General features: G+C 71.5%; 106 protein-coding genes, 2 tRNA genes, 1 pseudogene and 1 riboswitch (2 of these 110 cut by a window edge). Of the genes and pseudogenes, 49 read left to right on the top strand and 60 right to left on the bottom strand.

The window, feature by feature from the left end; all coding sequences use genetic code 11:
- Positions 1–382: the 3' end of a lysozyme gene (locus AB0D93_RS14900; protein ID WP_362118803.1), read on the top strand. The gene continues 452 nt to the left of window position 1, outside the view; only the last 382 of its 834 coding nucleotides appear in the window; its start codon lies beyond the left edge, outside the window; its stop codon occupies positions 380–382.
- A gap of 19 nt (positions 383–401) precedes the next feature.
- Here the strand turns inward: AB0D93_RS14900 and AB0D93_RS14895 are convergent, their stop codons facing one another.
- Positions 402–605: a helix-turn-helix transcriptional regulator gene (locus tag AB0D93_RS14895; protein WP_362118800.1), complete on the bottom strand. Its 204-nt coding sequence runs from the start codon at positions 603–605 to the stop codon at positions 402–404.
- A gap of 197 nt (positions 606–802) precedes the next feature.
- Here AB0D93_RS14895 and AB0D93_RS14890 point away from each other — a divergent pair, with 197 nt between their 5' ends.
- The gene (locus AB0D93_RS14890; protein WP_362118797.1) at positions 803–3,160 is read left to right on the top strand and encodes a SpoIIE family protein phosphatase; all 2,358 of its coding nucleotides are present in this window, start codon (positions 803–805) and stop codon (positions 3,158–3,160) included.
- Positions 3,161–3,255: 95 nt separating this feature from the next.
- Here AB0D93_RS14890 and AB0D93_RS14885 read toward each other — a convergent pair whose 3' ends face one another.
- The 5 genes from AB0D93_RS14885 to AB0D93_RS14865 form a co-directional block, all read right to left on the bottom strand.
- The gene (locus AB0D93_RS14885) at positions 3,256–3,945 is read right to left on the bottom strand and encodes a hypothetical protein (protein WP_362118794.1); all 690 of its coding nucleotides are present in this window, start codon (positions 3,943–3,945) and stop codon (positions 3,256–3,258) included.
- A gap of 251 nt (positions 3,946–4,196) precedes the next feature.
- The gene (locus AB0D93_RS14880; RefSeq protein ID WP_362118791.1) at positions 4,197–4,850 is read right to left on the bottom strand and encodes a hypothetical protein; all 654 of its coding nucleotides are present in this window, start codon (positions 4,848–4,850) and stop codon (positions 4,197–4,199) included.
- Between the two features lie 215 nt (positions 4,851–5,065).
- A complete protein-coding gene (locus tag AB0D93_RS14875) occupies positions 5,066–6,154 on the bottom strand; it encodes a serine/threonine-protein kinase (protein ID WP_362118788.1) in 1,089 nt (362 codons plus the stop codon).
- 93 nt (positions 6,155–6,247) lie between these two features.
- Positions 6,248–8,674 carry an endopeptidase La gene (gene lon / locus AB0D93_RS14870; protein WP_362118784.1) on the bottom strand — a complete coding sequence of 809 codons (2,427 nt, stop codon included), beginning with the start codon at positions 8,672–8,674 and terminating at the stop codon, positions 6,248–6,250.
- 161 nt (positions 8,675–8,835) lie between these two features.
- Positions 8,836–9,639 carry a rhomboid-like protein gene (locus tag AB0D93_RS14865; RefSeq protein WP_362118781.1) on the bottom strand — a complete coding sequence of 268 codons (804 nt, stop codon included), beginning with the start codon at positions 9,637–9,639 and terminating at the stop codon, positions 8,836–8,838.
- A gap of 217 nt (positions 9,640–9,856) precedes the next feature.
- Between AB0D93_RS14865 and AB0D93_RS14860 the strand changes: the two genes are divergently transcribed.
- The 4 genes from AB0D93_RS14860 to AB0D93_RS14845 all read left to right on the top strand — a co-directional run bounded on the left by AB0D93_RS14860 (position 9,857) and on the right by AB0D93_RS14845 (position 16,613).
- On the top strand, positions 9,857–10,534 hold the full coding sequence (locus AB0D93_RS14860) for a spermidine synthase (RefSeq protein WP_362118778.1): 678 nt from the start codon (positions 9,857–9,859) through the stop codon (positions 10,532–10,534).
- 113 nt (positions 10,535–10,647) lie between these two features.
- On the top strand, positions 10,648–11,388 hold the full coding sequence (locus tag AB0D93_RS14855) for a response regulator transcription factor (RefSeq protein WP_362118775.1): 741 nt from the start codon (positions 10,648–10,650) through the stop codon (positions 11,386–11,388).
- Positions 11,385–12,500 (top strand): ATP-binding protein, encoded by a 1,116-nt coding sequence (locus tag AB0D93_RS14850; protein WP_362118772.1) that lies wholly within the window; start codon positions 11,385–11,387, stop codon positions 12,498–12,500. The genes AB0D93_RS14855 and AB0D93_RS14850 overlap by 4 nt, the downstream gene beginning before the upstream one ends.
- A 303-nt stretch (positions 12,501–12,803) precedes the next feature.
- The gene (locus tag AB0D93_RS14845) at positions 12,804–16,613 is read left to right on the top strand and encodes a multifunctional oxoglutarate decarboxylase/oxoglutarate dehydrogenase thiamine pyrophosphate-binding subunit/dihydrolipoyllysine-residue succinyltransferase subunit (RefSeq protein ID WP_362118769.1); all 3,810 of its coding nucleotides are present in this window, start codon (positions 12,804–12,806) and stop codon (positions 16,611–16,613) included.
- 227 nt (positions 16,614–16,840) lie between these two features.
- Here AB0D93_RS14845 and AB0D93_RS14840 read toward each other — a convergent pair whose 3' ends face one another.
- Positions 16,841–17,020, bottom strand: a complete 180-nt coding sequence (locus AB0D93_RS14840) for a DUF6104 family protein (RefSeq protein WP_003992906.1) — start codon at positions 17,018–17,020, stop codon at positions 16,841–16,843.
- Between the two features lie 234 nt (positions 17,021–17,254).
- Here AB0D93_RS14840 and AB0D93_RS14835 point away from each other — a divergent pair, with 234 nt between their 5' ends.
- Together AB0D93_RS14835 and AB0D93_RS14830 are read left to right on the top strand one after the other, a co-directional pair.
- A complete protein-coding gene (locus AB0D93_RS14835) occupies positions 17,255–18,232 on the top strand; it encodes a DUF4097 family beta strand repeat-containing protein (protein ID WP_362118764.1) in 978 nt (325 codons plus the stop codon).
- 1 nt (position 18,233) lies between these two features.
- Positions 18,234–19,280 (top strand): helix-turn-helix transcriptional regulator, encoded by a 1,047-nt coding sequence (locus tag AB0D93_RS14830; protein ID WP_362118761.1) that lies wholly within the window; start codon positions 18,234–18,236, stop codon positions 19,278–19,280.
- A gap of 34 nt (positions 19,281–19,314) precedes the next feature.
- Here the strand turns inward: AB0D93_RS14830 and AB0D93_RS14825 are convergent, their stop codons facing one another.
- The 4 genes from AB0D93_RS14825 to AB0D93_RS14810 all read right to left on the bottom strand — a co-directional run bounded on the left by AB0D93_RS14825 (position 19,315) and on the right by AB0D93_RS14810 (position 22,593).
- Positions 19,315–19,881 (bottom strand): Clp protease N-terminal domain-containing protein, encoded by a 567-nt coding sequence (locus AB0D93_RS14825; RefSeq protein ID WP_362118758.1) that lies wholly within the window; start codon positions 19,879–19,881, stop codon positions 19,315–19,317.
- Complete coding sequence (locus AB0D93_RS14820; RefSeq protein ID WP_018571396.1) at positions 19,881–20,090, bottom strand: HTH domain-containing protein; 210 nt, start codon at positions 20,088–20,090, stop codon at positions 19,881–19,883. Before AB0D93_RS14820 ends, AB0D93_RS14825 begins: the two co-directional genes overlap by 1 nt.
- 113 nt (positions 20,091–20,203) lie before the next feature.
- Positions 20,204–21,169, bottom strand: a complete 966-nt coding sequence (locus AB0D93_RS14815) for a zinc-binding dehydrogenase (protein ID WP_362118755.1) — start codon at positions 21,167–21,169, stop codon at positions 20,204–20,206.
- A 200-nt stretch (positions 21,170–21,369) separates the two neighbouring features.
- The gene (locus tag AB0D93_RS14810) at positions 21,370–22,593 is read right to left on the bottom strand and encodes an NADP-dependent malic enzyme (protein WP_362118752.1); all 1,224 of its coding nucleotides are present in this window, start codon (positions 22,591–22,593) and stop codon (positions 21,370–21,372) included.
- Between the two features lie 554 nt (positions 22,594–23,147).
- Here AB0D93_RS14810 and AB0D93_RS14805 point away from each other — a divergent pair.
- Genes AB0D93_RS14805 through AB0D93_RS14795 form a run of 3 tightly spaced genes read left to right on the top strand, consistent with a single transcriptional unit; the run spans position 23,148 to position 25,905 of the window.
- Positions 23,148–24,107: an ABC transporter substrate-binding protein gene (locus tag AB0D93_RS14805; protein WP_362118749.1), complete on the top strand. Its 960-nt coding sequence runs from the start codon at positions 23,148–23,150 to the stop codon at positions 24,105–24,107.
- A 41-nt stretch (positions 24,108–24,148) separates the two neighbouring features.
- Entirely contained in the window at positions 24,149–25,102 is a 954-nt protein-coding gene (locus AB0D93_RS14800; protein WP_362118746.1) for an amino acid ABC transporter permease, read from the top strand.
- Between the two features lie 50 nt (positions 25,103–25,152).
- A complete protein-coding gene (locus tag AB0D93_RS14795) occupies positions 25,153–25,905 on the top strand; it encodes an amino acid ABC transporter ATP-binding protein (RefSeq protein WP_362119148.1) in 753 nt (250 codons plus the stop codon).
- A 102-nt stretch (positions 25,906–26,007) separates the two neighbouring features.
- Here the strand turns inward: AB0D93_RS14795 and AB0D93_RS14790 are convergent, their stop codons facing one another.
- A complete protein-coding gene (locus AB0D93_RS14790) occupies positions 26,008–26,766 on the bottom strand; it encodes a class I SAM-dependent methyltransferase (RefSeq protein ID WP_362118743.1) in 759 nt (252 codons plus the stop codon).
- Positions 26,767–26,866: 100 nt separating this feature from the next.
- On the opposite strand from AB0D93_RS14790, the gene AB0D93_RS14785 reads away from it, so the two are divergent.
- Complete coding sequence (locus tag AB0D93_RS14785) at positions 26,867–27,517, top strand: CGNR zinc finger domain-containing protein (protein WP_362118740.1); 651 nt, start codon at positions 26,867–26,869, stop codon at positions 27,515–27,517.
- On the opposite strand, the gene sodX is transcribed toward AB0D93_RS14785, so the two are convergent.
- Positions 27,400–27,834 carry a nickel-type superoxide dismutase maturation protease gene (gene sodX / locus AB0D93_RS14780; RefSeq protein WP_362118737.1) on the bottom strand — a complete coding sequence of 145 codons (435 nt, stop codon included), beginning with the start codon at positions 27,832–27,834 and terminating at the stop codon, positions 27,400–27,402. The two genes, AB0D93_RS14785 and sodX, sit on opposite strands and share 118 nt — an antisense overlap.
- A gap of 144 nt (positions 27,835–27,978) precedes the next feature.
- Between sodX and sodN the strand changes: the two genes are divergently transcribed.
- Positions 27,979–28,374, top strand: coding sequence for a superoxide dismutase, Ni (gene sodN, locus AB0D93_RS14775; protein WP_004983535.1), 396 nt, complete (start codon positions 27,979–27,981; stop codon positions 28,372–28,374).
- 408 nt (positions 28,375–28,782) lie between these two features.
- Positions 28,783–29,292 (top strand): N-acetyltransferase, encoded by a 510-nt coding sequence (locus tag AB0D93_RS14770; protein ID WP_362118734.1) that lies wholly within the window; start codon positions 28,783–28,785, stop codon positions 29,290–29,292.
- Positions 29,293–29,447: 155 nt separating this feature from the next.
- Here the strand turns inward: AB0D93_RS14770 and AB0D93_RS14765 are convergent, their stop codons facing one another.
- Positions 29,448–30,032: an XRE family transcriptional regulator gene (locus AB0D93_RS14765; protein ID WP_362118730.1), complete on the bottom strand. Its 585-nt coding sequence runs from the start codon at positions 30,030–30,032 to the stop codon at positions 29,448–29,450.
- Between the two features lie 116 nt (positions 30,033–30,148).
- Between AB0D93_RS14765 and AB0D93_RS14760 the strand changes: the two genes are divergently transcribed.
- The 5 genes from AB0D93_RS14760 to AB0D93_RS14740 all read left to right on the top strand — a co-directional run bounded on the left by AB0D93_RS14760 (position 30,149) and on the right by AB0D93_RS14740 (position 33,412).
- A complete protein-coding gene (locus AB0D93_RS14760; RefSeq protein WP_362118727.1) occupies positions 30,149–30,985 on the top strand; it encodes an EamA family transporter in 837 nt (278 codons plus the stop codon).
- A 35-nt stretch (positions 30,986–31,020) separates the two neighbouring features.
- Positions 31,021–31,668 (top strand): FMN-binding negative transcriptional regulator, encoded by a 648-nt coding sequence (locus tag AB0D93_RS14755; RefSeq protein ID WP_362118723.1) that lies wholly within the window; start codon positions 31,021–31,023, stop codon positions 31,666–31,668.
- 37 nt (positions 31,669–31,705) lie between these two features.
- On the top strand, positions 31,706–32,413 hold the full coding sequence (locus AB0D93_RS14750; protein WP_362118720.1) for a phenylalanine--tRNA ligase beta subunit-related protein: 708 nt from the start codon (positions 31,706–31,708) through the stop codon (positions 32,411–32,413).
- Between the two features lie 63 nt (positions 32,414–32,476).
- A complete protein-coding gene (locus AB0D93_RS14745; RefSeq protein ID WP_362118717.1) occupies positions 32,477–32,875 on the top strand; it encodes a helix-turn-helix transcriptional regulator in 399 nt (132 codons plus the stop codon).
- 120 nt (positions 32,876–32,995) lie between these two features.
- A complete protein-coding gene (locus AB0D93_RS14740) occupies positions 32,996–33,412 on the top strand; it encodes a VOC family protein (RefSeq protein WP_362118714.1) in 417 nt (138 codons plus the stop codon).
- A gap of 294 nt (positions 33,413–33,706) precedes the next feature.
- Here the strand turns inward: AB0D93_RS14740 and AB0D93_RS14735 are convergent, their stop codons facing one another.
- The 6 genes from AB0D93_RS14735 to AB0D93_RS14710 form a co-directional block, all read right to left on the bottom strand.
- On the bottom strand, positions 33,707–34,039 hold the full coding sequence (locus AB0D93_RS14735) for a DUF952 domain-containing protein (protein WP_362118711.1): 333 nt from the start codon (positions 34,037–34,039) through the stop codon (positions 33,707–33,709).
- A 40-nt stretch (positions 34,040–34,079) separates the two neighbouring features.
- Entirely contained in the window at positions 34,080–34,499 is a 420-nt protein-coding gene (locus AB0D93_RS14730; RefSeq protein WP_362118708.1) for a YciI family protein, read from the bottom strand.
- 22 nt (positions 34,500–34,521) lie between these two features.
- On the bottom strand, positions 34,522–34,737 hold the full coding sequence (locus AB0D93_RS14725) for a hypothetical protein (protein WP_362118705.1): 216 nt from the start codon (positions 34,735–34,737) through the stop codon (positions 34,522–34,524).
- Between the two features lie 26 nt (positions 34,738–34,763).
- Positions 34,764–35,351 (bottom strand): dihydrofolate reductase family protein, encoded by a 588-nt coding sequence (locus tag AB0D93_RS14720; protein ID WP_362118702.1) that lies wholly within the window; start codon positions 35,349–35,351, stop codon positions 34,764–34,766.
- Between the two features lie 245 nt (positions 35,352–35,596).
- Entirely contained in the window at positions 35,597–36,778 is a 1,182-nt protein-coding gene (locus AB0D93_RS14715) for a family 2 encapsulin nanocompartment cargo protein polyprenyl transferase (RefSeq protein ID WP_362118699.1), read from the bottom strand.
- 112 nt (positions 36,779–36,890) lie between these two features.
- Positions 36,891–38,297 carry a family 2B encapsulin nanocompartment shell protein gene (locus AB0D93_RS14710; RefSeq protein ID WP_362118696.1) on the bottom strand — a complete coding sequence of 469 codons (1,407 nt, stop codon included), beginning with the start codon at positions 38,295–38,297 and terminating at the stop codon, positions 36,891–36,893.
- Positions 38,298–38,612: 315 nt separating this feature from the next.
- On the opposite strand from AB0D93_RS14710, the gene AB0D93_RS14705 reads away from it, so the two are divergent.
- Together AB0D93_RS14705 and AB0D93_RS14700 are read left to right on the top strand one after the other, a co-directional pair.
- On the top strand, positions 38,613–39,206 hold the full coding sequence (locus AB0D93_RS14705) for an N-acetylmuramoyl-L-alanine amidase (RefSeq protein ID WP_362118693.1): 594 nt from the start codon (positions 38,613–38,615) through the stop codon (positions 39,204–39,206).
- A gap of 82 nt (positions 39,207–39,288) precedes the next feature.
- Positions 39,289–40,182 carry a pyridoxal-phosphate dependent enzyme gene (locus AB0D93_RS14700; protein ID WP_362118690.1) on the top strand — a complete coding sequence of 298 codons (894 nt, stop codon included), beginning with the start codon at positions 39,289–39,291 and terminating at the stop codon, positions 40,180–40,182.
- Between the two features lie 2 nt (positions 40,183–40,184).
- On the opposite strand, the gene AB0D93_RS14695 is transcribed toward AB0D93_RS14700, so the two are convergent.
- Positions 40,185–41,780 (bottom strand): Na+/H+ antiporter, encoded by a 1,596-nt coding sequence (locus tag AB0D93_RS14695; RefSeq protein ID WP_362118687.1) that lies wholly within the window; start codon positions 41,778–41,780, stop codon positions 40,185–40,187.
- 61 nt (positions 41,781–41,841) lie between these two features.
- Here AB0D93_RS14695 and AB0D93_RS14690 point away from each other — a divergent pair, with 61 nt between their 5' ends.
- The 3 genes from AB0D93_RS14690 to AB0D93_RS14680 all read left to right on the top strand — a co-directional run bounded on the left by AB0D93_RS14690 (position 41,842) and on the right by AB0D93_RS14680 (position 43,972).
- On the top strand, positions 41,842–42,102 hold the full coding sequence (locus AB0D93_RS14690) for a UBP-type zinc finger domain-containing protein (protein ID WP_362118684.1): 261 nt from the start codon (positions 41,842–41,844) through the stop codon (positions 42,100–42,102).
- Between the two features lie 323 nt (positions 42,103–42,425).
- A complete protein-coding gene (locus AB0D93_RS14685; protein ID WP_009190566.1) occupies positions 42,426–42,842 on the top strand; it encodes an anti-sigma regulatory factor in 417 nt (138 codons plus the stop codon).
- Positions 42,839–43,972, top strand: coding sequence for an RNA polymerase sigma factor SigF (locus AB0D93_RS14680; protein ID WP_362118680.1), 1,134 nt, complete (start codon positions 42,839–42,841; stop codon positions 43,970–43,972). Before AB0D93_RS14685 ends, AB0D93_RS14680 begins: the two co-directional genes overlap by 4 nt.
- 14 nt (positions 43,973–43,986) lie before the next feature.
- On the opposite strand, the gene AB0D93_RS14675 is transcribed toward AB0D93_RS14680, so the two are convergent.
- Complete coding sequence (locus AB0D93_RS14675; RefSeq protein ID WP_362118677.1) at positions 43,987–44,433, bottom strand: hypothetical protein; 447 nt, start codon at positions 44,431–44,433, stop codon at positions 43,987–43,989.
- Positions 44,434–44,591: 158 nt separating this feature from the next.
- On the opposite strand from AB0D93_RS14675, the gene AB0D93_RS14670 reads away from it, so the two are divergent.
- Both AB0D93_RS14670 and AB0D93_RS14665 read left to right on the top strand, forming a co-directional pair.
- The gene (locus tag AB0D93_RS14670; protein WP_362118674.1) at positions 44,592–45,560 is read left to right on the top strand and encodes a diacylglycerol kinase family protein; all 969 of its coding nucleotides are present in this window, start codon (positions 44,592–44,594) and stop codon (positions 45,558–45,560) included.
- A gap of 332 nt (positions 45,561–45,892) precedes the next feature.
- Complete coding sequence (locus AB0D93_RS14665; protein WP_003992873.1) at positions 45,893–46,150, top strand: WhiB family transcriptional regulator; 258 nt, start codon at positions 45,893–45,895, stop codon at positions 46,148–46,150.
- 262 nt (positions 46,151–46,412) lie between these two features.
- Here AB0D93_RS14665 and AB0D93_RS14660 read toward each other — a convergent pair whose 3' ends face one another.
- Together AB0D93_RS14660 and AB0D93_RS14655 are read right to left on the bottom strand one after the other, a co-directional pair.
- Entirely contained in the window at positions 46,413–47,879 is a 1,467-nt protein-coding gene (locus AB0D93_RS14660) for a PAS domain-containing sensor histidine kinase (protein WP_362119145.1), read from the bottom strand.
- 342 nt (positions 47,880–48,221) lie between these two features.
- Positions 48,222–48,851 (bottom strand): TetR/AcrR family transcriptional regulator, encoded by a 630-nt coding sequence (locus AB0D93_RS14655; RefSeq protein ID WP_362118671.1) that lies wholly within the window; start codon positions 48,849–48,851, stop codon positions 48,222–48,224.
- Between the two features lie 121 nt (positions 48,852–48,972).
- Between AB0D93_RS14655 and nagB the strand changes: the two genes are divergently transcribed.
- The 7 genes from nagB (at position 48,973) to AB0D93_RS14620 (ending at position 57,061) form a co-directional block, all read left to right on the top strand.
- On the top strand, positions 48,973–49,758 hold the full coding sequence (gene nagB, locus AB0D93_RS14650) for a glucosamine-6-phosphate deaminase (protein ID WP_362118668.1): 786 nt from the start codon (positions 48,973–48,975) through the stop codon (positions 49,756–49,758).
- A 202-nt stretch (positions 49,759–49,960) separates the two neighbouring features.
- Positions 49,961–50,725 carry a GntR family transcriptional regulator gene (locus tag AB0D93_RS14645; RefSeq protein WP_362118665.1) on the top strand — a complete coding sequence of 255 codons (765 nt, stop codon included), beginning with the start codon at positions 49,961–49,963 and terminating at the stop codon, positions 50,723–50,725.
- Between the two features lie 134 nt (positions 50,726–50,859).
- Positions 50,860–51,123 (top strand): DUF3311 domain-containing protein, encoded by a 264-nt coding sequence (locus AB0D93_RS14640; RefSeq protein ID WP_362118662.1) that lies wholly within the window; start codon positions 50,860–50,862, stop codon positions 51,121–51,123.
- Positions 51,120–52,748, top strand: coding sequence for a monocarboxylate uptake permease MctP (mctP, locus tag AB0D93_RS14635; protein WP_362118659.1), 1,629 nt, complete (start codon positions 51,120–51,122; stop codon positions 52,746–52,748). The genes AB0D93_RS14640 and mctP overlap by 4 nt, the downstream gene beginning before the upstream one ends.
- 74 nt (positions 52,749–52,822) lie before the next feature.
- Positions 52,823–53,329, top strand: a complete 507-nt coding sequence (locus AB0D93_RS14630) for a GNAT family N-acetyltransferase (protein ID WP_362118656.1) — start codon at positions 52,823–52,825, stop codon at positions 53,327–53,329.
- Positions 53,330–53,364: 35 nt separating this feature from the next.
- Positions 53,365–53,507: riboswitch (cobalamin riboswitch) on the top strand.
- 126 nt (positions 53,508–53,633) lie between these two features.
- A complete protein-coding gene (locus AB0D93_RS14625; protein WP_362118653.1) occupies positions 53,634–55,997 on the top strand; it encodes a ribonucleoside-diphosphate reductase subunit alpha in 2,364 nt (787 codons plus the stop codon).
- Positions 55,998–56,053: 56 nt separating this feature from the next.
- Positions 56,054–57,061: a ribonucleotide-diphosphate reductase subunit beta gene (locus AB0D93_RS14620; protein ID WP_362118650.1), complete on the top strand. Its 1,008-nt coding sequence runs from the start codon at positions 56,054–56,056 to the stop codon at positions 57,059–57,061.
- 7 nt (positions 57,062–57,068) lie between these two features.
- On the opposite strand, the gene AB0D93_RS14615 is transcribed toward AB0D93_RS14620, so the two are convergent.
- Entirely contained in the window at positions 57,069–57,854 is a 786-nt protein-coding gene (locus tag AB0D93_RS14615; RefSeq protein ID WP_362118647.1) for a hypothetical protein, read from the bottom strand.
- 315 nt (positions 57,855–58,169) lie between these two features.
- On the opposite strand from AB0D93_RS14615, the gene AB0D93_RS14610 reads away from it, so the two are divergent.
- Positions 58,170–59,132: a helix-turn-helix domain-containing protein gene (locus tag AB0D93_RS14610; protein WP_362118644.1), complete on the top strand. Its 963-nt coding sequence runs from the start codon at positions 58,170–58,172 to the stop codon at positions 59,130–59,132.
- A gap of 22 nt (positions 59,133–59,154) precedes the next feature.
- On the opposite strand, the gene AB0D93_RS14605 is transcribed toward AB0D93_RS14610, so the two are convergent.
- The 10 genes from AB0D93_RS14605 to AB0D93_RS14560 all read right to left on the bottom strand — a co-directional run bounded on the left by AB0D93_RS14605 (position 59,155) and on the right by AB0D93_RS14560 (position 69,090).
- Complete coding sequence (locus AB0D93_RS14605) at positions 59,155–60,525, bottom strand: cytochrome P450 (RefSeq protein ID WP_362118641.1); 1,371 nt, start codon at positions 60,523–60,525, stop codon at positions 59,155–59,157.
- Positions 60,522–61,607 (bottom strand): epi-isozizaene synthase, encoded by a 1,086-nt coding sequence (gene cyc1, locus AB0D93_RS14600; RefSeq protein ID WP_362118638.1) that lies wholly within the window; start codon positions 61,605–61,607, stop codon positions 60,522–60,524. The genes AB0D93_RS14605 and cyc1 overlap by 4 nt, the downstream gene beginning before the upstream one ends.
- A gap of 291 nt (positions 61,608–61,898) precedes the next feature.
- On the bottom strand, positions 61,899–62,549 hold the full coding sequence (gene def / locus AB0D93_RS14595; RefSeq protein WP_362118635.1) for a peptide deformylase: 651 nt from the start codon (positions 62,547–62,549) through the stop codon (positions 61,899–61,901).
- 73 nt (positions 62,550–62,622) lie between these two features.
- Positions 62,623–63,603 carry a hypothetical protein gene (locus tag AB0D93_RS14590; RefSeq protein ID WP_362118632.1) on the bottom strand — a complete coding sequence of 327 codons (981 nt, stop codon included), beginning with the start codon at positions 63,601–63,603 and terminating at the stop codon, positions 62,623–62,625.
- Positions 63,604–63,702: 99 nt separating this feature from the next.
- Entirely contained in the window at positions 63,703–64,992 is a 1,290-nt protein-coding gene (locus AB0D93_RS14585; protein ID WP_362118629.1) for an HD domain-containing protein, read from the bottom strand.
- Positions 64,989–66,287: an HD-GYP domain-containing protein gene (locus AB0D93_RS14580; protein WP_362118626.1), complete on the bottom strand. Its 1,299-nt coding sequence runs from the start codon at positions 66,285–66,287 to the stop codon at positions 64,989–64,991. Before AB0D93_RS14580 ends, AB0D93_RS14585 begins: the two co-directional genes overlap by 4 nt.
- 108 nt (positions 66,288–66,395) lie before the next feature.
- Complete coding sequence (rsrA, locus tag AB0D93_RS14575) at positions 66,396–66,698, bottom strand: mycothiol system anti-sigma-R factor (RefSeq protein WP_351799508.1); 303 nt, start codon at positions 66,696–66,698, stop codon at positions 66,396–66,398.
- Entirely contained in the window at positions 66,695–67,390 is a 696-nt protein-coding gene (gene sigR, locus AB0D93_RS14570; protein ID WP_362118622.1) for an RNA polymerase sigma factor SigR, read from the bottom strand. Before sigR ends, rsrA begins: the two co-directional genes overlap by 4 nt.
- A 256-nt stretch (positions 67,391–67,646) precedes the next feature.
- On the bottom strand, positions 67,647–68,273 hold the full coding sequence (locus AB0D93_RS14565) for an alpha/beta family hydrolase (RefSeq protein ID WP_362118619.1): 627 nt from the start codon (positions 68,271–68,273) through the stop codon (positions 67,647–67,649).
- Position 68,274: 1 nt separating this feature from the next.
- A complete protein-coding gene (locus tag AB0D93_RS14560) occupies positions 68,275–69,090 on the bottom strand; it encodes an SOS response-associated peptidase (RefSeq protein ID WP_362118616.1) in 816 nt (271 codons plus the stop codon).
- A 105-nt stretch (positions 69,091–69,195) separates the two neighbouring features.
- Between AB0D93_RS14560 and AB0D93_RS14555 the strand changes: the two genes are divergently transcribed.
- The 4 genes from AB0D93_RS14555 (at position 69,196) to AB0D93_RS14540 (ending at position 72,734) form a co-directional block, all read left to right on the top strand.
- Positions 69,196–69,918: a M50 family metallopeptidase gene (locus AB0D93_RS14555; RefSeq protein WP_362118613.1), complete on the top strand. Its 723-nt coding sequence runs from the start codon at positions 69,196–69,198 to the stop codon at positions 69,916–69,918.
- A 67-nt stretch (positions 69,919–69,985) separates the two neighbouring features.
- The gene (gene aroA / locus AB0D93_RS14550) at positions 69,986–71,302 is read left to right on the top strand and encodes a 3-phosphoshikimate 1-carboxyvinyltransferase (protein WP_362118610.1); all 1,317 of its coding nucleotides are present in this window, start codon (positions 69,986–69,988) and stop codon (positions 71,300–71,302) included.
- A 9-nt stretch (positions 71,303–71,311) separates the two neighbouring features.
- A complete protein-coding gene (rsgA, locus tag AB0D93_RS14545) occupies positions 71,312–72,322 on the top strand; it encodes a ribosome small subunit-dependent GTPase A (RefSeq protein WP_362118607.1) in 1,011 nt (336 codons plus the stop codon).
- Positions 72,323–72,410: 88 nt separating this feature from the next.
- Complete coding sequence (locus tag AB0D93_RS14540) at positions 72,411–72,734, top strand: multidrug efflux SMR transporter (protein WP_362118604.1); 324 nt, start codon at positions 72,411–72,413, stop codon at positions 72,732–72,734.
- Between the two features lie 180 nt (positions 72,735–72,914).
- On the opposite strand, the gene AB0D93_RS14535 is transcribed toward AB0D93_RS14540, so the two are convergent.
- Positions 72,915–73,511 carry a helix-turn-helix domain-containing protein gene (locus AB0D93_RS14535; RefSeq protein ID WP_362118601.1) on the bottom strand — a complete coding sequence of 199 codons (597 nt, stop codon included), beginning with the start codon at positions 73,509–73,511 and terminating at the stop codon, positions 72,915–72,917.
- A 270-nt stretch (positions 73,512–73,781) separates the two neighbouring features.
- Here AB0D93_RS14535 and hisN point away from each other — a divergent pair, with 270 nt between their 5' ends.
- Positions 73,782–74,582, top strand: coding sequence for a histidinol-phosphatase (gene hisN, locus AB0D93_RS14530; protein WP_362118598.1), 801 nt, complete (start codon positions 73,782–73,784; stop codon positions 74,580–74,582).
- 149 nt (positions 74,583–74,731) lie between these two features.
- On the top strand, positions 74,732–75,127 hold the full coding sequence (locus AB0D93_RS14525) for a CBS domain-containing protein (RefSeq protein ID WP_362118595.1): 396 nt from the start codon (positions 74,732–74,734) through the stop codon (positions 75,125–75,127).
- Positions 75,128–75,253: 126 nt separating this feature from the next.
- On the opposite strand, the gene AB0D93_RS14520 is transcribed toward AB0D93_RS14525, so the two are convergent.
- Positions 75,254–76,705: a catalase gene (locus AB0D93_RS14520; protein ID WP_362118592.1), complete on the bottom strand. Its 1,452-nt coding sequence runs from the start codon at positions 76,703–76,705 to the stop codon at positions 75,254–75,256.
- A 144-nt stretch (positions 76,706–76,849) separates the two neighbouring features.
- On the opposite strand from AB0D93_RS14520, the gene AB0D93_RS14515 reads away from it, so the two are divergent.
- A complete protein-coding gene (locus AB0D93_RS14515; RefSeq protein WP_362118589.1) occupies positions 76,850–77,266 on the top strand; it encodes a Fur family transcriptional regulator in 417 nt (138 codons plus the stop codon).
- A gap of 120 nt (positions 77,267–77,386) precedes the next feature.
- Here AB0D93_RS14515 and AB0D93_RS14510 read toward each other — a convergent pair.
- The 4 genes from AB0D93_RS14510 to AB0D93_RS14495 form a co-directional block, all read right to left on the bottom strand.
- A tRNA-Met gene (locus AB0D93_RS14510) sits at positions 77,387–77,460 on the bottom strand.
- A gap of 107 nt (positions 77,461–77,567) precedes the next feature.
- Positions 77,568–79,379: a tetratricopeptide repeat protein gene (locus AB0D93_RS14505; RefSeq protein ID WP_362118586.1), complete on the bottom strand. Its 1,812-nt coding sequence runs from the start codon at positions 79,377–79,379 to the stop codon at positions 77,568–77,570.
- Positions 79,380–79,583: 204 nt separating this feature from the next.
- Positions 79,584–79,657 (bottom strand) — tRNA-Met (locus AB0D93_RS14500).
- A gap of 41 nt (positions 79,658–79,698) precedes the next feature.
- Entirely contained in the window at positions 79,699–82,599 is a 2,901-nt protein-coding gene (locus tag AB0D93_RS14495; protein ID WP_362119142.1) for a UPF0182 family protein, read from the bottom strand.
- 164 nt (positions 82,600–82,763) lie between these two features.
- Between AB0D93_RS14495 and AB0D93_RS14490 the strand changes: the two genes are divergently transcribed.
- Complete coding sequence (locus AB0D93_RS14490; RefSeq protein WP_362118583.1) at positions 82,764–83,306, top strand: PPA1309 family protein; 543 nt, start codon at positions 82,764–82,766, stop codon at positions 83,304–83,306.
- 74 nt (positions 83,307–83,380) lie between these two features.
- Here AB0D93_RS14490 and AB0D93_RS14485 read toward each other — a convergent pair whose 3' ends face one another.
- The 4 genes from AB0D93_RS14485 to AB0D93_RS14470 all read right to left on the bottom strand — a co-directional run bounded on the left by AB0D93_RS14485 (position 83,381) and on the right by AB0D93_RS14470 (position 86,517).
- Positions 83,381–84,478, bottom strand: coding sequence for a PDZ domain-containing protein (locus AB0D93_RS14485; RefSeq protein ID WP_362118580.1), 1,098 nt, complete (start codon positions 84,476–84,478; stop codon positions 83,381–83,383).
- Between the two features lie 50 nt (positions 84,479–84,528).
- The gene (locus tag AB0D93_RS14480; RefSeq protein WP_362118577.1) at positions 84,529–84,702 is read right to left on the bottom strand and encodes a hypothetical protein; all 174 of its coding nucleotides are present in this window, start codon (positions 84,700–84,702) and stop codon (positions 84,529–84,531) included.
- Positions 84,703–84,837: 135 nt separating this feature from the next.
- Positions 84,838–85,296, bottom strand: a complete 459-nt coding sequence (locus AB0D93_RS14475; RefSeq protein WP_362118574.1) for a molybdenum cofactor biosynthesis protein MoaE — start codon at positions 85,294–85,296, stop codon at positions 84,838–84,840.
- A 108-nt stretch (positions 85,297–85,404) separates the two neighbouring features.
- Positions 85,405–86,517: an SDR family oxidoreductase gene (locus AB0D93_RS14470; RefSeq protein ID WP_362118571.1), complete on the bottom strand. Its 1,113-nt coding sequence runs from the start codon at positions 86,515–86,517 to the stop codon at positions 85,405–85,407.
- A 191-nt stretch (positions 86,518–86,708) separates the two neighbouring features.
- On the opposite strand from AB0D93_RS14470, the gene AB0D93_RS14465 reads away from it, so the two are divergent.
- On the top strand, positions 86,709–88,127 hold the full coding sequence (locus AB0D93_RS14465) for a zinc-dependent metalloprotease (protein ID WP_362118568.1): 1,419 nt from the start codon (positions 86,709–86,711) through the stop codon (positions 88,125–88,127).
- Complete coding sequence (locus AB0D93_RS14460; RefSeq protein ID WP_362118565.1) at positions 88,124–88,639, top strand: NUDIX hydrolase; 516 nt, start codon at positions 88,124–88,126, stop codon at positions 88,637–88,639. Before AB0D93_RS14465 ends, AB0D93_RS14460 begins: the two co-directional genes overlap by 4 nt.
- Before the next feature lie 39 nt (positions 88,640–88,678).
- On the opposite strand, the gene AB0D93_RS14455 is transcribed toward AB0D93_RS14460, so the two are convergent.
- The 4 genes from AB0D93_RS14455 to AB0D93_RS14440 form a co-directional block, all read right to left on the bottom strand.
- Complete coding sequence (locus AB0D93_RS14455) at positions 88,679–89,434, bottom strand: AIM24 family protein (protein ID WP_362118562.1); 756 nt, start codon at positions 89,432–89,434, stop codon at positions 88,679–88,681.
- Between the two features lie 17 nt (positions 89,435–89,451).
- The gene (locus AB0D93_RS14450; RefSeq protein WP_362118559.1) at positions 89,452–90,132 is read right to left on the bottom strand and encodes an AIM24 family protein; all 681 of its coding nucleotides are present in this window, start codon (positions 90,130–90,132) and stop codon (positions 89,452–89,454) included.
- An 11-nt stretch (positions 90,133–90,143) separates the two neighbouring features.
- Positions 90,144–91,871 (bottom strand): TerD family protein, encoded by a 1,728-nt coding sequence (locus AB0D93_RS14445; RefSeq protein WP_362118556.1) that lies wholly within the window; start codon positions 91,869–91,871, stop codon positions 90,144–90,146.
- A gap of 129 nt (positions 91,872–92,000) precedes the next feature.
- On the bottom strand, positions 92,001–92,597 hold the full coding sequence (locus AB0D93_RS14440) for a M48 family metallopeptidase (protein WP_362118553.1): 597 nt from the start codon (positions 92,595–92,597) through the stop codon (positions 92,001–92,003).
- A gap of 354 nt (positions 92,598–92,951) precedes the next feature.
- Here AB0D93_RS14440 and AB0D93_RS14435 point away from each other — a divergent pair, with 354 nt between their 5' ends.
- A complete protein-coding gene (locus AB0D93_RS14435) occupies positions 92,952–94,169 on the top strand; it encodes a TOMM precursor leader peptide-binding protein (RefSeq protein ID WP_362118550.1) in 1,218 nt (405 codons plus the stop codon).
- Complete coding sequence (locus tag AB0D93_RS14430; RefSeq protein WP_362118546.1) at positions 94,162–95,535, top strand: AarF/ABC1/UbiB kinase family protein; 1,374 nt, start codon at positions 94,162–94,164, stop codon at positions 95,533–95,535. Before AB0D93_RS14435 ends, AB0D93_RS14430 begins: the two co-directional genes overlap by 8 nt.
- A 49-nt stretch (positions 95,536–95,584) precedes the next feature.
- Here AB0D93_RS14430 and AB0D93_RS14425 read toward each other — a convergent pair whose 3' ends face one another.
- The 5 genes from AB0D93_RS14425 to AB0D93_RS14405 all read right to left on the bottom strand — a co-directional run bounded on the left by AB0D93_RS14425 (position 95,585) and on the right by AB0D93_RS14405 (position 99,531).
- Complete coding sequence (locus AB0D93_RS14425; RefSeq protein WP_362118543.1) at positions 95,585–95,797, bottom strand: hypothetical protein; 213 nt, start codon at positions 95,795–95,797, stop codon at positions 95,585–95,587.
- 139 nt (positions 95,798–95,936) lie between these two features.
- Complete coding sequence (locus AB0D93_RS14420; RefSeq protein WP_362118540.1) at positions 95,937–96,260, bottom strand: hypothetical protein; 324 nt, start codon at positions 96,258–96,260, stop codon at positions 95,937–95,939.
- Complete coding sequence (locus AB0D93_RS14415; protein ID WP_351799421.1) at positions 96,257–96,625, bottom strand: WhiB family transcriptional regulator; 369 nt, start codon at positions 96,623–96,625, stop codon at positions 96,257–96,259. The genes AB0D93_RS14420 and AB0D93_RS14415 overlap by 4 nt, the downstream gene beginning before the upstream one ends.
- Positions 96,626–96,793: 168 nt before the next feature.
- Complete coding sequence (locus AB0D93_RS14410) at positions 96,794–97,114, bottom strand: hypothetical protein (RefSeq protein ID WP_362118536.1); 321 nt, start codon at positions 97,112–97,114, stop codon at positions 96,794–96,796.
- 164 nt (positions 97,115–97,278) lie between these two features.
- Positions 97,279–99,531 carry an ATP-dependent DNA helicase UvrD2 gene (locus tag AB0D93_RS14405; RefSeq protein WP_362118533.1) on the bottom strand — a complete coding sequence of 751 codons (2,253 nt, stop codon included), beginning with the start codon at positions 99,529–99,531 and terminating at the stop codon, positions 97,279–97,281.
- Positions 99,532–99,656: 125 nt separating this feature from the next.
- On the opposite strand from AB0D93_RS14405, the gene AB0D93_RS14400 reads away from it, so the two are divergent.
- Positions 99,657–99,914 (top strand): mycoredoxin, encoded by a 258-nt coding sequence (locus AB0D93_RS14400; RefSeq protein ID WP_362118530.1) that lies wholly within the window; start codon positions 99,657–99,659, stop codon positions 99,912–99,914.
- A 296-nt stretch (positions 99,915–100,210) separates the two neighbouring features.
- Positions 100,211–100,375 (top strand): hypothetical protein, encoded by a 165-nt coding sequence (locus AB0D93_RS14395; RefSeq protein WP_362118527.1) that lies wholly within the window; start codon positions 100,211–100,213, stop codon positions 100,373–100,375.
- A gap of 143 nt (positions 100,376–100,518) precedes the next feature.
- Here AB0D93_RS14395 and AB0D93_RS14390 read toward each other — a convergent pair whose 3' ends face one another.
- The 6 genes and pseudogenes from AB0D93_RS14390 to AB0D93_RS14365 form a co-directional block, all read right to left on the bottom strand.
- Entirely contained in the window at positions 100,519–101,142 is a 624-nt protein-coding gene (locus tag AB0D93_RS14390; protein ID WP_362118524.1) for a class I SAM-dependent methyltransferase, read from the bottom strand.
- 9 nt (positions 101,143–101,151) lie between these two features.
- A complete protein-coding gene (gene nudC, locus AB0D93_RS14385; protein WP_362118521.1) occupies positions 101,152–102,096 on the bottom strand; it encodes an NAD(+) diphosphatase in 945 nt (314 codons plus the stop codon).
- A 155-nt stretch (positions 102,097–102,251) separates the two neighbouring features.
- Positions 102,252–103,655 (bottom strand): dipeptidase, encoded by a 1,404-nt coding sequence (locus AB0D93_RS14380; RefSeq protein WP_362118518.1) that lies wholly within the window; start codon positions 103,653–103,655, stop codon positions 102,252–102,254.
- A 10-nt stretch (positions 103,656–103,665) separates the two neighbouring features.
- Positions 103,666–107,275: pseudogene (locus tag AB0D93_RS14375) on the bottom strand (ATP-dependent DNA helicase).
- Between the two features lie 116 nt (positions 107,276–107,391).
- Positions 107,392–110,940: a UvrD-helicase domain-containing protein gene (locus AB0D93_RS14370; protein WP_362118515.1), complete on the bottom strand. Its 3,549-nt coding sequence runs from the start codon at positions 110,938–110,940 to the stop codon at positions 107,392–107,394.
- A gap of 257 nt (positions 110,941–111,197) precedes the next feature.
- Positions 111,198–111,584, bottom strand: coding sequence for an MGMT family protein (locus tag AB0D93_RS14365; protein WP_362118512.1), 387 nt, complete (start codon positions 111,582–111,584; stop codon positions 111,198–111,200).
- Between the two features lie 186 nt (positions 111,585–111,770).
- On the opposite strand from AB0D93_RS14365, the gene AB0D93_RS14360 reads away from it, so the two are divergent.
- On the top strand, positions 111,771–112,258 hold the 5' portion of the coding sequence (locus AB0D93_RS14360; RefSeq protein WP_362118509.1) for a lysylphosphatidylglycerol synthase transmembrane domain-containing protein. 2,335 nt of this gene lie beyond the right edge of the window; the window shows 488 of its 2,823 coding nt (coding positions 1–488); it begins with the start codon at positions 111,771–111,773; the stop codon falls past the right edge of the window.

Raw genomic sequence — 112,258 nt, 5'->3', positions numbered from 1 at the left:
CGGCTGGTCCAGGGACGGCAAGACCCTGCCGGGCGCGCTCGACATCGAGTGGAACCCGTACGGCGCCGAGTGCTACGGCAAGAGCGCGAGCCAGATGGTCAGCTGGATCGCCGACTTCATCAACACCTACAAGTCGCTCACCAGCCGCTACCCCGTGATCTACACGGCGACCAGCTGGTGGAGCGACTGCACCGGCAACTACGGCGGCTTCGCGGCGAACAACCCGCTGTGGATCGCCCGCTACGCCTCCGACCCGGGGACGCTGCCGGCCGGCTGGTCGTACTACACGATGTGGCAGTACACCTCCTCCGGCCCGACCGTCGGCGACCACGACAGGTTCAACGGGGCGCTGGACCGGGTGCAGGCCCTCGCCAACGGCTGACCGGCAACGCCCGGGGAGTTCACAGCCCCAGGGAGACCGCGATCCGCGTCAGCTCGGCCATGCTCGCGTGGCCGAGCTTGGCGCGGATGCGGCGCATGTAGGTGTCCACCGTGTGCCGGGACACGCCCATGGCGCGAGCCGTCTGGAGATAGGTACGGCCCGCCGCGACGTGCCGGAGCGTCTGGAGTTCGCGGTCGGTCAGCGGCGGGTGCGTGGCGGTCATCGGTCCTCCCTGGTCACACCCCCCGACGTGGTCCCGTAGCGCCGGAACAATGGCGTTTGTCCCCTTCACGCGGAAAAGCCGCCGCCCGGTTGCACCCGGCCCGGGGTCTCCTTCCGGCAGCCCTGCGTTGGTGCTCCGCGCCGCCCCGGATCATGCTGGTCAGTAGAGCCTGCCGAGCAAGGGCGAGATGAGCGGCGATGGAGCGACAGTCGACGTACACGGCCACGGCCACCATCGATGAGCAGGGCATCGTCACCAGCTGGAGCGAGGGCGCACAACGGCTGCTCGGGTACGACTCCCCCACCGTCGTCGGACGCCCCGCCGCCGTGCTGCTCGCCGCCGACGGCTCGGCCGCCCGGCGGATCGCCACCGGCAACGCCCGCTGGAACGGCACCGTCCCGCTGTGGCACCGCGACGGCCGGCTCCTGGAGCTGGGCGTGCTCGCGCACCGCCGGACCTCGGACACCGGCGTCACCGACTGGCTCGTGGTGAGCGCCGTGACGGCCCGCACGCAGCCGCCCCGGGGCGAACCGCTGGAGGAGTGGACGTTCCTGCAGTCCCCGTTCCCGCTGGCGATCTTCGACGGCGACCTGCGGCTCGTACGCGCCAACCGCCGGATGGAACACGCCCTCGCCCTGCCCGAGGCCGCGATGCGCGGGCTGCGGCTGCCGCACATCGCGCCCGGCGCCGCGAGCGAGGAAGCCGCCCGGTCGATGCGGCTCGCACTGGATTCCGGGCGGCCGCAGGTCTGCCCGGCCCGGCTCGGCCCGGACCTCGGCCGCGGTGCCGTGTTCACCCCGCTGAAGGACGCAGGCGGCCGGGTGCGCGCCGTCTGCCTGTCCACCCAGTCGCCCACCCAGGAGACCGCCGCCCGGCAGCGCCCGTCGCGCGAGAGCTCGCGCGTCGGCATGGCCGCGGACCAGGCCCGCGCCGCACAGGAGCTCGGCGAGGTCACGGTCCCGCGGCTCGCCGACGCCGTGACGGTCGACCTGCTCGACTCCCCTCTGGGCCCCGGCGAGGAGCCCGCCCCGCTGCCCGGCCCGGTGGTGCTGCGCCGCGCCGCGCTGCGCGTCGTCCCGAACGGCGAGGGACCCGCCTACGGCACCGGCGTGGGCGGGGCGGTCGTCTGCCCGTCGGACTCCCCTCCGGCCCAGTGCCTGGCGGCGGGCCGTCCGCTGCTGTACGACACGACGGACGCGATCGTCGCCGAGTGGGTGGCGGTGGACCCGGGCGCGGCGTGGCTGCGGGCGTCCGGCGCACACTCGCTGCTGGCGGTGCCGCTGCTCACCCAGGGCAGCACGCTCGGAGTGGCGCTGTTCGGCCGGCGGCCGGGCCGGGAGCGGTTCGGTCCGGAGGATCTGCGGCTGGCCCAGGAGTTCACGGCCAAGGCGGCCGCCGGCATCCAGCAGGCCCGCGCCTACTCGCGCAGCCGCACCACGACCATGGCCCTCCAGCAGAGCCTGCTTCCGCACACCCTGCCCGACCAGGCGGCCCTGGAGATCGCCACCCGCTATCTGCCCGCGGCCACCCGGGCCGGCGTGGGCGGCGACTGGTTCGACGTGATCCCGCTGTCCGGGGCGCGGGTGGCGCTCGTCGTCGGCGATGTGGTGGGCCACGGCATCCGCGCCTCGGCGACCATGGGCCGGCTGCGCACCGCCGTGCGCACCCTGGCCGACGTCGATCTGCCCGCCGACGAACTCCTCACCCACCTCGACGACCTGGTCCTGCGGCTGGCCGCCGACGAGGGCAGCGCGGACCCGTCCGCCGAGACCGCCGGTGGCATCGGCACCACCTGTCTGTACGCCGTCTACGACCCGGTCTCGCGCCGGTGCACCCTGGCCCGGGCGGGCCATCCGCCGCCCGCCGTGGTCACACCGGACGGCGCCGTGCGTTTCCTGGACGTGCCCGCGGGTCCGCCGCTCGGGCTCGGCGGGCTGCCCTTCGAGGCCATCGAGACCGAACTGCCCGAGGGCAGCCTGCTCGCCCTGTACACCGACGGGCTGTTCGAGGCCCGCGAGCACGACATCGACGAGGCGCTGGACAAGATGTTCGCCGCGCTCGGCCGGCCCGCGTCGTCGCTCGACGCGGTCTGCGACCACGTGCTCACCGCCCTGCTGACCCACCGCCCCGACGACGACATCGCCCTGCTCGTCGCCCGCACCCGGGTCCTGCACGAGGACCGGGTCGTCGCCTGGGAGCTGGCGGACGACCCCGAGGACGTCTCCCGCGCCCGCCGCCTCGCCTGCGACCAGCTGTCCGCGTGGGGCCTGGCCGAGGCCTCCTTCCCCACCGAGCTGATGGTCAGCGAACTGGTCACCAACGCCATCCGCTACGGCCGCCCGCCCATCCAGCTCCGGCTGATCCACCAGGACTCGACCCTGATCTGCGAGGTGTACGACTGCAGCACCACCACCCCGCACATGCGGCGCGCCCGCATCTTCGACGAGGGCGGACGGGGCCTGCTGCTGGTCGCCCAGCTCGCCCACCGCTGGGGCACCCGGCACGACCGGATCGGCAAGACGGTGTGGGCGGAGCAGTCGCTCACCGCCCCCTGACACCGGGCACGCATACGGCGCCGCCCCGCCGCGGGGAGCGACGGGGCGGATGACGCGGCGCGAGGCCGGGATGGTTCGTTGTGCGGGACGGTTCCTCAGTTCACCACCGGTCCGGGGTCTGCCGGCGCGGGGTTGGAGGAGGGGTCCGGGTTGGACGACGGGTCAGGGTTGGAGGAGGGGTCGGGGTTGGAGGAGGGGTCGGGGTTGGAGGAGGGGTCGGGGTTGGACGACGGGTCCGGGTAGGTGGACGGGTCCGGGTGGGACGAGGGGTCGGGGCTGGACGAGGGGTCCGGAGTGGGCGAGGGGTCCGGGTGGGACTTGGGCTCGGTCGTGGGCGGGGGCGTCTCCTTTCCGCCGGACGACGGCGGGGGTCCGTCGGGGCAGTTCGGCCCGTTCTTGCCGTTGGTACCGGTGCCGTTCTTGCTGCGGCCGCCGCAGCTGCCCCGGCCGGTGCCCCCCGTGCCGGTGCCGCCGGGGGCCTGGCAGATCTGGGCATCGCCGCCGGTCCCGTTGCCGCCGGTGGCGTTGCCGGCGCGGCAGTCCTTGTCGTGTCCGTCGCCGTCGCCGTGGCGGCCGTGACCGTCGTGATCCCCATGTCCGCGATGACCGCGGTGATCCTTGCCGTGCTTGGAGTGGTCGTCGTGGTGGTGCCCGTGGTCACCGGAGACGACCGTTCCCAGGACGGGAGCGGCGAAGGCAGTACTCGCCGACATCATGACGCCGCCGCTCAGGAGGGCGGACGCGGTGACCACGACCAGTCGACGGGTCCAGGTGTTTTCCTTCATGGTGGTCCAGGTCCTTCTTTTCTGGTGCTGCCGAGCCCGTCGAAATGAATCGGACGGCGTGGCGGTGGATCGGGGGGCGATGAATCGGATACGGCGGGACGGAAGGGTTTTCGGAACTTCTCGGCAAATCCGGTCTGCTGTGTGGTTCGCGCGCCGGGGGCTTCGGCCGGCCGGCCGGGCGGTCATGACCTTCGCGGTCCTTTCCGCCCAGCCGGCCGGGCCCTCACCCACGGCCCGCTGTGGCGCCCGGGTCAGTCGGCCACGGCGTCGCCGCCGGTGGCGTCTCCGCCGTTCTGGCTCGTCGCGTCACCACCGGTGGCGTCACCGCCGCTGTGCGTCTCGGCGTCACCGCCCTTCGCGTTCCCGCCGTTGTCGGTCTGCGCGTTACCGCCGGTGGCGTCACCACCGTTGTCGGTCCTGGCGTTACCACCAGTGGCGTCACCGCCGTTCTGCGTCTCGGCGCCACCGCCCTGCGCGTTCCCGCCGTTGTCGGTCCGCGCGTTACCGCCGGTGGCGTCCCCACCGTTGTCGGTCCTGGCGTTACCACCAGTGGCGTCGCCGCCATTCTGCGTCTCGGCGTTACCGCCGGTGGCATTGCCGCCGTTCTGGGTCTCGGCGTTACCGCCGGTGGCGTTGCCGCCGCCCTTGGTCTTCGCGTTGCCGCCCTTGGCGTTGCCGCCGTTCTCGGTCTTGGCGTTACCACCGTGGGCGTTGCCCGGCTTGTGCGGGTTGCAGTGGCCGTGGTGGTGAGCAGCCATGGAAGCGACCGAGGTGGCGGGGGCCGCCATCGCGGAGGCCGCCGGAACGAGTACTCCACCGGCGATTGCGGCGGACGCGACAGCGGTGGCGAGAAAGAAACGACGACGCTTGGTACCGGACTCGGTGGTCTTGATGTTGGTGTTCATGATTCTGCTCCTGATTTTTGAATCGGAATATGTGTGACGTGCTCCGAATATCCGGGGCACTGGGCAGAGGAATTCTTTTCCGCTGTACCCTGCGGTTCCCTTTCCTTTCCGGTGGGGGCCGCACAACCAGTAAGCATGATCGGCACAGCAGGGGGCACGTTCCGAGGATTCGGGACTTGACCGTGCGAAATAAGCCCGTTATAAGGCCGGGCGACTCAGCTGCGCGCCCCATCGGCCGGGCCCTTGAGGACGGGTCCGGCCCAGGTGGGGGGCTCGGGCGCGGCGTGGTGGGCCGTGCGGGTCCGCGGGCCGGGATCCGCGGCCGGCTCCGCACAGGGATCCGCGGCCGGCTCCGCGCAGGGATGTGCGGCCTGCTCCGCGCAGGGATCCGCGGTGACGCGGGCGTCCACCAGCGTCGGCGTACGCCGGGGCGGGCCCGCCTCACCGATGACACCGCGCAGGGCCGCCACGAACTCCAGACAGGAGCCGTAGCGGTCGCCCGGGGCCTTCGCCAGGGCGCGCCTCAGGACGTCGTCGGCGGTCACCGGGACGTCGGGCCGCTCCTTGCTGAGCGGGGGCGGCGGGTCGTACTGGTGGGCCCACAGCAGTTCGAGGTGGTCCTCCCGCTGGAAGGGCGGGGCGCCCGCGAGCATCTCGTGGACCACGCAGGCCAGGCTGTACAGGTCGGCCCTGCCGTCCACCGGGCGCCCGCCGATCCGCTCGGGCGCCACGTAGTCGAGGGTGCCGACGAACTCGCCCGCGGTGGTGAACCCGGTGAGCGACAGCGACTTCTTCGCCAGCCCGAAGTCGGTGAGGTAGACGTGCTCCGGGTGATCGCTGTCGACGCCCTTGGCGACGAGCACGTTGCCGGGTTTGACGTCCCGGTGCACCAGGTCGCGCGCGTGGGCCGCGTCGAGGGCGGACGCCAGCTGGGCCGCGATGCGCAGCACGGTGGGCACCGGCAGCCGGCCCTCGTCGTCGATCAGGGCGCGCAGGTCCTGGCCGCAGACGTAACACATCGCGATATAGAGGATCCCGTCGGTCTCGCCGGCCTCGAAGACGGGGACGATGTTGGGGTGGTCGATGGCGGCGGCCACCCGGGACTCCTGGACGAAACGGCGGCGGAAGGCGTCGTTGCGCGTGTACTCCGGGGCGAGCAGCTTGAGGGCGACCGTCCGGCCGAGGCGCAGGTCCCTGGCGCAGTAGACGACCGCCATGCCGCCGCGGCCGAGTTCGCGCTCCACCCTGTAACCCGCGATCTCGGCCCCGATCAGGCCGGAGGGGCTCTTGGGGGGCCAACTCACGTCTGAATTCTATCGGCCCGTCCCGTTATGGGTGCATGCGAGGCCCGGGCCTCCCTCAGGGGACCCGGGCCTTCGCTCACCCGGCAGCGTCCGTCACGCCGCTACCGGAACCTCCGGCTCCGCCTCGCTCGTCGCGGGTGCGAGAGCCAGCTCCAGGACCTGGCGGACGTCGGTCACGGCGTGGACGTCGAGCTTGTCCAGCACCTCGGCCGGGACGTCGTCCAGGTCGGCTTCGTTGCGCTTGGGGATGATCACGGTGGTCACCCCGGCGCGCTGGGCGGCGAGCAGCTTCTGCTTCACGCCGCCGATGGGCAGCACCCGGCCGGTCAACGAGACCTCGCCGGTCATCGCCACGTCCGTGCGGACCAGCCGCCCGGAGAGCAGCGAGGCGAGCGCCGTGGTCATCGTGATGCCGGCGCTCGGGCCGTCCTTGGGGACCGCGCCCGCCGGGAAGTGGATGTGCACACCCCGGTCCTTGAGGTCGCCGACCGGGAGCTCCAGTTCGGCGCCGTGGCTGCGCAGGAAGCTCAGCGCGATCTGCGCCGACTCCTTCATCACGTCACCGAGCTGACCGGTCAGGGTCAGTCCGGCCGCGCCCGTCTCCGGGTCGGCCAGTGAGGCCTCCACGAAGAGCACGTCACCCCCTGCGCCGGTGACCGCGAGACCGGTCGCCACACCGGGCACGGACGTACGGCGCTCGGCCGGGTCCTGGGCGGACTCGGGTACGTGGTGCGGGCGCCCGAGCAGGGCGCGCAGGTCCTCGTCGCGGACGGTGAACGGCAGCTCCCGCTCGCCGAGTTCGTGCTGGGCCGCGACCTTGCGGAGCAGCCGCGCGATCGACCGCTCCAGGGTGCGCACGCCCGCCTCGCGGGTGTACTCGCCGGCCAGCTTGCGCAGGGCGCTCTCGTCCAGCGTGACCTCGTCCTCGGCGAGTCCCGCCCGCTCCAGCTGGCGCGGGAGCAGGTGGTCGCGGGCGATGACGACCTTCTCGTCCTCGGTGTAGCCGTCCAGGCGGACGATCTCCATACGGTCGGCGAGCGCCTCCGGGATGGCCTCCAGGACGTTGGCGGTGGCCAGGAAGACCACGTCGGACAGGTCGAGTTCGACCTCCAGGTAGTGGTCCCGGAAGGTGTGGTTCTGCGCCGGGTCCAGGACTTCGAGCAGGGCCGCGGCCGGGTCGCCGCGGAAGTCGGAGCCCACCTTGTCGATCTCGTCCAGCAGGACCACCGGGTTCATCGACCCGGCCTCCTTGACGGCCCGCACGATCCGGCCGGGCAGCGCGCCGACGTACGTACGGCGGTGGCCGCGGACCTCGGCCTCGTCACGGACGCCGCCGAGGGCGACGCGGACGAACTTGCGGCCCATGGCGTGCGCGACGGACTCGCCCAGGCTGGTCTTGCCGACACCGGGCGGGCCCACCAGGGCGAGCACGGCACCGCCGCGCCGGCCGCCGATGACACCCAGCCCGCGCTCACTGCGCCGCTTGCGTACCGCGAGGTACTCGGTGATGCGCTCCTTCACGTCCTGCAGGCCCGCGTGCTCGGCGTCCAGGATCGCCTTGGCGCCCTGGATGTCGTACGCGTCCTCGGTCCGCTCGTTCCAGGGCATCTCCAGGACGGTGTCCAGCCAGGTGCGGATCCAGGAGCCCTCCGGGGACTGGTCGCTGGACCGTTCCAGCTTGTCGACCTCCTTGAGCGCGGCCTCGCGGACCTTCTCCGGCAGGTCGGCGGCCTCCACGCGCGCGCGGTAGTCGTCGGACTCCTCGGCCGTGTCCTTGCTGTCGCCGTTCAGCTCGCGCAGTTCCTTGCGGACGGCCTCCAGCTGGCGGCGGAGCAGGAACTCGCGCTGCTGCTTGTCGACGCCCTCCTGGACGTCCTTGGCGATGGTCTCGGCCACGTCCTGCTCGGCGAGGTGGTCGCGGAGCTGCTGCGTGGCGAGCTTGAGCCGGGCCGCCGGGTCGGCGGTCTCCAGCAGTTCGACCTTCTGTTCGATGGTGAGGAACGGCGAGTAGCCGGAGTTGTCGGCGAGGGCGGAGACGTCGTCGATGGCCTGGACGCGGTCCACCACCTGCCAGGCACCGCGCTTCTTCAGCCAGTTGGTGGCGAGGGCCTTGTACTCCTTGACGAGTTCGGCGACCTGACCGGGCAGCGGCTCCGGCACGGCCTCCTCGACCCGCGCGCCCTCGACCCACAGGGCCGCACCGGGACCGGTGGTGCCCGCGCCGATCCGCACGCGGCTCCGGCCGCGGATCAGAGCCCCCGGGTCACCGTCGGCCAGCCGGCCGACCTGCTCGACCGTGCCCAGCACACCGGTCTTCGCGTACGTGCCGTCGATGCGTGGCACCAGCAGCACCCTGGGCTTGCCCGGCTCCGACCGGGCGGCGGCCTGCGCGGCCTCCACCGCGGCCCGGACCTCGGCGTCGCTCAGGTCCAGCGGAACCACCATCCCGGGCAGCACGACCTCGTCGTCGAGCGGCAGCACGGGCAGGGTCAGCGTGAACGCCGGTGACTCAGCAGCCATGATCTCCCCTTAGGCAGTCAACTTGAGCTATGCCGACTCAACCTCTGGGGGCGGGCTGGTGTTCCCTTCGCCTGTTCGCTCTGAGCGATCAAGTCCGCCGAGGGGGATGCACCTCGCAAGGGCCGTGCGCCCGCGCGGATGTGGCGTGGTTGCGTGCGCCCCTAGGCGCGCTGCGCCCACCGGCGTACGAGGGGCCAGGTCGTCATGCCTATCGTCAGCGCGATCAGGTGGCCCCAGTTGGTCATGGGATCCAGGAACGCGATCAGGTCGTTCAGCAGGAGGCCGGCCGTCAGCGTGAGCAGGGGCCAGCGCAGCCAGGGGCGGAGCAGGCCCGCCAGGGAACCGATGCTGGCGGCCACGCCGAAGCTGATGCCGTAGTCGAGCCGGTGCAGCGAGGTGACGGGGAGGTGGCCGGCCAGGACGGCCAGGCCCACCGGGACCTCGGTGGCGAGCGTGGCCAGGACATGCCCGGCGAGGAAGACGCAGGCCGCCCGCGCACCGCCTATGCGGCGCTCCAGCGCGGTGAGCACCAGCACGAACGCCACCGCGTACGGCGACAGGACGCCGCCCGCGATCCACAGCGCGCTCGCCAGCAGTACCAGTACGGGCGAGCGCACCAGATGCGCCACGTCCGTGCTGGAGTCCTGGTAGAGGGAGTGCACCAGCCCGGGGTCGGCCAGGGCCGCGACCAGGGAGGTGACGGCCAGGACGGCCGTGTAGCCGAAGGTGAAAGGGGTGCCTGCGGGAGTGGGCAGCAGACGCCACGGGCGCGGAACCCGTACAGCCGAGGGCACTTCGACGGGGACCGGAGCCGGACCGGGGGCCGTGGCCTGCCGCTGGCGTGGCATGCCGTCCAGCAGCTCCGCGAGCACGGGGGCCGGGACGGCGGCGGTGCCGTCCGCAAGGGGCGCGCCCGGCAGGGGCGGGGACGCGGCCGCCGCAGGGCCCGTCGCGGTCCGATCCACGGTGCGGCACTCCTTCCGTCGTGCCCAACCCTTCGTGTTCCGGGGGCCGCTGTCTATGACCGACGCCACGCGAGAGCCGATTCACAGCAACCTCTCATGCTCCGGAGGCGTCCGCATCGAGGGAACTGGTGATCGACGTCGGCGAACATGTTCGAGTCGCCGTGCCGCCGTCCGCAATTCCCGTGAACGTCAAGGCGCGTTCAAGCAGGATGGGGGCATGACTGCCGTCAACGACTTCCCCGTGGTCCTCGACCGGCGCGACGGCCCGTACGGCGAGGTGGTGCTGCGCCGGCACGGAGCACTGCTGCAGATCATCGCCAACGGCTGCTTCCTCATGGACACCTCCGACGGCCGCTCGGAGCGGTTGCTGGTCGACGCCGCGTACGCGGCACTGGACGGGCGGCCACGGCCGAACGTGCTGATCGGAGGGCTGGGTGTGGGATTCTCACTCGCACATGCAGCGGAGGATCCCCGGTGGGGGCGGATCACCGTGGTGGAGCGGGAGCCCGCCGTCATCGGCTGGCACCGGGACGGGCCGCTCGCGCAGGTCTCCGCGGGCGCGCTCGGCGATCCGCGCACCGAGATCGTGGAGGACGATCTCCTGGCGTTCGTCAATGAGACATCCGACACGTTCGACGCACTCTGCCTGGACATCGACAACGGACCCGGCTGGACGGTCACCGACGACAACGACAGCCTCTACTCGCCGACCGGACTCGCGGCCTGCGCAAGGGCGTTGACCCCGGGCGGGGTGCTCGCCGTGTGGTCCGCTGAACCCTCTCCGGAATTTGAAGGAAGCTTGCGGAATGCCGGGTTCCAGCAGGTGCGTACCGAAGAGGTGCCGGTTGCCCGGGGCGTTCCGGACGCCGTGCACCTCGCCGTCCGCCCTGGATAGCGACAGCATGGTGGATCCCCGTAGGGTGCTGCCCTGACGCGGATCATTCAAGCGTCAATCGCAGACATGGGATCACCCCACGGGTTCCGGAAAGCAACAAGCAGGGGCGGGCGATGGAGCAGACACACACCTCCCAGAGCGGCGCGGCGACGACCACCCCGGGCGCACAGCGCCGGGTGCTGGTCGTCGAGGACGATCCCACGATCGTCGACGCCATCGCGGCCCGGCTGCGCGCCGAGGGATTTCTCGTACAGACCGCGACGGACGGCCCGGCCGCCGTCGACACAGCCGAGGCCTGGCAGCCCGACCTGCTGATCCTCGACATCATGCTGCCGGGCTTCGACGGCCTCGAGGTCTGCCGGCGGGTCCAGGCGCAGCGGCCGGTGCCGGTGCTGATGCTGACCGCACGCGACGACGAGACGGACATGCTGGTCGGTCTCGGGGTCGGCGCGGACGACTACATGACCAAGCCGTTCTCCATGCGGGAGCTGGCGGCCCGGGTGCACGTGCTGCTGCGCCGGGTGGAGCGGGCGGCCCTGGCCGCGACCACACCGCGCTCCGGCATCCTGCGCCTCGGTGAGCTGGAGATCGACCACGCGCAGCGCCGGGTGCGGGTGAAGTCCGAGGACGTCCACCTCACGCCCACCGAGTTCGACCTGCTGGTGTGCCTGGCGAACACCCCGCGTGCGGTGCTCTCCCGGGAGCAGTTGCTGGCCGAGGTGTGGGACTGGGCCGACGCCTCCGGCACCCGTACCGTCGACAGCCACATCAAGGCGCTGCGCCGGAAGATCGGCGCGGAGCGGATCCGTACCGTGCACGGCGTGGGGTACGCCCTGGAGACGCCCACCCCATGAGCAGTGACGGGCGTCAGACCGCACGGAGGAGCCCCGGGGAGGATCCCTGGGGCGGCGTACGCCCGTTCTCGATCAAGACCAAGCTCGGCGCGCTGGTCGTCATCTCGGTGCTGATCACCACCGGTCTGTCGGTGATCGCGGTGCACACCAAGACCGAGCTGCGCTTCATCACGGTCTTCTCGATGATCGCCACCCTGCTGATCACGCAGTTCGTGGCGCATTCGCTGACCATGCCGCTGGACGAGATGAACGCGGTGGCGCGGTCGATCTCCCAGGGCAACTACACCCGCCGGGTGGGCCGGGGCCGCCGGGACGAGCTGGGCGACCTGGCCCAGACGATCAACGTCATGGCGGACGAGCTGGAGGCCCAGGACCGCCAGCGCAAGGAGCTGGTGGCGAACGTCTCGCACGAGCTGCGCACGCCGATCGCCGGACTGCGCGCGGTGCTGGAGAACATCGTCGACGGGGTCACCGAGGCCGACCCCGAGACCATGCGGACGGCCCTGAAGCAGACCGAGCGGCTCGGCCGGCTCGTGGAGACCCTGCTGGACCTGTCCCGGCTCGACAACGGCGTCGTACCGCTGAAGATGCGCCGCTTCGAGGTGTGGCCGTATCTCTCGGGCGTGCTGAAGGAGGCCAACATGGTGGCCTCGGCGCGCGCGGGCATCGCCTCCGGCTCCGGGAGCCACACCCGTACGGACGTCCATCTGCACCTGGACGTCTCCCCGCCGGAGCTGACCGCGCACGCGGATCCCGAGCGGATCCACCAGGTCGTCGCCAATCTGATCGACAACGCGGTCAAGCACAGCCCGCCACACGGCCGGGTGACGGTGAAGGCGCGGCGCGGTCCGCTGCCGGAGTCGCTGGAGCTGGAGGTCCTGGACGAGGGCCCCGGCATCCCGAGGTCGGAGTGGCACCGGGTGTTCGAGCGGTTCAACCGGGGCGCCGTGACCCGGCCGCACGGCCCCGGCAGCGACGGCGGTACGGGCCTCGGGCTGGCGATCGCCCGCTGGGCGGTGGATCTGCACGGCGGCCGGATCGGTGTGGCCGAATCCGAGCGGGGCTGCCGGATCATCGTCACCCTCCCGGGCCTGTCTTCCGTCTCAAGTTGACGTAAAGTTCGAACCGGAAGCACAAGATCCACGAGCGTCCGCGGCCCCTCGGTGCAGCTGGACACGTGTGATCAGGAGCAGGCCCGCCCGATCCGCAGCAGGACGGAGCGACGGGCCGGAGCCCGCGCACCCTCTCACATGCGGAACCACGCTTGTTTCCCGCCATATCAAGCCCTGAAACAAGATTTTCGATGTGACTTACGCGACGATGACCTTGCTCAGCCTGACCTTCCCGGCCCTGGGGGCGTAGCCTTTATTTCCGCTGTCCATCACCTTGTGAAGCGGAAGAGGGCGGTTGCCGCCGTGTCGCCACAGTCCCCCAGTAACCAGAGCGTCTCGACCGACGACCAAGCCGGGAAGAACCCCGCTGCCGCGTTCGGTCCGAACGAGTGGCTCGTCGACGAGATCTATCAGCAGTACCTCCAGGACCCGAATTCGGTAGACCGCGCCTGGTGGGACTTCTTCGCCGATTACAAGCCGGGGGCTCCTGCCACCCCGGCTGCGGCGGGTACTGCGGCCGCGGGGGCCGCAGCCCCCACGGCCCCTCCGGCCCAGCCCGCGGCTCCGGCCCCCCAGGCCGCCGCCCCGGCTCCCGCGGCCGCCCCGAAGCCCGCCGCGGCTCCGGCCCCGGCTCCCGCGGCGAAGGCCGCGGCCCCCGCCCCGGCCAAGCCGGCGACGCCCGCACAGGCGCCGGCCCAGCCGAAGCCGGCAGCCGCGAAGCCCGCCCCGGCCGCCGAGGCCCCCACGGGCCCGGAGCTGATCACGCTGCGCGGCCCGGCCGCCGCCGTCGCGAAGAACATGAACGCCTCGCTGGAGCTGCCGACCGCCACGTCGGTCCGCGCGGTCCCGGTGAAGCTGCTGTTCGACAACCGGATCGTCATCAACAACCACCTCAAGCGCGCCCGGGGCGGGAAGATCTCCTTCACGCACCTCATCGGGTACGCGATGGTGCAGGCCATCAAGGCCATGCCGTCGATGAACTGGTCCTTCGGCGAGAAGGACGGCAAGCCGACCCTCGTCAAGCCGGCGCACGTCAACCTCGGCCTGGCCATCGACCTGGTGAAGCCCAACGGCGACCGCCAGCTCGTCGTGGCCGCCATCAAGAAGGCCGAGACGCTGAACTTCTTCGAGTTCTGGCAGGCCTACGAGGACATCGTCCGCCGCGCCCGTGACGGCAAGCTGACGATGGACGACTTCACCGGTGTCACGGTCTCCCTGACCAACCCCGGCGGCCTGGGCACCGTCCACTCCGTGCCGCGTCTGATGCCCGGCCAGTCCGTGATCATGGGCGTCGGCTCCATGGACTACCCGGCGGAGTTCCAGGGCACCAGCCAGGACACCCTGAACAAGCTCGGCATCTCGAAGGTCATGACGCTCACGTCGACCTACGACCACCGGGTGATCCAGGGCGCCGCCTCCGGCGAGTTCCTGCGCCAGGTCGCGAACCTGCTGCTCGGCGAGAACGGCTTCTACGACGACATCTTCGAGGCCCTGCGGATTCCGTACGAGCCGGTCCGCTGGCTCAAGGACATCGACGCCAGCCACGACGACGACGTCACCAAGGCCGCCCGCGTCTTCGAGCTGATCCACTCCTACCGGGTCCGCGGCCACGTCATGGCCGACACCGACCCGCTGGAGTACCGCCAGCGCAAGCACCCCGACCTGGACATCGTCGAGCACGGCCTCACCCTGTGGGACCTGGAGCGCGAGTTCGCCGTCGGCGGCTTCGCCGGCAAGTCGATGATGAAGCTGCGCGACATCCTCGGCGTGCTCCGCGACTCGTACTGCCGCACCACCGGCATCGAGTTCATGCACATCCAGGACCCCAAGCAGCGCAAGTGGATCCAGGACCGGGTCGAGCGCGGCCACTCCAAGCCGGAGCGCGAGGAGCAGCTGCGGATCCTGCGCCGCCTGAACGCGGCGGAGGCCTTCGAGACCTTCCTGCAGACGAAGTACGTCGGCCAGAAGCGCTTCTCGCTGGAGGGCGGCGAGTCCGTCATCCCGCTGCTCGACGCGGTGATCGACTCCGCGGCCGAGTCCCGCCTGGACGAGGTCGTCATCGGCATGGCCCACCGTGGCCGCCTGAACGTGCTGGCGAACATCGTCGGCAAGTCGTACGCGCAGATCTTCCGCGAGTTCGAGGGCAACCTCGACCCGAAGTCGATGCACGGCTCCGGCGACGTGAAGTACCACCTGGGCGCCCGCGGCACCTTCACGGGCCTGGACGGCGAGCAGATCGCGGTCTCGCTGGCCGCCAACCCGTCCCACCTGGAGACGGTCGACCCAGTCATCGAGGGCATCGCCCGCGCCAAGCAGGACATCATCAACAAGGGCGGCACGGACTTCACGGTCCTGCCGGTGGCGATCCACGGCGACGCGGCCTTCGCGGGCCAGGGCGTGGTGGCCGAGACCCTGAACATGTCGCAGCTGCGCGGCTACCGCACCGGCGGCACGGTCCACATCGTCATCAACAACCAGGTCGGCTTCACCGCGGCCCCCGAGTCCTCGCGTTCCTCCATGTACGCGACGGACGTGGCGCGCATGATCGAGGCCCCGATCTTCCACGTGAACGGCGACGACCCGGAGGCCGTGGTCCGCGTCGCGCGGCTCGCCTTCGAGTTCCGCCAGGCGTTCAACAAGGACGTGGTGATCGACCTCATCTGCTACCGGCGCCGCGGTCACAACGAGTCGGACAACCCGGCCTTCACCCAGCCGCTGATGTACGACCTGATCGACAAGAAGCGCTCGGTGCGCAAGCTGTACACCGAGTCCCTGATCGGTCGCGGCGACATCACCCTGGAAGAGGCCGAGCAGGCCCTGCAGGACTACCAGGGCCAGCTGGAGAAGGTCTTCACGGAGGTCCGCGAGGCCACGTCCCAGCCGGCCTCCGGCCCGGTGTCGGACCCCCAGGCGGACTTCCCCGTCGCCGTGAACACCGCGATCTCCACGGAGGTCGTGAAGCGGATCGCCGAGTCCCAGGTCAACATCCCCGACTCCTTCCACGTCCACCCGCGTCTGCTGCCGCAGCTGCAGCGCCGGGCGACGATGGTCGAGGACGGCACGATCGACTGGGGCATGGGCGAGACCCTCGCGGTCGGCTCCCTCCTCCTGGAGGGCACCCCGGTCCGCCTGTCCGGCCAGGACTCCCAGCGCGGCACCTTCGGCCAGCGCCACGCTGTCCTCATCGACCGCGAGACGGGCGAGGAGTTCACGCCGCTGATGTACCTCGCCGAGGAGCAGGCGCGGTACAACGTCTACAACTCCCTGCTGTCCGAGTACGCGGTCATGGGCTTCGAGTACGGCTACTCGCTGGCCCGCCCCGACGCGCTCGTCATGTGGGAGGCGCAGTTCGGCGACTTCGTCAACGGCGCGCAGACGGTGGTCGACGAGTACATCTCGGCGGCGGAGCAGAAGTGGGGCCAGACGTCCGGCGTCACCCTCCTGCTCCCCCACGGCTACGAAGGCCAGGGCCCGGACCACTCCTCGGCCCGTGTCGAGCGCTTCCTGCAGCTCTGCGCCCAGAACAACATGACGGTCGCGATGCCGACCCTCCCGTCGAACTACTTCCACCTCCTGCGGTGGCAGGTGCACAACCCGCACCACAAGCCGCTGGTGGTCTTCACCCCGAAGTCGATGCTGCGCCTGAAGGCGGCCGCGTCGAAGACGGAGGAGTTCACGTCGGGTCAGTTCCGCCCCGTCATCGGCGACGCCACCGCGGACCCGGCCGCCGTCCGCAAGGTCGTCTTCGTGGCCGGCAAGCTGTACTACGACCTGGAGGCCGAGCGGGTCAAGCGCGGCGTCACGGACACGGCGATCATCCGCATCGAGCGGCTGTACCCGCTGCCGGGTGCCGAGCTCCAGGCGGAGATCAAGAAGTACCCGAACGCCGAGAAGTACCTGTGGGCGCAGGAGGAGCCGGCGAACCAGGGTGCCTGGCCGTTCATCGCGCTCAACCTGATCGACCACCTGGACCTCGCGGTCGGTGCGGACGTCCCGCACGGCGAGCGGCTGCGGCGCATCTCGCGTCCGCACTCCTCGTCCCCGGCGGTCGGCTCCGCCAAGCGGCACCAGGCCGAGCAGGAGCAGCTGGTGCGTGAGGTCTTCGAGGCGTAGGCCTCCGGCGGTTCAGCCGAAGACAGGGCCCGGCCCCGAGTTCACAGCGACTCGGGGCCGGGCCCTTTCCGGTACGGGATCGGATCGGCTGGGGCTCGGAGTCCTCACCCTCAGCCCTCGGCCGGGCCGCGGTCTGATGGTGAGGACAGGGGCGTCGCCCAGCACCCGCGCGGGCCGCCCTGCCGCCTCCCGGCCGAGCGGCCCGCTCGCAGGACTACGCGCCCGCGCTACTCGTCGTCCTCGTCGTCCAGCCGCGCCAGCCAGGTCGCCAGGCGCTCCACCGGCACCTCGAAGTCCGGGTTGAGATCGACGAACGTGCGCAGCTGCTCGGCGAGCCACTCGAAGGTGACCTCCTCCTCGCCGCGCCGCTTCTCCAGCTCCTCGATGCCACGGTCGGTGAAGTACAACTCTCGCTCCTGACGGGACGGGCCTACTCCCCCAGGGTAGGACGTGTCCCGGCCGCGGCGGCGTGCGAGGTCGCCTGCCGGTCCCGGCGCGGCCCACGCGGGCGGGGGCGCTCGCACGGAGCGGGGGTGTTCACACGAATGGGTGGCTTGACTTCCGGTAGCCGCGATATATCGTGATTCTCAGAGGACGCGATATGGCGTGTCGCGACCCGTGCCCCGTCCAGGAGGTCTCCCATGCCCGAGTGGTCCGTCACCGAGCCCCAGAAGCTGACTTTCGACACTCGCGTGAGCGACCTCCAGGTCCGCATAGTCAACGGAACAGTCAACGTGGTGGGCACGGACGAGGGTTCCGCCCGCCTCGAGATCTCCGAGATCGAAGGGCCGCCCCTGGTGGTCACCCAGCAGGGCGACGCCCTCACGGTGGCCTACGAGGACCTGCCCTGGAAGGGCTTCCTCAAGTGGCTCGACCGCAAGGGCTGGCGGCGCAGTGCCGTCGTCTCCCTGGCGGTCCCCGCCGACACCCGCGTGGAGGTCGGCGTGGTCGGCGCCGGCGCGGTCGTCTCCGGCGTCCGCGGCCCCGCGGTGGTCAAGGGGGTGACCGGCGACACCACCCTGGTCGGCCTCTCGGGCCCGGTGCACGCGGACACCGTCTCGGGGAATCTGGAGGCCCAGGCCGTCACCGGCGACCTGCGGTTCAAGTCGGTCTCCGGGGACCTGACGGTGGTCGAGGGCTCCGGCCGCTCCGTCCGCGCCGACTCCGTCAGCGGATCCATGATCGTCGACCTGGACCCGGACGGCCCCACGGACGTCAGCCTCACCAGCGTCTCCGGCGAGATCGCCATCCGCCTGCCCCACCCGGGCGACGCCGAGGTGGAGGCGAACACCGCGAGCGGCACGATCTCCAACGCCTTCGACGGACTGCGGGTGCACGGCCAGTGGGGCGCCCACAAGATCACCGGTCGCCTCGGTGCGGGCACGGGCAGACTCCGGGCCACCACGGTCTCCGGCTCGATCGCCCTGCTCCGCCGCCCGCCGCACGAGGACGAGGCGGGCACCCCGCGGGGCTCCGGACCCGCCGAGCCCCCACGGAACCCCGGCACGGCCCCCGCCGCCGACGCCCCGGCCGGCCCGGGGGAGAATTCCTTCTCCGGACAGGGCACCGGCGCCACCGACGCCCCGGCCGACGGCACGACCGACAAGAAGGTGCTCTGACATGCCCCCCGTCTTCGCCCACGGGCGCCTCCGCCTGTATCTGCTCAAGCTGCTCGACGAGGCCCCGCGCCACGGCTACGAGGTGATCAGGCTCCTCGAGGAACGCTTCCAGGGGCTGTACGCGCCGTCGGCGGGCACGGTCTACCCCCGCCTGGCCAAGCTGGAGGCCGAGGGACTGGTCACGCACACCACTGAGGGCGGCCGCAAGGTGTACGCCATCACGGACGCGGGCCGTGCCGAACTGGCCGACCGCAGCGGCGAGTTGGCCGACCTGGAGCTGGAGATCCGCGAGTCGGTCGCGGAACTGGCCGCCGAGATCAGAGCCGACGTGCGCGGCGCGGCCGGCGACCTGCGCCGCGAGATGCGCGCGGCCGCGACCGAGGCCCGCCGGAGCGCGAGGACGGGTGCGGCGGGCCCCGCCGGGGAGTACGGCGACGCCACCGACAAGGAGGCCTGGCGGGCCGCCAAGGAGGAGATGCGCCGGGTCAAGCAGGAGTGGAAGGAGCAGGCCCGCCGGGCCAAGGACGAGAGCCGCCGGGCCCGCGAGGAGGCCCAGCGGGCCCGCCACCAGGCCCAGGAGGCGCAGGCGCGGGCGCGGGCCCAGGCGCAGGAGGAGATGCAGCGCATCGCCCGTCAGGTCCAGGACCGCGTTCAGGACCACTTCACCCAGGGCGACTGGCCGACGGGCGTGCGCGAGGGCCTGTCCGAACTGGCCAGGGAGCTGGGCGACTTCGGCAAGAACTGGACCTCTGCGCGCCCGGCCGGGGGACCGGCTCCCCATTCCGTGCCCACCCCGGCGCCCGCCGCCCCGCAGTACGTCTCCCCGGCCGAGGACTTCCCGGCCGCCTACGAACCCTCCTGGGCGCACGAGGACTTCACGGGGGAGCCGACCCGCGATCTGGACCGCCTCCTGGACCGCTTCCGCGACGACATCCGCGACGCGGCCCGCGACCACGGAGTCAGCCCCACCCAGCTCCGGGAGGCCCGCCGCCACCTGTCGACGGCAGCGGCCCACATCGGTGCGATCCTGCGGACACCGGAGGACTGACCCCGGACCGGGCGGGGCGCGGTCGGCCGGTGTCTCAGCCGGCCTGCGCCTCTCCGGCGCCGTACAGCATGCGGGTCACCGACGTGTACGTCACCCCGTGATCGGCCAGCACCTCTACGGCCGGCCCGGGCAGCACGGTCAGCGCGAGCAGGATGTGCTCGTCGCCGATGTGCCGGTCGTGCTGGGCCACGGCGACCCGCAGCGCCTTCACCAGCACCGCCTTGGCGTCCCGGCCGAAGCCCGGCCCGCGTCCCGACCACCGGCGCCGGTCCTCGGCGTCCCCGGCCATCGCCCCGACACCGTGTGCTTCCTCGACCCGGGCGACGATCTCCGAGACGTCGATTCCGAGCCCTGCCAGTGCGTCCGACTCGGCCCGCGACAGCCCACCCCGCCGCCGGGCCTCGCCGAGTGCGTCCCGTACGGACGCCTTGCGCCCGGCGAGCCCGAGGGCGGTCAGCGTGAAGGAGGCACGGCCGCTCTCACGGTCGAGCAGGGCGAGCAGCATGTGCTCGGCGCCGACGGTCCGCGCACCCGAGCGTGCGCAGTGGGCGACCGCGCCCTGCACGACCTCGCGGGCGTCCTTGGTGAAGCGTTCGAACATCACTGCCTCCCGTACTTCTTGTGCACGGCCTGCCTGCTGACACCGAGCTCCGCGGCGATCTCCTGCCACGACCAGCCCTGATTGCGCGCACTGCGCACCTGTACCGCCTCCAGCTGCTCCAGCAGCCTGCGCAGCGCGGCCACGGCCCGCAGTCCGACCCGCGGATCACGGTCGCCGGCGCGCTCGGCGAGATCGGTTGCCTCGGTCATGATGTCAACTTACGTTGACAACCCGGCCATGTCAATCAAAGTTGACAGCACCGTACGCGAGGGGCGGGCCCGGACATCCGGACCCGCCCCACAGCCCACCTGCCGCGAAACCCTCAGGAGTTGGTGAGCACGATCTTCCCGAACTGGTCCCCGGCCGCGAGCCGTTCGAAGCCCTCACGGGCCCGGTCCAGGGGCAGCTCCTCGTCGATGACGGGCCGTACGCCGGTGGCGGCGCAGAAGGAGAGCAGGTCCTCCAGCTCGTCCTTGGTGCCCATGGTGGAGCCGACGACCTTCAGCTCCAGGAAGAAGATCCGGGTCAGCTCGGCGTGCGAGGGCCGGTCCCCGCTGGTGGCACCGGAGATGACGATCGTCCCGCCCGGCCGCAGGGACTTCACCGAGTGGGACCAGGTCGCGGCACCCACGGTCTCGATGACGGCGTCCACCCGCTGCGGCAGCCGCGCCCCGGACTCCACGGCCTCCACGGCCCCCAGCTCCAGGGCCCGCTTCCGCTTGGCCTCGTCCCGGCTGGTGGCGAAGACGCGGAGGCCCGCCGCCTTGCCGAGCACGATCGCGGCCGTGGCGACACCGCCGCCCGCGCCCTGCACGAGCACCGAGTCCCCGGGCCGTACCCCGGCGTTGGTGAAGAGCATCCGGTACGCCGTCAGCCAGGCCGTCGGCAGACAGGCGGCCTCGGCGAAGGACAGCTCCCTGGGCTTGGGCAGCACGTTCCAGGTCGGCACGGCGACCTGTTCGGCGAAGGTGCCCTGGTAGCGCTCGGTGAGGATGGAGCGCGGCTCGTTCGGGCCGACGCCGTGGCCGCTCTGGCCGATGACGGAGTGCAGGACGACCTCGTTGCCGTCCTCGTCGACACCGGCGGCGTCGCAGCCGAGGATCATCGGCAGCCGGTCCTCCGGGAGGCCGACGCCCCGCAGGGACCAGAGGTCGTGGTGGTTGAGGGAAGCGGCCCGCACAGTGATGGTGCTCCAGCCGGGCCGGGCCTCGGGGGCCGGACGCTCCCCCAACTCCAGGCCGGTGAGCGGCTGGTCGCGGTCGATTCGGGCGGCGTAGACAGCGAACATGCAGCCGACGATAGGTGCCGCAGCTCACCGTACGGAACCATGCGCCCCTGTGACACATGCCCTCTTGCGCACGGGCACCCGTGCGGCGCAGCGCCCGCCACCCGCGCCGTCAGGGGCGTCCTCACCACACGTGAGGCCGAGCGGGCGGACGGGAAGGAAAATGGCCCCGTCCGAAGGGACGGGGCCATTCACAGCCGGCGTCAGCGACGGGCAACGCCCTCGGCGCGAGCCGCGGCGGCGACCGCGGCCGTCACCGCGGGAGCGACCCGCTCGTCGAACGGCGACGGAATCACGTAGTCGGCGGCGAGATCGTCGCCCACCACCGCGGCCAGCGCCTCGGCGGCGGCGATCTTCATGCCCTCGGTGATCCGGGAGGCCCGCACCTGCAGCGCGCCCGCGAAGATGCCCGGGAACGCCAGCACGTTGTTGATCTGGTTCGGGAAGTCCGACCGCCCGGTCGCGACCACGGCCGCGTACTTGGCGGCGACGTCCGGGTGCACCTCGGGGTTCGGGTTGGCCATCGCGAACACGAAGGCGCCCTTGGCCATGGAGGCGACGGCCTCCTCCGGGACCGTACCGCCGGAGACGCCGATGAAGACGTCGGCGCCCGCGAGGGCGTCCTCCAGCGAGCCGGTGATGCCGGCCTTGTTGGTGAAGCCCGCGAGCTCCCGCTTGACCGGGGTCAGGTCCTCCCGGTCGGCCGAGACGACGCCCTTGCGGTCCGCCACCGCCACGTCCCCGATGCCGGCCTCGACCAGCATCTTGGCGATGGCGACACCGGCCGCGCCGGCGCCCGAGATGACGGCCCGCAACTGCCCGATCTCACGTCCGCTGAGCCGCGCCGCATTGCGCAGCGCGGCGAGCGTCACGACGGCCGTACCGTGCTGGTCGTCGTGGAAGACCGGGATGTCCAGGCGCTCCTGGAGCCGGCGCTCGATCTCGAAGCACCGGGGCGCCGAGATGTCCTCCAGGTTCACTCCGCCGAAGGACGGGGCGAGCCGGACGACGGTCTCGACGATGTCCTCCACGTCGGTGCAGTCGAGCGCGATCGGGACCGCGTCGACCCCGCCGAACTGCTTGAAGAGGATGGCCTTGCCCTCCATCACGGGGAGGGAGGCCTGGGGACCGATGTCCCCGAGTCCGAGCACGGCCGTACCGTCGGTCACGACGGCGACCACCGACGACTTCCACGTGTAGTCGTTGACGAGCTCCGGCTGTTCCGCGATCGCGGTGCACACGCGCGCGACGCCGGGCGTGTACGCGAGGGAAAGGTCGTCCTTGTCGCGGACCGGCACGGTGGCCTGCACGGCCATCTTGCCGCCGCGGTGCAGCGCGAACGCCGGATCGAAGGAATCGAGGGGCTCGGCCCCGCCGTCCTGGTCCGTTTTGCTGTCGCTGCGAGGATTGACGATCTCCGCTGCCACTTTGTTGTACCCCTTAGGTATGCATGGTTTGAGGGTCGACCACTCCTGGTGAGGGGTGGGCGGGCACCGCGTACCGCCCGATTGCTGATACGTACGGGCCATACGCGACGGGCGCGCCGCACACGCGCCCTGAGCCCCGGATGAGGGGTGTAAAGAACCTTCTTACCGGACGGACCGTGCCGAGGACGAGTCCATTAGGTGCAAGGTCACATCGGGGGACCGGAAAGCCACACGGAGATGACGCGTGGCCGACGAACGCGCGGAGCGCGCGAAAGCGCTGGTGCGTGGGCCCAGGCATGGACCACATCGTGAGATGCGCCGAAGATTTTCCGGTCGGAAGGCTGGATTCCCGCAGATGGTTCGGTGGTGAACGACCAAGGATGTACCGACCTGATGCGGTTCGGGGGTGACCCGTTATCCGATTTTGACATAAGCGCCCCCCTGAACGGCGTAGTCCGAATGGCAAGATGCGGTAAACCCACGAGGTCGCGACACCCGAAGGTGTGTGCTCTCGCTGACCTATCGGCACCTTCCCATCCGCCGGAGGAACCACGATGACCGCAAGCTCCACCCGTCGTACGACCGCCGCACGCTCCCCTCTGGCAGCGGTAGGTGCGATCGCGGTCGCGGGCGCCCTGCTGCTCACCGGCTGCGGTGACCAGACCAAGGACAAGAGCAAGGACTCCGGCAGCGCCTCCACGGCCGGCGCCCCGCTGGCCGACAAGCTCCCGAAGGAAATCAGGGACAAGGGCAAGATCGAGGTCGGTTCCGACATCGCGTACGCCCCGGTGGAGTTCAAGGACTCCTCCGGCAAGGCCGTCGGTCTCGACCCGGACCTCGCCGCGGCCATGGGCAAGCAGCTCGGCGTGACGCTGGAGTTCCAGAACGGCACGTTCGACGCCCTGCTCACCGGTCTGCGCTCGGGCCGCTACGACATCGCGATGTCGGCCATGACCGACAACAAGAACCGCCAGCAGGGCGTCGACCCGGACACGGGCAAGAAGGTCGGCGAGGGCGTCGACTTCGTCGACTACCTGACCGCCGGCGTCTCCATCTACACCCGCAAGGGCGACACGCAGGGCATCACCGGCTGGTCGGACCTGTGCGGCAAGAAGATCGCCGTGGAGCGCGGCACCGTCTCGGAGGACCTGGCCAAGCAGGAGGCCAAGAAGTGTCCGGGCGGCAAGAAGCTCACCATCGAGCCCTTCGACGACGACCAGCAGTCCCAGACCCGGCTGCGCTCGGGCGGTGTGGACGCCGCCTCCTCCGACTTCCCGGTGGCCGCCTACGCGGTGAAGACCTCGGGCGGCGGCAAGGACTTCCAGATCGTCGGCCAGCAGGTCGAGGCGGCCCCGTACGGCATCGCCGTGGCCAAGAAGGACACCCAGCTGCGGGACGCGTTGCAGGCCGCGATGAACGCGATCATCAAGAACGGCGAGTACGCGAAGATCCTCCAGAAGTGGGGCGCCCAGGACGGCGCCGTCAAGGAGTCCGTGCTCAACGGCGGCAAGTGACCCGCGCGAGCGGCAGAAGCGGCCACTGAGAGGCAACACCCGTGACTGACATCGAGAAGACGGCCGGGGAGGGCGCCGGGAAGAGCCCCGCTCCCCCGGCCGGCGGCCCCGAGGCCATCAGGGCCATCCCGGTCCGGCACTACGGCCGGTACATAGCCGCCGTCATCGCCATCGCGCTCCTCGTCGCGATCATCTACGCCTTCAGCCAGGGCGACATCAACTGGCAGGCGGTGCCGGACTACTTCTTCGACCACCGGATCATGACCGGTGTCTACAAGACCCTCATGCTGACGGTCCTGTCGATGCTGATCGGCATCGTCGGCGGCATCCTCCTCGCGGTGATGCGGCTGTCGAAGAACCCGGTGACCTCGGCCATCGCCTGGTTCTACATCTGGTTCTTCCGCGGCACGCCGGTCCTGGTCCAGCTGTTCCTGTGGTTCAACCTGGGCCTGGTCTTCCACTACATCAACCTGATGCCGTTCTACAAGGACTACTGGTCGAACTTCATGACGCCGCTGCTGACGGCGCTGCTCGGCCTGGGCCTGAACGAGGCGGCGTACATGGCCGAGATCTGCCGGGCGGGCCTGCTCGCGGTGGACGAGGGCCAGACCGAGGCGGCCCACGCGCTGGGCATGAGCCACGGCAGGACCCTGCGCCGGGTGATCATCCCGCAGGCGATGCGGGTGATCGTGCCGCCGACGGGCAACGAGGTCATCAACATGCTGAAGACGACCTCGCTGGTGGCGGCCGTCCAGTTCCCCGAGCTGTTCCGCTACGCCCAGGACATCGGCCAGAACTCCGGAGCCCCGGTGGAGATGTACTTCCTCGCCGCGGCCTGGTACCTGATCATGACGTCCGTCCTGAGCGTCGGCCAGTACTACATCGAGCGGTACTACGCCCGCGGTTCCAGCCGCCAGCTGCCGCCGACGCCGTGGCAGAAGGTGAGGGCCAACATGCTCTCCCTGGGCCGGCCGAAGGGAGCGGTGAGCGCATGAGCGACAAGCTGGGCAAGGCGCAGGACACCCCGCCGCAGGAGTCGGTCCCGATGGTCAGGGCGCAGGGCGTCCACAAGTCCTTCGGTCATGTCGAGGTGCTCAAGGGCATCGACCTGGAGGTGAAGCCGGGCGAGGTGTTCTGCCTGATCGGCCCCTCTGGCTCCGGCAAGAGCACGTTTCTCAGGTGCATCAACCATCTTGAGAAGATCAACGCCGGCCGGCTGTACGTCGACGGCGAGCTGGTCGGTTACCGCCAGCAGGGCGACAAGCTCTACGAGCTGCGTGACCGCGAGGTCGCCATGAAGCGCCGGGACATCGGCATGGTCTTCCAGCGCTTCAACCTGTTCCCGCACATGACGGCGCTGGAGAACGTCACGGAGGCGCCGGTGCAGGTCAAGGGCGTCGGCAAGACGCAGGCCCGGGAGCGGGCCATGCAGCTGCTGGAGCGTGTGGGGCTGGCCGACCGGGCCGGGCACTACCCCTCGCAGCTCTCCGGCGGCCAGCAGCAGCGGGTGGCGATCGCCCGGGCCCTGGCGATGGACCCGAAGCTGATGCTGTTCGACGAGCCGACCTCGGCCCTGGACCCGGAGCTGGTCGGTGACGTCCTGGACGTCATGCGGGACCTCGCCGAGTCCGGCATGACCATGGTCGTCGTCACCCATGAGATGGGCTTCGCCCGCGAGGTGGGCGACAGCCTGGTGTTCATGGACGAGGGCGTGGTGGTCGAATCGGGCCATCCGCGCGAGGTCCTGACGAACCCCCGGCACGAGCGGACGCAGTCGTTCCTGTCGAAGGTTCTCTGAGCGCCTGAGAAGGGGCGGTACGGGATCCTCGTACCGCCCCTTCCGCGTGCCCCGCCACGGCAGCGGCCGGTGCCCTCGCTTCCGCGCCCGGGCGCGGCGGGGCTACTTCAGGGCGAGCAGCAGCGTGTCCGACGGCGAGCACCACACGGGCCGGGCCTCGCCGAAGCCCTTCTCGCGCAGGACGCGCGCGTGCCAGGCCGCGGACGGCATGTCACCGTCGGCGTGCTCGCCGTAGATCTCGAAGCGGCGCGCCGTCGGACCGGCGAGTACCGGGTCCTTGGCGGCGACCTGCCACCATTCGGCCCAGTCCAAGGCGCCCTCCCGCTTGGCCTGATCCATGCGCGCGTGGCGCTGTGCCCGCTCGGCCGCGTTGATCCGGGGCGTGCTGTCGTCGATCATGTGGTCCGCGTTCATGAAGACACCGCCGTCGCGAACCAGCTCCGCGACCTGACCGTAGAGGGCCGCGAGGGGTTCGCTGTGCAGCCAGTGCAGGGCCGTGGCGGTCAGCACGGCGTCGTAGGAGTCGTACGGCAGCCGGGCCGGCCAGCCGGGGTCCTTGAGGTCGGCGGTGACGAAGGAGACCCGGTCGTCGTCCTCGAAGGTGCCGCGCGCGATGGCGAGCAGGGCCGGGTCGAGGTCGACGCCGGTGCTGGTGGCCTCGGGGAAGCGCCTCAGGAGCCGGTCGGTGATGCTGCCGGTGCCGCAGGCGAGGTCGAGGACGCGCGGGGCCGTGCCCACGAGCGCCTCGACCATGTCGAGCATGATCCCGAACCGCTCCTCGCGGTCCGGCATGTACCACTCCTGCTGCCGGTCCCAGCTCTCCTGCCAGGCCGCCCAGTCGGTTCCGGTACTCGTCGTCATGGATCCCCGTCTCCCCTCGTGATGCGTAATACCCTGGAAGCACGACCGGCTGTTACCCGACCGCAGACACGACCATAAAGCGCCCCCGTAAGGACTACAAGTGGAACTGGCCTATTACTCGGACTACGCCGTACGTCTCGTCAACAGCGAGGAGCCGGCGCGGGGGAAGGACTCGCTCACCTCGGTCGAGGCCGTCCGCGGCCTCTTCGGCGCCAACTCGTCCGCGGCCCGGCGCGCCACGGACGCCGACGTCACGCGCTTCCGCTCGGTACGGGCGAGGCTGCGCGCGGTCTTCGAGGCGGCGGACAAGGGCGACGAGACCCTCGCGGTGGACCTGCTGAACTCACTGCTCCTGGAGTTCCCGGTCAGCCCTCAGATCTCCGGCCACGACCACCGTGACGAGGACGGCCGCCCCCTGTGGCACATGCACCTGGCCGACCACCCCTCCAACGCCACCGCCGGGTACGCGGCCATCGCGGCGATGGGCCTGGCGTTCCACCTCACCGAGTACGGCGTCGACCGCCTGGGCCTGTGCGAGGCCGCCCCCTGCCGCAACGCCTACCTCGACACCTCCACCAACCGCTCCCGGCGCTACTGCTCCGACCGCTGCGCGACCCGCGCCAACGTGGCCGCCTACCGGGCCCGCAAGCGCCTGGAGGCCGACCGGTCGGGCAGCAGCGGCCTGACGGCCGAGAGCGCCCAGCGCGCCAGCGTCAGCGGGGAGCGGCGGCCCGCCGGGAACGGCCGGTAGCGGAAGCGTGCCCGGCCCAGCACGAGTTCGTCGGGCACCACCCCGTAGTCGGTGCTGTCCCCGCCCGCGTACGGGTTGTCCCCGAGCACCCACCAGCCGCCCTCGCGCCGCTCCACGGCACGCTTGACGACCAGCAGGTCCTGCTGGAACGGATGACGCAGGACGACGACGTCCCCCGGCCTGACCGCGGCCCCGTACCGCACCAGCAGCCGGTCCCCGTGAAGGAGCGTGGGCACCATCGACGGGCCGGTCACCTCGGCCACTCCGAACGGCGCCACGGCCCTCCCCCGCTCGGTCTCCTGCGACAGCTCCGGCATCCCGGCACCTCCCCGGTCCGTTCCTCCACCAGTCTCAGTCTGACCCTGGACTTTTGTCCTAAGCCCTAGGGGGCACCCGAGAAATCGCCTTCCTCAGGGAGTAATGTCGCACCTGAGAAGACGATCACGAGGAAGGAATGCTCCATGCTTTCCCGCCTGTTTGCCCCCAAGGTCAAGGTCAGCGCCCACTGCGACCTGCCCTGCGGCGTCTACGACCCGGCCCAGGCCCGCATCGAGGCGGAGTCGGTGAAGGCCGTCCAGGAGAAGATGGCCGGCAACGACGACCCCCATTTCCAGGCACGCGCCACCGTCATCAAGGAGCAGCGCGCGGAGCTCGCCAAGCACCACGTCTCCGTGCTCTGGAGCGACTACTTCAAGCCCCCGCACTTCGAGAAGTACCCGGAGCTGCACCAGCTGGTGAACGACACCCTGAAGGCCCTCTCGGCCGCCAAGGCGTCCACCGACCCGGCGACGGGCCAGAAGGCGCTGGACTACATCGCCCAGATCGACAAGATCTTCTGGGAGACCAAGAAGGCTTGATCTTTGGCTAGGCCGTCTGACCTGCGGTTCCGCGGGTCGCATCGCCTACCTGTCCGCACCCGGCCCGCAGGCCGCCGAGCACGGCGTCCATGACGGTCCGGGTGCGGTCTTCTTCGCCCGGCCACGGATGGGCGTGGATCCGCGGCGTGTTGACGGCGGACGCGTGGCCGAGGACCAGCTGGACCTGCTTGACGCTCGCTCCGCCGGCGATGGGGGCGGAGGTGAAGAGACGTCAAATCCGCCCAGGAGATGTGGACCTGCCCCGTCTGGCAAGAGCGGCCGGAATCGCCCTGTGCATCCTGCTCGGTCGATGGGGCTGACCTCGGTCTTCGGATGCAAGAATGCGAGGCGAAGACGGGCTCGCCCCTACGGCTTGCCGATTTCCCGAGCGGAACGGACATCCCTGTCATGCCGACCTGGACCTGCCGCCCGGAGCGTGAGGGCGACGCGCCTGCGGTGCGCGCCGTCAACCTCGCGGCCTTTCCCACCGCGGCCGAGGCCGACCTGGTGGAGGCGCTGCGTCGTGACCCCGTGGCCTGGGTCGAGGGACTGTCGATGCTGGCGGTGGACGCACAGGGCGCGCCGGTCGGGCATGCGCTGCTGACCCGCTGCCGCGGGGACGGGCACGACGCGCTGGCACTCGCTCCCTGCGCGGTCCTGCCTGACCGGCAGCGTCAGGGCGCCGGTGCCGCCGCGATCGACGCCGTCCTGGACGCTGCCCGCGCTCGGGGCGAGAACCTGGTTGTGGTCCTCGGCCATCCCGGTTACTACCCGCGATTCGGATTCGTCCCGGCCTCCCGGTACGGCATCCGTGCCCCGTTCGACGTTCCGGATGAGGCCCTGATGGCTCTGCCGCTGGATCCGCAGCGGCCCGTACCGCAGGGCACGATCGTCTACCCGCCCGCGTTCGGCGTCTGAACCGGCCGCCCGCCTCCGTGTTCTGCACGCGTGGGCGTGCGGGACGCCGTCACCGCTGTGCGGCGCCTTCCGTTCCGCCGCCGCCGACCACCGGCGATGCCCGCGCCGAGCCTCCTCCGTCCGGATGTCCGCCCCGCGCGGGCACGTACCGCCAGTCAGGGCGTCGCGGCGGGGCCGGGTGGCAGGTGGACCGTCATGATCAGGTGGCAGCCCTCCGTGCCCGCGCCGCGGTAGGTGTGGGTCGTGTCGCCGTCGAACGTGGCGGTCTGGCCGGCTTCCACGGTGTGTTCTGCGCCGTCGACCACCAGGGTCATCCGGCCGGAGGTGACGCTGACGGTCTCCACGACGCCGCCCTGGTGGGGGTGGCTGGGGTACTCCTCGCCCGGCTCCAGCCGCCAGCGCCAGACCTCGACCGGGGACGGGCCCGAGGTGGTCAGCATCAGGCGCGCCTCACTGCCGCGCTCCCCGGTCCACAGCGGTGCGACGGCGTCGGCGGAGACGACTCGTACGCGATCTTCGGGCGAGCCCTGCATCAGGGCGGACACCGAGATGCCGAGGGTGTCGGCGAGCCGGACGAGGGTGGCCAGGTTGGGGTTCCCCTGGGCCTTCTCCAGCGCCACCAGAGCACCCTTGCTGACCTGGGCGCGCCTGCTGAGCTCGTCCAGCGACAGGCCGGCGCGGGCGCGGGCCGCCTTGACGTTGTGCGCGACCGTCCGCAGCGCCGCGGCTGTCTCGGCCACTGATCACCATCCTTAGACGTGGCTCACTGGAATGTACCGCCCGGTCGTTTGGTTGACACATGTCGGTCGTTCCGTTGTACGGTGTGGTCGTTCCACTGTAATACCAAGGATGTGCCGTGATCGCTCTGCTGCTGGCCCTGGGTAGCTCACTCGCCTACGGCTGCGCCGACTTCCTCGGTGGCTTCGGCGCCCGCAAGGCCCATGTGCTGCGTACCGTGCTGGTCGCGGCCCCGGCCAGTCTCGCGGTCGAGCTGTTGCTGTGGCCGGTGCTCGGTGCCTCGTTCAGCGGGTCGGCCCTCGGCTGGGGCGCCGCCTCGGGGGTCGCCTCGGCCGCCGCCTTCGCCCTGCTCTACCGAACCCTGGCGATCGGCCCGATGAACGTGCTGTCGCCCGTGACCGCTCTGGTGTCCGCCGCGCTGCCGGTCGGGGTCGGCCTGCTCCAGGGCGAGCATCCGACCACCGCCGCACTGGTCGGGCTGCCGCTCGCGCTGGTCGCGGTGGTGCTGGTCAGCGCCGGACAGGGCGCGGGCTCGTCCCGTCCCTCCCGTACGGCCCTGGTGTCGGCCTTCGGCGCGGGCGCCGCCATCGCCCTCCAGCTGGTCTTCCTCCACCAGGCGCCGGCCGACAGCGGAGTGGCCCCGCTGATCGTCGGCCGGGCCGTCTCCTCGGCCGTCACCCTGGCCGCGGCCGGGCTGCTGCGTCGCAGGCTGGGCCCCGAACGGCCGGCGTACGCGATGTCGGCGGCCGCGGGTGTCCTGGACTCGCTGGCGAACCTGCTGTTCCTGCTCGCCGCCCGCAGCGGGGACCTCACCGTCGTCGCCGTGATCACGGCCCTCTACCCGGCCGGCACGGTCCTGCTCGCCCGCGGCCTCCTCGCCGAACGCATCCACCGCGCCCAGCTCGTGGGCCTGGGCACCGCCGCCGTGGCCGTCGGTCTCCTCGCCCTGACCTGAGCCGCGGCCACCGCCACCGCACCAAGGAGAGCAAGATGCTGGTTCACCCCTGGGACGCCGGTCTCGACGAGGCCGAGTGGCAGGCCTGGATCACCGAAGGCCACGACTTCGGGCAGCTGAGCGTCAACGGACTGCCCGGCCGTCCGCCCGCCGTCGTCCCCACCCACTTCACCGGCGACGGCAACGATCTGCTGATCCACCTGGCCCGGCCCAACCCGGTCTGGGAGGCGATCGAGCACGATCCCCACGTCACCTTCACCGTCATCGGCGACTACGCCTTCGTCCCCGGCCCCTGGCGCGCCGGGCCCGGCACCCCGCCCACCGACGGCGTGCCGACGAGCTACTACGCGGCCGTCCAGTTCACCTGCCGCGCGGTCATCGTCGATGATCCCGAGGCCAAGGCCGAGCTGCTGCGCCGTCAGCTCGCCCACTTCCAGCCCGACGGCGACCACGGTCCGGTCGCCGTGGACCGGCCTCCGTACGGCCGGATGCTGTCCGGCATCCGCGGTCTGCGCCTGGAAGTGACCGACGTACGGGCCAAGTTCAAGTACGACGACCACAAACCGGTCGAGCACCGGACCGCCGTCGCCGCCCGTCTCACGGAGCGCGGCCAGGGCCTGGACGCGTCCGCCGCGCGCCGGCAGCTGCGCCGCCTGGACCGCATCGGCCCCTGGAAGCCCTGACCCGCCCGCCCCCCCCCGCAGGAAACGGAACCCTCCCATGCCCGCCTTCCGCATCGCCCCCGCCGTCGCGGCCGCCTTCCCCGACACCCTCATCGCCCTGGTCACCGCCACCGGAGTACGGGGTCACGAGCCCTGGCCGCACACCTCCGCCGCCCTGGCGGAACTCGAGCAGCAGCTCGCCGCGGGCAGCTGGCGGCCCGCCGACGAGACCGACCCCCGCATCGAGGCGTGGCACACCGCCTACCGCTCCTTCGGCACCAACCCGCGCCGCGTCCGGCCCAGCGTCGACGCGCTCGGCCGCCGCCTCGCCAAGAAGGGGTCGCTGCCGCGCATCAACCCGGCCGTCGACTCCTACAACGCCGTCTCCGTACGGCACGGCCTGCCCGCCGGTGCTTTCGACCTCGACCAGGTCACCGGCGACGTCGACATCCGCCACGCGGACGGCGCCGAGTCCTTCACCCCGCTCGGCGAACCCGGAACGGTCGAGAACCCGAGGCCGGGCGAGATCGTCTACGCCGACACCACCGGCGTGCTGACCCGCCACTGGAACCACCGCGACGCCCACCGCACCCGCATCACCGAGGACTCCGTCCACGTCGCCTTCGTCCTCGAAACCCTCCACGCCACCCGGGACGGCGACGTGCTCAAGGCCGCGGCCGGCGAACTGCAGGGCCTGCTCGCCCCGCACGCCGAACAGACCGCCGTGCACCACCTCGGCCCGGCACAGCCCCAGGTCACCGTCTGAGCTGCGGCACGATCAGGAAAACGGCCCCTCCTCGATGTCGGTGCCCTGTGCCAAGCTGTGGACGTGACCCTGGAGGACCTCAGACGGCTGCGGCGCGTGCGCGACCGCATGGACCGTGAGTACGCCGAGCCGCTCGACATGACCGAGCTCGCCCGCGGCGCCCACATGTCGCCCGGCCACTTCCAGCGCAGCTTCCGCAAGGCCTTCGGCGAGACGCCGTACAGCTATCTGATGACCCGCAGGATCGAGCGTGCCAAGGCGCTGCTGCGCCGCGGCGACCTCACGGTGACCGAGGTCTGCCTCGCCGTGGGCTGTACGTCGCTCGGTTCCTTCAGTTCCCGCTTCACCGAGCTGGTCGGGGAGACCCCGAGCGCCTACCGGGCCCGTGACCACGAGGAGAGCGCGGTGATCCCGTCCTGCGTGACCCGTACGTTCACCCGCCCGCGCCGCCGGCCCTACTGAGTCGGGCTGCGGGAGCCCGCACCGCGGCCCCCGGCGTCTCCGCGCCGTCCGAAAACCGCCGGTCTCACCCGCCCTGCCGACTCGCGCGCGCCCCGGCCCGGATGGGCCTAGCGTGAGGCCATGGACATGAAACTCAAGCAGTGCTTCATCGCGGTGGACGACCACGACAAGGCCCTCGCCTTCTACCGTGACGTGCTCGGCCTGGAGGTCCGCAACGACGTGGGCTTCGAGGGCATGCGCTGGGTGACCCTGGGCTCGCCGCTGCAGCCGGACGTCGAGATCGTGCTGGAGCCGCCCGGCGCGAACCCGGACGCCTCCCCCGCCGACCGGCAGGCGATGGCCGAACTGCTCGCCAAGGGCATGCTGCGGGGTGTCATCTTCACGACCGAGGACTGCGACGCGCTGTACGAGCGGGTGCGGGAGTCCGGCGCCGATGTGCTCCAGGAGCCGACGGACCAGCCGTACGGGGTGCGCGACTGCGCCTTCCGGGACCCGGCGGGCAACCAGCTGCGCTTCCTCCAGCGGCCCGCGGAGTGAAACTGGGGGCCCGGCGGGCGAGTTCACGCCTGGACGTGGCCCGGCGTGCGGCGTCTGCTGCCTGACCGGGCGCGACCCGGGGACCGGCCGCCGGACGCCGGCCAGCGAGAAGTGAGACGGGCGGCGGTCGGCGAACCGTCGTCGCGCAGGGGCACACGCCCCGGCGCGCGGGCAGGCCCCGGCCAGGCATCCCCCTGGCCTACGAGCGTGAGCCCTCGCCCCACGGCCACGGAGACCGCCCGGAGCGCCGCCGCCCACCGCCACCACCGGCGGCGAGGCGTCGCCCCTGTCCGGTCACCCCCAGGACTCCACGTCCACCACGGCGTCGGCCGGCACCGGCCCGTACACATGCGGGAACTCCTCCCCGCCGGGCTCCATGGCCTCGTACCTGACCGGCACGCCGACCAGGGCCGGGTCCACGACCAGCACGACCAGTTCGTCCGGGCCGTCGTAGTCGCCGTAGAGGAACTCGGCGATGCGCGGGAGCTGTTGGCGGGTGGAGAAGTGGATGAAGCCCTCCTCCTGGAGGGTGCGGCCACGGGTCGACACCTCGTAGGCGCCGCGCTCGCGCGCGGCCTCCCACAGGGAGCGCTCGGTGATGTGGACGATGTGCGGAAGTTTCGGCATGCGCCCACGCTACGGCCCCGGCCGGGCCGCACGCGTCCGTCTACCGGGCGCCGCTGTCCTCGGCGCCTTCCACGAGGGGCCGGATCACCACGGGACCTGTCAGGCCCTCGGGACCGGGACACCGGGTGACGCGTTCGGCGATCTCGGTCACCCGGTCCAGGCTCGCGCAGTCCACCACCCAGTAACCGGCCGGCAGCGCCTCGGTGTCGCCGTACGGGTCGTCGGTGATCACGGTCCCGCCGTCCTCGCCCCGCGCGACCAGCCGGGTCCGGGCGGGCTCGGCCAGTCCTTCGGCGTCGAGCAGTTCACCGGACTCGGCGAGGTCGTCGCTGATCGCGCCCATGTACAGGTACACGGCCTTGAGCTGGGCCTCGGTCCAGGCCGGGGCGTGCTCGGTGGGCTTGCCGGCCATCGCGTCGTAGTCCGCCTGCGTACCGTGCACCATCACCAGGTACTTCATGGTCCGCTCTTCTCGGCACGGCTCAGGCTTTCCCGGCCGCGGATTCACCGGGGCGCCGGGACTCGGTCCCCTCCGCCGCGGCCGGGGGCTCGACGGGCTCCGCGTGGGCCGCGCAGTCGGGGTTGCGGCAGGGTCCGGGGCCCCACACCGGCACCCAGGCGCCCAGCGTCTTGCGCCGTGCGACGACCGTGTCGACGGGCTGTCCGCAGACGGGACAGACGTGGTCCTCGCTGTCCATGCCCCCAGGGTAGGGCGGGCCGGCGCTCAGCGCTTCCTGCGGTACGTCCGCACCAGCGCGCCGTTGCCGAAGGCGCGCACCGAGTCCAGGGTGAACTCCTTGATGTCGAGGCCGGTGCCGAACATCGGCATGCCGGTGCCGTAGACGATGGGGTAGGTCTTGATGACGAGTTCGTCGATCTCCTCCAGCAGCGCGCCCGCGAGCCGCGAACCGCCGCACAGGAAGATGTCCAACCCGCCTTCCTCGGCCTTCAGTTCGTGTACCCGGCCGACCAGGTCGTCGGCGAGGACCGTGACGTTCGGGTCGGGCGAGCCGCCCAGCGTGCGCGAGGCGACGTACTCGCGCAGGTGGCCGTAGGGGCTGGTGATGCCCTCCTTCAGCGCCAGCTCGTAGCTGGCCCGGCCCTGGACGACGGTGTCGAACCGCTTGTTCTCCAGGTGGTCCACGCCCATCGGCCTGCGGACGTGGGTGGGCAGGGTCTCCGGGAACTCCGTCGTGAGGAAGCCGAGGAACTCCTCGTCCAGGAAGCGGCGCACCATCTCGGAGGCGTCACCGTGCTCGTCGCCGATGAAGCCGTCGAGCGAGCAGGCGATGAAATACGTGAGCTTTCGCAAGCTTGGTCTCTTTTCGCAGGCTGTGGAGCGGCCGGTTAACCACTCCCTCTGTAGTGCTTCATTTGTAGTACTCCGCTTGTAGTGGTCGCAAGGGATTTGAGGGATGCCGTCGGGATCGAGGGCAAGTGGGAGAAGGGATTCCGCATGGCGGGCCGCACGGACGGCCGGAGCCCCGGTGCCCGTGCGGGGTCAGGAACCGCGCGGGCCCGGGGCTCCGGGTCCTCTTCCTGCCGTGCCGGCAGGGCTCAGCCGCTGCGCCGGGTCACGAACTCGGCGAGCGCCAGCAGACCGCCCGCCGCCTCGGGGCCGGGGACGGCACGGGACAGCTCCTGCACGGCACGGGCCATCCGGTCGGCCGCCTCGGCCTGCGCCCAGTCCCGGCCGCCGGCCCGCTCCACGGCCAGTGCCGTACGCGCGACGGCCTCGGCGTCACCGGAGACGAAGGGCTTGCCGTACAGCTCGGCCAGTTCGGCCGCCGCCTCGGTGCCGGAGGACAGGGCCGCCACCACGGGCAGTGACTTCTTGCGGGCCGCGAGATCGGCGCCGGCCGGCTTGCCGGTGCGCCGCGGGTCGCCCCATATGCCGATGACGTCGTCGATCAGCTGGAAGGCGAGCCCGGCCTGGCGGCCGAAGCCGTCCAGCGCCGCCACCTCCTCCGCGCCCGCGCCCGCGTACAGCGCGCCGAGGGCGCAGGCGCAGCCCAGCAGCGCGCCGGTCTTCGCCTCGGCCATGGCGAGCGCCTCGTCGAGGGTGACCTCGTCCGGGGCACGCCCCTCCATGTCCGTGTCGGTGTGCTGGCCGGCGCACAGCTCCACGACGCACTTCGCGAGCCGGGCCGCGGCCCGGCGGGCGGCCGGGTGCGGGTCCTCGGCGAGCAGCCGCAGGGCCAGCGCCTGCAGGGCGTCACCGGCGAGTATCGCGTCGGCGTCGCCGAACACGGTCCAGGCCGTGGGCCGGTGCCGGCGGGAGGTGTCCCGGTCCATCACGTCGTCGTGCAGCAGCGTGAAGTTGTGGACCAGTTCGACCGCCACCGCGGCCCGGACCGCCGCCGTACGTGCCGCGGGGCCGCCGAGGGCGTCGGCCGCCGCTAGGACGAGCGCGGGCCGTATCGCCTTGCCGGCGTTGCCCGTGGCCGGGCTGCCGTCCGCGCGCTGCCAGCCGAAGTGGTAGAGCGCTATCCGGCGCAGGGAGCCCGGCAGCGACTCCAGGGCCGTGCGCAGCTCCGGGTCGACCAGGGCCCGGGTTCGCTCCAGCAGCGCGGCCGCCTCCTGTGCCTCGAGGCGCCCGTCGGGATGTCGCCCGGTTGGTTGCCCCGGGTGTTCCGCGAGCGCACCGGCGCCGCCGGTCCTCCCCCGCCGTTCCCCCGCCGCGCCGGGGCGCGGTACGGCGGGGGAACGCTGTTCCGTCTCCGTCATGAACTCGGCCATGTCTCCCCCTCGCCAGGTCCGCGGACACCGGCGTGGCCGGCCCGGCCGGACGATGTTTCCGAGGGTCTACCCTCCCCGAGAGACGGGGACACGGCCGCGAAGTGCGGAAACGTCACCTCCACCGGCCGATCTCGACGTTCTCCAGCACGCCGAGCGCGTCCGGCACCAGTACCGCGGCCGAGTAGTAGGCGGTCACCAGGTACTTGATGATGGCCTGTTCGTTGATCCCCATGAACCGCACGGACATGCTCGGCTCGATCTCGTCCGGGACGCCCGACTGCCTGAGGCCGATGACACCCTGGTCCTGCTCGCCGGTACGCATCGCGATGATCGAGGTCGTGCGCTCCGGGGTGACCGGGATCTTGTTGCACGGGTAGATCGGCACTCCGCGCCAGGTCGGGATGCGGTTGCCGCCGATCTCGACGGTCTCCGGGACCAGTCCGCGCTTGTTCAGCTCGCGCCCGAACGCGGCGATCGCGCGCGGGTGGGCCAGGAACAGTTTGGTGCTGCGCCGGCGGCTGAGCAGTTCGTCCATGTCGTCCGGGCCGGGCACGCCGTCGTGCGGCTGGATCCGCTGGTCGTACTCGCAGTTGTGGAGCAGACCGAAGTCGCGGTTGTTGATCAGCTCGTGCTCCTGGCGCTCCTTGAGCGCCTCGACCGTGAGCCTGAGCTGCTGCTCGGTCTGGTTCATCGGCTGGTTGTAGAGGTCGGCCACGCGCGAGTGGATGCGCAGCACGGTCTGGGCGATGCTCAGCTCGTACTCACGGGGACGCGCCTCGTAGTCGACGAAGGTGTGCGGGATGTCGGGCTCGCCGGAGTGGCCGGCGGCCAGTTCGACCTCCTTCTCGCCGTACTTGTTGGTCCGCTGCTCCGGCAGCGAGCGCAGCTGTTCGAGGTGCTCGCGCAGGCTGTCCGAGCGCTCCGCGACCTGCTGGAAGTCCTGCCGACTGAGGATCAGCACGGTGGTCGCTGTGTCCGCGCGGACGGTGTAGTCCCAGATGGCGTCCGGGTCCAGCAGCGCCTGGTCGCCGAAGTAGGCGCCGTCGGCGAGGACTCCGAGGACGGCGTCGTCGCCGTAGGGGCCGGTGCCGATCTTCTCGACCCTGCCGTGCGCCAGCAGGTAGACCTCGCCCGTCTGGTTGCCGAAGTCGGCGATCACCTCGCCGGGCGCGAAGTCGCGCTGGCGGCAGCGCCGGGCCAGCTCCGTCAGCACCTCCTCGTCCTCGTACGAGCGCAGGGCCGGGAGCTCGCCGAGTTCCGCCGGGATGACCTCGACCTGGTCCCCGGTCTTCACGAAGGTGATGCGGCCGTCGCCGACGCTGTACGTCAGGCGCCTGTTCACCCGGTACGTGCCGCCCTGCACGTCGACCCACGGGAGTGTGCGCAGCAGCCAGCGGGAGCTGATCTCCTGCATCTGAGGAACGGACTTGGTGGTGGTGGCCAGGTTCCGCGCTGCCGCCGTCCCGAGGGACTGCTGCGGCTTGCCCTGATCCGTGCGGACCTCTTCGCCTACCGACATAGAGAATTGCCTCCCAGGTATGCCCGGCGCCGAATCGCAGGTGGCACCGGTCTCGGCACCCGAGCCTTCCATCACGGACCGTCACCGCGCCATTACCCGAAAGAGCGGGAATGGATCATCGCATTACCGGGCACAAAGGAGGACCCCGGCACGGCTCACGTGACACCGGGTGGTCGCGCGGCCTGTCCGGATCGGCTCGCACAGCGTGCGAACGATGTGGTCCGGGACGTCCGGTTTCGGTAGAGGTTTCACCGGAGGACCGGCGGATCGGCACGGTCGGTCCGGTACGGCACAGCACGGCACGAAGGAGGCGGCATGGCCCCACCCATGTCCGCGAGCGGGTTTCTGGACGCTCTGCGAGCGGAGGGCGTCACGGTCGTCGAGGTCGGCGACTGGCAGAACCACAACCGCAATCACAAGGGTCCGTGGGGGCCCGTACACGGCGTGATGGTCCACCACACGGCGACCCGGGGCAGCGCGCACACGGTGGAGCTCTGCCGACAGGGCCGTCCGGCGTTGCCGGGCCCCCTGTGCCACGGCGTGATCACCAAGGACGGCACGGTCCACCTGGTCGGCCACGGCCGCGCCAACCACGCCGGCCTCGGCGACGACGACGTGCTGCGCGCGGTCATCGCCGAGAAGGGACTGCCGCCGGCCAACGAGGCGGACACCGACGGCAACCGGCACTTCTACGGCTTCGAGTGCGAGAACCTGGGCGACGGGGAGGATCCCTGGCCAAAGGCCCAGCTGGAGGCGATCGAGCGGGCCGCGGCGGCCCTGTGCCGGCGGCACGGGTGGTCGGAGCGGTCGGTCATCGGTCACCTGGAGTGGCAGCCGGGCAAGGTGGATCCGCGGGGGTTCGGTATGGACTGGCTGCGGGAGCGGGTGGCCGGGCGACTGAAGGGGTAGCGCCGTAGCGGGGGCCCGCCGCTGCCCGGTGCGGGCACGGGTACGGGTACGGGCGCGCGGTGGTCCGGGCGACAATGATGCGGTGACCAGCCCCGGCCCCCTCACCCCCCGCCTCCCCTCACCCCTCGAGGAGGTCGGCGACGAGCGGTTCGGCCGTCACGGGCTCCGGCTGCTCCTCAAACGCGACGACCTCGTCCACCCCGACCTCGTCGGCAACAAGTGGCGCAAGCTCGTGCCGAACATCGAGGCGGCGGCAGGCCGGCCGCTGGTCACCTTCGGCGGGGCCTACTCCAACCACCTGCGCGCCACCGCCGCCGCGGGCCGCCTCCTCGGGCTGCCGACCACCGGCGTGGTCCGCGGCGAGGAGCTGGCCGGCCGGCCGCTCAACCCCTCCCTGGCCCGGTGCGCGGCGGACGGCATGCGGCTGCACTTCGTCGACAGATCGACGTACCGGCGCAAGAACGAGCCGGAGACGCTCGGTGCCGTCCTGCGCGCGGCCGGGGCCGAGGAGGCGTACGTCGTCCCGGAGGGCGGCAGCAACAGCGCGGCCGTACGTGGCTGCCGGGCGCTGGGCGAGGAGCTGCGCGGGCGCGCCGGTGTCGTCGCGGTCGCCTGTGGCACGGGGGGCACGCTCGCCGGGCTGGCGGCGGGGCTGGCCCCCGGTCAGCGTGCGCTCGGCGTACCGGTCCTCAAGGGCGGCTTCCTGGAAGGCGACATACAGGCACTGCAGGAACGTGCCTTCGGCGCCCGTACCGGCTCCTGGTCCCTCGACGAGCGCTTCCACTTCGGCGGATACGCCCGTACGACACCCGAACTGCACGCCTTCGCCGAGGACTTCGAGGACCGCCACGGGCTACCGGTGGAGCGCCTCTATGTCGCCAAGTTGCTCTACGGACTTGTCGCCCTCGCGGAGGAGGGCGCCTTCGCCCGCGGGACGACCGTGGCCGCCGTCGTCACCGGGCGGCCGTTCCCGTAGCGCTACTCCGCCTCCCGGTAGGCCGCCGCCTCCTCCAGGTCCAGGCGTCTGAGCAGCGCGCGCAGCATCTCGTCGTCGATGTAGCGGTGGTCGCGCAGCCGGACGAAGACCTCGCGTTCGGCGCCGATCACCTCGCGGGACAGGCGCCGGTAGGTGTCGTCGACCGATTCGCCGGTGACGGGGTTGGTCTGGCCGAGGCGCTCCCAGACGGCGTTGCGGCGGCGCTCCAGGACCGTGCGCAGGCGGTCGGCGAGCGGCGGGGGCAGGGCGTTGCGGTCGTCGGCGAGGAGGTCGTCGAGGCGCTGTTCGGCGACCCGGGAGGCCTGGGCCTGCGCATTGGCCTCGGCGAGGGTCTCGGCCTGCGGGTCGCGGCCGGGAAAGCGCATCAGGCGGATCAGCGGCGCGAGTGTCAGGCCCTGCACCACGAGGGTGCCGATGACCGTGGTGAAGGTGAGGAAGAGGATCAGGTTCCGCTGCGGGAAGGGGGCGCCGCCGTGCACCGTGAGCGGGATCGAGAAGGCGATGGCCAGGGACACCACACCGCGCATGGCGGCCCACGACGTCACGATCGGCGCCCGCCAGGTCGGGTTGTCCTCGCGTTCCCGGATCCGCCGGGAGAGCACGCGGGGCAGGAAGGCCGCCGGGTACACCCAGACGAAGCGGGCCACGACGACCACGAGGAACACCGCGACCGCGTACCAGGCCGCGTCGGCCCCGTGGTAGGCGCCCAACCCCTTCAGGACAGTGGGCAGTTGCAGGCCGATCAGCGCGAACACCGCCGATTCCAGCAGGAAGGCGACCATCCGCCACACCGCGTCCTCCTGCAGCCGGGTGGCGAAATCGACCTCCCACGCGCGGTGCCCGAGGTAGACCGCGACCACGACGACGGCGAGGACTCCGGAGCCGTGGAACTGCTCGGCCACGCCGTAGGCGACGAACGGGATCAGCAGCGAGAGGGTGTTCTGGAGCAGGGCTTCCTTCAGATGGGTGCGCAGACAGTGGATCGGCACCATGAGCACGAGTCCGACGAGGACACCGCCGACCGCGGCCCGCAGGAACTCACCGATCCCGCTCGCCCAGGTGGCGCCCGCGCCGACGGCCGCGCCGAGGGCCACCCGGTAGGCGGTGATCGCGGTGGCGTCGTTGAGCAGCGACTCGCCCTGCAGGATGGTGGTGACCCGGGACGGCAGGCCCACCCGGCGCGCGATGGCGGCGGCCGCGACCGCGTCCGTCGGCGCGACCACCGCGCCCAGCACCAGCGCGGCGGGCAGCGGCAGCCCCGGCACGACGAGATAGGCGGCCCAGCCGACCACGAAGGTCGCGAAGAGCACGTACCCGATCGACAGCAGGCCCACGGGCCGCATCTGGGCGCGCAGATCGAGGTACGAGCTCTCCGTGCCCTCCTTGTACAGGAGCGGGGGAAGCACCAGGGGCAGGACGATCTCCGGGTCCAGCGTGTAGTGCGGGACCCCGGGCAGGTACGACACCGCCAGGCCGACGGCGACCAGCAGCAGCGGCGCCGGCACCGGAGTGCGCCGGGCGGCCCCCGCGATCGCCGCACTGCCCGCCACCAGCAACAGCAGCGGCAACACGTTCATCGTCCTCGCCCACCCTCGTTTTCCGCGCGGCCACCCGCACGCCCGTCGTAATCTGGCAATCATGAAACAGTGCACGCACTCCGACGCGCTGCCGCACCCGGAGCCGGACCCGCTCGACGCGACCTGCCCGGAGTGCCTGCGCGACGGCACGCACCCGGTGCAGCTGCGGCTGTGTCTCACCTGCGGTCACGTCGGCTGCTGCGACTCCTCGCCCGGCCGGCACGCGACGCAGCACCACGAGACGTCCGGTCACCCGGTCATGCGGTCCTTCGAACCCGGCGAGGAGTGGCGGTGGTGCTTCGTGGACCACGTACTCGTCTGACCCCCTTCCGAGCGCCCTCGCGCGTGATCGCATTCCCGTCCGACCCCGTTCTCGTGTGACACTGCATGCGGCGGTGGCCGCACGACGGTTCGAGCGTCTGACGTCTGGGTACGTCAACCCGGCGCGCGCTCTTCCCATTTGGGCCCGCGAACCCTCTAGACACGGAGCGTATGCACAGCTTTACTGTGAGTGACGCCAAGGGGGTTGGGGTCCCGGGACAGGAAGGTTCGGAGCGCGATAGCGTCACCGCTTGAACCACGTACGCGTTACCCCCGGGGGGCGACCCTCGGCCCCGTAGAGCTTGTACCACCATGGAGGTGAGGGTGTCCCAGATCGCAGGCGAGCCCGCGGCGAATCAGGACTTCGTGGAAGTCCGGCTGCCGGCTGCGGGTGCCTACCTGTCGGTGCTGCGGACGGCCACGGCCGGTCTCGCGGCCCGCTTGGACTTCACCCTGGACGAGATCGAGGACCTGCGCATCGCCGTGGACGAGGCCTGCGCGATCCTGCTCCAACAGGCCGTGCCCGGCTCCGTGCTCAGCTGTGTCTTCCGGCTCGTCGACGACTCGCTGGAGGTCACCGTCTCGGCGCCGACCACGGACGGTCACGCCCCCTCGCGGGACACCTTCGCGTGGACCGTGCTCTCGGCCCTCGCGGGCAAGGTCTCGTCCGCCGTCGACGAGGACAAGACCGTGTCGATCAGCCTCTACAAACAGCGCGGCGCGGGCCCTGGCCCGGCGTGAGGAACGGGGACGGTCCGGTGCGGGACGAAGAGCGCGGCACACGGGAGCTGCCGGCCGGGGACGGGGGTGCCCCCTGGCCGAGCACGGGCGAGACCTCCGGGGAGGCCCCCCGGGACGGTTCCCGGCGCATGGCGGACGGCATCGACGGCATCCCCGAGCAGGCCAGGCCGCACCCGGAGGACGACTCCGCGCATGCCGCGGATGAGGGCGGCGTGCAGGGCGTACCGGCGGAGGGACCCGGTGGCGCCGGGGTCGCCGCTCGTGCGGGGGCCAGGGCTCGGGGAAGGGCTACGGGCGGGACGATGAGCGAGCACGAGCGGTACGCCGAGGACGACGCGCTGGGCGCGGAGGCCGTGCAGGCCGCACAGCACGGGCCCCAGGACCGCAGCGGGGCGCGGGCGATGTTCGTCGAGCTGCGCACCCTGAACGCGGGCAGCACGGAGTACGCGGAGCTGCGCAACCAGCTGGTCCGTATGCACCTGCCGCTCGTGGAGCACCTCGCGCGCCGCTTCCGCAACCGCGGCGAGCCGCTGGACGACCTCACGCAGGTCGCCACCATCGGTCTGATCAAGTCCGTCGACCGGTTCGACCCGGACCGCGGCGTGGAGTTCTCCACGTACGCCACCCCGACCGTCGTCGGCGAGATCAAGCGGCACTTCCGCGACAAGGGCTGGGCGGTCCGCGTGCCGCGCCGGCTGCAGGAGCTGCGGCTCGCGCTGACCACGGCGACGGCCGAGCTGTCCCAGCTGCACGGCCGCTCCCCCACCGTCCACGAGCTGGCCGAGAAGCTCTCGATCTCCGAGGAGGAGGTCCTGGAGGGCCTGGAGTCCGCCAACGCGTACTCCACGCTGTCCCTGGACGTCCCCGACACCGACGACGAGTCCCCGGCGGTCGCCGACACCCTCGGCGCGGAGGACGAGGCCCTGGAGGGTGTGGAGTACCGCGAGTCCCTCAAGCCCCTGCTGGAGGACCTCCCGCCGCGCGAGAAGCGGATCCTTCTCCTGCGCTTCTTCGGGAACATGACCCAGTCGCAGATCGCGCAGGAGGTCGGCATCTCCCAGATGCACGTCTCCCGGCTGCTGGCCCGCACGCTGGCCCAGCTGCGGGAGAAGCTCCTCGTCGAGGAGTGATCCGGCGCGGTGGCCTATTCGGCGCGACCCGGTCCCCTGATGCCGAGGGCCCGGGTCGTCTCGCCGTTGACGAGCAGCACCAGCGCCGCCACGGCCACGACGGCCAGGGCGATCCCGGCCGGGATGGCCATGCTGTCGGCCTGGAGCAGGTTGTAGGCGATCGGCAGCGCCATGACCTGGGTGATCACGGCGGGGCCCCGGCTCCAGCTGCGCCGCAGCAGCAGTCCACGGGCGGCGAGCAGCGGCAGCAGCGCGAGCACCGCCAGCGTGATGCCCAGGGTCACGGCCTGCTGCCGGTCGTCCGGGTCCCCGGCGATCCCGAGGACGAGCACCCACAGCCCTCCGGCCACCAGCGCGAGACCCTCGACGGCGGCCAGCACGGCGGCATAGGTCAGCCGGCGGGGCCGCGGGCCGGCGGCGGCTTCGGCGGTGTCCTGGGCGGGGTTCTGCTCGCTGCTCACCCCAGAAGGGTAGCGGGGCCGGTGCCGGCACCCGGCAGGGGCGCCGGGGGACCGACCCCACCAGGCGCACCCCGAGTGTCCAGCGTCACGTCCCCACCTCTTACCCGATCCCTACCTCGGTCTGGGCCCGGTACCCCCCAGTAGGTACGCTGCCCTCCATGCGTGCACTTCTCGTGGTCAACCCGGCGGCAACCACCACAAGCGCACGCAGGCGCGACGTCCTGATCCACGCGCTGGCGAGCGAGATGAAGCTGGAGGCGGTCACCACCGAGTACCGCGGCCACGCCCGCGACCTCGGCCGGCAGGCGGCGGACAGTGACGACATCGACCTCGTGGTCGCCCTCGGCGGCGACGGCACGGTCAACGAGGTCGTCAACGGCCTCCTGCACGCCGGCCCCGCCCTGGAGCGCCTGCCCGGTCTCGCCGTCGTACCCGGCGGCTCCACGAACGTCTTCGCCCGCGCCCTGGGTCTGCCCAACGACCCGGTGGAGGCCACCGGCGCGCTGCTGGACGCGCTGCGGGAGGGCCGCGAGCGGGTCGTCGGGCTCGGGCTGACCTCGGGCACACCCGGCACCGAGGACGAGGCGGTCCCCGACCGCTGGTTCACCTTCAACGCGGGGCTCGGCTTCGACGCGGGCGTGGTCGGCCGGGTCGAGCAGCAGCGCGAGCAGGGCAAGAAGTCGACGCACGCGTTGTACGTACGCCAGGTGATCCGGCAGTTCCTCGGCGAGCCGAACCGCCGGCACGGCTCGATCACGCTGGAGCGGCCCGGCGAGGACCCCATCGCCGATCTTGTGGTCGCCATAGTCTCGAACACGTCCCCTTGGACGTATCTCGGCAATCGCCCCATGTACACGTCGCCTAAGGCCTCGTTCGATACCGGCGTCGACGTACTCGGTCTCAGCCGCCTGTCGACGGCCGCGGTTGCCCGGTATGGCACCCAGTTGCTCACTTCGTCCCCCGAGCGCGGCCCCCACGGCAAGCACGTGGTCTCGCTGCACGACCAGGACCGGTTCACCTTGCATTCGAAGGTGCCCCTCCCCCTGCAGATGGACGGAGACCACCTCGGACTGCGTACCAGCGTGACGTTCACAGGCGTACGCCGTGCACTGCGTGTGATTGTGTGAGCGGAAAGGGCGAAAGTCCTTTCACTCGAACGTTTAGGCCAGGATCCACCCCATGGAAGTACGGCTGTGACCTAGTCGACACCGAGGAATCAAAAAAAACTTTCCGGAAGGGGTTGTATCCGCCGCTGAGGTTTGCGAGTCTCTACGTGGCGATCGGGACGGCCCGCAACACCGGCCTCCACTGATCACCAGAACCCCTCTTCAAACCAAGGACCACGCCGGGTGAAGACTCGGCGGTCGGCCCTTCACTTGTTGAGGGATTCGTGAAAGCGTTCACATTCACAAGCAACCTGTACGTAATACGTTCAGAGAACCTAGGAGAGGTAGCAGCCATGGACTGGCGTCACAACGCCGTTTGCCGCGAGGAAGACCCCGAGCTCTTCTTCCCCATCGGCAACACCGGTCCTGCGCTGCTGCAGATCGAGGAAGCCAAGGCCGTCTGCCGTCGCTGCCCGGTGATCGAGCAGTGTCTGCAGTGGGCGCTCGAGTCCGGTCAGGACTCCGGCGTCTGGGGTGGTCTCAGCGAGGACGAGCGCCGCGCCATGAAGCGCCGCGCCGCCCGCAACCGGGCTCGTCAGGCCTCCGCCTGACACACCCACCCCTGCTGACAGCCTGAGCTTGGCGGCGCGTGCAGCACGCACGCATCTCCCGCCCCCGAGCCGCAGCGCGCAGTATCCCCCGATGCGCTTAGCGATATAAGCAGCAACGAGCACGAGCCTCGGACCCATGGCGGTCCGGGGCTTTTTGCTGTGCTCACACCGCCTTGCGCAAAGCACCTTGCTCAAAGCACCTTGCGCAAACCGCCTTGCGCAAACCGCCTTGCTCAAACTCTCCCGCGGCAGGCGGAGTTGCTCACTTCTGCGCCCGCACCGGAATGTCCAGGATCACCCTGGTCCCCCGCCCCGGCGCCGGGACCATGTCGAACGAACCGCCCAACTCGCCCTCCACCAGCGTCCGTACGATCTGCAGCCCCAGGTTTCCGGAGCGGTGGGGGTCGAAGCCCTCGGGCAGTCCGACGCCGTCGTCCTGGACGGTGACGAGCAGGCGGGCCTCCTTGGTGGTGCCGCCACGGACCGCGGAGACCTCGACCGTGCCGGTGTCGCCCTCGCGGAAGCCGTGTTCGAGGGCGTTCTGCAGCACCTCGGTGAGGACCATCGACAGCGGGGTGGCGACCTCGGCGTCGAGTATCCCGAAGCGCCCGCTGCGCCGGCCGGACACCTTGCCCGGCGAGATCTCTGCGACCATCGCGAGCACGCGGTCGGCGATGTCGTCGAACTCGACCCGCTCGTCCAGGTTCTGAGACAGCGTCTCATGCACGATCGCGATCGAGCCGACCCGGCGAACGGCCTCCTCCAGGGCCTCCCGGCCGCGCTCGGACTCGATGCGCCGGGCCTGCAGCCGCAGCAGCGCGGCGACCGTCTGCAGGTTGTTCTTCACCCGGTGGTGGATCTCCCGGATGGTCGCGTCCTTGGTGATCAACTCCCGCTCGCGGCGCCGTAGTTCGGTGACGTCCCGGCACAGCACCAGGGAACCGATCCGGGTGCCCTTGGGCTTGAGCGGGATCGCCCGGAACTGGATCACCCCGTCGTTGGCCTCGATCTCGAACTCGCGCGGCGCCCAGCCGCTCGCGAGCTTGACCAGCGCCTCGTCCACCGGGCCGCGGGTCGGGGCGAGTTCGGCGGTGATCTGCCCAAGGTGCTGGCCGACCAGGTCGGCGGCGAGGCCGAGCCGGTGGTGGGCGGACAGGGCGTTCGGGGAGGCGTACTGGACGATGCCGTCGGCGTCCAGCCGGATCAGGCCGTCGCCGACGCGCGGCGAGGCGTCCATGTCGACCTGCTGGTCGGGGAAGGGAAACGATCCTGCCGCGATCATCTGCGCAAGGTCCGAGGCGCTCTGGAGATAGGTCAGCTCCAGCCGGCTCGGGGTGCGGACGGTGAGCAGGTTGGTGTTGCGGGCGATCACGCCGAGGACCCGGCCCTCGCGCCGTACGGGGATGGACTCGACCCGCACGGGGACCTCTTCGCGCCACTCCGGGTCGCCCTCGCGCACGATCCGGCCCTCGTCCAGCGCCGCGTCCAGCATGGGCCGGCGGCCGCGCGGGACGAGGTGGCCGACCATGTCGTCCTGGTACGAGGTGGGGCCGGTGTTGGGGCGCATCTGGGCGACCGAGACGTACCGGGTGCCGTCCCGGGTCGGCACCCACAGGACCAGGTCGGCGAAGGAGAGGTCGGAGAGCAGCTGCCACTCCGAGACCAGCAGATGCAGCCACTCGAGATCGGAGTCGTCGAGGGCGGTGTGCTGGCGGACCAGTTCGTTCATGGAGGGCACGTCTGCGAGCGTACCCGCACGTCTGAACATGGCTGAAAAACACCCGCGGGCCGCGGCGCCTGGAAGGGACCCTCAACCCTCCCGGCACCGCAGCCCGGAGCATCATCGGCCGTGGGGTGTGCGGTCCCGGTCGGCCGAAGGTCGAGGAGCCGGGGCAGTCAGGGCAGAGAGCGCCGGTTCCTCGATCCGCCTTCCTGTGCGGGGAAGACGGAGGCTTGTTCACTTGGATTGTGGACTAGACCACAACGGTGTGTCCATGGTCTTGTCGGCATGCACGAACGCCGCGCGGACAAGACGATGGCACCCGATGCCACGCAGCCTAGCCCGCCCGGGTCAGCCGCGGGGCCAGATGGCCATGGCAATTTCCCCGAGCGCCTCCAGTTCCTCCCGGCTCGCTCCGTCGCGCGCCTGCTGGGACATCCCCTGCATCATCGCCGCGGTGTGCCGGGCGAGGGCGGCGGCGTCGGTGCCGGCCGGAAGCAGCCCGGCCGCGACGTCCGCCCGGATCCGGGACTCGAACGCGGCCCTGTTCGCGGTGCGCCGCTCCCGCAGCAGCCGTTCCACCTCGGGGCTGGTGCAGTTGGCCGCCGCGTGCGCGACCAGACAGCCGTACGGATGCGCGGGGTCGGTGTACTCGGCGGCCGCCTCGCGCAGCGCCCGCGCCACGGCGGCGCGGGCGGTGGGCTCCTCGGCGAGGGCGCGGTCCCCGAAGGCGCCGTGCGTGTCGCCGTAGAGCCGCACGACCTCCTCGAACAGGCTCCGCTTGGCGCCGAAGGCCGCGTAGAGGCTCGGGGCGCCGATGCCCATGATCCTCGTCAGGTCGGAGACGGAGGTGGCCTCGTAGCCGTGCTCCCAGAAGGCCATGAGCGCCTTCTCCAGCGCGGTGGCACGATCGAAGGAGCGCGGCCGGCCCCGCGTCCTGGAGTCCCCCGCCCGAGTCCCCGCGTCCTGCCCGCTCACCATGAGGGGCATTTTATAGCGGCCCTTAGAGAAATGAAGGGGCGCATGCCAAGGGACCCGATTCTGTTAGATTGGTCTAAACCACATTGACGCACAGAGCCCACTTCAGAACGGCAGGCCCAGCGTGGAAGTTGTCATCGTTCCGGACGCCGCGGCGGGCGGCGAGCTGATCGCCGAGGCCATGGCCCAGCTGCTGCGACGCAAGCCAGACGCCCTGCTCGGCGTGGCCACCGGCTCCACCCCGCTGCCCATCTACCAGGCACTCACCGCGAAGGTGCGCTCCGGCGCCGTGGACACCTCGCGGGCACGCATCGCCCAGCTCGACGAGTACGTGGGACTGCCCGCCGACCACCCCGAGTCCTACCGCTCGGTGCTGCGCCGGGAGGTGCTGGAGCCGCTCGGCATCGAGATGAGCGCCTTCCTCGGACCCGACGGCACCGCCGAGGACATCCAGGCGGCGTGCGCGGCGTACGACCGCGCGCTCGCCGCAGCCGGCGGGGTGGACCTGCAGCTGCTCGGGATCGGCACGGACGGGCACATCGGTTTCAACGAGCCCTGCTCGTCCCTCGCCTCGCGCACCCGGATCAAGACGCTGACCGTGCAGACCCGGGTCGACAACGCCCGCTTCTTCGACGGCGACATCGAGCAGGTGCCGCACCACGTCATCACCCAGGGCATCGGCACCATCCTGGAGGCCCGGCACCTGGTGCTGCTGGCCACCGGCGAGGGCAAGGCGGACGCGGTCGCGGCGACCGTCGAGGGCCCGGTCGCGGCCGTCTGCCCGGCCTCCGCGCTCCAGCTGCACCCGCACGCCACGGTGGTCGTCGACGAGGCGGCGGCGTCCAAGCTGAAGCTGGCGGACTACTTCCGCCACACCTACGCGGGCAAGCCGGACTGGCAGGGGATCTGACCGTCCCCGGCCGGGGTCCGGCAGGAGCTCCCCGTCGGACCCCGCCCACCCGATGGACTAGACCAACACGGGGTGCGACGGTATATAGAGGAGATCACGGAGCGTGCGGGTGGACTCCTGACCCACGAAGCCGTGCCACGATGTGAACCGTGGCCGATGCCAGGTCGGTCGCTTTCGGCATCCGGAGCCGGGAAGGCAGAACATGAGCACCGACGTCAGCAGTGCGGAGAACGAGGCCGGGACGACCGTCCGTACGGCGCGCGTGCCCAAGTACTACCGCCTGAAGAAGCACCTGCTCGACATGACGGAGACCCAGGCGCCGGGCACCCCCGTCCCGCCCGAGCGCACGCTGGCCGCCGAGTTCGACACCTCCCGCACCACCGTCCGCCAGGCCCTGCAGGAGCTGGTCGTGGAGGGCCGGCTGGAGCGCATCCAGGGCAAGGGCACCTTCGTCGCCAAGCCCAAGGTCTCCCAGGCGCTGCAGCTCACCTCCTACACCGAGGACATGCGCGCCCAGGGCCTGGAGCCGACCTCGCAACTGCTGGACGTCGGCTACATCACCGCCGACGACCGGCTCGCCGGGCTCCTCGACATCACCGCCGGCGGACGCGTGCTGCGCATCGAGCGGCTGCGCATGGCCAACGGCGAGCCGATGGCCATCGAGACCACGCACCTCAGCGCCAAGCGCTTCCCGGCCCTGCGCCGCTCCCTGGTCAAGTACACGTCCCTCTACACCGCCCTGGCCGAGGTCTACGACGTCCACCTCGCCGAGGCCGAGGAGACCATCGAGACCTCGCTGGCCACCCCGCGCGAGGCCGGCCTGCTCGGCACCGACGTGGGCCTGCCGATGCTGATGCTCTCCCGCCACTCCCTGGACCGCGAGGGCAAGCCGGTGGAGTGGGTGCGGTCGGTCTACCGCGGTGACCGCTACAAGTTCGTGGCCCGCCTCAAGCGCCCCGCGGAGTAGGCCGGGTGGGACCTGTGGACGTTCGCTGAATCGATATACCGATATACGAACGAGGTCTTCCGCTCTCGCGACACCGTCACCTAGATTGCCTGCGCATTACACAGGTGATCAGCGAGGGGACGGAGAGCCGTGACATGTCCAGTACGCCTGAAGTGAGACCACCGGTGGTCACGCCGGTGCGCGTGATCATCGCCCTGTGTCTCGTCGCGCCGTTCGTGGCGATGCTCTGGGTCGGCTCCTACGCCAAGGCGGACCCCGCCTTCATCGGGATCCCGTTCTTCTACTGGTACCAGATGCTCTGGGTGCTGATTTCCACGGCGCTCACCATCACCGCGTACAAGCTGTGGCAGCGCGACCAGCGTGCCCGCACCGCCCAGCAGGGCGGTGAGGCGAAGTGAAGAACGGCGTCAACGGCGTCGCGCTCGGCGTCTTCATCTTCTTCTTCCTGGCCGTCACGGTCATGGGCTTCCTCGCCGCACGCTGGCGCAGGGCCGAGAACGAGCACTCCCTGGACGAATGGGGCCTGGGCGGGCGGTCCTTCGGCACCTGGGTCACCTGGTTCCTGCTCGGCGGCGACCTGTACACGGCGTACACCTTCGTCGCCGTGCCTGCGGCGATCTACGCGGCGGGCGCGTCCGGCTTCTTCGCGGTGCCGTACACGATCCTGGTCTACCCGCTGATCTTCACCTTCCTGCCCCGCCTGTGGTCGGTCTCGCACCGCCACGGGTACGTCACCACCTCCGACTTCGTCCGCGGCCGCTTCGGCTCCAGGGGCCTGTCGCTGGCGGTGGCGCTGACCGGCATCCTGGCGACGATGCCCTACATCGCGCTCCAGCTGGTCGGCATCCAGGCGGTGCTGGACGTGATGGGCGTCGGCGGCGGCGACAACACCAACTGGTTCGTGAAGGACCTGCCGCTGCTGATCGCCTTCGGCGTGCTGGCGGCCTACACCTACTCCTCCGGGCTGCGGGCCCCCGCCCTGATCGCCTTCGTCAAGGACGCGCTGATCTACATCGTCATCGCGGTGGCGATCATCTACATCCCGATCAAGCTGGGCGGCTTCGACGACGTCTTCGCCAAGGCGGGCCACGCGTTCAGCCAGGTCAACCCGGCGACGGGCAAGCCGCGCGGCGCGCTCGTGCCGCCCGAGGCGGGCCAGTGGACGTACGCCACCCTGGCCCTGGGCTCCGCGCTGGCGCTCTTCATGTACCCGCACTCGATCACCGCGACGCTCTCCTCCAAGAGCCGTGAGGTGATCCGCCGCAACACCACGATCCTGCCGCTGTACTCCCTGATGCTGGGGCTGCTGGCCCTGCTGGGCTTCATGGCGATCGCGGCCGGGGTCAAGGTCACCAACGGGCAGCTGGCGATCCCGCAGCTGTTCGAGGACATGTTCCCGGACTGGTTCGCGGGCGTGGCCTTCGCGGCGATCGGCATCGGCGCGCTGGTGCCGGCGGCGATCATGTCGATCGCGGCGGCGAACCTCTTCACCCGCAACATCTACCGGGACTTCATCAAGCCGGACGCCACACCGAAGCAGGAGGCCCAGGTCTCCAAGATCGTCTCGCTGCTGGTGAAGGTCGGCGCGCTGGTCTTCGTCCTCACCATGGACAAGACGGTCGCCATCAACTTCCAGCTGCTGGGCGGCATCTGGATCCTGCAGACCTTCCCGGCGCTGGTCGGCGGCCTGTTCACCCGCTGGTTCCACCGCTGGGCCCTGCTCGCGGGCTGGGCGGTCGGCATGGTGTACGGCACGTTCGCCGCGTACGGCGTCGCCTCCCCGACCCAGAAGCACTTCGGCGGCTCGGCGAAGGAGATCCCGGGCATCGGCGAGATCGGCTACATCGGCCTCACGGCGTTCGTGCTGAACGTCGTGGTCACCGTGGTCCTGACCTTCGTCCTGAAGGCGCTGAAGGCCCCCGAGGGCCTCGACGAGACCAGGCCGGACGACTACACGGCGGACGCGGGCGACCCGGGGGTCCAGGTGGAGCTTCCGCCTGCGACGGCCGGCGCCGGTCACTAGGCAGCCGTCGTACGACGGGCCGCCGGGGAAAATCCGGCGGCCCGTCGTCGTACCCCTCCGGCAGACTCGGTGCCATGGACATCGTGATCCGGCCCGCGCACCCCGGCCAGTACGAAACCCTCGGTGAGATCACCGCCCAGGCCTACCTCCAGGACGGCCTCCTGGACTTCGGCGAGAGCGACCGGTACCTCGGCGAGCTGCGAGACGTGGCCAAGAGAGCCGCCGCGGCCGACGTGCTCGTGGCCATGCGGAACGACACCCTCCTCGGCGGCGTCACCTTCGTCCCGTCCCCCGGCCCCATGGCCGACATCGCCCGCCCCCGTGAGGCCGAGATCCGCATGCTGGCCGTGGCCGGCGCCGCGCGCGGCCAGGGCGCCGGTGAGGCCCTCGTGCGGGCCTGCGTCGACCGGGCGCGAGCCACCGAGGGCTGCCGGGCCGTCGTCCTGTCCACCCAGCGCACGATGCACGCCGCCCACCGCATCTACGAACGGCTGGGTTTCGTTCGCACACCCGAGCGGGACTGGAATCCGCTGCCCGAGCTGGACCACATCACTCTGCTCACCTACGAGTTGACACTCTGACACCGCCACGACACAACATCTGGGGGTGACACGACAGCCCGGCACTAGATGTATGCTCGACCTCGCTGTCGCCGCAGGGGAATCCGGTGCGAATCCGGAACTGTCCCGCAACGGTGTACTTGCGCGTGTTCGCGCGCCTGTGTCAGTCCGAGGACCTGCCGGCAGCACGCGCCCGGCCGTCCGGCCCGGGTGCCTTCCGACGTCCGGGCCTCGTGGGGTGGGCCGGTGGACGCGACGCCGTGTGCGCTCGTGGCTGCCCCCTGCCCTCCGCAAGGCCCCCGTGCCGAGCGAGGGAGAGCCCCACGTGACCATCGCGCCAGCAGATCCGGCTTCAGCCAGCGGCCTGGAGACCGACGGTCCCGGTGCCGCGCTGCTGCGGACCCTGACCGAGCTGACCGCCGACCTCCCCGACGCCGACCCCGGCCGGGTCGCCGCCGCCGCGCTGCGCGGCCGGTCCGCTCGGGCCGACGAGGCGGAGTTGCGCGAGCTGGCCACGGAGGCCGCCGCCGGACTCATCTCCGACGACCCCGCCTACTCCCGGCTCGCCGCCCGGCTGCTGACCGTCTCCATCCGCGCCGAGGCCGCCTCGCAGGGCGTGACGTCCTTCACCGAGTCCGTGGCCGTCGGGCACCGCGAGGGGCTCATCGCGGACCGGACCGCCGAGTTCGCGCGGCTGCACGCCGAGCGGCTCGACGCGCTGATCGACCGGCGGGCCGACGACCGCTTCGGCTACTTCGGCCTGCGCACCCTGCACAGCCGCTACCTGCTGCGGCACCCCATCACCCGCAGGGTCATCGAGACGCCCCAGCACTTCATGCTGCGCGTGGCGAGCGGCCTGGCCGAGGACGACACGACCAGGTCGGCCGACGAAGTCGCCGCGCTCTACGGGCTGATGAGCCGCCTGGACTACCTCCCCTCCTCCCCCACCCTCTTCAACTCCGGCACGCGGCACCCCCAGATGTCGTCCTGCTACCTCCTCGACTCCCCGCTGGACGAGCTGGACTCCATCTACGACCGCTACCACCAGGTCGCCCGGCTCTCCAAGCACGCCGGTGGCATCGGTCTGTCGTACTCCCGCATCCGCAGCCGCGGTTCGCTGATCCGGGGCACGAACGGGCACTCCAACGGCATCGTCCCGTTCCTGAAGACCCTGGACGCCTCGGTGGCGGCCGTGAACCAGGGCGGCCGGCGCAAGGGTGCCGCGGCCGTCTACCTGGAGACCTGGCACTCCGACGTCGAGGAGTTCCTGGAGCTGCGGGACAACACCGGTGAGGACGCCCGCCGCACGCACAACCTGAACCTCGCGCACTGGGTCCCGGACGAGTTCATGCGCCGGGTCAACGCCGACGAGCAGTGGTCGCTGTTCTCCCCGGCGGACGTGCCGGAACTGGTGGACCTGTGGGGCGCGGAGTTCGACGCCGCCTACCGCAAGGCCGAGGCGGCGGGTCTGGCGAGGAAGTCCATGCCGGCCCGTGAGCTGTACGGCCGGATGATGCGCACCCTCGCGCAGACCGGCAACGGCTGGATGACCTTCAAGGACGCCGCCAACCGCACCGCCAACCAGACGGCCCTGCCGGGCCACGTGGTCCACTCCTCCAACCTCTGCACGGAGATCCTGGAGGTCACGGACGACGGGGAGACGGCGGTCTGCAACCTCGGTTCGGTGAACCTCGGTGCCTTCGTGGCCGACGGGGACATCGACTGGCAGCGGCTGGACGAGACCGTCCGCACCGCCGTCACCTTCCTCGACCGTGTCGTGGACATCAACTTCTACCCGACCGAGCAGGCGGGACGGTCGAACGCCAAGTGGCGTCCCGTCGGCCTCGGCGCGATGGGTCTTCAGGACGTCTTCTTCAAGCTGCGTCTGCCCTTCGACTCGCCGGAGGCGGAGGCCCTGTCCACGCGGATCGCCGAGCGGATCATGCTCGCCGCGTACGAGGCCTCCGCCGACCTCGCCGAGCGCAACGGCCCGCTGCCGGCCTGGGAGAAGACCCGTACGGCCCAGGGTGTGCTGCACCCCGACCACTACGGCGTCGAGCCGGCCTGGCCGGAGCGCTGGGCCGCCCTGCGGTCGCGCATCGCGTCCGTCGGCATGCGCAACTCGCTGCTGCTCGCGATCGCCCCGACGGCCACCATCGCCTCCATCGCGGGCGTGTACGAGTGCATCGAGCCGCAGGTCTCCAACCTGTTCAAGCGCGAGACGCTCTCCGGCGAGTTCCTGCAGGTCAACTCCTACCTGGTGCAGGACCTGAAGAACCTCGGCGTGTGGGACGCGCGGACCCGGGAGGCGCTGCGCGAGTCCAACGGCTCGGTGCAGGACTTCGCCTGGATCCCGGCCGACGTACGGGCGCTGTACCGCACGGCGTGGGAGATCCCGCAGCGCGGCCTGATCGACATGGCCGCGGCGCGCACCCCGTTCCTGGACCAGGCGCAGTCCCTCAACCTCTTCATGGAGACGCCGACCATCGGCAAGCTCTCCTCGATGTACGCGTACGCCTGGAAGTCGGGCCTGAAGACGACGTACTACCTGCGCTCGCGCCCGGCGACCCGCATCGCCCGCGCCGCCCAGGCGCAGACACCTTCCGCCATCCCCGTCCAGCAGGCCGCCGACCCCGACGCGGTCGCCTGCTCCCTGGAAAACCCCGAGTCCTGCGAGGCCTGCCAGTAATTCCCACCCGCCACCCGACCACCACCCCTGGAGGACGGCGCTTCGCGCCGACTGTGATGACTGCCAAGAACCTGCTCGACCCGGGCTTCGAGCTGACTCTGCGCCCCATGCGCTACCCGGACTTCTACGAGCGCTACCGGGACGCGATCAAGAACACCTGGACCGTGGAGGAGGTCGACCTCCACTCGGACGTCGCCGACCTAGCGAAGCTGACGCCCGAGGAGCAGCACCTCATCGGCCGCCTGGTCGCGTTCTTCGCGACGGGTGACTCGATCGTCGCCAACAACCTGGTGCTGACGCTGTACAAGCACATCAACTCCCCCGAGGCGCGGCTGTACCTGAGCCGTCAGCTCTTCGAGGAGGCCGTGCACGTCCAGTTCTACCTGACGCTCCTGGACACCTACCTCCCCGACCCGGACGACCGGGCGGCGGCCTTCGCGGCCGTCGAGAACATCCCCTCCATCCGCGAGAAGGCGCAGTTCTGCTTCACGTGGATGGACTCGGTGGACAAGCTCGACCGGCTGGAGACGAAGGCCGACCGCCGGCGCTTCCTGCTCAACCTGATCTGCTTCGCCGCGTGCATCGAGGGCCTGTTCTTCTACGGTGCCTTCGCGTACGTCTACTGGTTCCGCAGCCGGGGTCTGCTGCACGGCCTCGCCACCGGCACCAACTGGGTGTTCCGCGACGAGACCATGCACATGTCGTTCGCCTTCGACGTGGTCGACACCGTCCGCAAGGAGGAACCGGACCTGTTCGACGACGCCCTCCAGCAGCAGGTCACCGACATGCTCAAGGAGGCCGTCGAGGCCGAGCTGCAGTTCGCGCGCGACCTGTGCGGTGACGGCCTGCCGGGCATGAACACCGAGTCGATGCGGCAGTACCTGGAGTGCGTCGCCGACCAACGCCTGTCCCGCCTCGGTTTCGCCCCGGTGTACGGCTCGGAGAACCCGTTCTCCTTCATGGAGCTGCAGGGCGTCCAGGAGCTGACGAACTTCTTCGAGCGCCGCCCGTCGGCGTACCAGGTCGCGGTCGAGGGCACCGTCGACCTGGACGAGGACTTCTGACCGGCGGTTACCTCAGTTTCACCGCGTCCCCGGCCGACACGACGCGAGCGGTCGTCGTCGTGCCGGGGAAGTACCAGAACCAGCTGCCCGCAGAGGTGGCGGTGACCTTGGTGCCGAGCTTCCCGGCGTCGCCCGTGCGGACGGTCTTGACCGTGGCGTAGTGGGCGGCGCCGTCCGCCCTGAACTGGAGCTTCACGTCCTGCCCGGTGAACCCGTGGTACTGCAGGTCCTCCCGGTTCGCCCGGGTCAGCCGGCCGGTGACGGTCAGCTTCGCGCCCTTGGCGACGGGCTCGGGTGAGGCGTCGGTCGTCAGCTCGGAGGCACGCTTCGTCTTGAACTCGGCGATGTCGTCGGCGATCCAGTAGTCACCGTCGTTGGCCCGGACCGTGGCGTCGACCTGCCAGACGCCGACGGTGTTGTCGACGTCCTCGGGCAGGCTGCCCGGGAGCGACTGCGGGGCGAGCTCCATCGTGGCCGTGCACACGGACGTGGTGGAGCTCTTCCTGACGCACGTGGTGCCGGTCCAGTCGCCGAAGCCCCAGCCGTCGGCCTTGTTGAAGACGCTGACGTGCGACAGGCCCTTCACCCCCGAGTTGTCCTTGACGGTGATGGCAATCGGGTACGTGACGCGCCGGGACGTGCCGATGATGACGTTCTTCCCGCCGTTGACGACGGCGGCGGTGACCCGGATGTCACCCCGCCTCTCGGCGTGCGCCCCGGTCGCCGTGAGCAGCGTCAGGGCCGCCGCCCCGCCCGCCAGAGCCGATGCCGTGCGGGCCGTTCTGCCTCGCATGATCCCTCCCCCTTGTGGTGGAGAGGAGAGAGTACACAGCGGGCGGACGGGGTTCGTACGGGTGTTCCCTCCGAGCGGACGGGCCGTGCCGTGTCGCCCTTGCGATCTGACGGTCGATGATCCTGTCGTGCACGATGCCGATCGCCGCCGGGAGGACCAGCAGGCCCAGGATCCCGAGCACGGCGATCATGCCGAGCAGTCCTTCTGTCTGTGTCGTCGCCATGACACCACTGTCGCGCCGGATGCTCCTTACCGAGAGTGGCAGGACTGCCGTACACCCTCGATTTACTGCCACCGCCGAGGCACACTGGCAGCATGCTGCAGAACGTGGCCGCCGTGCTGCTCGACGGCGTGAACCCCTTCGAGATGGCCGTCGTCTGCGAGGTGTTCGGCATCGACCGCAGTGACGAGGGTCTGCCGGTGTACGACTTCGCGGTCGCCTCGGCCGAGGGCCCGGTGCTGCGCTCCAACGCCGGGTTCTCCCTGCAGGTCGAGCACGGCCTGGAGCGCCTGGAATCGGCCGACCTGATCGCCGTGCCGGCCGGGTCCTGCTACGAGACGCGCCCGTTCCCACCCGGGCTGCTCGACGCCCTGCGCCGCGGGGTGGACCGCGGTGCCCGGGTGCTCAGCGTCTGCTCCGGGGTCTTCGTGCTCGCCGCGGCCGGACTGCTGGACGGCCGGCGCTGCGCCGTGCACTGGCACCACGCGGCCGAGCTGGCCCGCCAGTACCCTCGGCTGACCGTCGAGCCCGACGTGCTGTACGTCGACGAGGACCCGGTGATCACCTCCGCCGGCACCGCGGCCGGCATCGACGCCTGTCTGCATCTCGTGCGCAAGGAGCAGGGTCCCGAGGTCGCCAACAGGATCGCCCGCCGGATGGTCGTACCGCCGCACCGGGACGGCGGGCAGGCCCAGTTCATCGAGCGGCCCCTGCCGAAGGCGCCGTGCGACACCGTCGGCGAGGTGCTGGTGTGGATGGAGGAGAACCTCGAGCGGGAGGTGACCGTCGAGCAGCTCGCCGCCCGCGCCCACATGGCGCCGCGCACCTTCGCGCGCCGCTTCCAGCAGGACACCGGGACCACTCCCTATCGGTGGCTGCTGCGGCAACGGGTGCTGCGCGCCCAGGAGTTGCTGGAGGGGACCGACGAGACCATGGACGCGATCGCCGCACGGACCGGGTTCGGTACGGCCGCCGCCATGCGGTACCAGTTCGTGCGGGCGATCGGCACCACCCCCAACGCCTACCGGCGCGCGTTCCGCGGCCCGCGGGCCGCGTGAGCGCGCGCCGGTACCAGGTGTCCTACCAGGGCCTCGGCCTCAGCAGCAGGTTGTGCGGGCGGAGCGTGATGCCCACGCGGGTGGTGTCGTTCGACCCGCTGACCTGCTCGAAGCGGTACTTCGCCGAGATCGCCGCGGTGATCAGGCTCAGCTGGGCCATGGAGAAGTGGTCGCTGGGGCACTTGCGGTTGCCGACGCTGAAGGGGCTCATGGCGTACTTCGGCACCTCCTTGGACCGCTCCGGCAGCCACCGGTCGGGGTCGAAGTCGAGATGACCGTCGTAGGAGCGGGCGTCGCGCTGGATCGCGTACGGGCTGTAGACGATGTCCGCCCCCGCCGGAATGCGATAGCCGCCGAGCGCGGTGTCGGTCACCGCGCGACGCGTCAATATCCATACGGCCGGCCTGAGCCGCATGGCCTCGACGACGACATTGTTGGTGTGCCTGAGTGAGCGCACGTGCTCAAATCCGACCGGTCGGCCGCCGGTCACGGATTCGACCTCGGTCCGTACCTTCTCGGAGTGTTCCGGGTGTTCCGCGAGGACCTGGAGCAGCCACATGATCGTGGACGCCACTGTTTCGCTGCCGGGGGTGAGTATCGCGACGACCTGGTCGTGGATCTCCTGTTCCCCGATGGGGTCGCCATTGTCGTCCTTTGCCTCGAGCAATGCCGTCAGCAAATCGTCCGGCTTTTGACCAGATGCCCTCCGCTCGGCGACGATCTCGTCGACCAGCAGATGCAAATCGGCCAGCGCCCGGTTGAATTCGCGGTTGGCCGGGAACGGCAGCCGGTACAGCGGTCCGAGCGGGACGACCATCCTGCGGTACATGCCGCGGAAGACGGTGGCGAGGTCGACGCTGAGCCGTTCGGCCCGCTCGTCCATGTACTCGCCGCGCAGCAGGCAGCGGGCGGCGATGCGGACGGCCACCCGGAAGGACTCGGAGGTGCAGTCGATGGTCTCGCCCGGCCGCCAGCGCTCGGTGAGCGCATGCGCCTCCTCCTCCATGACCGGCCCGTAGGCGGGGATCGCGTCCAGCCGGAAGGCGGGCTGGATGGTGCGCCGCTGGCGCCGGTGCCGGGGGCCGTTGGCCGTGGCCACGCCCTCCTTGCCGAGCAGTCCTTCGAGGGACTCCCACAGCGGTCCGTCGATCTTGAAGTCGGGGCTGAGCGCGAGCGCGCCGGTGAGCTCCGGCGTGGTGACGGCGTACACCGTCTTGGGGCCGAGCTTGAGGCGTACGACGTCCCCGTGGTCGCGGAGCCGGGACATGAAGGCGAGCGGGTCGCGGACCAGCTTCAGGCCGTGCCCGAGGCCCGGCACGGCACCACCGGCCAGGGGCGGTTCACGCAGTGGGGTCGTCTCGGAGGTCAGGGGCTGCACAGACTCGACGGTCATTTCTCACCTGCCGCTTCGTTCGTGACGTACGGGGGCGTGGACCGGTCGTCCCAGGTGTCGACCATGTACCGGCCGGACTCGTGGTGGAACCAGTAGACGGAGCTGAACCAGTTCCGCATATTGCCGACGCAGGCGCGCACCGCGGTGCTCAGTTCCTTTCCTCGGACCGTGCCGTCGGCGAGTTCGTCGGCGAACCGCAGCGCGTCCTGCTCGGCTTCGATGAATTCGCTGACGCATTCCTCGACGCGCCGCCGCACTTCGTCCACGGATTCCTCGAGGGTCAGCCCCTCATGGGTGATGAGACTGATTCCGAGATTGTGGACCTCGTCGCCCGCTATTTCCTTCGGCAGCGAGCACAGATCGTTGTACCAGGCGGCGAATTCCTGACTGAGCAGCGCGGCCCGGCGAAAGGCCGTGTTTTTCCGTACGGCGTCCGGGAGTTCACACTCGGCGCTGGGTTCGAGCAGATCCGTCCATATCCAGTGCGCGAAGGTGAGCCGGCGCAGGGCGAGGTACTCCTCGACGCCGGGTATGTATCCCTCGGTGCGGTTGCGGAACTCGCGGTCGTAGGCCTCGATCACCGCGTGGAAGTGCCGGGCGAAGCGCTGGCTCCAGGTGCGCGGCAGGAAGCCGAACAGTCGCAGCACGCTGTCCGCGAAACCGGCGACCAGCGCGTCCGGGTGGTGCAGATGGTGCCGGGGTGCGTCCAGGGCCGCGTGCAGGCGGTACCTCAGCCGCCGCCAGTCGCCGGTCCGGCCGTGGACGACGTGGCGGTCGTGGCAGTCGTCCCAGACGAAGAACCAGGCGCTGTAGTCGGCGATGGCCTGCAGAACCTCTTCGGGGGCGCCGAGGTAGTAGCCCGCCATGAGGTCGGTGTAGCACAGTCCATCGGCATATTCCTCCACCTTGTCCGCCGGCATCAGCCGTTTTTCCAGCAGCCAGAGCCGCGTCTTCTCCTGTAGTCGCGGCCAATACGGGTGGAGTCGCCGTGGAAAGGCGGACTCGATCACCGGGAGTGCCAGTGAGGGTGGTACTACGACCGCCGTCGGCGTCGCTGTGGTGCTGTGTGGGAAAGCATGCACGTACAAACCCCTCTCCGCCGCCGGGAGCACACACCCCTGCCGTTGTGCCGGGCGTGCGCCGTTGCGTATCCCCGCACTTCCATTCAGCACCACAACTGACCGCCATGGGAACGGATTTGCTCCACTCACTACCCCAAGGTGCCGAGAATCCCCCCTCGTGTGACCGATTAAGGATCACCAGGCGGACGGAAGGGGTCGGTTGTACGACGCACGGACGAGCGAGACCGGCCCGTACGAAGGGCGCCCGACCGGGAGTGATCCCGGCCGGGCGCCCCAACGGCCCTGCCGGGTCTAGTCGTTGGCGACCACGGGATAACGTGGCTCGTTCTCGGCCATCTGCCGCAGCGCGTCCTTGCGGTCCCGCTTGGACAGCCGGTCGATGTACAGGTAGCCGTAGAGGTGGTCGGTCTCGTGCTGCAAACACCGTGCGAAGTAGCCGGTGCCGCGCACCTTGACCGGGTTGCCCCGCTCGTCCTGGCCGGTCACCTCGGCGTAGTCGGGACGGGCGAGCGGCGCGTACGCCGTCGGCACGGACAGGCAGCCCTCGTTGCTGTCGTCCAGGCGGCGCCTGTCGGCCGGCAGGTCGACCAGCTTCGGGTTGCACACCACGCCCACGTGCCGGGCGCCCTCGTCGTCCTGGCAGTCGTAGACGAAGACCTTCAGGTCGACGCCGATCTGGTTGGCGGCCAGGCCCACGCCCTCGGCGGTGCGCTGGCTGGCGAACATGTCGGCGACCAGCTGCTGCAGCTCCTCGCCGAACTCGGTGACGTCCTTGCACTCCTTGTGCAGCACCGGGTTGCCGACGACCGTGATCGGCCGCGAGGTGCCGCGCTCGCGCCAGGCGGTCTCGCGCTCCTCGCAGTCCTCCGTGTCGACGACGTACCCCTCGTCGTCGACGGGGAGCACGCCCGCGTGCTGCTGATCGGTGTCCTGCTGCGCCATGACCGACGTACGCCTTCCTGCAAACCTGGGAAAAGTCTCGGGTACAGCCTAAAGGCGGTCGGTCACCGGCGGCTCAGCAAACCTCTTCGAGGTCCCGCCAGTCCCGCGAGTCCGGGCTGTCGGCGACCCATCCGTCCAGCAGCCCCCGAACGAGCGACGCCGGAGCCGCCACCCCGCACTCACGCTCGGGCACCCACAGCTGCCCGTCGGTACGGTGCCCGAGCGGTCCGGGATGTCCGGGCTCGCTGTGGTCGTGGGGATCCAGATGCACCCCTTCGCCCTCGTCGGACGGCATCCGCGACTCCGAGCACATCCGGCACAGCAGCCGCACGGACGACGACCAGTCCTCCGCGGCGAACCCCGCGTCGGCGGCCAGCTGCTCCAGCGCGTCCCGGTCCGCCTCCGTGGCCGCCTCCAGCAGGACCACCCAGGTGGGCACGGGCGAGGGCGCCCACAGCTCGATCTCGTCGAAGACCGGGTAGGCGTGGCCCGTGGACGTGGTGCGCTCGCCGTGCGGCACCCCGTCGTGCAGCACGACCTCGCCCCAGCGTCGCCCGGACGAGGGAAGCGGGATGGACAGCACCTCCATCCGCGCCGGGTCCAGCCTGCGGCCCCACACGACCTCGGCCTCGCCCTCGGGGGAGAGCCGCACGGCCGCGCTGCCCAGCTCCATGCCGACCGGCTCCCCGGCCACGGTGGCGCCGCCGGGCACCTTCAGCCCGTACGCCTGCCAGGCGCGGCGGGCCAGCGGCCAGTCCTGCAGGGCGGTGGCGGCGATGCCGACGTTCCACCAGTCGGGAGCCCCGGCCTCCCGCTCCAGCAGCGCCACCGCCCGGAGCCCGGCCGCGCGGGCCTGCTCCCAGTCGTGCCGGAACTTGTGCAGCAGGGCGAGGTTGAACCAGGACTCCGACAGCCAGGGCTCCAGATCGGCGGCCCGTGTCAGCAGCTCGCCCGCGTCCTCGTACCGTCCGTCGCCGATCAGCGTGAACGCCCGGTCGGTGGCCTGCCGCCAGGAGGCGGAGGGCCGGTGCCGTCCCTTGCCGAAGATCCTCACGATTCCCGCCTGCCAGTTCCGTTCCGCACAGTGGGCTGGCTTGTGCCCCCGGACACCCTCTCCCTCGCATCCAACCACGTACGGCGGGAAAGGCGCTCATTACCCATGGGTTACCCAGCCGGGCGCGGGGTCAGACAGTGCCGTACGTCTCCCGCCGTCCTCCGCGGGCGCGCTCTCCCGCCAGGCCCAGGGCTGGGCCAGCACCCGGGCGAGGGACTCCACCACCTCGGGAGCGTAGTCGTCGGCGGTGCCGAGGCGCAGCTCCTCCAGCGCCCGCAGGGGGCCGTCGGGACCGGCGTCCCTGGCCTTCTCGTCGTAGGCGTTCACGGCCCGGATGATCCGGGCGGCCGGCGGCTGGTCGCGGTGGGGATCCGCCTGCCGCTCCACCACCACGGCGACGGCGGCCGCCACACCGGTCTGCCGTACGACGGCCCCGCCGAGCAGTGCGATGCGCCGCTGTTCCTCGGCGGGCAGCCCCGCGGTGGCGCCCGCCGGGACCGGGTCGACCAGGCTCAGCTGACCGATGTCGTGCATGAGGGCCGCGTACTCCAGGACCGTCAGTTCGCCCCCGGTCATGCCGAGGTCCCTGCCCACGGCGAGGCTGAGGGCCGCGACGCGGCGGGCGTGCCCGGCGGGCGTGCAGCCGGCGATCTCGGTGGCGCGGGCGAGGGAGGCGATGGTCTGCCGGTAGGTGGCGCGGACGGCCGCGTACCGGCGCACGGACAACTGGGTGAGCAGCAGGGGCAGGCAGAACACCGGCAGCGCCCACAGGCCGGCGACGGCGACCGCGAGCGCCATCACCGCGCCGGTCGCGCAGACGGCGGAGCCGATACCGAGCAGTCCGCGCAGCTCCTCGCGCAGCAGCGGGCCGAACGGCCAGTGGGTGCGGCAGTGGGCCAGCACGGCGGCCAGGACGGCGTCGCACAGGGCGGTGAGGACGAGGAGGGCGACGAGCAGCAGGGCGTAGGCGGGGCCGCTCCAGGAGTCGAACACTCCCCTGTTGGAGAGGGGTTGGAAGCAGACGGCGGCGAATCCGACGGTCAGGACGCGGCGGGCGAGGTGGTCGAGGGTCGGGCGGCCGCACCAGATGTGCGGGACACCGCCGAGCAGGGAGGCGGCGAGGACGACGGTGACGACCTGGGGCGCGTCGTGCAGCGTCCGGTGCCCCGCGTCGGACCCGAGCAGGGCGTACGACAGCGAGCCTGCCGTGGCGAGCGGGGCGGCCTGCCGTGCCCGGGTGCCGCTCCACCGGGTCAGCTCGCCGACGGCTATGAGCAGCCCGAAGGCGAGCGCGACGCCCCGGTCGGCGACGCCGGTCCACAACGTGCCGGCGAGGGAGCCGGCCGCGGCGAGGGCGGCGGCGCCGTGGACGGTCCGCAGGGCGTTCACCGGGGTGCCCCGGTGACCGGCTGCCGGTCCTCGGCCGGCTCCGGCGTCTCGTCGGCGGTGACGGTCGCGTGCCACCCGTGGCGGCCCAGGGCCCGGGCGAGGGCGGTGACCATGCGCGGGTCGAACTGGGCGCCCGCGCAGCGCTCCAGCTCGGCGACGGCCGCCTCGACGGGCCGGGCCCTGCTGTAGGAGCGGGTGGAGGTCATCGCGTCGAAGGCGTCGGCGACGGCGACGACCCGGGCGCACTCGGGGATCTGGGTGCCGGCGAGGCCGTAGGGGTAGCCGCTGCCGTCGAGGCGTTCGTGGTGGTGCAGGATCGCCGCGCGGGCCTCGCCGAGGAAGGAGATCCCGCGGACCATCTCGTGGCCGTACTCGGGGTGCAGCTCGATGATCCGGCGCTCCTCGGGGGTCAGCGGGCCGTCCTTGCGCAGCAGCCGGGTGGGGACGCCGAGCTTGCCGACGTCGTGGAGGATGCCGGCGAAGCGCAGCACCTCGACGCGTTCGTCGTCCATGCCGAGCTCGCGGGCGATCATCACGGAGGCCTGTCCGACGCGTTCGCTGTGGCCGCGGGTGTAGCCGTCCTTGATGTCGACGGCCTGCACGAGGGCGCGGATGGTGGCCTGGTGGGCGGCGCGCTCACGGTGGTACTGGGCGAAGATCCACCCGGACACGCACATCGGCAGCAGCACGAGCAGCGCGGCGACCGGGCCGTAGGGGCTGCGCCACAGCACGGCCATCATCAGCCCCGCGAGCCCGTGCACCGCGACGGGCGCGAGGGAGCGGCACAGCAGTCCGCGCCAAGCCCGGCGCAGCGGGATGCCGAGGGCGACGGCGCGGATGCCGCCGTCGAGGACGGTCTGGATCAGGCAGAAGGCGAGGACGGCCGCGCCGGCGGGCAGCAGGGCGTACGGGAAGTCGGAGGCGACCACGGCGTTCCGGCCGCCGAGCGTCCAGTGCACCGTGGCGGCGCCCCACACGGCGAGCGCGAGCTGCGCGGCCCGCCAGACGCGCCTGAGCGGCGAGGACCCGTGCCCGTCCGGGGGGAGCAGGGCCGCGGGAAGCGGGACCAGTGCGGCGGCGGGCGGTGGCAGCAGGAACGCCCCGGCGAGCAGGACGGGGTGGAAGGTGCCGCCGAAGCGGCGGCGTACGACGTGCTCGCAGGCGGCGTGGAGCACGCAGAGCAGGCCGAGCGCCCACCACGGGGTGCGTACCGTCGGCAGCGCCAGCAGGCAGAGCAGCGCCAGCAGGGCGACACCGGCCACGAAGCCGCGTACTCTCGCCGGTACCGCCTCCATCGCCCCTCCCCGACCATGCCTGTCCGGGCTCGGAGCCTAGGGCGGGGACCGGGGGGTGCGGAGGTTACGACCTGAGGATTAGCACGTTCGGGTGATACGGCGCGCCGCTCAGCTCTCCTGGGGCGTCGCCGTCACGTCGTGCTCGGGCACGGTCTGCCCGGAGCGGATCAGGTCGATCCGCCCCATCACCTTGGCGCGCAGGTCCGCGGGCACGTCGTCATGGCCGCAGCACCGCTTGACCAGCTTCTTCACGGCCTGCTCCAGACCGTACTTCTCCAGGCACGGAGAGCATTCCTCGAAGTGGTGCTGGAACTTGTCGCGATCGACGTCCGGCATCTCACTGTCGAGGAACTCGTACAGATGGTCGAGGACCTCACTGCAGTCCGTCTCGTGCGGCTCTCCGCAGCTCATGAGCCCGAGCCTTTCGCTTCGTTCGACTCTCCGGCGCCCGCCGGGACCAGCCCGCGCTCACGGGCGTAGTCCTCCAGCATGCCGCGCAGTTGACGGCGGCCCCGGTGCAGCCGGGACATCACCGTACCGATGGGTGTCCCCATGATGTCCGCGATCTCCTTGTACGCAAAGCCCTCGACGTCCGCGAGATAGACGGCGATGCGGAACTCCTCGGGGATCGCCTGCAGCGCCGCCTTCACGTCCGAGTCGGGCAGGTGGTCGAGCGCCTGCGACTCGGCGGAGCGCAGACCCGTCGACATGTGCGACTCGGCACGGGCGAGCTGCCAGTCCTCGATCTCCTCCGCGGCGGAGCGCTGCGGCTCGCGCTGCTTCTTGCGGTAGGAGTTGATGAACGTGTTGGTGAGGATCCGGTACAGCCACGCCTTGAGGTTGGTGCCCTCGCGGAACTGGTGGAAGGACGCGTACGCCTTGGCGTAGGTCTCCTGCACCAGGTCCTCGGCGTCGGCCGGGTTGCGCGTCATGCGCAGCGCGGCCGAGTACATCTGGTCGAGGAACTCCAGCGCGTCCCGCTCGAAGCGCGCACTGCGCTGCGCGGTGGACTCGTCGGTCGCCTCCGCGCCGATGTCCTGGCCCTCGGGCTGCTCCGCCTGGCCGTTGTCGGTCCCTGCGTCGGTACCGGTGACCGGACCCACCTCCTCAAGATCCCGGGCGGGACCGAGACCGGACCCACTCGATTCGGAGGATAGAACACCACCCGTGCCCGCCGCCCCTCGAATAGGAGCGGTCCTGGCCGCGTGCAGTACCGTCCAGTCCAGGTCGGCGCTACGCGTACGGCTCGGGCAGATGGTCGAACCCATGCGGCGGACTTCCTCTCCTACGACGTCGGTGCCGAGGCCTCAGCACTTCTGTCCGCCACAACAGTGGTCCGTCACACAACATTCCCGGCCGTCACCCGAGTGACGCGACCCACTGCACGACGCCCTCGGTGATGATCTCCAGGGCCCGCTCCTGGGTGGTCTCCGCGCGCTTGGGGACCGCGAACCCGTGATCGCCGTACGGCACCTCGATCAGCTCGTAGTCGCCCTCCGGGAACTCCTCCGGCTTCCCGAACGGATCGTTCCCGCCCTGGACGACCAGCGTCGGCACCCCGGCGCCCAGCAGCTCCTCGGCGCGGGACTTCTCCGGCCGGCCCGGCGGGTGCAGCGGGAAACTCAGCGCGAGCACGGCGTGCGCACCCAGCTCGGCCGCCGTACGGCAGGCGACCCGGGCCCCGGCACTGCGGCCGCCGGAGATCACCGGCAGCGCCATCCCGGACAGCGCGGGCCGGACACCGCGCCAGCCGGCGTCCAGGGTCTTCGGTGCGGGGGCGACCTTCCTGCCCGCGACACGCCAGGGCTGCTCCACGAGGGCCACGGTCACGCCGTGCCCCGGGAGCACCCGGGCGAGCGCCTGGAGGTCCCGTGCCTCGATGCCACCGCCCGCGCCATGGCTCAGGGCCAGCACCAGCCGTGCGTTCTTCGCCCTGTGCCAGGTGATGCGGGCGGTTCCGGCGTCGGTCTCGACAATCTCGATCACGTCAGAAGAGTGTGCCCTCTTCCGGCGCCTCCAGCTCCTTCAGCAGCTCCGGCCCGTTGTTGCGGACGTTGCTGACGGCCGTGGAGACCGGGTAGGCGCGCATCAGGCCGTGCGGGGGCGGGGCGAGCAGACCGCGCAGGTCCTCGGGGTCGGTGCGGCCCGGGTCGAGCCAGGCGTCCCAGCGGTCCGGGGTGAGCATCAGCGGCATCCGGGGGTGGATGTCGGCCAGGGCGTGCGGGCCCTCGGCGGGGGCTACGGCCAGCGGGGTCTTCTCGGCCTCCGTGGTGATCACGGAGCAGGTGACCCACCAGGCCTGCGGATGGTCGTCGGGCAGGGTCCGGTCGCGCCAGAACTCGTACAGCCCGGCCATCGCGAACACCGAGCCGTCGGCCGGCAGCACGAAGTACGGCTGCTTGCGCGGCCGCTTCTTCCTGCCCTCGACCTCCAGGTCGCGCTCCTGCGTGCCGGTGACCCACTCGTAGTAGCCGTCGGCGGGGACGATGCAGCGCCGGGCGGCGAAGGCGCGGCGGTAGGCGGGCTTCTCGTGCACGGTCTCCGCGCGCGCGTTGATCATCCGGGCGCCGCCCTCGGGCGTCTTGGCCCAGGACGGCACCAGCCCCCACCGCAGCCGGCGCAGCTGGCGAACCGGGCGCGGGGAGTCCGCGTCCTTCAGGGGGCGGTCGAGGACGGCGTAGACCTCCTTGGTGGGAGCCACGTTGTAGTCCGGCTCCAGGGTCTCCTCGGGCTCCCACTTCTCGATCTCAAAGACTCCTGCGAGATCCTCGGGCCTACGACTCGATGCATACCGTCCGCACATACGTGCCACACTGCCAGGCCCACCCGCCGCCCGACCACCACCCCTCGACGACGGCGCTTCGCGCCGACCCTTATTGATCACGATCACAGGGAGCCACTCGGACACATGGACAGCCTCGCCGCCCTCGCGCTGCCCGACCTGTGGGACCGGCTCACCGGTACCCAGCCCGATCCCGACCTGTGGGTGGTGCTCGCCACGCTGGCCGCCGCGCTCGCCGTCGTCGTCCCGCACGGCCTGTGGCGCATATCGCGCAACGCGATCACCATCGCGCACGAGGGCGGTCACGGACTGATCGCGTTGCTCACCGGCCGGCAGCTCACCGGCATCCGGCTGCACTCCGACACCAGCGGCCTCACGGTCAGCCGGGGCAAGCCGTACGGGCTGGGCATGATCCTGACGGCCGCCGCCGGCTACACGGCGCCCTCGCTGCTGGGCCTCGGCGGCGCCGCCCTGCTGGCCGCCGGGCGGATCACGCTGCTGCTGTGGGTGGCCACGGCGCTGCTCGTGGCGATGCTGGTGATGGTCCGCAACGCCTACGGCGTGCTGACCGTGGTGCTCGCCGGGGGCGCCTTCCTGCTGGTGTCCTGGCTGGCGGGGCCGCAGGTGCAGGCGGCGTTCGCGTACGCGGTGGTGTGGTTCCTGCTGTTCGGCGGGGTACGGCCGCCGTTCGAGCTGCAGATGAAGCGGTCACGGGGTGGCGCGGGCGACTCCGACGCGGACCAGCTGTCCCGGCTCACGCACGTACCGGCGGCGCTGTGGCTGTTCCTGTTCCACGCGGTGACGGTGTGTTCGCTGATCGGCGGAGGGCGCTGGCTGCTCGACGTGTGAAACACGCGCGGCCCCCACTCGGCCCACACAAAAAACGACTCCTCTGCCGTCCTTATAAAGTGGCCCCATGGCCCCGAACACCGCCCCTCCCGCCCTCTGGCCCGCCCCGCACGCGAGCGGAGCCGTCGACGCGACGGTCCACGTGCCCGGGTCCAAGTCGGTCACCAACCGCGCTCTGGTGCTGGCCGCCCTCGCCTCCGAGCCCGGCTGGCTGCGCCGCCCGCTGCGTTCCCGCGACACCCTGCTCATGGCCGGTGCGCTGCGCGCGATGGGCGTGGAGATCGAGGAGGGGGTCGGTCCCGACGGCACCGGCGAGGCCTGGCGGGTGCTGCCGACGGGCCTGCACGGCCCGGCCACGGTCGACGTCGGCAACGCCGGCACCGTGATGCGCTTCCTGCCGCCGGTGGCCGCGCTGGCCGACGGCCCCATCCGCTTCGACGGCGACCCGCGGTCGTACGAGCGCCCCCTGCACGGGGTAATCGACGCGCTGCGGGTGCTCGGCGCCCGGATCGACGACGACGGACGGGGCGCGCTGCCGCTGACCGTGCACGGCGGCGGGGCCCTGGACGGCGGCCCGGTGTCGATCGACGCCTCCTCGTCCTCCCAGTTCGTCTCGGCGCTGCTGCTCTCGGGCCCGCGCTTCAACCAGGGCGTCGAGGTGCGCCACACCGGCGCGACCCTGCCCTCCCTGCCGCACATCCGGATGACCGTCGACATGCTGCGCGCCGTCGGCGCCCAGGTGGACACCCCGGAGTCGGGCGGCGAGCCGAACGTGTGGCGGGTGACGCCGGGCGCGCTGCTCGGCCGGGACCTGACGGTCGAGCCGGACCTGTCCAACGCCCAGCCGTTCCTCGCGGCGGCCCTGGTCACCGGCGGCAAGGTGCTGATCCCGGACTGGCCGGAGCGCACCACCCAGCCGGGTGACCGGCTGCGGGAGATCTTCACCGAGATGGGCGGCTCCTGCGAACTCACCGAGTACGGGCTGGTGTTCACCGGTTCGGGTGCCGTCCACGGCATCGACGTGGACCTGAGCGACGTCGGCGAGCTGACCCCGGGCATCGCGGCCGTCGCGGCCCTCGCCGACTCCCCGTCGACCCTGCGGGGCGTGGCGCATCTGCGGCTGCACGAGACGGACCGGCTGGCCGCGCTCACCAAGGAGATCAACGAGCTCGGCGGTGACGTCACGGAGACCGCCGACGGCCTGCACATCCGCCCGCGCCCGCTGCACGGCGGCGTCTTCCACACCTACGAGGACCACCGCATGGCGACCGCCGGCGCGATCATCGGCCTGGCGGTCGAGGGCGTGCGCATCGAGAACGTGGCGACCACGGCGAAGACCCTGCCGGACTTCCCCGAGCTGTGGACCGGGATGCTCGGGCAGTAGGGACACGCCATGCGCCGCTACGGCAAGCACACCGACGAGGACGACATCCGCACCCGTCCCAACCGCAAGGGCAACCGGCCGCGGACGAACATCCGGCCCAAGCACGAGGACGCGGCCGAGGGAATGGTCCTCACGGTCGACCGCGGCCGGCTGACCTGCCTGGTCGACGACCGGCCGGTGATCGCGATGAAGGCCCGCGAACTGGGCCGCAAGGCGGCGGTGGTCGGGGACCGGGTGGCCCTGGTCGGCGACCTGTCCGGCACGAAGGACACCCTCGCGCGGATCGTGCGCATCGAGCAGCGCACCTCGGTGCTGCGGCGCACGGCCGACGACGACGACCCGTACGAGCGGGTGGTCGTCGCCAACGCCGACCAGCTGGCGATCGTCACGGCCCTGGCCGACCCGGAACCGCGCCCCCGCCTGATCGACCGCTGCCTGGTCGCGGCCTACGACGGTGGGCTGGCCCCCCTCCTGGTGATGACCAAGTCGGACCTGGCCCCGCCGGACAAGATGCTGGAGCTGTACGGCGCGCTCGACATCCCGTACGTCGTCACCAGCCGCGAGGAGCTGGAGAGCGGTGACGCGGCGGACCGGGTGTACGAGCACCTGGACGGCAAGATCACCGCGTTCGTCGGACACTCGGGCGTGGGCAAGACGACGCTGGTAAACGCGCTGGTCCCACAGGAGCGGCGGCGTACGACGGGCCATGTGAACGCGGTGACGGGCCGCGGTCGCCACACCACGACCTCCGCCCTCGCCCTGCCCCTGACCGGTGCGGACGGCTGGGTCATCGACACCCCCGGGGTCCGCTCCTTCGGCCTGGCGCACATCGACCCGTCCCGGGTGATCCACGCCTTCCCGGACCTCGAACCCGGCACGGAGGGCTGTCCGCGCGCGTGCAGCCACGACGAGCCGGACTGCGCGCTGGACGCCTGGGTCGAGGAGGGCCACGCGGACCCGGCACGGCTGTACTCCCTGCGCCGGCTGCTGGCCACGCGGGAGCGCAAGGAAGGGGACTGAGCCGCCTCCGCGTAGTTTGCCGGGGCCCGGGTCCGGTAAGTGCATAATCGCACCGAGCCGGAGATCCGGATCAACGGGAGGACCGCACATGGCGTGGCTGCTGGTCATCGTGGCCGGGGTTCTGGAGACCGGTTTCGCCGTGTGCCTGAAGCTCTCGCACGGGTTCACCCGCCTCTGGCCGACGATCGCCTTCGCCTCGTTCGCCCTCGGCAGCTTCGGTCTGCTGACCCTGTCCCTGAGGAAGCTCGACGTCGGCCCCGCCTACGCGGTGTGGACCGGCATCGGCGCGGCCGGCACCGCGATCTACGGCATGGTCTTCCTCGGTGACCTGGTGTCCACTCTGAAGATCGTCTCGATCAGCCTGGTCATCGTCGGGGTGATCGGGCTTCAGTTGTCGGGGTCGGCGCGCTAGGGGAGGGGCCTGGACTCCTGGCCGCGGTGCCGGTCCGGCTCACGTGCGGCCCGTGCGGCGCGAACGCCGAGCGGGCCGGTCCACCTCCGGGGCGGCCCTTACCGAGCCACCCTCCAACTCGCCGCACACGCCCGGCCGTTCGGCGCCCGGGCATACCGGGGCGGCGGCCCGTGCCGGGACTCACGCCGTCTCGCGCGGGGCGATCGCCCGGATCAGATGGGCCATGCCGCCCTCCCCCGGCGGTGCCGCGACGCAGGACAGGGCGAGGCGTACGGCCAGTTCACAGGGGCGGGTCAGCTCGGCGGGGCCGGCGGCGGGGCCGGTCAGGGCGGTCACCGCGCGGTCCCGCACGAGCCGCACGAAGTCGCGGGGACTCGGCAACGGCCCGTCGGCCCGGCGCTGCGCCGGCACCGGGGAGGAGGACGGTACGGGGGCGAGCGGAGGGGCGGGCAGCCGCTCGGTCCAGCAGCCGGTGAGCATGGCCCGTATCAGCGCGTTCTCCCCCGCGGCGGCGCTCGTCCACTCGGCCACGGCGGTGAGCCGCTCCCCCGGCTCGCCCGGTCCGGCGAGCGCCCGCTCGACGCCGGCGAGGTAGCCGTCGGCCTCCCTGCGCACCAGCGCGCGGGCCAGCCCTTCCTTGCTGCCGAACTCGTTGTACAGGGTCTGCCGGGACACGCCCGCCGCCGCGGCCACGTCGACCATCCGCACCGCGGACCACGGCCGGCGCGCGAGGGCCGTATAGGCGGCGTCCAGTAGGGACTCCCGGGCAGCAGGCATCGTCGCCTCCCTGAGCGGCTCGGCTCTGCGCCCAGATTTGACGCGCTTGTATGCACTGTCAAGGGTTCGCGGGGGTTCGGGGGCCCGCATCGGCCGCGGGACGGTGGGTGGTCCGCGCCTCCGTAGCGGCACCCGGCCGGCGCGGGCAAGCGGTCCGACACCCGTCCGGCCCAGTACCGGCACCGACATCACCCCCCTGCAGCAAAAGGCATCCCGCAACGCCCAGGCCCCTGCTGGCCCGCACCGACCACGGCAGATACGGTTCCTTCCATGCCGGACTACCTGGACGACCTGCGCCTCGCCCACGTCCTCGCGGACGCCGCCGACGCCGCCACAATGGACCGCTTCAAGGCCCTGGACCTGAAGGTGGAGACGAAACCGGACATGACTCCGGTGAGCGAGGCGGACAAGGCGGCGGAAGAACTCATCCGCGGCCAGCTCCAGCGCGCCCGCCCGAGGGACGCGATCCTCGGCGAGGAGTACGGCATCGAGGGCTCCGGCCCCCGCCGCTGGGTGATCGACCCCATCGACGGCACCAAGAACTACGTACGCGGCGTCCCCGTCTGGGCGACGCTCATCGCGCTGATGGACGCCTGCGAAGGCGGCTACGAGCCCGTCGTCGGCGTCGTCTCCGCCCCCGCCCTCGGCCGCCGCTGGTGGGCCGCGAAGAACCACGGCGCCTTCACCGGCCGCAGCCTGACCTCCGCGTCCCGCATGCACGTCTCCCGCGTCGGCAACCTCGCGGACGCGTCCTTCGCGTACTCCTCCCTCTCCGGCTGGGAGGAGAAGGGCAGCCTCGGCGGCTTCCTCGACCTCACCCGCCAGGTGTGGCGCACGCGCGCGTACGGCGACTTCTGGCCGTACATGATGGTCGCCGAGGGCTCACTGGACATCTGCGCGGAGCCGGAGCTGTCCCTGTGGGACATGGCGGCCAACGCGATCGTGGTCACCGAGGCGGGCGGCACCTTCACCGGCCTCGACGGCCGCCCGGGCCCGCACAGCGGCAACGCGGCGGCGTCCAACGGCCTGCTGCACGACGAGTTGCTGGGGTATCTGAACCCGCGCCACTGAGTCACGAGAGAAGCCCGGGCACGCCCTCAACTCACTTCACGCGCCCTCTTGTTGACTGTCCTTTTACCTGGCACTCTGAAGCCACCCCCACTTGTGAATTTGTGAATCCCTGAACAAAACACAGGGGTTCCTAGGAGGTGGCCCCTTCCATGCTCGTCCGTGACGCCATGAGCACGGTGATCCTCACCGTCGGCCCCGCCCACACCCTCCGCCAGGCAGCCGCCCTGATGTCCGCCCGCCGCGTCGGCGCCGCCGTCGTCCTCGACCCGGACGCCGGCGGCATCGGCATCCTCACCGAACGCGACATCCTCAACTCCGTCGGCCTCGGCCAGAACCCGGACACCGAACGCGCCCACGCCCACACCACCACCGACGTCGTCTTCGCGGCCCCCACCTGGACCCTGGAGCAGGCCGCCCGCGCCATGGCCCACGGCGGCTTCCGGCACCTGGTCGTCCTCGACCGCGGCGAGGTGGCCGGAATCGTCTCGGTCCGCGACATCATCGGCTGCTGGGCCCCGGCCCGCGAACCCGCGCCCGCGCTCTGAGCCGGCACCGGGACGCTCCGAGCACACGGAACGGGCCGGACCCCGAGCACCAGGGGGTCCGGCCCGCCTGGAGGCGTCCCCCAGGTCGTTCAGGCACGGGGAGGAGGCATCGGCCGATGCCTCCGCTCAGCCTCGCAGCGCCTGCACCGCCGCCTCCAGCCGCTTGCCGAAGTCGGCGTCGGCCTGCGCGAAGTTGCCGATGGCGCGCTCGACGACGTCCTCGCGCGAGACCGGCGCGAGCGCGCCCGCCAGGTTGGTGACGAGCCGCTCCCTCTCCTCCTCCGACATCAGCCGGTAGAGATTGCCCGCCTGTACGAAGTCGTCGTCCTCGGCGTGCACGGGCGTCGGGTGGTTGCCGGTGGAACCGGCGACGGCGGTCGGCTGCCACAGCGGACGGCCGGTCTGCTGCGGCCCGCCGTAGCTGTTCGGCTCGTAGTTCTTCGCGCCGCCGTGCCGGCCGTCGTAGAGGAAGCCGTCACGGGAGTTGGTGCGCGCCTCGGTGGCGTGCGGGCGGTTCACCGGCAGGTGGCCGGCGTTGACGCCGACGCGGTAGCGGTGCGCGTCGCCGTACGCGAAGAGGCGGCCCTGGAGCATCTTGTCGGGCGAGGGACCGATGCCCGGCACGAAGTGCGCGGGACTGAAGACCGACTGCTCGACCTCGGCGAAGACGTTCCGCGGGTTGCGGTTCAGCTCCAGCCTGCCGATCTCGACGACCGGGTAGTCCGCGTGCGGCCACACCTTGGTCAGGTCGAACGGGTTGAAGCGGTACGTCGCCGCGTCCGCGGCCGGCATGATCTGCACGCCCACGGTCCAGCTCGGGAACTCCCCGCGCTCGATGGCCTCACGCAGGTCGCGCTGATGCGAGTCGGGGTCCCTGCCCGCGAGCACCGCGGCCTCTTCCGCCGTCAGGTTCTTGATCCCCTGGTCGGTCTTGAAGTGGTACTTGACCCAGAAGACCTCGCCGGCCGCGTTGGTCCACTGGAAGGTGTGCGAACCGAAGCCGTCCATGTGCCGGTACGACGCCGGGATGCCGCGGTCGCCGAACAGCCAGGTCACCTGGTGGGTCGACTCCGGCGACAGCGACCAGAAGTCCCACACGTTGTCGGCCTCCGTGGAGCCGGTGTACGGGTCGCGCTTCTGGGTGTGGATGAAGTCCGGGAACTTGATCGCGTCCCGGATGAAGAACACCGGGGTGTTGTTGCCGACGAGGTCGTAGTTGCCCTCCTCGGTGTAGAACTTCAGCGCGAAGCCGCGCGGGTCACGGACGGCGTCCGGCGCGCCGAGGTTGCCGGCCACCGTCGAGAAGCGCAGGAAGACCTCGGTCTCCTTGCCGGCCTCGGAGAGGAAGGCGGCGCGGGTGTACGGCGTGACATCGGCGGTCACCGTGAAGGTGCCGTAGGCGCCGGCGCCCCGGGCGTGCACGACCCGCTCCGGGATCCGCTCCCGGTTGAAGTGGGCGAGCTTCTCCAGCAGGAGCTGGTCCTGGACGAGGACGGGGCCGCCGGCCCCCGCGGTCTCGCTGTTCTGGTTGTCGGCGACCGGAGCACCGGCCTCCGTGGTGAGCGGTCCCTGCGTCACGTGCGCCTCCTGCGTCCCTGCTGACTGTCCTGTCCCACGGCCAAAGCCAGTCCGGATCCTACATTAGACTTAATCCAAGTCAAGTTGAGGTCCAATCTCACACCTATTCCCGTCCTGGTCGCCCTAGCTGTTAGGCTGGTAGGTATGAGTGACCTTCTGGAACGGCTGCGCGGACGCGGATGGCGGATGACCGCGCAGCGGCGCGTCGTGGCCGAGGTCCTCGACGGCGATCACGTCCATCTGACGGCCGACGAGGTCCATGCGCGGGCGGTCGCGAAGCTGCCCGAGATCTCCCGGGCCACCGTCTACAACACGCTGGGCGAGCTGGTCTCCCTCGGCGAGGTGCTGGAAGTCACGACGGACAAACGCGCCAAGCGCTACGACCCGAACGCGCACCGGCCGCACCACCACCTGGTCTGCGCCCACTGCGGCGCGATCCGCGACGTGCACCCGACGGGCAATCCGCTCGCCGACCTCCCCGACGCGGAGCGCTTCGGCTTCACGGTGTCGGACGTCGAGGTGACGTACCGCGGTCTGTGCCCGGACTGCACGAGGGCATAGGCTCACCGCTTCCCCGGAGCCCCGGCGACCGCCGGGGCTCTTTTTTTCGCGTCCATCGCGCGCGCAACACAAAAGCCGAGGGCCGGAACCCATTTCTGGATTCCGGCCCTCGGCCTTCAGTAGCGGGGACAGGATTTGAACCTGCGACCTCTGGGTTATGAGCCCAGCGAGCTACCGAGCTGCTCCACCCCGCGTCGGTGAACACGACATTACGCGAGGGGAGCGGACAGAAGCAAATCCGTTGCGGGCGACGTGGCGGGGCTCACTTCCCGGCCGACCTGGACGGAAGCCCGGCTCGGCGTTACGCCGACAGTTCCTCACGCAGCGCGTCCCGCAGGCGCCCCGCACGCTCGGCGACCTCCGCCGGCCCCAGCTCGACCGCCCGCGCGGCCCACTTCTGGCCCTCGGCCAGCTCTCCCCGACGCGTGTAGACAAGGGCCAGCCGAAGCGCCGCCCGCCCGTGCCCGGCATCGGCCGCCCGGGTCCACCACACCGCGGCCTCCGGCTCGCTCCCCTCCCGCGCCAGCAGCAGCCCGAGATTGAAGGCACCGTTGCGCGACCCGGCCTCCGCCGCCGCCCGGTACCACCGCGCCGCCTCGACCACATCGCCCCGCGCCGCCGCGAGCATGCCGACCCGCACCTGCGCCCGCCGGTGCCCCTGGGTCGCCGCCCGCTCGTACCACTCCTCGCACTCGGTCTTCTCGTGCACGACCTCGCCCAGCTCATGCGCCGGGTCCGGCGGCCGGCGTGCGTCGAGCAGCGCGGCCAGCCGGTACGCCGCCTCCGCGCTGCCCCCTCCGGCGGCGCACCGCAGGTGCCGCTCGGCCTCCTGCTCCTCGCCCTCGCGCAGCCGGGCGATCCCGACCTGCAGCGCGGCCTCGGTGTGCCCGGCGGCGGCCGCCCGCTCGTACCAGCGCAGCGCCTCGGCCTCCTCGCCGCGTCCGGTGTAGAGGATGCCGAGGTTGAACGCGGCGTCCACGCTGCCGGCCTCGGCCGCCTTGGAGAACCACGGCTCGGCACCGGTGGTGTCACCGCCCTGCAGCAGCAGGATGGCGAGCGCGTTCGCGGCCTCCCGGTGCCCGGCGTAGGCGGCGCGCCGGTACCACTGCTCGGCCTGCGCGGTCCGCCCCTGCTCGGCGCAGAGCAGTCCGAGGTTGTACGCGCCGTTGTCGTCGCCGGCGTCCAGCGCCGCCCGGTACCAGCGCTCGGCGGTCTGTGTCTCGCCGCGCTCGGCGTGCAGCGCGCCGAGCGCGTTGGCCGCGTTGCCGTCGCCGTCCTGAGCGGCACGCAGCCACCACACGGCCGCGCTCTCGGCGTCCCCGGCGTCGCGCAGCAGGAAGCCCAGCGCGCAGGCGGCCCGGGCCTCGCCGTCCTTGGCGGAGGTCAGGTACCAGCGCCCGGCCTCCTTGAGCTCGCCCCGCTTCTCCAGGATCGCCCCGAGGTGCAGCGCGGCCCGCCGGTGGCCGCGCGCGGCGGCCTGCCGGTACCACTGCTCGGCCTCCGCGACAGCGTTGTCGGCCCCGGCCTCCTCCTCGCGCCCGGCCGCACGGTCGAGCGTGCGCGCCAGCCGGTAGGCCGCCTCCCGGTGTCCGCGCTCGGCCGCGGCCCGCATCCAGTGCTCGGCACCGACGTCCCCGCGGTGCTCCAGCAGGTCGGCGAGCGCATAGGCACCGAGGACGTGGCCCTGCTCGGCGGACTGGCGCAGCCAGTACTCGGCGGCGGGCTCGTCCCCGCGTTCGCGGTGGTAGCGGCCCAGGGCGTGCCCGGCGGCCGCGGAACCGGCGACCGCGGCGATGCGCCACCAGCCGGCGGCCTCCTCGGGGTAGCCCCGCTGGTGCAGCAGGACACCGAGATTGTTGGCGGCGGCCCGGTCGCCGGCCGCGGTGGCGGCCCGCAGGTGGGGTTCGGCTCCGTCGAGGTCACCGCGGCGCAACAGCATGGCTCCGAGGACGCTCGCGGCCTCGGCGTCGCCGCTCTGCGCGGCGAGTCCGAGGCGTACCTCCTCGGCGGCGTCCCCCGTGTCGGTCATCTCGTCACGGGACGGTTCCTCACCGGAAGGCGTCACAAATCGCCCTGACTCGAACAGAGTTGCCTTGTCCCCCATAACGTCCATCGTCGCACCACCTGCAACCCGGGTACACCCGGTATACCGCACCCCGTGAGGTCACTTCAGCGTTTTGTCGACATGCCCACAGGACGACAAGTCAAACACACACCACTCAACTCCCCACGGCGGCGCGGCCGTCCTTCCCCCCAGTACATGAGTTCGCACACCACGAAGGCCCGGATCCGTTGGGATCCGGGCCTTCGACTGCAGTAGCGGGGACAGGATTTGAACCTGCGACCTCTGGGTTATGAGCCCAGCGAGCTACCGAGCTGCTCCACCCCGCGCCGTTGCGTGTCAACCGTACCACGACGCCGGGCGGGCTTGATCAACTCCTTGGCCTGCCGCTCGTCCTGTCTGCCTTGGACTGTGCGTCCTCGGCCCGCTTCAGCGCGGCCTTCAGATCCTTCTGGGCCTTGTCGTACGCGGTCCAGTCCGGTCCGTTGGGCCCCTTGAGGGCCTGCTGGCCCGCGTCGAACGCCTTCTGGGCGTCGCCCAGGGCCTGTTGGACAGTCGGGTTATTGGACGACGGCGGCTTCGTGGTGCCGGTGTCCGGTGGCGTGGTGGTCGAACCCTCCACGCCGAACACCTTGTTGAGCGCCGCGTCGAGGGTGTCCTCGAACGCCGTCCTGCCGTTGTAGGTGACCAGCACCTTGCCCAGCAGGGGGTACTTCAACTTGCCGCCGAGGACGTAGACCGGCTCCGCGTACAGCAGTCCGCCGTCGAGCGGCACGGTCAGCAGATTGCCGTACTCGACCTTGGAATGCCCGCGGGTGAGCAGGCTGATCGTCTCCGCGATGTCCGGCCGGGAGTTGAACTGGCTCTGCACCTGTTTCGGGCCGTCGGCCGTCGTACTGGTCGGCAGTTTCAGGATTCTGATCTTGCCGTAGTCACTGGTGCCCGGGTCGGAGTCGACCGACATGAACGCGCTGAGATTGTCACGTCCGTTCGGCGTGAACGTCGTCGTCAGCGAGAACGACTGCTTGCTCTGGTCCGGCATCTTCATGCTCAGGTAGTACGGCGGCACCGCGCTGCCCGAGTCGTTGGTCGGGTCGTTCGGCACCTGCCAGACCTCGCTGCCGGTGAGGAACGTCTGCGCGTCCGTCACGTGGTAGCGGCTGAGCAGCTCGCGCTGGACCTTGAACAGGTCCTGCGGATAGCGCAGATGGGCCAGCAGGTCCGGCGAGATGGCCTTCTTCGGCTGCACCGTGCCCGGGAACGCCTTCATCCAGGTCTTCAGCACGGGGTCCTGGGTGTCCCACTGGTACAGCTTGACGTCGCCGGTGTACGCGTCGACGGTCGCCTTCACCGAGTTGCGGATGTAGTTGACCTGGTTCTGCTGGGCCACCACCGCGCGGTTGTTGTTGGCGGCGGTCAGCGAGTCGGCCGTCGTGTCACCGAGGGTCGTGCGCGAGGAGTACGGGTAGCCGTTCGACGTCGTGTACGCGTCGACGATCCACTGGACATGGCCGTCCACGACCGCGGGGTAGGTGTCGCCGTCGATGGTCAGCCAGGGAGCGACCGCCTCGACGCGCTCCTTGGGCGTGCGGTTGTACAGGATCCGCGAGCCCTTGCCGATCGCGCCCGAGTAGAGGATCTGCGGCTCGTTGAACGCCGCCGCGTACGCGGCCCGGTTGATCGGATTGTCGAGGTTGACGCCGCTCTTGCCGGTGTATCTGGTGGTCTTCTCGGTGCCGTCGTCCCTCGAGTAGTCGACCTCCTTCTGCGGTCCGCCGACGATGGAGTACGTGGTGGTCTTCTCGCCGTAGTAGATGCCCTGCTGGTACGGGGCGAGGTCACCCGTGGACGGCAGGCCGGACTCGGTGAAGACCGGCTGGCCCTGGTCGTCGGCCTCGGTGCCCTTGGCGGCGACCACGCCGTAGCCGTGCGTGTAGCGGAAGTGGTCGTTGATCCAGTTGTTGCTCGGGACGCCGTCCAGGTTCAGCTCGCGCAGGCCGAGGACCGTGTCCTGTTTGTCGTCCTTGCCGTCCTTCGACGGATACCGGTCGACGTCCAGGTTGGTCGGGAAGGCGTAGTACTTCTTCATCTGCTGCGCCTGCTGGAACGTCGGCGAGACGATGTTCGGGTCCATGATCCGGATGCTCGCCGCGTCGTCCGCGTCACTGCGCAGACTCGTCTTGTCCGTGGCCGTGGACTTGCCTGCGTACTCGGTGACCTTGGTGTCGTCGATGCCGTACGCCTGGCGGGTGGCCTGGAGGTTCTTCTGGACGTACGGGGCTTCCTTGGCCTGCTCGTTGGGCTGGACCTGGAACTTCTGCACGATCGCCGGGTACAGGCCGCCGATCAGGATCGCCGAGAGGACCATCAGGCCGAAGCCGATGACCGGCAGCTGCCAGGTGCGCCGCCACAGCGCGGCGAAGAACAGCAGCGCGCAGATGACGGCGATGCAGAACAGGATCGTCTTCGCCGGCAGATAGGCGTTGGCGTCCGTGTACCGCAGGCCGGTCCAGTTGCCGGTCGCCTTGAAGTCGCTGGACTTGACCGCCAGGCCGTACCGGTCGAGCCAGTAGGCGACGGCCTTCAGGGCGACGAACACGCCGAGCAGCACCGACAGATGCCCGGTCGCGGCGGCGGTCGCCCGCGCGCCGGGGCTGGTGACGCGCAGCCCGCCGTACAGATAGTGCGTGAGCGCGGCGGCGATCAGGCTCAGGATGGCGGCGGCGAATCCGAAGCCGAGCAGGAACCGGTACCAGGGCAGCTCGAAGGCGTAGAAGGAGACGTCGAGGTGGAACTGGGGGTCCTTCTGGTGGAAGGGGACGCCGTTGACCCACATCAGCCAGGTCCGCCACTGGCCGGCCGCGGAGGCGCCGGCGATCAGCCCGACGAGCGCGGTGACCGCGAGCAGCAGCCACTTCTTGTACGGCGCGATGCCCATCCGGTAGCGGTCGAGGCTCTGCTGCTCCATCGACATGGCGCTCAGCGGGGGCCGCAGGCGGTGTGCGAGCCAGATGTTGACCCCGACCGCGACCGCCATCAGCACACCGAACACGGAGAAGAGGCCGATCTTGGTCCACAGTGTGGTGGTGAACACCGAGGAGTAGTGCACCGACCGGTACCACAGCCAGTCCGTCCAGAAGCCCGCGAACATGGTGAACGCCATACCGAGGACGGCCAGGACGCCCAGGGTCATCAGCAGGGTCCGGACACCCCGGGACGGGCGGCCCGCTCTGATCCGTGGCCCCGTCGGGCCTCCGCCGCGGTCCGGCATCTGGAAAGCCAAGGTGCGCACCTCGAAGTTCGCTGTCGATCCGTCAGGCCCTCGTGTTCGCGGACCCGCCGTGGCCCCCCGTGATCGCGGACCCACACCTATGCAACTTACTCACGCTTTGCTCGGTTCCCGATTCGGCCGGGTAACGAGGCAGGATTGTGACCATGTCCAACACTCCCATGGCAGCGAACCCGCTCACCCGGGCCGTGCTCGAGATCGACGAGTACGTCTCCGGCCTCGGCTGGGACCAGCCCGCTCGCCTCTTCGCCCTTGTCGACACCGCACGGCTGCGGGCTCAGGAACCCGCGCTCGCGGCCCAGCTGGGCCTTGAGGAAGAGTCCGAGTCAGCCGGTCTCACACCGATCGAGCAGGACGAGATCCCGGCCGGCAAACCGCTGGACGAGTTCCTCGCCACCATCGCCTGGCCCGACGCGGTGGCCGGCTGCGCGCTCGCGGTGGAGCGCCTGATGCTGCCGCCGTCCGCCGAGGCGCAGGTCCCGCAGAACCTCGGCGAGGCCGAGCTGGCCAAGTGGGTGGCCGAGCATCCCGAGCGTCAGGAGGTGCGCATGACGGTCGCGGTGCTGCGCGACGGCGGCCGCGAATCGGCGCTCAGGCTGCGCGAGAAGGACTCCCCGACGGAGGTCCTCACCGGCCCGGACCTGGTGCCCGGCCTGGCGCAGGCCCTGGCGGCGACGTTCGAGGACTGACGCCCTGGCGGTACGGCGGTGGGGGCGCCCCTGTCCCAGGGGGCGCCCCCAGCCGTGTCACGCGCGCGTGCCGCTCAGCCCTTGGTGGTGCACTTGGGCAGGGCCGCGGTGTCCCCGCTGCGGATGTCCTTCAGCGCGCCGAGCGCGTCCCCGATCGTCCTGACCTTGACCAGCCTGAGCCCGCTCGGGGTGTCCTTGGCGGCGGCCGCGCAGTTGTCGGCCGGCGTCAGGAAGTACTGGGCTCCCTTGTCACGCGCGCCGACGGTCTTCATCTCGATGCCGCCGATCGGCCCGACCGTGCCGTCGTCGTCGATGGTGCCCGTGCCGGCGACGAACTTGCCGCCGGTCAGGCTGCCCGGGGTCAGCTTGTCGTAGATGCCGAGGGCGAACATCAGACCGGCGCTGGGGCCGCCGACGTCGGCGAGCTTGATGTCGATGGTGAACGGGAAGGTGTGGTCGGTCCCGGCGGAGATCCCGACGATGGCCCGCTTGGGGCCGCTGTCGTGGGAGGTGGCCGTGGTGAGGGTGACGTCCTGGGTCTTCGTCGCCGTCCGGTGCGCCTTCTGGGCGGCGGCCTGCTCCTTGGCGGGGACGACGGTGAAGACGACGTTCTGACCGGGCTTGTGCCTGGTGACGAACTTGGCGACGTCGGCGGGCTGCTTCACCGCCGTGCCGTCGACGGCCTTGATCACGTCACCGGCGTGCAGCCTGCCCTCGGCCGGGGAGCCCTTGACCACGGTGGAGACGATCACCCAGGACTTCACCGGGATGCCCAGTTCCTTCAGGGCGGCGACCTTGGCGCTCTCCTGGGACTGGCTGAACTCCTCGGCGTTCTGCTGCGTCGACTGCTGCTCCGTCGTGCCCTTCGGGTAGAGCGTGTCGTGCGGGATGATCTTGGTGTCGTGGTCCAGCCAGCCGTAGACGGCCTCCACCAGGTTCATCCGGAAGTCCGCGCTGGTCACCCGGACGGTCGTCATGTTCAGATTGCCGTCGGTCGGATACGTCCTGTGCCCGGAGATCTGCAGCACCGGCTCACCGCCGTGATCGCCCAGCGTGTTCACGGTCGGGCCGGGAGACATCTCCGCGTACGGCACGGGGATGAGCACTCCCGCGCACAGGAGCGCGATCAGCATCAGGGTCGAGGCGAGCATCGTCGCGGTGCGGCGTGGCATGCCACGACAGTACGGGACGCCTCTGTCAGCGCACCGTCAGGGCACCCCTGTCACGCGCCGCCGGCACCCGTGTGGGACTTCTCCATGGCCTCGCGGAACCGGGCATATCCGTCCAGCTCGGGACCGTCCCCGCGCGCCTTGCGGGTCCGATTGGCCCAACTGCCCCAGAGCCCGCCGCCGACCGCGGCCAAGAGCGGAATCAGCAGCCAGACAAGCGCCCCCATGCCGACCTCCCAACGCCCTGAGCGTCCGCAACTGACTGATCAGCAGATTAACCATCCGCACTGACAACGCTCACGCGAGGGGGGCGGTTACGCAACATGGGGGCACCCGTGTGCTCCGAGTGACGTAGTGGCTCGCTACGCGCCGACCCATTCGTCGGTACCGTCGGAGAACTTCTGGTGCTTCCAGATCGGCACCTCGTGCTTGAGGTCGTCGATCAGCTTGCGGCAGGCGTCGAAGGCCTCGGCCCGGTGCGGACACGCCACGGCGACGACCACGGCGAGATCCCCGACCGCGAGGTCCCCCACCCGGTGCACGGCGGCCAGCGCCCGCACCGGATACTCGGCCACGACCTTCTCGGCGATCCGCCGCATCTCGGCCTCGGCACTGGGGTGGCAGGAGTAGCCCAGCGCGTCCACGTCGGCGCCCCCGTCGTGGTTGCGCACCGTCCCCACGAACAGCGCGATTCCTCCCGCGGCGGCGTCCCCGACGGCCTGGAACACCTCGTCCACGGAGAGCGGGGTCCGACGGACACCGATCAACTTGACGGGGTCCTGCGCCGCCTGCTCACCGGGGTGTTCGTTCGCATGTGCCATGCCCCCATCGTGCCGCACGCCTGTGACACCGGGGAATACGAGATTCACCAGGCACGCGCGCGTGCTCGTTTGGAGTGTCCTACCAGGGGGCCGCGGGCAGGGGCGCCCTCACACCCGCCGGCGGGCCTTCCGGGCCCGCCGCACGACGGCCGCGGCGCCCAGCAGGGCGACCGTCGCTCCCGCGGCGCCCGCGGCCGTGGCGTCCTTGCGCCCCAGCCGCCGCCCGGCCACCGTGTGCCGGCCGGAGACCTCCTCCAGCAGCTCCGCGAGCACCTCCTCGTTGGTCCAGTGCGGCCGCCACCCGGCATCGTGCAGCCGGCTCCCGCTGACCACCCACGGGTACATCGTGTAGGCCAGGTCACCGGCCGGGGACGGCGTGAGCCCGATCCGGTGCAGCCGGGCCGCGGCGCCCAGCGCGACCGCCGACGGCAGCTCCATCCGCCGGATCCCGCTCAGCTCCTCGACCTCCTCCTGCTCCAGCCAGCCGTCGCAGCCCACGGCCAGCTCGCCGTCGACCTTCTCCAGCACGGCGTACTCCAGCGCGCTGCACAGGTCCTCGACGTGGCAGAACTGCCACACGGGCCGCGACCCGGCGACGACGAGCAGCCGCGGCGACTCGAAGTACCGGGTCAGCGCGGTGTCCGTACCGCCGACCAGCACGGCGGGCCGTACGACGGTCACGTTCAGCCCGGGATGGGCCCGCGGGGCCCGCCGCGCCAGCCGTTCGATCTCGAGCAGGTCCCCCACACCGGTGGCCTCGGCGGTCGCGCGCAGCTCGGCGTCCTCCGAAAGGGGCAGCTCATTGTCCGGCAGCGCGCCGTAGACCATCGCCGAGGTGCACAGCACGACCCGGTGCACGCCGGCCGCCGCGGCGGCCGTGAGGACGGTCTGCGTCCCCCGGACGTTGTAAGCGGTGCGAGCCGCCGGATCGGTCTCCAGATCGAGGTCCAGGGCGAGGTGCACGACCACGTCGCTGCCCCGCAGTTTGTCCGCGATGGCGGGGTCGCGCACGTCGAGGATGTGCCACTGCGCCCCGGCGCACTCCCCGCGCCGCTCGTCGATGGCGACGACCTGCTTGATCTCCCCGCACGCCGCGAGCCGCTCGGTGAGCAGGGCGCCGACCCCGGTGGCGGCGCCGGTGACCGCGACGACGGGTCCGCGCACGGCGGGAGGGGTTGAAGGGTTTCGCGCTGCGCGAACCTGCGGATCTGGGGAACTCACCGGGCGTCTCCAGCGGTTGTCTTCAGTACGAGCGCGAGTGACGCGTACGTACCAGGTGCATCCATCCTGCCGCAGGCCTTCCGTGGGCGAAGCACCGAGGCCCGATCGGGTCCGGGTGTCTACGCTGGGTGGTGTTGTCGGGCAGCCGCGCCGCCGGAGAGAACCGGCGGCCTTACCAGCCGAGGAATCCCGTGAGTGACACCCCATTCGGTTTCGGCCTTCCGCCGGAGGAGCCGGAGGACGGCGACGAGGGCAAGAAGAAGGACCAGCAGAGCGGTGGTGGGCAGGGACCGGCCAACCCCTTCGGCTTCGGCGGCCTGCCCGGAGCCGGAGGCTTTGGCGGTCCCGGCGCCGACAATCCGCTCGCAGCCATGTTCGGGTCCCTGAACCCCAACGATCTGGGCGCCGCCTTCCAGCAGCTGGGCCAGATGCTCTCCTACGAGGGCGGTCCGGTGAACTGGGAGATGGCCAAGCAGATCGCCCGCCAGACGGTCGCCCAGGGCACGCCGGACGGCACGAAGGACGCGAGCGTCGGCCCGGCCGAGCGCAGGGCGGTCGAGGAGGCCGTCCGGCTGGCCGACCTGTGGCTGGACGACGCGACCTCCCTGCCGTCGGGCTCGGCCTCGGCGGTGGCCTGGTCCCGCGCGGAGTGGGTCGAGGCGACCCTGCCCGCCTGGCAGGAGCTGGTCGACCCGGTCGCCGAGCGGGTCGGCGCGGCCATGGGCGACGTCCTGCCGGAGGAGATGCAGGCCATGGCGGGCCCGCTGATCGGCATGATGCGCTCGATGGGCGGCGCCATGTTCGGCACGCAGATCGGGCAGGCCGTGGGCGTGCTCGCGGGCGAGGTCGTCGGCTCCACGGACATCGGTCTGCCGCTCGGCCCGGCCGGCAAGGCCGCGCTGCTCCCGGCCAACGTGGAGGCGTTCGGCAAGGACCTCAGCGTGCCGCAGGAGGAGGTGCGGCTGTACCTGGCCCTGCGCGAGGCGGCCCACCAGCGCCTGTTCGCGCATGTGCCGTGGCTGCGCTCGCACCTGTTCGGCGCGGTCGACGGCTACGCGCGCGGGATCAAGGTCGACACGGCCAAGCTGGAGGACGTGGTCGGCCAGTTCGACCCGCAGAACCCCGAGCAGCTGCAGGACGCGCTGCAGCAGGGCATGTTCCAGCCGGAGGACACGCCGGAGCAGAAGGCCGCCCTGGCCCGTCTGGAGACCGCTCTGGCGCTCGTCGAGGGCTGGGTGGACGCGGTGGTCCACGCGGCCGCGAAGCCGCGTCTGTCGTCCGCCGACGCCCTGCGCGAGACCCTGCGCCGCCGCCGCGCCACCGGTGGCCCGGCCGAGCAGACGTTCGCCACGCTGATCGGCCTGGAGCTGCGCCCACGCCGGCTGCGCGACGCCTCCCGCCTGTGGGCCTCGCTCACGGACGCGCGCGGTGTCGACGGCCGGGACGGCCTGTGGGCCCACCCGGACATGCTGCCGACGGCGACCGACCTGGACGACCCGGACGGCTTCGTGCACCGCGAGCAGCTGGACTTCTCCGAGCTGGACAAGATGCTGGGCGAAGCGGCGGACGGCTCCGCCGGGAAGCCGGAAAAGGACGACGACTCGGAGTGACCCTTCACGGTGACGCGGTGCAGGTACTGGAGAAGTACCAGGACCAGCAAGATCTTCGTCAGGTCTATCTGAACCACCTGGACGCTCATCCCGGCGGGATGTGGAAGAGCTGCAAGGACGGGCACATCACGGCGAGCGCCCTGGTGATCGACCCGGAGCGCGAGCGGGTCCTGCTCACGCTCCACAGGAAGCTGCGCATGTGGCTGCAGATGGGCGGGCACTGCGAGCAGAGCGACAGCACGCTCGCGGCCGCCGCGCTCCGCGAGGCCACGGAGGAGTCCGGCATCTCCTCGTTGCGCCTGCTGCAGAGCGCTCCGGTCCGCCTGGACCGGCACCATACGCCCTGCGCGTGGCATCTGGACGTGCAGTACGCCGCCCTCGCCCCGCGCGGAGCCGAGGCGGTGATCAGCGACGAGTCGCTCGACCTGCGCTGGTTCGCCTACGACGAGGTGCGTGACGTGGCCGACGCATCGGTCGTACGCCTGCTCGACGCGACGCGCGCACGCCTCTGAACAGGTAAGGGGTGACGTGATCGTCACCCCTTACCTGCGTCAGCTCCAGACGTTCCCCTGGTTCTGCCCGCGCGCCCCGTGCTGTCCCATGCCGAACTGGGCGGCGAGTCCCTGCCCGATCACCGCGTTCTGCGGCGGCAGCAGCTCGCTGGGCTGGACGAGCGCGAACCCGGAGCCCATGAAGCTCAGCTCCCAGCCCTCACCGGTGTTGCCGCGCCGGCGCCACACTCCGGAGGAGTGCGTCTGGGCCTGCATCTGCACGCGCAGCCCGGTGGACCAGGCGACGATCGCGTCCGCGTCGCAGTTGACGTACTTGTCGGGCGTGACCTGCATCAGCAGTGGCGCACCCGAGGTCATCAGGGCGACCCGGCCACGCCCGGTGATGTTGAGCTGGTACTTCCCGGAGCCGGAGATGCCGTAGAGGCTGTCGACGGCGATGACCTCGTAGTGCAGCGAGGAGTCCATGGCGAGGACGTAGGAGCTGTCGACGGTCAGGCCGTCCTGCTCGACGTCCATGATGTGCACGTGCTGGGCGAGATTGGCGAGGTACACCGTGCCCTGCCCGTGACAGCGCATCAGGTCCAGGCCCTCGCCGGTGTACGCACGCGCGCGTGCCTGGTTGTTGCTGCGGTACTCGGCGTCGAACTCCACCAGTCCCTGGTAGGCGACCATGGTGCCCTTGCGGGCGAGGATGTCGTCGTGTCCCTCCAGGGTGACGCGGAGCAGCTGCGAGTTCTGCAGGCTCCAGCGCTCCTGCGTCTGGAGGTCGTTGTGCGCGAAAAGCGGGCTCTGCATGGCTTTCTGGCTCCCCCTCAGCCCCGGATCCGGATGCGGTCGGTGCTGTCCTCACTCGGCTGGACGACGACGATGCCCTGGCCGGAGAAGGCCATCTGGTAGGCCTCACCGCTGCCCCGGCCGATCAGGGACTGCGCCTTGAAGCTGCGCTTGCCCTTCACCTTCAGGTTCGGCGACCAGGCGACGAGCGCGTCCGGGTCGACGTACGTCTCGTCCTCGCCGCCGCCGCAGTCGACGACGATCGGCTCGCCCCGGGAGGTCAGCGCGACCCAGCCCTGCCCGGAGATCTTCGTGTTCCACAGTCCCTGCCCGGCGAACTTCGCGAGCCCCTTGACCCGCTCGACACCCCACGTCAGATGGGCGTCGAAGGCGAGCAGGTTGGTGGCGTTGACGGAGATGCCGTCGCCGTTGAGGTTGATCACGACGACGTTCGCGCCGTAGTCGGCGAGGTAGAGCAGGCCGTCGCCGGTGCACTTCATCAGGGGCGCGCCCTCGCCGGTGATCCAGTCGCGGGCGATCTGGCGTACGGCCGGCGGGTTGGGCTCGTACTGGACGAAGCCTTCGTAGGCGACCATCGAGCCCACGCGCGCGAGGAGGTCGTTTCCGGTCTGCATGGCGACCTTCAGCATGTGCTTGCCGTGGTTCTCCATGCGGGCGCCGACGGGTGCGGGGGCGAAGCCCGCGAGCGGCTGGTTCATGACGGGCTCCCTCAGACCTCGTACGGCTGGACGACGATGAAGTTGCCGGGTGCGCCCCGGAACTGGAGGTTGACGCTCTCGCCGGTGTCGCCGGGGTAGGCGTTGCGGCGCATGCGGACCTGGCTGGAGACGATCACCTGGGAGGCGGCCGACCAGGCGACGACGGCGTTGCAGTCGGCGAAGGTGGTCGGCGTGACCGGCAGCACGACGGGCGTGCCGTGCGTCTTGACGACGATCGTGCCGGTGCCCTGGAACTGCATGGTGAACAGCGCGCCGCCGGGGATGCCGTGGCCCTCGATGCGGCGCACCTCGTACTGGAGGCCCTCGTCGAAGGCGAGGACGTTCTCCGCGGACACGCAGATCGCGTCACCCTGGAGCTCGACGGGGTGCACATGCGTGGAGTTCTCGGCGAGGAACACCTGGCCCTGGCCGGTGCAGCGCATCAGCTGCATCTCCTGGCCGGTGGCGCTGCCCACGATCCGCCCGGCGAACCCGGCGCCCTTGTAGCTGAAGTCGACCTTGCCCTGGTAGAGCACCATGCTGCCCTGCCTGGCCAGCACGGGCTGCCCGCCGATGCCGAGGTCGACGCGCATGAGCTTCTTGTTCTGCTGCGTCCAGCGCTGCCCGGTGGGCGTCTCCTTGTACGTCTGCAATGCGGCCGTCACACCGGCACCGCCTTGCGGGGCGCCCTGCGGCACTCCGTAGCCGCCGGGCTGCTGCTGGCCCGGGACCTGCCCGTAGCCCGGGGGCATGGGCGGGGTGGGCCCGCCGCCGTAAGGGGCCGGCTGCTGACCGTAGCCGGGGGGCAGCTGCGCGGTCGGCTGGCCGCCGTACGACGGCTGCTGGGGCGGCTGGCCGTACGGCTGCTGCTGCGGCTGGCCGTACGGGGCGGGGGCCGGGCCGGGCGGATGGACGGTGCCGCCGGCGGGCGGGGTCAGGGGGGCGATGACCGTGGGCGCGGCGTGCACGTTCGGCGCGGGCGCCGGCGCCGGCGCCGGGGGCTGGGTGTGACCGGTGGGCGGCGTGAAGCCCTGCGGGGGCGTGCCACCGGCGGGCGGCGCGAAACCCTGGGCGGCGGGCTGCGGCGCGGGGGCCGGAGCGGGTGCCGGGGCAGGCGCGAGCGTGGGGGTGGCCGGGGCGGCGAACGCGGGCGGGGCGAAGCCGGGGGCGGCGCCGGTCTGCGGCCTCTGCGGGGCGGCGGGCGCCTCCTCCTCCAGCACCTCGCCGCCGAAGTTCTTCAGCAGCGCCTCCAGACCGCCGTCGAAGCCCTGTCCGACCGCGGCGAACCGCCAGCCGTCCTTGAAGTAGAAGTCGCCGAGCATCACGGCCCGTTCGGTGGAGAACTCCGCGCCGTTGAAGGCGTACCGCGCGACCTCCTCGCCGCCCGCCACGATCCGCAGGTAGCCGGGGGCGACTTGCGACATCTGCCCGGAGCCGTCGATGGTCGCCGTGAAGGACAGCTTGCGGATGTGCGCCGGGACGCGGTCCAGCGTGACCCGGAACGACTCGGTGTCGCCCGCCTGGGCACCCAGCAACTGGATGGACTCCTCCGGGGTCTTCGGCTGGTTGAAGAAGACGAAGTACCGGTCGTCCGAGAGGCGCTCGTCGGCGTCCAGACCGAAGCAGCTGATGTCGAAGGTCAGTCCGGGGGCGGAGATCTGCACGCCTACGTACAGATCGGTGCCCGCCGTGAGGTCACTGATCCTGGCCTTGTGGCCGCGTTGGAATTCCCTGGCCATGCGTTACGACCGTCCCCCATCCCGAATGCGAGTGCGTCGCGCCAGGCTAACGGCAAAGTCGGACAACGGACGCAGCCGGTACAGACCCGGTACACAACCGCGCCCGGAGGCGGACGCAGGGCGCCCGGCTCATTCCCCGCGCGCCCCGGGCACGTGCGGCAGCCGTTCCGCGGCGACGACCCCTTCGAGGTAGCCGCGGGCCCGCTCGGTGCGCGGGTACGACTCCAGCAGCCGCCAGAAGTCGGGTCCGTGACCGGGCACCAGCAGGTGCGCCAGCTCATGGCAGAGCACGTAGTCGACGACGTATTCCGGCATCCCCTGCAGCCGGTGCGAGAGCCGGATGCTGCCCTCGGCCGGGGTGCACGAACCCCAGCGGGTGTTCTGGTTGGTGACCCAGCGCACGGAGGCGGGGCGCGCCCGGCCGTCGAAGTACTGGGCCGACAGCCGCTCGGCGCGCTCGGCCAGCTGGGCGTCGCCGAGTACCCGCTTGCTCTCCTGGGCGGCGAGTTTGTCGAGCATGACGGTGATCCAGCGCTGTTCCTCCGCCTTCGACATCCGGGCGGGGATCAGTACGACGGTGCGATCGCCCTCGCGGTACGCGGAGACCGTCCGGCGGCGCCGGGAACTCCTGCGGACCTCGATCGCGCTCGCCCCCGAGCCGCCGGGCGGCTGGCTCGTCGTGCTGCGCTGTGGCTTTCCGGCGCGGTGCAGTGGGTCGGCGGGCACGCCCCGACGTTACCCGCTGGGCATGGCCAAAGTCCCGGCTCCGGATCGGTTCGGTGCCGATCCCCCACCGTGCGTTTGATTCTTATGATTCCTACGACTGATCCACAGATCCGGTTTACCCGACCCCGCATGTCCGGTTTCGACGGGCTTCGCCCTGTCAATTTGGAGGATTTCAGTCGATTTGTTCGCCGAGCGTTATTCAATCGGCTCATACGACAAACACCTTCAGCCTGTGGACAACTCTCGGCGCCGGACAGACGGACGCGGCATGCTGGCGGGTGTCGGCGGAGCGTGACCGGCCCCACCGGCACCGAGACGTTACGGGATGCTTTCCACCGATACGGGGGGTCAGTCATGCATCCGATGCTGAAGCCCGCGCTGCGGCGCGGCTGGCGTGATCGCGACACCGTGCAGTTCGGGATGACCCCGGCGCACGCGCTGACGCTGGGACCGATGGATCCGGCGACACGCGGCTTCCTGGACCTGCTCAACGGCACGCGCGGTCTGCCGCTGCTGCGCGAGGAGGGCCGCCGCATGGACCTCCCGGACGACCGCGTCGACACCCTGCTGGAGCGGCTGACCCGCGCCGGCCTGGTCGACGACGCGCGTGGCGGCGGACCGGCCGCGGACGCACTGCGCGAGAAGGCCGACGTCCTACGGCGGCTGCGCCCCGACCTCGCCGCGCTGTCCCTGACCACGGCCGAGCCGGGCGACGCGCTCGCCCGGCTCGCCGCCCGCCGCGCGCTGCGCGTGCAGGTGCGCGGCGCGGGCCGGGTCGGCGCCGTGCTGGCGTCGCTGCTCTCGGGCGCCGGGGTCGGTGAGGTCGACGTGCGGGACACGGGACGCGTGGAGCCGTGGGACGTGGCGCCGGGCGGCCTGCCCGTGGAGTCGGTCGGCGAGCGCCGGGACAGGGCGGCGCGGGCCGCCGTGCGCCGGGCGGCGCCCGACCGCCCGCCGCGCCATGCCCACACCCCCGGCTCCGGCGGCAAGGACCCGGGCCTCACCCTGGTGATCCTCACGCCCCGGGACGAGGTGGCCGTGCACGCACCCGACCCGGCCGCCGCCGAGCCGCTCATGGCCTCCGGAACACCACATCTGTACGCAGGGGTCGTCGAGGGCACCGGTGTCGTCGGACCACTCGTGCTGCCGGGCGACTCGGGCTGTGCCCGCTGCCTGCACCTCGGCCACACGGACCGGGATCCGGCCTGGCCCCGGCTGACCGCCCAGTGGCGGTGCGCCAGGGCCCGCCGGGTCGGGGCCTGCGACCTCACGCTGGCCACGACGGTCGCGGGGCTCGCCGCGGCACACGCGCTGACCTTCCTCGACGGGGAGTCGCCGTCGGGCACGAACACCCGCTGGGAGGTCTCCCCGCCCGGGCTTCACTGGCAGGCCCGGCCGGTCCCGCCGCATCCGGCATGCGGGTGCGGCGCGACGGAGAGAGGTAAGAAGAGGGAGCACTCCTCAACCGGCGGCGCACCGCGCGCGACAATGGCGGTGCAACGGCCGTCGCCGGAGCTACGACGCATGGCAGGCTCGACGCGGCCGACTGGGACTTGGAGGGCGCATGTCTGATCTTCCCCGGAAGGCGGTCACCCGTACCGCCAAGCTCGCCGCGCTCCCGCTCGGCTTCGCCGGCCGGGCGACCTGGGGGCTGGGCAAGCGGATCGTCGGCGAGTCCGCGGAGATCGTCGGGCGGGAACTCCAACAGCGCACGGCGGAGCAGCTGTTCCGGGTCCTCGGAGAGCTGAAGGGCGGGGCCATGAAGTTCGGGCAGGCCATGTCCGTCTTCGAGTCCGCGCTGCCCGAGGAGATCGCCGGGCCCTACCGCGCGGCCCTGACCAAGCTCCAGGAGGCGGCACCGCCGATGCCGACCCGCACGGTGCACGCCGTGCTCGAGGAGCGGCTGGGGCCGGACTGGCGCGACCTGTTCGAGGAGTTCGAGGACAAACCGGCCGCCGCGGCCTCGATCGGGCAGGTGCACCGGGCCGTCTGGCACGACGGCCGCGAGGTGGCGGTCAAGGTGCAGTACCCGGGCGCCGGCGAGGCCCTGATCTCCGACCTGGGCCAACTGAGCCGTTTCGCCCGCCTGTTGGGCCCGCTGATCCCCGGCATGGACATCAAGCCGCTCATCGCGGAGCTGAAGGACCGGGTCTCGGAGGAGCTGGACTACGGCCTGGAGGCGCAGGCCCAGACGGCTCACGCGGAGGAGTTCGCCGACGACCCGGACGTGCTGGTCCCGGCGGTGGTGCACCAGTGCGAGCAGGTCCTGGTGACCGAGTGGATCGACGGCATCCCGCTGTCGGAGGTGATCTCGGACGGCACCCAGGAGCAGCGCGACCGGGCCGGCCAGCTCCTGGCCCGGTTCCTCTTCTCGGGCCCGGCCCGCACCGGCCTGCTGCACGCCGATCCGCATCCGGGCAACTTCCGGCTGCTGCCCGGCGGCCCCGCCGGCGAGGACGACTGGCGCCTGGGCGTCCTGGACTTCGGCACGGTCGACCGGCTGCCGGGCGGACTGCCCTTGCCGATCGGCATCTCCCTCCGCATGACCCTGGACGGCGAGGCCGACACGGTCTACGAGCTCCTCTGCGAGGAGGGATTCGTGAAGGAGTCCATAGAGCTGGACCCCGACGCGGTTCTCGACTACCTGCTGCCGATCATCGAACCGGCCCGGGTCGAGGCGTTCACCTTCACCCGCAGCTGGATGCGCAACCAGGCCGCCCGCATCGCCGACCCCCGCTCCCCCGCCTACCAGCTGGGCAAGCGGCTCAACCTGCCGCCGGCCTATCTGCTGATCCACCGGGTGACGCTCAGCACGATCGGCGTACTGTGCCAGCTGGGCGCCACGGTGCGGCTCCGGGACGAGCTGGAGGAGTGGTTGCCGGGCTTCGTCCCGGACGCCCTCGAACTGACCGAGGAGGAGCCGGCGGCGGAGGCGTGATCCGTCATCCCGGCCGTCGGCACCGACGGCGGGCCCCCGGCGCCGGTTCTCACCACCACGCCGAGTCCAGCCGCCCCTCGATGGCCCTCAGGTTCTCGCGAGAGCAGGTGTCGCAGAAGTACTGGCGGACGCCGTTCTCCACGGAGCAGGTCCAGGTGGCCGGCGGGGGCCCGTCGGCGGGGGTGCCGCAGCGGGCGCACACGAGCACGCGGCGCTCCGCAGTGGAGCCGCCCTGATCACTTCCTCCGGGAAGACTCGTCACCCGGTGACGATAACTCCGCCGGCGGCGGATCGCCGGGTGCAACGCACGGCGGGGGCCGGTCCGTTCGGCCGGACCGGCCCCCGTGCAGAAGGCTTCGCCTCCCTGTGCCGGGAGGCCACCGCTTCTGTCGGCGTGATCGTTACTGCATGACCGCCATGGCGAGCGCCCGGCGGGCGCGCAGCGAGGCGCGCTCGGCCCGGCGCTGCATCCGCTGGGCGACCGCCAGGCGCACGGCCCGGCGTTCCCGCACAGCGTCATGGAGTCGCTCGTGCATATGCGCACGAGCCAGGGCTTCTTGCATGAGTTGCATCTCACGGGTCCTGTTCTGGCGCGCTTCGGTCGCGCCGGTGGTGGTGACGTCTTCGGTCGCGGAGCCTGCGGGCTCGCTGGTGGACGGCTTCATCGGGGCCTGCTTCTTGGGGTCGTGCGTGAGGGGGCGGTCGATCGTTCCTGCGATGTTCATGCCGTGACCGGGTTCTTCCGCGGGCGACCACGCGGCCGCTTCCGGGCGACGACGACACCCTGGACGAACAGCTCGCCACCCCAGACACCCCAGGGCTCACGCCGCTCCTTGGCGCCGGCGAGGCAGGCCTCGATCAGCGGGCAGGTGCGGCAGAGGGACTTGGCGTACTCGACGTCCGCGGGCGACTCGGCGAAGAAGACCTCCGGGTCGTAGGAGCGGCAGGGGACGGGTACACCGAGGTTCTCGATGGCGTCGTCGAGCGCGGTGAGCGCGGTGAGGGGGATCAAGGTGGGGTCCTCCGTGAGGCCGGGCGGGGGGATCGTCTGTGAAGGCGGTACGGACGGGGCGTGCGCTTCGAGTTGCACGATTGGTCTTCCTCGTCTGGTCGTTCCGGCCAGTTGACCGGGTGTCGGCTTGGTACCGGGTTCTTTTTCCCGAGGCCCCCTCGCTCCGTCGTCCCCGTTCGGGGAAAACAGAAGGGCCGCGGATCCCGGATGGGGTTCCGCGGCCCTGAAGGCGCCGGCCTGATCGGATCAGGCTGGATCACTCCAGGGTTTTGGCCCACGGAAGGCCCACATCTCGTGGTGCTGCGTCGTCTGCTTCCGGAATCCGGCACCGGCCGCCGCAAAGGCATAGGCCTGCGCCTGTGCCGCTACCGCTTCCAGTGCCTTGGTCGGTCGCTCATTGCGCTCACGGACAGGGAGGCCCGCGAGAGCGAGGGAGGACGCCGGACGGGCGGCACGAATGCCGGACAGACCGGTGCCCTGGTGGGAGGCGCCGAGCATGCACAGGGAGACGGCCGAGCGATCGGTCAGTTTGGCCGTGCTGATGGTGCTGCTGTTGATGCTGATCACTGGACTCGCCTCCTCTCGGCGTCTGAGGGACTGGGGTGAGCCAGTCCGTTCGGATATGCAAGTACATCACGGAGGCCGGGCCTTGGAGAAGGCCGCTGCATCCGTGCCTAGAACCTATGGGGATTGCTGGGGCATGCGCAAACTATTTTTTCGACGAGTTCGCATCAGTCGTCCCCGTCGGCTTCCCCGACGTCCTGGCCTGCGCAGATGGCCAGAACCTCGGTTCCGTAGCTGCGCAGCTTGCGGCTGAGGACGCCGGGGATGCGGGAGAGCTCGGCGGGGCTCTCGGGCCGCGCCTCGGCGATGGCCATCAGAGTGCGGTCGGTGAAGACGCAGAAGTCCGGCTGGCCGCTGCGCGCGGCCTGGACCGCCCGCCACTCCCGCAACCGTTCGTAGAGCCCCTCGTCCATGTCCGAGGGGCAGTCCTCGCAGCGCATCAGCTTCATCTCGCCCGCGTCGGTGAGCGTGCGGCCGCAGACCCGGCAGCGGGCGGGGGTGCGCTGGGCCCGCCGGGGGACGGCGGCGAAGCCCCCGGCCGTTCCCCGCTCGACACCTCCGGTGCCCCCGGCACCGCTGTGGCCGACGGTTGCCGTGGTGCCGGGACGCAGTCCGTCGAGGAAGCGGCTCGGGCGGCGGTTCGGACGGCCGCCCGGCGAGCGGGACAGGGCCCAGGAAAGCTGGAGCCGTTCCCGCGCGCGGGTGACGCCGACGTAGAGCAGCCGGCGTTCCTCCTCGATCTGCTCGTCGGTCCTGGCGTAGGTGATGGGCAGCATGCCCTCGGCCACACCGACCAGGAAGACGACGTCCCACTCCAGGCCCTTGGCGGCGTGCAGGGAGGCAAGGGTGACGCCCTGGACGGTCGGGGCGTGCTGGGCGTTCGCCCGCTCGTCCAGCTCCGCCACGAAGTCGCCGAGGGTGGCGCCGGGCCGGGCGGCGGCGAGGTCCTGGGCGAGGTTGACGAGGGCGGCGAGGGACTCCCAGCGCTCTCTGACGGCGCCGGAGCCGGCCGGCGGCTGACTGGTCCAGCCCTCGCCGGACAGAACGGCACGCACCTGGGAGGGCAGGTCCACGGCGTCGTCCAGCAAGGAGTCGTTGCCGCCGAAGCGGGCCGCGCCGCGCAGGGCGACGCCGGCCTTGCGTACCTCGGGCCGGTCGAAGAAGCGCTCGGCGCCGCGCAGCTGGTAGGGGACGCCGACGTCGGCGAGGGCCTGCTCGTAGGTCTCGGACTGGGCGTTCGTACGGAACAGCACGGCGATCTCGGCGGCCGGGACGCCGGCGTCGATGAGCTCGCGGATACGGCGGGCGGCGCCTTCGGCCTCGGCGGGCTCGTCGGTGTACTCGGTGTGGACGGGTTCGGGGCCGGCCGGGCGCTGGGAGACGAGTTCCAGCCGATGGTCGGCGGCGCGGCCGCGGGCCTGGGCGAGGAGGCCGTTGGCGAGGCGGACCACCTGGGGGCTGGAGCGGTAGTCGCGGACGAGTTTGACGACCGTGGCGCCGGGGTGCCGGGCGCGGAAGTCGAGGAGGTGGTCGGGCGTTGCTCCGGTGAACGAATAGATGGTCTGGCTGGCGTCGCCGACCACGCACAGGTTGTCGCGGTCGCCGAGCCACAGCTCCAGCAGCCTCTGCTGCAGCGGGCTGACGTCCTGGTACTCGTCGACGACGAAGTGCTGGTACTGGGCACGGACCTGTTCGGCGATGTCGTGCCGGTCCTGCAGGACGGCGACGGTGAGCAGCAGGACGTCCTCGAAGTCGATCACCGCGCGGTCGCGCTTGAGGTCCTCGTAGGCCGCGTAGAGGTGGGCGATCTCGGCGGGGTCGCGGGGGGCCTCGCGACCGGCCTTCGCGGCCGCGTACGGATAGTCGGCGGGGATGGTCTGGGTGACCTTGGACCATTCGATCTCGGCGGTGACGTCCCGCAGCTCGCCGCGGTCGAGCCGGGTGCCCAGGCTCGCGGCCGCGTCGGCGACGAGCTGGATCTTGCGGTCGACGAGCCGGGGCATGCCCCCACCGATCGCTTTCGGCCAGAAGTACTGGAGCTGGCGCAGGGCGGCGGAGTGGAAGGTGCGGGCCTGCACGCCGTGGGCGCCCAGCTGGCGGAGCCGGCCGCGCATCTCTCCGGCCGCGCGGTTGGTGAAGGTGACGGCGAGCACGCTGGACGGCTGCAGAATGCCCGCGCGCACGCCGTAGGCGATGCGGTGCGTGATCGCGCGGGTCTTGCCCGTGCCCGCTCCGGCCAGGACGCACACCGGGCCGTGCAGGGCGGTCGCCACCGCGCGCTGCTCGGGGTCGAGCCCTTCGAGCACCGCGTCGGCAGAGTCCGGTGCCTGCGGGAAGAGGGTGGAGTGCGTTGCTGCTGTCACACGGCCATGCTGCCAGGTCGCACGGGACCGCCGTGCCGGTTGTCCACAGGGGGGCACCGATTGTCGTATGAATGCGGCAGGCGTCACAGCCGCCTGTGGATACCCCGGGTGGGAATGGCCCACGGCTCGCGTACGTTCTCCCCCAGGACGACTTTCCGAGCTGCCTGAGGAGCGCGAGAGACATGCAGGGCACTGTGACGATGTACAGCACGACTTGGTGCGGCTACTGCCGGCGGCTGAAGAGCCAGCTGGACCGTGAGGGCATCGCCTACACCGAGATCAACATCGAGCAGGACCCCGAGTCCGCCGCTTTCGTGGAGAAGGCGAATGGCGGAAACCAGACGGTCCCCACTGTTCGGGTGGTTCCCACCGCAGGTGGCGACGAGGTCGTGATGACGAACCCGAGCCTCGCCCAGGTGAAGCAGGCCCTCACCGCCTGACCCTCGCGCCACACGACCCCCGACGGCTTCGACGGCTGATCGGGGGTTTTGTGTGTCGCGGGTCGGAAGCATCGAACGCGACGAGGACTGTCGATGGGAGGGGAAAGCCGGTGAGCAACGCTGAAGTCACGGCTCGCCTCCAAGAGCCCAGCGACGGAGCAACTCCGGGCGGTAGACTCAACTCACCCAAAAGGCCAAGTAGTTCGCGGAAGAGAGCAGAGCTGAAGTGGCGTTCGGGCCGCCCCTGTGGGAGGTGGCGGTCCGGAGTCACCTCTGGCTCTTCCGAAAGGAGCTACATGGAACTGGCGGGATGGGTGACCGTCGGGACAGCAGCGGTCGTAGGGGGTTTCACTGTTGTGGGACACCTCTTCGACCAGGTCCCCGCGCTTTCCCAAAAGATGATCACGGCGATCCGGTCCGTTCGCGACGTCCGCGAAGAACTCCGGGCCGACCGCAAGTGATCAACCGGCCGCGCCGGCGGCTTCCCACAACCTCTGGCGCGGCCGGGAACCTCACGCCCAGCTCCTTTTTGGAGTCGGCGATGGCGCATACGCTCCGCGGGTTTCCGCGGTGATCACGGCAAGGGCGGCCCCTGAGGCTTGTTTCAGGGGCCGCCCTGCTGTGTCCGGTGTGCCTTGTCCCAGACCACGACGTAGCGCCACAGCAGCCGTCGGCGGTAGGTGCAGCCGGGCAGGAGGCGGTGGGCGGCTTCGCGGACCTCGGCCCAGGGCATGGAGGGGTCCTCCATGGGCACGCCGGCCGGGCCGCCCTTGCCGCCGCGCAAGCGCGCGAGCAGTCTGCTCACGGGCAGGCCGCAGCCGCTGATCAGCCGGTCGCGCAGGGTGCGGTCGCAGGCGAGCCCGACCACGACCAGTCGGCCGCCGGGCGCGACCAGCCGGGTCAGGGCGGCGATCGCGTCCTCGAAGCGGGTGTGGTGCACGACCGCGACCGCGCTCACGAACGCGTAGGCACCCGCGGGCAGCGCGGCACCGTCCAGGTAGTCGGCCTCCACGAAGGTGACGTTCCCGGGCTGCTGTGCGCGGGCCTGGCGGATCATCTCCGGCGAGCGGTCCACGCCGGTGACCCGCGCCGCTCTGGTCGCGAGCTTGCGGGCCAGCAGGCCGTCGCCGCAGCCGACGTCCAGGGCCGTGCGGCAGCCGTCGGGCAGAGCTGCCAGCACGGCCCGGTGGTAATGGACGTTGTGGTTCCAGTACGGGTCGTCCGCCACCCGGCCGCCTCAGACGAAGCTGCGCGTGGGCAACGGCTTGCCGTACCACATCTCGATCAGGCGGGCCGCGATCGAGATGCCGTAGGGCGGCAGCACCTCGCCGGACTCGAAGGCGTCGTGGAGCTCCTCGCGGGAGAACCAGCGGGCCTCGTGGATCTCGTCGCCGTCCACCTCGATCTCGGTCGAGGTGGCCCGGGCCATGAAACCGAGCATCAGGCTGGACGGGAAGGGCCAGGGCTGGCTGGCCACGTACTCCACGGCACCGACGGTGACGCCGACCTCCTCGGAGACCTCACGCCGGACCGCCTGCTCGATGGACTCGCCGGGTTCGACGAAACCGGCGAGCGTGGAGAAGCGGCCCTCGGGCCAGTGGACCTGGCGGCCGAGCAGGATGCGGTCGTCCGCGTCGGTCACTGCCATGATCACGGCGGGGTCGGTGCGCGGGTAGTGCTCGGCGCCGCAGGCCGGGCAGCGGCGGATGTGGCCGGCGGCGGCGATGACCGTGCGTTCGCCGCAGCGGGAGCAGAAACGGTGGGTGCGCTGCCAGTTCTCCAGGCCCACCGCGTGCACCATGAGCCCGGCGTCGCGCGGCGAGAGCAGCAGGCCCGCCTCGCGGAGCCCCGCGGGACGCGCGGACTGGTCGATGCGGCCGGGCAGCGCGTCCTTCTGGAGCGCGAAGTAGCTGACCCCTTCCTCGTCGATGCCGAGGAAGTAGCGGTGCGCCTCGGTGAGCGGGGCCTCGAAGGAGGGTGTCGTGACGAGTTCGGTGCGGCCGTCCGGCGTCTCGTCGATGAGCACCTGGCCGCCGGAGACCACGAAGCAGCGGGTCGTGGGGTGGCTCCACGCCGCCGCGAGCCAGGCCTCGTCGAGCCGGTGGTGCGCGGCGCGGTCGATGCCGCTGGGCGCTGTGAGCGAGATGGGTCGATCGGCTGTGTCGTCGGTCCAGGTGGTCACGGGTGCTTCCAACTCCCCCAGTGCAGCGGTTCGTTCGGCGGGTGGTTCGGCGGGGCGTACGGCGGGAGGGCACCGGTCCGGGCGCGGGCGGGGCGGGCGGGGCGGTCCCTCCAGTGTGCCCCGCGCGCCGTGCCTTTCCGTACGGCGCCTGCCGGTCAGGTCGTGGGGCGCCAGTGCTCGGCCAGGTCACCCCACAGGTGGGCGCTGGTCTCGACGCCCTTGAGGAGAAGGTCCAGCTCGACCTTTTCGTTCGGGGCGTGCCAGCCGTCGGAGGGGACGGAGATGCCCAGGAAGAGCACCGGGGCGCCGAGGACCTCCTGCAGGTCGGCGGCGGGTCCGGAGCCGCCCTCGCGGGTGAAGCGGACCGGCTTGTCGAAGGCCCGGCCCATGGCGCGGACGACGGACTGCAGCGCGGGGTGGTCGAGCGGGGTCAGGCACGGGCGCGTGGCCGCGCCGAAGGCGATCTCGTGCCGGATCCCGGCGGGCACCTGGGTCTCGGCCCAGGCGCGGACGGCCTTCTCGATGTGGTCGGGGTCCTGCCCCGCGACCATCCGGAAGGACAGCTTCACCATGGCCGAGGACGGGATGATCGTCTTGCTGCCGGGGCCCTGGTAGCCGCAGCCGATGCCGTTGACCTCGGCGGTCGGACGGGCCCAGATGCGTTCGAGGGTGCTGTAACCGGCCTCGCCGTGGGCGGCGCGGGACTTGGCGGTGTCCAGCCAGCGCTCCTCGTCGAAGGGGAGCTGGGCGAACAGCTCGCGCTCGCGGTCGGTCAGCTCCACGATGCCGTCGTAGAAGCCGGGGACCGCCACACGCGCGTGCTCGTCGTGCAGGGCGGCGACCAGGCAGGCGGCCGCGGTGGCCGGGTTGGGTACGGCGCCGCCGAAGGAGCCGGAGTGGATGTCCTGGTCCGGGCCGTACAACCGGATCTCGCACTCGGCGAGGCCGCGCATGCCGGTGCAGACGGTCGGGGTGTCCTCGGACCACATGCCGGTGTCGGAGACGACCACGGCGTCGGCGGCGAGCCGTCCCGCGTGTTCCTCGACGAGGGCACGGAAGTGCGGGGAGCCGGACTCCTCCTCGCCCTCGATCAGCAGCTTCAGGTTGACCGCGGGAGCGGTGCGGCCGGTGGCGGCGAGGTGGGCGCGGACACCGAGTGTGTGGAAGAACACCTGGCCCTTGTCGTCGGCCGCCCCGCGCGCGTAGAGCCGGTTTCCGCGGACGGCCGGCTCGAAGGGATCGCTGTCCCAGCCGTCCTCGCGGGCGGCGGGCTGCACGTCGTGGTGGCCGTAGACGAGGACGGTGGGTGCCTCGGGGTCGCCGGAGGGCCACTCGGCGAAGACGGCCGGGGCGCCCGGGGTCTGCCAGACCTCGGCGGTCGGGAAACCGGTCTCCGCGAGCTTGGCGGCGAGCCAGTCGGCGCTGCGCCGTACGTCGGGTGCGTGGTCGGGCTGGGCCGACACGGAGGGGATGCGCAGCCATGCCACGAGGTCGTCGAGGAAGGCGGCGCGGTGCTGCTCGATGTACGTGCGGACGGCGCTGTCCGGGGTCTGGCTCATGCTCACGAGCCTATCGGCCCGCACCGACAACCTCGGCGGGCGGTTCGTCACACTCCGGGTGTCCGGTGCGCCACTTCGGAGTCTTCCGTGAGGAGCCGTTCCAGGGCGGCCCGGCCGGGCAGGTCCGGCGGTCGTACGACCTCGCCGCTGCGCACGTACAGGAAGGCGGCCGTGACCGCCTCGGGGGGCACGCCCTGCTGCTCGGCCCAGGCCAGCCGGTACACGGCGAGCTGGAGCGGGTCGGCGGTGCGGGTGCGGCCGGTCTTCCAGTCGACGATCTCGTAGGTCGCCCCGGCGCCGTCGCCGTGCTTGTAGACGGCGTCGATGCGGCCGCGTACGACGCGGCCGGCGAGGGTGAGCTGGAAGGGGGCCTCGACCCGGTAGGGGGTGCGCCGGGCGTACTCGCTGCGTTCGAAGGCCTCCTTGAGGGCTTCCAGATCGTTCTCGTCCGCGATCTCGGCGTCGGTGCCGGGCAGCTCGTCCGGTTCCAGCAGGGGCAGCGTCAGCTCCTCGAAGCGGGCCTCCACCCAGGCGTGGAACCGGGTGCCCCGGCGCGCGGCCGGTTGCGGGGGCCGGGGCATGGGGCGCGCGAGTTCCTGTGCGAGCCCGTCCGGGTCCTCGGACAGGCGCAGCAGCTGGGACGCGGTGAGCGTGGCGGGCAGCGGGACGTCGGTGACGGCCTGCCGGGCGCGCAGCAGCTCTCCGGTGAGCGCGTCCAGGTCACGGTCCCAGGAGGCGATGGTGCGGGCCTCCTCGGGGGTGAGGTCGGCGGGATGGCGCGGCTCGGCGGGGGATCGCGGCGGGGCGGCCGCCTGGTGCGGGACGGTCGGCCGCCGGTCGGCGCTCCGGTCGTCCCGGTCGGCGGGGTCGTGCGCGCCGGGGGTGTCCGTGCCGTACGGCGGTTCCTCGTCTTCGAAGGGGTCCTCGTCGTAAGGGAAGTCCTCGTCGTACGTGTCGTACGGCTCGTCGCCGTAGGGGTCGTCGTCCGGGGGTGGGGGCCAGTCCGGGTCGTCGAGGGGGGCGGGGTCGTGCCTGGCGGGCGGCCGGCCGCCGTCCTGGGCGGCGAGGGTGTCCAGGTGGGCGAGGACGGTCTCGGCGGCCGCGCGGCGGCGGGCCAGGGCGGCGGCGTCGAGTGGGAGCGGCCACACCTGGTCGGCGCCGGCCGTGTGCAGGGCGGGGTTCTCCTCGTCCTCGGCGGGCTCCTCGGCCCACACCTCGGTCTCGCCGTGCCCGGCGGCGCAGTGGTCGTGGAGGGCCTGGAGGAAGTCGGAGGGGCCGCGTTTCCTCTTCTGGCTGGGCCCCCACCAGTGGCCGGAGCCGAGCAGCAGGGAGCGGGGGCGGGTGAAGGTGACGTAGCCGAGGCGGAGCTCCTCGGTGTGCTGGTGGTCCTTCATGGCCTCGTGGAAGGCCTTCATGCCGCGCGCGTCCCAGCTGTCGATGTCGGGCAGGGTTTCGGCGTCACCGCGCAGGGCGTGTGGCACCACCTTGGCCTGTGCCGTCCACTTCTCGCGGCCCTGTGCGCTGGGGAACGTGCCCTTGACGAGTCCGGGCACGGCCACGACGTCCCATTCCAGGCCCTTGGACTTGTGGGCGGTGAGCACCTTGACGGTGTTCTCGCCGCCGGGCAGGGCGTTGTCCAGGCCCTTCTCGTACTGCGCGGCGGTGCGCAGGAAGCCCAGGAAGGCGAGCAGGGTGGCCTCCGCGTCGCTCGCCGCGAAGGAGGCGGCGACGTCCAGGAAGTTGGACAGGGTCTCGCGGCGGCGGGCGGCCAGCGCGTGCGGGGACGCCGACAGCTCCACCTCCAGACCGGTGACGGCGAGGACGCGGTGCAGGACGTCCATCAGCGGGTCGGACAGCGAGCGGCGCAGGTCGCGCAGTTCGGCGGCCAGGCGTGCGAAGCGTACGCGGGCGTCCGGCGAGAACGGCAGTCCGTCGTCTTCGCGGTCGTCCTCCATGGGTGATTCGAGGAAGGTGTCGAGGGCGTCGGCGAGCGACGTCACCTCGGCCGGGTCGACGCCTTCGACGGCCGCGGCCAGCCGGCGGTCCGGGTCGTCGGTGTCGTCCACGCGCGCGTGGGCGACCAGCAGGCGGGCGCGGCGGCCCAGTAGGGCGAGGTCGCGGGGGCCGATGCGCCAGCGCGGTCCGGTCAGCAGGCGCACCAGGGAGGCGTTGGCTCCGGGGTCCTGGAGGACCTCGCAGACGGCGACGAGGTCGGCGACCTCGGGCAGGTGCAGCAGGCCGGACAGGCCGACCACCTCGACGGGCAGGTCCCGGGCCACGAGGGCGCCCTGGATCTCGGCGAAGTCGGTCGCCGTGCGGCACAGTACGGCGATCTCGCCGGGGGCGGTCCCGGTGCGCACGAGGTGGGCGATCGAGTCGGCGATCCAGTCGATCTCCTCGGCGTGGGTCGGCAGCAGGGCGCAGCGGACCGTGCCGTCGTACTCGGCGCCGGGGGCGGGGCGCAGGGCCTCCACGACCGCGTGCAGGGCGCGCAGCGGCTCGGCGAGGCCGTTGGCGAGGTCGAGGAGGCGGCCGCCGCTGCGGCGGTTCTCGCTGAGTGCCTGCCGGGTGGCGGGGCGGCCGTCGGCGTGCGCGAAGTGCGCGGGGAAGTCGTCCAGGTTGGCGACGGAGGCGCCGCGCCAGCCGTAGATGGCCTGGCAGGGGTCGCCGACGGCGGTCACCGGGTGGCCCGTGCCGCCGCCGAACAGGCCCGCCAGCAGAACGCGCTGGGCCACGGAGGTGTCCTGGTACTCGTCCAGGAGCACCACGCGGAACTCCTCGCGCAGCAGCCGGCCCACCTCGGGGATGACCGCGAGGCGGGCGGACAGGGCGATCTGGTCGCCGAAGTCGAGCAGGTCGCGCTGGCGCTTGGCGGCCCGGTAGCGCCCGACGAGGTCGGCCAGTTCACGGCGTGCAGCGGCCGTTTCCGGCACCTTGCGCAGGTCGGCGTTGGTGAGCTTGGCGCTCTGCAGGGTGCGCAGCAGGTCCGTGTCCCAGGCGCGCAGCTCCTCGGGGCCGACGAGGTGTTCGGCGAGTTCGGAGTCCAGGGCGAGCAGGTCGCTGACGAGGTCGGCGAAGGAACGGGTCAGCGCGGGGTAGGGCCCGGGGGCCTCGCGCAGCACGCGCGCGGCGAGCTGGTAGCGGGTGGCGTCGGCGAGCAGCCGGGAGGTGGGCTCCAGGCCGAGGCGCAGGCCGTGGTCGGTGAGCAGGCGGCCGGCGAAGGAGTGGTACGTCGAGATCAGCGGCTCGCCGGGCGGGTTGTCCGGGTCCGGCCAAAAGGGCTCGGCGCGAGGCGCTGTCGTCGAGGGGTGGTGGCCGGGTGACGGGAGCGCGTCCGGGTCGGTGACGCCGGCCTTGACGAGCGCCTTGCGCACGCGTTCGGCCAGTTCACCGGCGGCCTTGTTGGTGAAGGTCAGCCCGAGGACCTGTTCGGGGGCGACCTGGCCGGTGCCGACCAGCCAGACCACGCGGGCGGCCATCACGGTGGTCTTGCCCGACCCGGCTCCGGCCACGATCACCTGCGGCGCGGGCGGCGCGGTGATGCAGGCCGTCTGCTCCGGGGTGAACGGGATGCCGAGGAGCTCTTTGAGCTGCTCGGGGTCGGTGATGCGGGCGGACATGTCGAAAGAGGCTAGCGGCGGGGACTGACAACCGAGCTCCGATCGGCCCTCCGGAGAGGAAGAGGCGCAGGTCAGCGCCTGTGGTGCCGTACGTCACTCCGGCACCTTCCGGTGGTTCACTCGATCACGTGGCGGCCCTCGGGCCGGGCGCTGCACGAGGCGCGGAAGGCGCAGTGCGTGCAGTGCTGGCCGGTGTTCGGCGCGAACCGCTCGTCGAGGACCTTGCCCGCGGCGGTGGCCAGCAGGTCGCCGACCCACTCCCCCGACAGCGGCTCCTGCGTCTGCACCTTGGGCAGGCCGTCGCCGCCGTCGCGGTTGGCGGCGCCCTGCCTGAGGTGCACCAGCTCGGCGCCACCGGGTTCGGGACGCGTGCCGTCGAAGGCCTCGTCCACGGCGCCCTCGTGGACGGCGAGCTGGTAGACGGCGAGCTGGGGGTGGCGGGCGACCTCGGCGGCGCTGGGGGCCTGCTTGCCGGTCTTGAAGTCCACCACGTAGGCGCGGCCCTCTCCGTCCGTCTCCACGCGGTCCATCTGGCCGCGGATGCGGACCTGGTAGTCGCCCGCCTCGAGGGTGACGTCGAAGTCCTGCTCGCTCGCCACCGGGGTGCGCCCGGTGCGGTCCAGCACATGCCAGTTCAGGAAGCGTTCGAGTGCGACGCGCGCGTTGTCCTTCTCCTGCTGCGACTTCCAGGGCGCGTCGAAGGCGAGCGCGTTCCACACCGAGTCCAGGCGTTCCATGAGGACGTCGAGGTCGGCCGCGGTGCGTCCGGAGGCGACCTCGTCGGCGAGGACGTGGACGACGTTGCCGAAGCCCTGCGCGGTGGTGGCCGGGGCGTCGGCCTTCACCTCGCGGCCCAGGAACCACTGGAGCGCGCAGGTGTTGGCGAGCTGGTCGAGGGCACTGCCGGAGAGCACGACCGGCCGGTCGCGGTGGCGCAGCGGCACCTTGCTCTCGGTCGGGTCGTACATGCCCCACCAGCGGTAGGGGTGCGCGGAGGGCACCAGCGGGCGGCCGTCCTCGTCGGCGAGGGCGGCGAGCCGGGCCAGACGACGGGCGGCGGCCTCCCGGAGAGCGGCGGACGCGCGCGGGTCGACCGTGGTGGCGCGCAGCTCGGCGACGAGCGCGGCCACGGACAGCGGGCGGCGGGGGCGGCCGGTGACGTCCCGGGGCTCGACGCCGAGTTCGGTCAGGAAGCGGGAGGGCTGGTCGCCGTCGTCGGCCGGTGCCTTCACGGCGGTGACGACGAGGCGTTCACGCGCGCGCGTGGCGGCGACGTAGAACAGCCGGCGCTCCTCGGCGAGCAGTGCGCCCGGTGTGAGCGGTTCGGCGAGTCCGTCGCGGCCGATGCGGTCGGCCTCCAGCAGGGAGCCCCGGCGGCGCAGGTCGGGCCACAGGCCCTCCTGGACTCCGGCGACGACGACCAGGCGCCACTCCAGGCCCTTGGAGCGGTGCGCGGTCATCAGACGGACGGCGTCGGGGCGTACCGCGCGGCGGGTGAGCGTGTCGGCGGCGATGTCCTCGGCCTCGGTCTCCGCCAGGAAGTTCAGGGCGCCACGGCCTCCGGTGCGCTCCTCCGCGCGCGCGGCGGTGGCGAACAGCGCGCAGACGGCGTCCAGGTCCCGGTCGGCGTTGCGGCCGGCCGCTCCGCCGCGCCGGGCGGCACGTTCCAGGCGGGCGGGCCACGGTGTGCCCTCCCACAGGTCCCACAGCGCCTCCTCGGCCGTACCGCCGTCCGCGAGGCGCTCGCGGGCCGTGCGCAGCAGCGCGCCGAGGCGCTGCGCCCCGCGCGCGTACGCCGGGTCGTGGACGGCGAGGCGCTCGGGTTCGGCGAGTGCCCGGGCGAGCAGTACGTCGGAGGGGGGCGGCAGGGGGTTGCCCGCCGCCCGCTCCTCCTCGCGCAGGGCACGGCCGAGGCGGCGCAGATCGGCCGGGTCCATGGCGGCGAGGGGGGAGGCGAGCAGGGTGAGCGCGGTCTCGGTGTCGAGCCAGGAGGCGGCGTCCGCGCTCTGCTCCGCCGTGCCGTCAGTGCCGTCTTCTCGGACGCCGGCTTTCTGGGGGTCGGCTTCCTGGGGGCCGGTTTCCTGAGCGTTGGCCTTCTGGGCGTCGGCTTCCTGAGCGCCGGCTTCCTGGGTGTCAGCAGCCTGGGCGTCGGCTGTCTGAGGGGCGGCCTCTTCCGCGTTGCCCGCCTCGGCCCCGGTGTCCCGGTCCTCGGCTCCTTGCGCGTCGGTGGGCGGCTCGGCCTCGGCGGCGGGGTTCTCCCCGTGGTGCCGGGCCTCCGCCGTGGCGACCGCGCGCAGGGCCGTCAGCAGGGGGGCCACCGCCGGTTCGTGGCGCAGGGGCAGTTCGTCGCCGTCGATGTCCACCGGGACGCCGGCGGCGGTGAGGGCGCGGCGCAGGGTCGGCAGGGTGCGGGATCCGGCGCGGACCAGGACGGCCATGTCGCTCCAGGCGACGCCGTCCTCCAGATGCGCGCGGCGCAGGATGTCCGCGATGTTGTCCAGTTCCGTACCGGCCGTCGGGTACGTGTAGGCCTCGACACGGCCGCCGTCCCGTACGGCGGTGGGCTCGCGGTGGGCGCGGACCTTGTCGGCGGGCAGCCGGGTCAGCGGCATGCGCTGGGTGATCAGGCGGGTGGCGGCCAGCAGGGCGGCGCCGGAGCGGCGGGAGGTGCGCAGCACCTCCACGGGCGCGGGACGGCCGTCCGCGCGCGGGAAGGCCGCCGGGAAGTCGAGGATGCCGTTCACGTCGGCGCCCCGGAAGGCGTAGATCGACTGGTCGGGATCGCCGAAGGCGACCAGGGCCCGGCCGCCGCCGGCCAGCGCGTGCAGGAGCCGTACCTGGGCGGGGTCGGTGTCCTGGTACTCGTCGACGTACACGGCGTCGTACTGGGCGGCGAGCCGTGCGGCGTTCTCGGGGCGGCGGGCGAGCAGGACCGCGCGGTGCACCAGTTCCGCGTAGTCGATCACGCCCTGCAGGTCGAGCACGTCCAGGTACTCGGCGAGGAACGCGGCGGCGGCGCGCCAGTCGGGGCGGCCGGTACGGCGGGCGAAGGCGTCCAGCGCGTCGGGCGCGAGGCCCAGCTCGCGGCTGCGGGCGAGGACCGCGCGGACCTCGTCGGCGAAGCCGCGCGTGGTCAGGCAGGCGCGCAGTTCGTCGGGCCAGCGCACCTGGGTGAGTCCGAGGCGCTCCAGCTCGGGCTGCCCGGCGAGCAGCTCGCGGACGGCGACGTCCTGCTCGGGGCCGGAGAGCAGGCGCAGCGGTTCGGTGAACAGTCCGCTGTCCTGGTGGGCGCGCACCAGGGCGTAGCAGTACGAGTGGAAGGTGGTCGCCCGGGGTGCGCGGGCGGCGCCGATGCGCTGGGCCATGCGGTCGCGCAGGTCGACGGCGGCCTTGCGGCTGAACGTCAGCACCAGGATGCGCTCGGGGTCGGCGCCCCGGGCGATCCGCGCGGCCACGGACTCGACGAGGGTCGTGGTCTTGCCGGTGCCCGGACCGGCGAGGACGAGGAGGGGTCCGTTCCGGTGGTCAACCACGGCGCGCTGTGCCGCGTCCAGAGGAGGGGGGTCCACGGCGGCCGGCGGGGTACGGACCAGTCGGTAAGCGCCACGACCCCCCTGCCGCACCTGGAGGTGCGGCAGGCGCCTGGTGGAGGAAGAGGAGCTCACGTGATCAGCCGGTCCTGGTGGTTGTGCTGGCGGGCGGGCGGTCACGCGTGCGAGGCGGTGGCCGCGGGGTGAGCGGGACCCGTGCAGCCGACGCTACGCCGCCGCACCGGACGGAAGCAGAGCTTCCGCTTCTTCCCTCGCGACGCCGGCACCACGCGAGTCCCACGTCTCACGAACGTACGTCATGCCACGGGTGTCCCCCGAGTCACCCGTATGGGCCAGGGGCTCTCGCCGACGGCGCCCGATGGCGGAAGCTGTCAGATGTGACCCCCTGCGCCCGTACCGCCGTCCCACCGGGCCCGCCGCATGTCGAGCCGCGGCAGATGCCCCCCGGCGCTCCTGGCCGCCTCCTTCAGCGGTGTCCCCTCCGCGCGGTAGTGGGCGAGTGCGCGCAGTTCGTGGCCGGGCAGCAGCACGCCGTCGGCACGCACCACACGCCACCACGGGACCGCGCCCCCGTAGAGCGACATCACCCGGCCGACCTGGCGCGGGCCCCCTTCTTCGAGCCACTCGGCCACGTCGCCGTACGTCATGACCCGCCCCGGCGGGATCCGGTCGGCGACCTCGAGGACCCGCTCCGCGTAGTCGGGCAGCGCATCCGCGTACTCCTCGCGGGTGTCCTCGGCAGGGCTCTGCTCGCTCATTCGTCCCATCCTGCCGCACCCCACCGACATCGCCGCGCGGACGGCGCGGAACGGCCCTCTCGCCCCCGGACGGCGCTTCCGGCAGACTGTGCGCCCGCGCATCCGCACCCTGATGCCCGTGTGTGTCGGCGGGGCATGCCACCATCGTGCGGGCGGTGACCGGTGATACGAGACCAAGAAGAGACCATGAATCAGCAGGGCGTGCACCCCGAGGACGCGGCGGGCACCCCTGACGCCGCCGCGCGCCCCGGCACCGCCGACGGCCCGGGCAAGGACAGTGGCGCGCGGCGGAAGGGCACCGGTCCGCCCCGGGACGAGGGCACACGCGCGTGTGAGAAGGACCACGACGAGACCGAGGGGGCGCACGTCCCGGAGAACACGCCCCCTGGCCACGGTCCGGGCGCAGACGACGATCCGCACGCCGAGGCCGTGGAGGGCGACGAACCGCTGCTCCCCGCGCGCGTGCACCGCCCTTCCGACCTCATGCGGTGCGTGGTGGGCCTGCTCGGCGTCGTCGTCCTGCTCACGATCGCCGCCTTCGCGCACGGCACCACCTCGGGCCTGGAACAGGACATCAACAAGGGCACCGGGCAGGCCCCCGACCTGCTGATCCGGTTCGCGGGTCTGGCCTCCAGCATCGCGATCCTGCTCGTCCCGGTCGCCTTCGCGATCGA

It is taken from the genome of Streptomyces sp. NPDC048191, assembly GCF_040652655.1.
Taxonomy (GTDB): Bacteria; Actinomycetota; Actinomycetes; order Streptomycetales; family Streptomycetaceae; genus Streptomyces.
Note: the sequence above shows the minus strand (reverse complement) of the source record. Positions and strands in the feature narration are given on the sequence as shown.

What these genes read in the sequence shown, in the direction of transcription:
- AB0D93_RS14895 (WP_362118800.1), bottom strand. Translation starts at nt 605, where the DNA reads ATGACCGCCACGCACCCGCCGCTGACCGACCGCGAACTCCAGACGCTC.
- AB0D93_RS14890 (WP_362118797.1), top strand. Translation starts at nt 803, where the DNA reads ATGGAGCGACAGTCGACGTACACGGCCACGGCCACCATCGATGAGCAG.
- AB0D93_RS14885 (WP_362118794.1), bottom strand. Translation starts at nt 3,945, where the DNA reads ATGAAGGAAAACACCTGGACCCGTCGACTGGTCGTGGTCACCGCGTCC.
- AB0D93_RS14880 (WP_362118791.1), bottom strand. Translation starts at nt 4,850, where the DNA reads ATGAACACCAACATCAAGACCACCGAGTCCGGTACCAAGCGTCGTCGT.
- lon (WP_362118784.1), bottom strand. Translation starts at nt 8,674, where the DNA reads ATGGCTGCTGAGTCACCGGCGTTCACGCTGACCCTGCCCGTGCTGCCG.
- AB0D93_RS14860 (WP_362118778.1), top strand. Translation starts at nt 9,857, where the DNA reads ATGACTGCCGTCAACGACTTCCCCGTGGTCCTCGACCGGCGCGACGGC.
- AB0D93_RS14855 (WP_362118775.1), top strand. Translation starts at nt 10,648, where the DNA reads ATGGAGCAGACACACACCTCCCAGAGCGGCGCGGCGACGACCACCCCG.
- AB0D93_RS14850 (WP_362118772.1), top strand. Translation starts at nt 11,385, where the DNA reads ATGAGCAGTGACGGGCGTCAGACCGCACGGAGGAGCCCCGGGGAGGAT.
- AB0D93_RS14835 (WP_362118764.1), top strand. Translation starts at nt 17,255, where the DNA reads ATGCCCGAGTGGTCCGTCACCGAGCCCCAGAAGCTGACTTTCGACACT.
- AB0D93_RS14830 (WP_362118761.1), top strand. Translation starts at nt 18,234, where the DNA reads ATGCCCCCCGTCTTCGCCCACGGGCGCCTCCGCCTGTATCTGCTCAAG.
- AB0D93_RS14825 (WP_362118758.1), bottom strand. Translation starts at nt 19,881, where the DNA reads ATGTTCGAACGCTTCACCAAGGACGCCCGCGAGGTCGTGCAGGGCGCG.
- AB0D93_RS14820 (WP_018571396.1), bottom strand. Translation starts at nt 20,090, where the DNA reads ATGACCGAGGCAACCGATCTCGCCGAGCGCGCCGGCGACCGTGATCCG.
- AB0D93_RS14815 (WP_362118755.1), bottom strand. Translation starts at nt 21,169, where the DNA reads ATGTTCGCTGTCTACGCCGCCCGAATCGACCGCGACCAGCCGCTCACC.
- AB0D93_RS14805 (WP_362118749.1), top strand. Translation starts at nt 23,148, where the DNA reads ATGACCGCAAGCTCCACCCGTCGTACGACCGCCGCACGCTCCCCTCTG.
- AB0D93_RS14795 (WP_362119148.1), top strand. Translation starts at nt 25,153, where the DNA reads ATGGTCAGGGCGCAGGGCGTCCACAAGTCCTTCGGTCATGTCGAGGTG.
- AB0D93_RS14790 (WP_362118743.1), bottom strand. Translation starts at nt 26,766, where the DNA reads ATGACGACGAGTACCGGAACCGACTGGGCGGCCTGGCAGGAGAGCTGG.
- sodX (WP_362118737.1), bottom strand. Translation starts at nt 27,834, where the DNA reads ATGCCGGAGCTGTCGCAGGAGACCGAGCGGGGGAGGGCCGTGGCGCCG.
- sodN (WP_004983535.1), top strand. Translation starts at nt 27,979, where the DNA reads ATGCTTTCCCGCCTGTTTGCCCCCAAGGTCAAGGTCAGCGCCCACTGC.
- AB0D93_RS14770 (WP_362118734.1), top strand. Translation starts at nt 28,783, where the DNA reads ATGCCGACCTGGACCTGCCGCCCGGAGCGTGAGGGCGACGCGCCTGCG.
- AB0D93_RS14755 (WP_362118723.1), top strand. Translation starts at nt 31,021, where the DNA reads ATGCTGGTTCACCCCTGGGACGCCGGTCTCGACGAGGCCGAGTGGCAG.
- AB0D93_RS14750 (WP_362118720.1), top strand. Translation starts at nt 31,706, where the DNA reads ATGCCCGCCTTCCGCATCGCCCCCGCCGTCGCGGCCGCCTTCCCCGAC.
- AB0D93_RS14740 (WP_362118714.1), top strand. Translation starts at nt 32,996, where the DNA reads ATGGACATGAAACTCAAGCAGTGCTTCATCGCGGTGGACGACCACGAC.
- AB0D93_RS14735 (WP_362118711.1), bottom strand. Translation starts at nt 34,039, where the DNA reads ATGCCGAAACTTCCGCACATCGTCCACATCACCGAGCGCTCCCTGTGG.
- AB0D93_RS14730 (WP_362118708.1), bottom strand. Translation starts at nt 34,499, where the DNA reads ATGAAGTACCTGGTGATGGTGCACGGTACGCAGGCGGACTACGACGCG.
- AB0D93_RS14725 (WP_362118705.1), bottom strand. Translation starts at nt 34,737, where the DNA reads ATGGACAGCGAGGACCACGTCTGTCCCGTCTGCGGACAGCCCGTCGAC.
- AB0D93_RS14715 (WP_362118699.1), bottom strand. Translation starts at nt 36,778, where the DNA reads ATGGCCGAGTTCATGACGGAGACGGAACAGCGTTCCCCCGCCGTACCG.
- AB0D93_RS14710 (WP_362118696.1), bottom strand. Translation starts at nt 38,297, where the DNA reads ATGTCGGTAGGCGAAGAGGTCCGCACGGATCAGGGCAAGCCGCAGCAG.
- AB0D93_RS14705 (WP_362118693.1), top strand. Translation starts at nt 38,613, where the DNA reads ATGGCCCCACCCATGTCCGCGAGCGGGTTTCTGGACGCTCTGCGAGCG.
- AB0D93_RS14695 (WP_362118687.1), bottom strand. Translation starts at nt 41,780, where the DNA reads ATGAACGTGTTGCCGCTGCTGTTGCTGGTGGCGGGCAGTGCGGCGATC.
- AB0D93_RS14690 (WP_362118684.1), top strand. Translation starts at nt 41,842, where the DNA reads ATGAAACAGTGCACGCACTCCGACGCGCTGCCGCACCCGGAGCCGGAC.
- AB0D93_RS14670 (WP_362118674.1), top strand. Translation starts at nt 44,592, where the DNA reads ATGCGTGCACTTCTCGTGGTCAACCCGGCGGCAACCACCACAAGCGCA.
- AB0D93_RS14665 (WP_003992873.1), top strand. Translation starts at nt 45,893, where the DNA reads ATGGACTGGCGTCACAACGCCGTTTGCCGCGAGGAAGACCCCGAGCTC.
- AB0D93_RS14660 (WP_362119145.1), bottom strand. Translation starts at nt 47,879, where the DNA reads ATGAACGAACTGGTCCGCCAGCACACCGCCCTCGACGACTCCGATCTC.
- AB0D93_RS14655 (WP_362118671.1), bottom strand. Translation starts at nt 48,851, where the DNA reads ATGGTGAGCGGGCAGGACGCGGGGACTCGGGCGGGGGACTCCAGGACG.
- AB0D93_RS14645 (WP_362118665.1), top strand. Translation starts at nt 49,961, where the DNA reads ATGAGCACCGACGTCAGCAGTGCGGAGAACGAGGCCGGGACGACCGTC.
- AB0D93_RS14640 (WP_362118662.1), top strand. Translation starts at nt 50,860, where the DNA reads ATGTCCAGTACGCCTGAAGTGAGACCACCGGTGGTCACGCCGGTGCGC.
- AB0D93_RS14630 (WP_362118656.1), top strand. Translation starts at nt 52,823, where the DNA reads ATGGACATCGTGATCCGGCCCGCGCACCCCGGCCAGTACGAAACCCTC.
- AB0D93_RS14620 (WP_362118650.1), top strand. Translation starts at nt 56,054, where the DNA reads ATGACTGCCAAGAACCTGCTCGACCCGGGCTTCGAGCTGACTCTGCGC.
- AB0D93_RS14615 (WP_362118647.1), bottom strand. Translation starts at nt 57,854, where the DNA reads ATGCGAGGCAGAACGGCCCGCACGGCATCGGCTCTGGCGGGCGGGGCG.
- AB0D93_RS14610 (WP_362118644.1), top strand. Translation starts at nt 58,170, where the DNA reads ATGCTGCAGAACGTGGCCGCCGTGCTGCTCGACGGCGTGAACCCCTTC.
- AB0D93_RS14605 (WP_362118641.1), bottom strand. Translation starts at nt 60,525, where the DNA reads ATGACCGTCGAGTCTGTGCAGCCCCTGACCTCCGAGACGACCCCACTG.
- def (WP_362118635.1), bottom strand. Translation starts at nt 62,549, where the DNA reads ATGGCGCAGCAGGACACCGATCAGCAGCACGCGGGCGTGCTCCCCGTC.
- AB0D93_RS14580 (WP_362118626.1), bottom strand. Translation starts at nt 66,287, where the DNA reads ATGGAGGCGGTACCGGCGAGAGTACGCGGCTTCGTGGCCGGTGTCGCC.
- rsrA (WP_351799508.1), bottom strand. Translation starts at nt 66,698, where the DNA reads ATGAGCTGCGGAGAGCCGCACGAGACGGACTGCAGTGAGGTCCTCGAC.
- AB0D93_RS14560 (WP_362118616.1), bottom strand. Translation starts at nt 69,090, where the DNA reads ATGTGCGGACGGTATGCATCGAGTCGTAGGCCCGAGGATCTCGCAGGA.
- AB0D93_RS14555 (WP_362118613.1), top strand. Translation starts at nt 69,196, where the DNA reads ATGGACAGCCTCGCCGCCCTCGCGCTGCCCGACCTGTGGGACCGGCTC.
- aroA (WP_362118610.1), top strand. Translation starts at nt 69,986, where the DNA reads ATGGCCCCGAACACCGCCCCTCCCGCCCTCTGGCCCGCCCCGCACGCG.
- rsgA (WP_362118607.1), top strand. Translation starts at nt 71,312, where the DNA reads ATGCGCCGCTACGGCAAGCACACCGACGAGGACGACATCCGCACCCGT.
- AB0D93_RS14540 (WP_362118604.1), top strand. Translation starts at nt 72,411, where the DNA reads ATGGCGTGGCTGCTGGTCATCGTGGCCGGGGTTCTGGAGACCGGTTTC.
- AB0D93_RS14535 (WP_362118601.1), bottom strand. Translation starts at nt 73,511, where the DNA reads ATGCCTGCTGCCCGGGAGTCCCTACTGGACGCCGCCTATACGGCCCTC.
- hisN (WP_362118598.1), top strand. Translation starts at nt 73,782, where the DNA reads ATGCCGGACTACCTGGACGACCTGCGCCTCGCCCACGTCCTCGCGGAC.
- AB0D93_RS14525 (WP_362118595.1), top strand. Translation starts at nt 74,732, where the DNA reads ATGCTCGTCCGTGACGCCATGAGCACGGTGATCCTCACCGTCGGCCCC.
- AB0D93_RS14515 (WP_362118589.1), top strand. Translation starts at nt 76,850, where the DNA reads ATGAGTGACCTTCTGGAACGGCTGCGCGGACGCGGATGGCGGATGACC.
- AB0D93_RS14505 (WP_362118586.1), bottom strand. Translation starts at nt 79,379, where the DNA reads ATGGACGTTATGGGGGACAAGGCAACTCTGTTCGAGTCAGGGCGATTT.
- AB0D93_RS14495 (WP_362119142.1), bottom strand. Translation starts at nt 82,599, where the DNA reads ATGCCGGACCGCGGCGGAGGCCCGACGGGGCCACGGATCAGAGCGGGC.
- AB0D93_RS14490 (WP_362118583.1), top strand. Translation starts at nt 82,764, where the DNA reads ATGTCCAACACTCCCATGGCAGCGAACCCGCTCACCCGGGCCGTGCTC.
- AB0D93_RS14485 (WP_362118580.1), bottom strand. Translation starts at nt 84,478, where the DNA reads ATGCCACGCCGCACCGCGACGATGCTCGCCTCGACCCTGATGCTGATC.
- AB0D93_RS14480 (WP_362118577.1), bottom strand. Translation starts at nt 84,702, where the DNA reads ATGGGGGCGCTTGTCTGGCTGCTGATTCCGCTCTTGGCCGCGGTCGGC.
- AB0D93_RS14475 (WP_362118574.1), bottom strand. Translation starts at nt 85,296, where the DNA reads ATGGCACATGCGAACGAACACCCCGGTGAGCAGGCGGCGCAGGACCCC.
- AB0D93_RS14455 (WP_362118562.1), bottom strand. Translation starts at nt 89,434, where the DNA reads ATGCAGAGCCCGCTTTTCGCGCACAACGACCTCCAGACGCAGGAGCGC.
- AB0D93_RS14450 (WP_362118559.1), bottom strand. Translation starts at nt 90,132, where the DNA reads ATGAACCAGCCGCTCGCGGGCTTCGCCCCCGCACCCGTCGGCGCCCGC.
- AB0D93_RS14445 (WP_362118556.1), bottom strand. Translation starts at nt 91,871, where the DNA reads ATGGCCAGGGAATTCCAACGCGGCCACAAGGCCAGGATCAGTGACCTC.
- AB0D93_RS14435 (WP_362118550.1), top strand. Translation starts at nt 92,952, where the DNA reads ATGCATCCGATGCTGAAGCCCGCGCTGCGGCGCGGCTGGCGTGATCGC.
- AB0D93_RS14430 (WP_362118546.1), top strand. Translation starts at nt 94,162, where the DNA reads ATGTCTGATCTTCCCCGGAAGGCGGTCACCCGTACCGCCAAGCTCGCC.
- AB0D93_RS14420 (WP_362118540.1), bottom strand. Translation starts at nt 96,260, where the DNA reads ATGAACATCGCAGGAACGATCGACCGCCCCCTCACGCACGACCCCAAG.
- AB0D93_RS14400 (WP_362118530.1), top strand. Translation starts at nt 99,657, where the DNA reads ATGCAGGGCACTGTGACGATGTACAGCACGACTTGGTGCGGCTACTGC.
- AB0D93_RS14395 (WP_362118527.1), top strand. Translation starts at nt 100,211, where the DNA reads ATGGAACTGGCGGGATGGGTGACCGTCGGGACAGCAGCGGTCGTAGGG.
- AB0D93_RS14380 (WP_362118518.1), bottom strand. Translation starts at nt 103,655, where the DNA reads ATGAGCCAGACCCCGGACAGCGCCGTCCGCACGTACATCGAGCAGCAC.
- AB0D93_RS14365 (WP_362118512.1), bottom strand. Translation starts at nt 111,584, where the DNA reads ATGAGCGAGCAGAGCCCTGCCGAGGACACCCGCGAGGAGTACGCGGAT.